At 59.2% G+C, this 109,820-nt stretch carries 114 protein-coding genes and 2 pseudogenes (1 of these 116 running past the window's edge); 61 read left to right on the top strand and 55 right to left on the bottom strand.

Features of this window, described 5'->3' with window-relative positions:
- From AC1DHT_RS11805 to AC1DHT_RS11775, 7 genes are all read left to right on the top strand, one after another.
- On the top strand, positions 1–500 hold the end of the coding sequence (locus AC1DHT_RS11805; RefSeq protein ID WP_427539005.1) for a heme lyase CcmF/NrfE family subunit. It extends 1,489 nt beyond the left edge of the window; 500 of the gene's 1,989 nt are visible here — the last part of the coding sequence; its start codon lies beyond the left edge, outside the window; its stop codon occupies positions 498–500.
- Complete coding sequence (locus tag AC1DHT_RS11800; RefSeq protein ID WP_019692351.1) at positions 497–1,033, top strand: DsbE family thiol:disulfide interchange protein; 537 nt, start codon at positions 497–499, stop codon at positions 1,031–1,033. The genes AC1DHT_RS11805 and AC1DHT_RS11800 overlap by 4 nt, the downstream gene beginning before the upstream one ends.
- Complete coding sequence (locus AC1DHT_RS11795; RefSeq protein WP_427539001.1) at positions 1,030–1,503, top strand: cytochrome c-type biogenesis protein; 474 nt, start codon at positions 1,030–1,032, stop codon at positions 1,501–1,503. The genes AC1DHT_RS11800 and AC1DHT_RS11795 overlap by 4 nt, the downstream gene beginning before the upstream one ends.
- A complete protein-coding gene (gene ccmI, locus AC1DHT_RS11790; RefSeq protein WP_427538998.1) occupies positions 1,496–2,704 on the top strand; it encodes a c-type cytochrome biogenesis protein CcmI in 1,209 nt (402 codons plus the stop codon). The genes AC1DHT_RS11795 and ccmI overlap by 8 nt, the downstream gene beginning before the upstream one ends.
- Before the next feature lie 13 nt (positions 2,705–2,717).
- Entirely contained in the window at positions 2,718–3,119 is a 402-nt protein-coding gene (locus tag AC1DHT_RS11785; protein WP_427529987.1) for a hypothetical protein, read from the top strand.
- 125 nt (positions 3,120–3,244) lie between these two features.
- Positions 3,245–3,898 carry a GntR family transcriptional regulator gene (locus AC1DHT_RS11780; protein WP_427538995.1) on the top strand — a complete coding sequence of 218 codons (654 nt, stop codon included), beginning with the start codon at positions 3,245–3,247 and terminating at the stop codon, positions 3,896–3,898.
- 15 nt (positions 3,899–3,913) lie between these two features.
- Positions 3,914–4,765: an urea carboxylase-associated family protein gene (locus AC1DHT_RS11775; protein ID WP_427538992.1), complete on the top strand. Its 852-nt coding sequence runs from the start codon at positions 3,914–3,916 to the stop codon at positions 4,763–4,765.
- 45 nt (positions 4,766–4,810) lie between these two features.
- Here the strand turns inward: AC1DHT_RS11775 and AC1DHT_RS11770 are convergent, their stop codons facing one another.
- Positions 4,811–4,978 carry a DUF2897 family protein gene (locus AC1DHT_RS11770; protein ID WP_427538990.1) on the bottom strand — a complete coding sequence of 56 codons (168 nt, stop codon included), beginning with the start codon at positions 4,976–4,978 and terminating at the stop codon, positions 4,811–4,813.
- Between the two features lie 123 nt (positions 4,979–5,101).
- A complete protein-coding gene (eat, locus tag AC1DHT_RS11765) occupies positions 5,102–6,466 on the bottom strand; it encodes an ethanolamine permease (protein ID WP_427538987.1) in 1,365 nt (454 codons plus the stop codon).
- Positions 6,467–6,787: 321 nt separating this feature from the next.
- On the opposite strand from eat, the gene kdpF reads away from it, so the two are divergent.
- The 6 genes from kdpF (at position 6,788) to AC1DHT_RS11735 (ending at position 14,800) form a co-directional block, all read left to right on the top strand.
- Positions 6,788–6,877, top strand: coding sequence for a K(+)-transporting ATPase subunit F (gene kdpF, locus AC1DHT_RS11760; RefSeq protein ID WP_019692955.1), 90 nt, complete (start codon positions 6,788–6,790; stop codon positions 6,875–6,877).
- A gap of 8 nt (positions 6,878–6,885) precedes the next feature.
- Positions 6,886–8,580: a potassium-transporting ATPase subunit KdpA gene (kdpA, locus tag AC1DHT_RS11755; protein ID WP_427538984.1), complete on the top strand. Its 1,695-nt coding sequence runs from the start codon at positions 6,886–6,888 to the stop codon at positions 8,578–8,580.
- Between the two features lie 11 nt (positions 8,581–8,591).
- Entirely contained in the window at positions 8,592–10,670 is a 2,079-nt protein-coding gene (gene kdpB / locus AC1DHT_RS11750; RefSeq protein WP_427538981.1) for a potassium-transporting ATPase subunit KdpB, read from the top strand.
- 54 nt (positions 10,671–10,724) lie between these two features.
- Positions 10,725–11,270, top strand: coding sequence for a potassium-transporting ATPase subunit KdpC (kdpC, locus tag AC1DHT_RS11745; RefSeq protein ID WP_427538978.1), 546 nt, complete (start codon positions 10,725–10,727; stop codon positions 11,268–11,270).
- Positions 11,271–11,401: 131 nt separating this feature from the next.
- The gene (locus tag AC1DHT_RS11740) at positions 11,402–14,053 is read left to right on the top strand and encodes a DUF4118 domain-containing protein (protein ID WP_477761362.1); all 2,652 of its coding nucleotides are present in this window, start codon (positions 11,402–11,404) and stop codon (positions 14,051–14,053) included.
- Positions 14,054–14,101: 48 nt separating this feature from the next.
- The gene (locus tag AC1DHT_RS11735; protein WP_427538972.1) at positions 14,102–14,800 is read left to right on the top strand and encodes a response regulator; all 699 of its coding nucleotides are present in this window, start codon (positions 14,102–14,104) and stop codon (positions 14,798–14,800) included.
- A 152-nt stretch (positions 14,801–14,952) separates the two neighbouring features.
- On the opposite strand, the gene AC1DHT_RS11730 is transcribed toward AC1DHT_RS11735, so the two are convergent.
- The gene (locus tag AC1DHT_RS11730) at positions 14,953–15,990 is read right to left on the bottom strand and encodes a patatin-like phospholipase family protein (protein WP_427538969.1); all 1,038 of its coding nucleotides are present in this window, start codon (positions 15,988–15,990) and stop codon (positions 14,953–14,955) included.
- A 222-nt stretch (positions 15,991–16,212) separates the two neighbouring features.
- On the opposite strand from AC1DHT_RS11730, the gene AC1DHT_RS11725 reads away from it, so the two are divergent.
- The 3 genes from AC1DHT_RS11725 (at position 16,213) to AC1DHT_RS11715 (ending at position 18,276) form a co-directional block, all read left to right on the top strand.
- A complete protein-coding gene (locus AC1DHT_RS11725) occupies positions 16,213–16,491 on the top strand; it encodes a hypothetical protein (protein ID WP_054596327.1) in 279 nt (92 codons plus the stop codon).
- Positions 16,492–16,588: 97 nt separating this feature from the next.
- Complete coding sequence (locus AC1DHT_RS11720) at positions 16,589–17,356, top strand: CHAD domain-containing protein (protein ID WP_427538966.1); 768 nt, start codon at positions 16,589–16,591, stop codon at positions 17,354–17,356.
- A 122-nt stretch (positions 17,357–17,478) separates the two neighbouring features.
- A complete protein-coding gene (locus AC1DHT_RS11715; protein WP_427538963.1) occupies positions 17,479–18,276 on the top strand; it encodes an acyl-CoA thioesterase in 798 nt (265 codons plus the stop codon).
- Positions 18,277–18,281: 5 nt separating this feature from the next.
- Here the strand turns inward: AC1DHT_RS11715 and AC1DHT_RS11710 are convergent, their stop codons facing one another.
- The 3 genes from AC1DHT_RS11710 to AC1DHT_RS11700 all read right to left on the bottom strand — a co-directional run bounded on the left by AC1DHT_RS11710 (position 18,282) and on the right by AC1DHT_RS11700 (position 21,243).
- Positions 18,282–18,644 (bottom strand): terminase, encoded by a 363-nt coding sequence (locus AC1DHT_RS11710; RefSeq protein WP_427538960.1) that lies wholly within the window; start codon positions 18,642–18,644, stop codon positions 18,282–18,284.
- A 201-nt stretch (positions 18,645–18,845) separates the two neighbouring features.
- On the bottom strand, positions 18,846–20,327 hold the full coding sequence (locus tag AC1DHT_RS11705) for a methyl-accepting chemotaxis protein (RefSeq protein ID WP_427538957.1): 1,482 nt from the start codon (positions 20,325–20,327) through the stop codon (positions 18,846–18,848).
- Between the two features lie 109 nt (positions 20,328–20,436).
- Positions 20,437–21,243, bottom strand: coding sequence for a TatD family hydrolase (locus tag AC1DHT_RS11700; RefSeq protein WP_054596332.1), 807 nt, complete (start codon positions 21,241–21,243; stop codon positions 20,437–20,439).
- Positions 21,244–21,476: 233 nt separating this feature from the next.
- On the opposite strand from AC1DHT_RS11700, the gene AC1DHT_RS11695 reads away from it, so the two are divergent.
- The 3 genes from AC1DHT_RS11695 to AC1DHT_RS11685 all read left to right on the top strand — a co-directional run bounded on the left by AC1DHT_RS11695 (position 21,477) and on the right by AC1DHT_RS11685 (position 23,995).
- Positions 21,477–22,898, top strand: coding sequence for an MltF family protein (locus AC1DHT_RS11695; RefSeq protein ID WP_427538954.1), 1,422 nt, complete (start codon positions 21,477–21,479; stop codon positions 22,896–22,898).
- Between the two features lie 103 nt (positions 22,899–23,001).
- The gene (locus tag AC1DHT_RS11690; protein WP_427538951.1) at positions 23,002–23,436 is read left to right on the top strand and encodes a DoxX family protein; all 435 of its coding nucleotides are present in this window, start codon (positions 23,002–23,004) and stop codon (positions 23,434–23,436) included.
- A gap of 250 nt (positions 23,437–23,686) precedes the next feature.
- Positions 23,687–23,995, top strand: coding sequence for a class I SAM-dependent methyltransferase (locus AC1DHT_RS11685; RefSeq protein ID WP_427533091.1), 309 nt, complete (start codon positions 23,687–23,689; stop codon positions 23,993–23,995).
- A gap of 14 nt (positions 23,996–24,009) precedes the next feature.
- Here the strand turns inward: AC1DHT_RS11685 and greB are convergent, their stop codons facing one another.
- Genes greB through AC1DHT_RS11670 form a run of 3 tightly spaced genes read right to left on the bottom strand, consistent with a single transcriptional unit; the run spans position 24,010 to position 27,732 of the window.
- The gene (gene greB / locus AC1DHT_RS11680) at positions 24,010–24,507 is read right to left on the bottom strand and encodes a transcription elongation factor GreB (protein WP_054596336.1); all 498 of its coding nucleotides are present in this window, start codon (positions 24,505–24,507) and stop codon (positions 24,010–24,012) included.
- A 34-nt stretch (positions 24,508–24,541) separates the two neighbouring features.
- Complete coding sequence (locus AC1DHT_RS11675; RefSeq protein ID WP_427547157.1) at positions 24,542–27,046, bottom strand: ABC transporter permease; 2,505 nt, start codon at positions 27,044–27,046, stop codon at positions 24,542–24,544.
- Positions 27,046–27,732: an ABC transporter ATP-binding protein gene (locus AC1DHT_RS11670; protein WP_103315652.1), complete on the bottom strand. Its 687-nt coding sequence runs from the start codon at positions 27,730–27,732 to the stop codon at positions 27,046–27,048. The genes AC1DHT_RS11675 and AC1DHT_RS11670 overlap by 1 nt, the downstream gene beginning before the upstream one ends.
- Before the next feature lie 10 nt (positions 27,733–27,742).
- Between AC1DHT_RS11670 and AC1DHT_RS11665 the strand changes: the two genes are divergently transcribed.
- From AC1DHT_RS11665 to AC1DHT_RS11655, 3 genes are all read left to right on the top strand, one after another.
- Entirely contained in the window at positions 27,743–28,348 is a 606-nt protein-coding gene (locus AC1DHT_RS11665) for an arylesterase (RefSeq protein ID WP_054596339.1), read from the top strand.
- Between the two features lie 57 nt (positions 28,349–28,405).
- The gene (locus tag AC1DHT_RS11660) at positions 28,406–28,699 is read left to right on the top strand and encodes a hypothetical protein (protein ID WP_427533087.1); all 294 of its coding nucleotides are present in this window, start codon (positions 28,406–28,408) and stop codon (positions 28,697–28,699) included.
- A 103-nt stretch (positions 28,700–28,802) separates the two neighbouring features.
- Complete coding sequence (locus tag AC1DHT_RS11655) at positions 28,803–29,771, top strand: L,D-transpeptidase family protein (protein ID WP_427547161.1); 969 nt, start codon at positions 28,803–28,805, stop codon at positions 29,769–29,771.
- Between the two features lie 124 nt (positions 29,772–29,895).
- On the opposite strand, the gene oprI is transcribed toward AC1DHT_RS11655, so the two are convergent.
- Positions 29,896–30,147: an outer membrane lipoprotei OprI gene (gene oprI / locus AC1DHT_RS11650; protein WP_002553018.1), complete on the bottom strand. Its 252-nt coding sequence runs from the start codon at positions 30,145–30,147 to the stop codon at positions 29,896–29,898.
- Between the two features lie 635 nt (positions 30,148–30,782).
- Here oprI and AC1DHT_RS11645 point away from each other — a divergent pair.
- Positions 30,783–31,064, top strand: coding sequence for a GNAT family N-acetyltransferase (locus AC1DHT_RS11645; RefSeq protein WP_019692933.1), 282 nt, complete (start codon positions 30,783–30,785; stop codon positions 31,062–31,064).
- Positions 31,065–31,127: 63 nt separating this feature from the next.
- Here AC1DHT_RS11645 and AC1DHT_RS11640 read toward each other — a convergent pair whose 3' ends face one another.
- Positions 31,128–32,204, bottom strand: a complete 1,077-nt coding sequence (locus tag AC1DHT_RS11640) for a 3-deoxy-7-phosphoheptulonate synthase (protein ID WP_427543492.1) — start codon at positions 32,202–32,204, stop codon at positions 31,128–31,130.
- A gap of 143 nt (positions 32,205–32,347) precedes the next feature.
- Entirely contained in the window at positions 32,348–32,779 is a 432-nt protein-coding gene (locus AC1DHT_RS11635; RefSeq protein WP_123584046.1) for a PilZ domain-containing protein, read from the bottom strand.
- Here AC1DHT_RS11635 and AC1DHT_RS11630 point away from each other — a divergent pair.
- From AC1DHT_RS11630 to cysB, 5 genes are all read left to right on the top strand, one after another.
- Positions 32,778–33,164 (top strand): thioredoxin family protein, encoded by a 387-nt coding sequence (locus AC1DHT_RS11630; RefSeq protein ID WP_427543496.1) that lies wholly within the window; start codon positions 32,778–32,780, stop codon positions 33,162–33,164. The two genes, AC1DHT_RS11635 and AC1DHT_RS11630, sit on opposite strands and share 2 nt — an antisense overlap.
- On the top strand, positions 33,161–34,123 hold the full coding sequence (locus tag AC1DHT_RS11625) for a putative 2-dehydropantoate 2-reductase (RefSeq protein ID WP_427543499.1): 963 nt from the start codon (positions 33,161–33,163) through the stop codon (positions 34,121–34,123). Before AC1DHT_RS11630 ends, AC1DHT_RS11625 begins: the two co-directional genes overlap by 4 nt.
- Before the next feature lie 24 nt (positions 34,124–34,147).
- Positions 34,148–35,053 carry a 5'-nucleotidase gene (locus AC1DHT_RS11620; protein WP_427543502.1) on the top strand — a complete coding sequence of 302 codons (906 nt, stop codon included), beginning with the start codon at positions 34,148–34,150 and terminating at the stop codon, positions 35,051–35,053.
- Positions 35,054–35,146: 93 nt separating this feature from the next.
- Positions 35,147–35,647, top strand: a complete 501-nt coding sequence (locus AC1DHT_RS11615) for a universal stress protein (RefSeq protein WP_477761361.1) — start codon at positions 35,147–35,149, stop codon at positions 35,645–35,647.
- A gap of 113 nt (positions 35,648–35,760) precedes the next feature.
- Complete coding sequence (cysB, locus tag AC1DHT_RS11610; protein WP_007955684.1) at positions 35,761–36,735, top strand: HTH-type transcriptional regulator CysB; 975 nt, start codon at positions 35,761–35,763, stop codon at positions 36,733–36,735.
- A 5-nt stretch (positions 36,736–36,740) separates the two neighbouring features.
- Here the strand turns inward: cysB and AC1DHT_RS11605 are convergent, their stop codons facing one another.
- On the bottom strand, positions 36,741–37,223 hold the full coding sequence (locus tag AC1DHT_RS11605; RefSeq protein ID WP_427543506.1) for a GreA/GreB family elongation factor: 483 nt from the start codon (positions 37,221–37,223) through the stop codon (positions 36,741–36,743).
- Between the two features lie 2 nt (positions 37,224–37,225).
- A complete protein-coding gene (locus AC1DHT_RS11600) occupies positions 37,226–37,627 on the bottom strand; it encodes a hypothetical protein (protein ID WP_427543509.1) in 402 nt (133 codons plus the stop codon).
- A gap of 122 nt (positions 37,628–37,749) precedes the next feature.
- Between AC1DHT_RS11600 and earP the strand changes: the two genes are divergently transcribed.
- Complete coding sequence (gene earP / locus AC1DHT_RS11595) at positions 37,750–38,883, top strand: elongation factor P maturation arginine rhamnosyltransferase EarP (RefSeq protein WP_427543512.1); 1,134 nt, start codon at positions 37,750–37,752, stop codon at positions 38,881–38,883.
- Positions 38,884–38,931: 48 nt separating this feature from the next.
- Positions 38,932–39,501 (top strand): elongation factor P, encoded by a 570-nt coding sequence (locus AC1DHT_RS11590; protein WP_007943632.1) that lies wholly within the window; start codon positions 38,932–38,934, stop codon positions 39,499–39,501.
- Between the two features lie 76 nt (positions 39,502–39,577).
- Here the strand turns inward: AC1DHT_RS11590 and AC1DHT_RS11585 are convergent, their stop codons facing one another.
- Entirely contained in the window at positions 39,578–39,997 is a 420-nt protein-coding gene (locus AC1DHT_RS11585) for an organic hydroperoxide resistance protein (protein WP_427533073.1), read from the bottom strand.
- Positions 39,998–40,237: 240 nt separating this feature from the next.
- Positions 40,238–40,699, bottom strand: a complete 462-nt coding sequence (locus tag AC1DHT_RS11580) for a MarR family winged helix-turn-helix transcriptional regulator (protein ID WP_427543515.1) — start codon at positions 40,697–40,699, stop codon at positions 40,238–40,240.
- Between the two features lie 120 nt (positions 40,700–40,819).
- Here AC1DHT_RS11580 and AC1DHT_RS11575 point away from each other — a divergent pair, with 120 nt between their 5' ends.
- Positions 40,820–41,554, top strand: a complete 735-nt coding sequence (locus AC1DHT_RS11575; RefSeq protein ID WP_427543644.1) for a sulfite exporter TauE/SafE family protein — start codon at positions 40,820–40,822, stop codon at positions 41,552–41,554.
- On the opposite strand, the gene AC1DHT_RS11570 is transcribed toward AC1DHT_RS11575, so the two are convergent.
- Positions 41,544–42,398: a LysR substrate-binding domain-containing protein gene (locus AC1DHT_RS11570; RefSeq protein WP_477761369.1), complete on the bottom strand. Its 855-nt coding sequence runs from the start codon at positions 42,396–42,398 to the stop codon at positions 41,544–41,546. The genes AC1DHT_RS11575 and AC1DHT_RS11570 overlap by 11 nt on opposite strands.
- A gap of 97 nt (positions 42,399–42,495) precedes the next feature.
- Between AC1DHT_RS11570 and AC1DHT_RS11565 the strand changes: the two genes are divergently transcribed.
- Both AC1DHT_RS11565 and AC1DHT_RS11560 read left to right on the top strand, forming a co-directional pair.
- On the top strand, positions 42,496–42,711 hold the full coding sequence (locus AC1DHT_RS11565; protein ID WP_054598273.1) for a DUF1127 domain-containing protein: 216 nt from the start codon (positions 42,496–42,498) through the stop codon (positions 42,709–42,711).
- Positions 42,712–42,775: 64 nt separating this feature from the next.
- Positions 42,776–44,005: a winged helix-turn-helix domain-containing protein gene (locus AC1DHT_RS11560; RefSeq protein WP_427543518.1), complete on the top strand. Its 1,230-nt coding sequence runs from the start codon at positions 42,776–42,778 to the stop codon at positions 44,003–44,005.
- Between the two features lie 107 nt (positions 44,006–44,112).
- Here AC1DHT_RS11560 and AC1DHT_RS11555 read toward each other — a convergent pair whose 3' ends face one another.
- The gene (locus AC1DHT_RS11555) at positions 44,113–45,459 is read right to left on the bottom strand and encodes a class II 3-deoxy-7-phosphoheptulonate synthase (protein ID WP_103315665.1); all 1,347 of its coding nucleotides are present in this window, start codon (positions 45,457–45,459) and stop codon (positions 44,113–44,115) included.
- Between the two features lie 156 nt (positions 45,460–45,615).
- Here AC1DHT_RS11555 and AC1DHT_RS11550 point away from each other — a divergent pair, with 156 nt between their 5' ends.
- Positions 45,616–46,371: a spermidine synthase gene (locus AC1DHT_RS11550; RefSeq protein WP_427543522.1), complete on the top strand. Its 756-nt coding sequence runs from the start codon at positions 45,616–45,618 to the stop codon at positions 46,369–46,371.
- Positions 46,372–46,488: 117 nt separating this feature from the next.
- Here the strand turns inward: AC1DHT_RS11550 and AC1DHT_RS11545 are convergent, their stop codons facing one another.
- Positions 46,489–47,280, bottom strand: a complete 792-nt coding sequence (locus AC1DHT_RS11545; RefSeq protein ID WP_427543525.1) for a crotonase/enoyl-CoA hydratase family protein — start codon at positions 47,278–47,280, stop codon at positions 46,489–46,491.
- 423 nt (positions 47,281–47,703) lie between these two features.
- Between AC1DHT_RS11545 and AC1DHT_RS11540 the strand changes: the two genes are divergently transcribed.
- Positions 47,704–49,377 carry a DEAD/DEAH box helicase gene (locus AC1DHT_RS11540; protein ID WP_054596358.1) on the top strand — a complete coding sequence of 558 codons (1,674 nt, stop codon included), beginning with the start codon at positions 47,704–47,706 and terminating at the stop codon, positions 49,375–49,377.
- 188 nt (positions 49,378–49,565) lie between these two features.
- Here the strand turns inward: AC1DHT_RS11540 and AC1DHT_RS11535 are convergent, their stop codons facing one another.
- The gene (locus AC1DHT_RS11535; RefSeq protein WP_427543529.1) at positions 49,566–50,333 is read right to left on the bottom strand and encodes a DODA-type extradiol aromatic ring-opening family dioxygenase; all 768 of its coding nucleotides are present in this window, start codon (positions 50,331–50,333) and stop codon (positions 49,566–49,568) included.
- 103 nt (positions 50,334–50,436) lie between these two features.
- Here AC1DHT_RS11535 and AC1DHT_RS11530 point away from each other — a divergent pair, with 103 nt between their 5' ends.
- Positions 50,437–51,093 carry a thiopurine S-methyltransferase gene (locus tag AC1DHT_RS11530; RefSeq protein ID WP_427543532.1) on the top strand — a complete coding sequence of 219 codons (657 nt, stop codon included), beginning with the start codon at positions 50,437–50,439 and terminating at the stop codon, positions 51,091–51,093.
- 67 nt (positions 51,094–51,160) lie between these two features.
- On the opposite strand, the gene htpX is transcribed toward AC1DHT_RS11530, so the two are convergent.
- Positions 51,161–52,048 carry a protease HtpX gene (gene htpX, locus AC1DHT_RS11525; protein WP_427532814.1) on the bottom strand — a complete coding sequence of 296 codons (888 nt, stop codon included), beginning with the start codon at positions 52,046–52,048 and terminating at the stop codon, positions 51,161–51,163.
- 313 nt (positions 52,049–52,361) lie between these two features.
- Positions 52,362–53,573 carry a pyridoxal phosphate-dependent aminotransferase gene (locus AC1DHT_RS11520; protein ID WP_427543538.1) on the bottom strand — a complete coding sequence of 404 codons (1,212 nt, stop codon included), beginning with the start codon at positions 53,571–53,573 and terminating at the stop codon, positions 52,362–52,364.
- 222 nt (positions 53,574–53,795) lie between these two features.
- Between AC1DHT_RS11520 and msrB the strand changes: the two genes are divergently transcribed.
- The 3 genes from msrB (at position 53,796) to AC1DHT_RS11505 (ending at position 55,251) form a co-directional block, all read left to right on the top strand.
- Positions 53,796–54,191 carry a peptide-methionine (R)-S-oxide reductase MsrB gene (gene msrB / locus AC1DHT_RS11515; RefSeq protein ID WP_427543541.1) on the top strand — a complete coding sequence of 132 codons (396 nt, stop codon included), beginning with the start codon at positions 53,796–53,798 and terminating at the stop codon, positions 54,189–54,191.
- Positions 54,192–54,307: 116 nt separating this feature from the next.
- Entirely contained in the window at positions 54,308–54,793 is a 486-nt protein-coding gene (locus tag AC1DHT_RS11510; RefSeq protein WP_427543544.1) for a glutathione peroxidase, read from the top strand.
- Positions 54,790–55,251, top strand: a complete 462-nt coding sequence (locus AC1DHT_RS11505; RefSeq protein WP_427543547.1) for a MarR family winged helix-turn-helix transcriptional regulator — start codon at positions 54,790–54,792, stop codon at positions 55,249–55,251. Before AC1DHT_RS11510 ends, AC1DHT_RS11505 begins: the two co-directional genes overlap by 4 nt.
- On the opposite strand, the gene AC1DHT_RS11500 is transcribed toward AC1DHT_RS11505, so the two are convergent.
- Positions 55,235–57,562 (bottom strand): hybrid sensor histidine kinase/response regulator, encoded by a 2,328-nt coding sequence (locus AC1DHT_RS11500; protein ID WP_427543550.1) that lies wholly within the window; start codon positions 57,560–57,562, stop codon positions 55,235–55,237. The genes AC1DHT_RS11505 and AC1DHT_RS11500 overlap by 17 nt on opposite strands.
- A gap of 165 nt (positions 57,563–57,727) precedes the next feature.
- On the opposite strand from AC1DHT_RS11500, the gene AC1DHT_RS11495 reads away from it, so the two are divergent.
- Both AC1DHT_RS11495 and AC1DHT_RS11490 read left to right on the top strand, forming a co-directional pair.
- Entirely contained in the window at positions 57,728–58,618 is an 891-nt protein-coding gene (locus AC1DHT_RS11495; RefSeq protein WP_054596366.1) for an ATP-binding protein, read from the top strand.
- Positions 58,615–59,097, top strand: coding sequence for a GAF domain-containing protein (locus AC1DHT_RS11490; RefSeq protein WP_427532806.1), 483 nt, complete (start codon positions 58,615–58,617; stop codon positions 59,095–59,097). Before AC1DHT_RS11495 ends, AC1DHT_RS11490 begins: the two co-directional genes overlap by 4 nt.
- 55 nt (positions 59,098–59,152) lie before the next feature.
- Here the strand turns inward: AC1DHT_RS11490 and AC1DHT_RS11485 are convergent, their stop codons facing one another.
- The 7 genes from AC1DHT_RS11485 to AC1DHT_RS11455 form a co-directional block, all read right to left on the bottom strand.
- Positions 59,153–62,782 carry a transporter substrate-binding domain-containing protein gene (locus AC1DHT_RS11485; RefSeq protein WP_427543553.1) on the bottom strand — a complete coding sequence of 1,210 codons (3,630 nt, stop codon included), beginning with the start codon at positions 62,780–62,782 and terminating at the stop codon, positions 59,153–59,155.
- Between the two features lie 8 nt (positions 62,783–62,790).
- Complete coding sequence (locus tag AC1DHT_RS11480) at positions 62,791–63,417, bottom strand: response regulator transcription factor (protein WP_019692902.1); 627 nt, start codon at positions 63,415–63,417, stop codon at positions 62,791–62,793.
- Between the two features lie 303 nt (positions 63,418–63,720).
- Positions 63,721–64,116 carry a response regulator gene (locus AC1DHT_RS11475; RefSeq protein ID WP_427543556.1) on the bottom strand — a complete coding sequence of 132 codons (396 nt, stop codon included), beginning with the start codon at positions 64,114–64,116 and terminating at the stop codon, positions 63,721–63,723.
- A gap of 271 nt (positions 64,117–64,387) precedes the next feature.
- Positions 64,388–65,719, bottom strand: coding sequence for a deoxyguanosinetriphosphate triphosphohydrolase (locus AC1DHT_RS11470; RefSeq protein ID WP_145017057.1), 1,332 nt, complete (start codon positions 65,717–65,719; stop codon positions 64,388–64,390).
- A 40-nt stretch (positions 65,720–65,759) separates the two neighbouring features.
- The gene (locus AC1DHT_RS11465; protein ID WP_427543559.1) at positions 65,760–66,104 is read right to left on the bottom strand and encodes a hypothetical protein; all 345 of its coding nucleotides are present in this window, start codon (positions 66,102–66,104) and stop codon (positions 65,760–65,762) included.
- Complete coding sequence (locus AC1DHT_RS11460) at positions 66,101–66,490, bottom strand: phage holin family protein (protein WP_427543562.1); 390 nt, start codon at positions 66,488–66,490, stop codon at positions 66,101–66,103. Before AC1DHT_RS11460 ends, AC1DHT_RS11465 begins: the two co-directional genes overlap by 4 nt.
- A 1-nt stretch (position 66,491) precedes the next feature.
- Entirely contained in the window at positions 66,492–66,806 is a 315-nt protein-coding gene (locus AC1DHT_RS11455) for an ElaB/YgaM/YqjD family protein (protein ID WP_054596373.1), read from the bottom strand.
- 369 nt (positions 66,807–67,175) lie between these two features.
- On the opposite strand from AC1DHT_RS11455, the gene AC1DHT_RS11450 reads away from it, so the two are divergent.
- Entirely contained in the window at positions 67,176–68,384 is a 1,209-nt protein-coding gene (locus tag AC1DHT_RS11450; RefSeq protein WP_427543566.1) for an ammonium transporter, read from the top strand.
- Between the two features lie 73 nt (positions 68,385–68,457).
- Here the strand turns inward: AC1DHT_RS11450 and AC1DHT_RS11445 are convergent, their stop codons facing one another.
- Complete coding sequence (locus tag AC1DHT_RS11445; protein WP_427543569.1) at positions 68,458–70,413, bottom strand: monovalent cation:proton antiporter-2 (CPA2) family protein; 1,956 nt, start codon at positions 70,411–70,413, stop codon at positions 68,458–68,460.
- 204 nt (positions 70,414–70,617) lie between these two features.
- Here AC1DHT_RS11445 and AC1DHT_RS11440 point away from each other — a divergent pair, with 204 nt between their 5' ends.
- From AC1DHT_RS11440 to AC1DHT_RS11430, 3 genes are all read left to right on the top strand, one after another.
- On the top strand, positions 70,618–70,854 hold the full coding sequence (locus AC1DHT_RS11440; RefSeq protein ID WP_054596376.1) for a glutaredoxin family protein: 237 nt from the start codon (positions 70,618–70,620) through the stop codon (positions 70,852–70,854).
- 122 nt (positions 70,855–70,976) lie between these two features.
- A complete protein-coding gene (locus AC1DHT_RS11435) occupies positions 70,977–71,297 on the top strand; it encodes a transcriptional regulator (protein ID WP_427532794.1) in 321 nt (106 codons plus the stop codon).
- Positions 71,298–71,368: 71 nt separating this feature from the next.
- On the top strand, positions 71,369–72,259 hold the full coding sequence (locus AC1DHT_RS11430) for a pseudouridine synthase (protein WP_427543571.1): 891 nt from the start codon (positions 71,369–71,371) through the stop codon (positions 72,257–72,259).
- A 139-nt stretch (positions 72,260–72,398) separates the two neighbouring features.
- On the opposite strand, the gene AC1DHT_RS11425 is transcribed toward AC1DHT_RS11430, so the two are convergent.
- Both AC1DHT_RS11425 and mobA read right to left on the bottom strand, forming a co-directional pair.
- Positions 72,399–72,620 carry a YgdI/YgdR family lipoprotein gene (locus AC1DHT_RS11425; protein ID WP_145017075.1) on the bottom strand — a complete coding sequence of 74 codons (222 nt, stop codon included), beginning with the start codon at positions 72,618–72,620 and terminating at the stop codon, positions 72,399–72,401.
- Between the two features lie 76 nt (positions 72,621–72,696).
- Entirely contained in the window at positions 72,697–73,299 is a 603-nt protein-coding gene (gene mobA, locus AC1DHT_RS11420; RefSeq protein WP_427543574.1) for a molybdenum cofactor guanylyltransferase MobA, read from the bottom strand.
- An 81-nt stretch (positions 73,300–73,380) separates the two neighbouring features.
- Here mobA and moaB point away from each other — a divergent pair, with 81 nt between their 5' ends.
- Together moaB and AC1DHT_RS11410 are read left to right on the top strand one after the other, a co-directional pair.
- Positions 73,381–73,920 (top strand): molybdenum cofactor biosynthesis protein B, encoded by a 540-nt coding sequence (moaB, locus tag AC1DHT_RS11415; protein ID WP_427543577.1) that lies wholly within the window; start codon positions 73,381–73,383, stop codon positions 73,918–73,920.
- 22 nt (positions 73,921–73,942) lie between these two features.
- On the top strand, positions 73,943–75,130 hold the full coding sequence (locus tag AC1DHT_RS11410) for a molybdopterin molybdotransferase MoeA (RefSeq protein ID WP_427543648.1): 1,188 nt from the start codon (positions 73,943–73,945) through the stop codon (positions 75,128–75,130).
- A gap of 76 nt (positions 75,131–75,206) precedes the next feature.
- On the opposite strand, the gene AC1DHT_RS11405 is transcribed toward AC1DHT_RS11410, so the two are convergent.
- Positions 75,207–75,515 (bottom strand): hypothetical protein, encoded by a 309-nt coding sequence (locus AC1DHT_RS11405; protein ID WP_427543651.1) that lies wholly within the window; start codon positions 75,513–75,515, stop codon positions 75,207–75,209.
- A gap of 320 nt (positions 75,516–75,835) precedes the next feature.
- Between AC1DHT_RS11405 and yegS the strand changes: the two genes are divergently transcribed.
- Positions 75,836–76,729, top strand: coding sequence for a lipid kinase YegS (gene yegS, locus AC1DHT_RS11400; protein WP_427532787.1), 894 nt, complete (start codon positions 75,836–75,838; stop codon positions 76,727–76,729).
- Between the two features lie 7 nt (positions 76,730–76,736).
- Here the strand turns inward: yegS and AC1DHT_RS11395 are convergent, their stop codons facing one another.
- The 3 genes from AC1DHT_RS11395 to AC1DHT_RS11385 all read right to left on the bottom strand — a co-directional run bounded on the left by AC1DHT_RS11395 (position 76,737) and on the right by AC1DHT_RS11385 (position 79,270).
- Positions 76,737–77,396, bottom strand: coding sequence for a response regulator (locus tag AC1DHT_RS11395; RefSeq protein ID WP_427532785.1), 660 nt, complete (start codon positions 77,394–77,396; stop codon positions 76,737–76,739).
- Entirely contained in the window at positions 77,393–78,286 is an 894-nt protein-coding gene (locus AC1DHT_RS11390; protein WP_427543654.1) for a sensor histidine kinase, read from the bottom strand. Before AC1DHT_RS11390 ends, AC1DHT_RS11395 begins: the two co-directional genes overlap by 4 nt.
- A gap of 513 nt (positions 78,287–78,799) precedes the next feature.
- On the bottom strand, positions 78,800–79,270 hold the full coding sequence (locus AC1DHT_RS11385) for a hypothetical protein (protein WP_427532783.1): 471 nt from the start codon (positions 79,268–79,270) through the stop codon (positions 78,800–78,802).
- Between the two features lie 565 nt (positions 79,271–79,835).
- On the opposite strand from AC1DHT_RS11385, the gene AC1DHT_RS11380 reads away from it, so the two are divergent.
- A complete protein-coding gene (locus tag AC1DHT_RS11380; RefSeq protein WP_427532782.1) occupies positions 79,836–80,771 on the top strand; it encodes a chemotaxis protein CheV in 936 nt (311 codons plus the stop codon).
- A 101-nt stretch (positions 80,772–80,872) separates the two neighbouring features.
- A complete protein-coding gene (locus tag AC1DHT_RS11375) occupies positions 80,873–81,679 on the top strand; it encodes an MOSC domain-containing protein (protein ID WP_477761360.1) in 807 nt (268 codons plus the stop codon).
- 68 nt (positions 81,680–81,747) lie between these two features.
- On the opposite strand, the gene ppnP is transcribed toward AC1DHT_RS11375, so the two are convergent.
- From ppnP to AC1DHT_RS11335, 8 genes are all read right to left on the bottom strand, one after another.
- Positions 81,748–82,032, bottom strand: a complete 285-nt coding sequence (gene ppnP / locus AC1DHT_RS11370) for a pyrimidine/purine nucleoside phosphorylase (RefSeq protein WP_007940055.1) — start codon at positions 82,030–82,032, stop codon at positions 81,748–81,750.
- 80 nt (positions 82,033–82,112) lie between these two features.
- On the bottom strand, positions 82,113–82,655 hold the full coding sequence (locus tag AC1DHT_RS11365) for a 3'-5' exonuclease (RefSeq protein WP_427532778.1): 543 nt from the start codon (positions 82,653–82,655) through the stop codon (positions 82,113–82,115).
- 70 nt (positions 82,656–82,725) lie between these two features.
- A complete protein-coding gene (locus tag AC1DHT_RS11360; protein ID WP_477761359.1) occupies positions 82,726–84,687 on the bottom strand; it encodes an acetyl/propionyl/methylcrotonyl-CoA carboxylase subunit alpha in 1,962 nt (653 codons plus the stop codon).
- A 138-nt stretch (positions 84,688–84,825) separates the two neighbouring features.
- Complete coding sequence (locus AC1DHT_RS11355; protein WP_427543586.1) at positions 84,826–85,623, bottom strand: enoyl-CoA hydratase/isomerase family protein; 798 nt, start codon at positions 85,621–85,623, stop codon at positions 84,826–84,828.
- Positions 85,620–86,777 (bottom strand): citronellyl-CoA dehydrogenase, encoded by a 1,158-nt coding sequence (gene atuD, locus AC1DHT_RS11350; RefSeq protein ID WP_427543589.1) that lies wholly within the window; start codon positions 86,775–86,777, stop codon positions 85,620–85,622. The genes AC1DHT_RS11355 and atuD overlap by 4 nt, the downstream gene beginning before the upstream one ends.
- A 38-nt stretch (positions 86,778–86,815) precedes the next feature.
- Positions 86,816–88,432, bottom strand: a complete 1,617-nt coding sequence (atuC, locus tag AC1DHT_RS11345) for a geranyl-CoA carboxylase subunit beta (RefSeq protein ID WP_427543592.1) — start codon at positions 88,430–88,432, stop codon at positions 86,816–86,818.
- Between the two features lie 3 nt (positions 88,433–88,435).
- Positions 88,436–89,305 carry an SDR family oxidoreductase gene (locus tag AC1DHT_RS11340; RefSeq protein WP_427543595.1) on the bottom strand — a complete coding sequence of 290 codons (870 nt, stop codon included), beginning with the start codon at positions 89,303–89,305 and terminating at the stop codon, positions 88,436–88,438.
- Positions 89,306–89,317: 12 nt separating this feature from the next.
- Positions 89,318–91,108: an acyclic terpene utilization AtuA family protein gene (locus tag AC1DHT_RS11335; protein ID WP_427543598.1), complete on the bottom strand. Its 1,791-nt coding sequence runs from the start codon at positions 91,106–91,108 to the stop codon at positions 89,318–89,320.
- A gap of 180 nt (positions 91,109–91,288) precedes the next feature.
- On the opposite strand from AC1DHT_RS11335, the gene AC1DHT_RS11330 reads away from it, so the two are divergent.
- Complete coding sequence (locus AC1DHT_RS11330) at positions 91,289–91,912, top strand: TetR/AcrR family transcriptional regulator (protein WP_123584092.1); 624 nt, start codon at positions 91,289–91,291, stop codon at positions 91,910–91,912.
- A 105-nt stretch (positions 91,913–92,017) separates the two neighbouring features.
- Positions 92,018–92,803: pseudogene (locus AC1DHT_RS11325) on the top strand (substrate-binding periplasmic protein); the annotation flags it as partial.
- Between the two features lie 63 nt (positions 92,804–92,866).
- On the opposite strand, the gene AC1DHT_RS11320 reads toward AC1DHT_RS11325, so the two are convergent.
- On the bottom strand, positions 92,867–93,415 hold the full coding sequence (locus tag AC1DHT_RS11320) for an RNA polymerase factor sigma-70 (protein WP_427543604.1): 549 nt from the start codon (positions 93,413–93,415) through the stop codon (positions 92,867–92,869).
- 287 nt (positions 93,416–93,702) lie between these two features.
- On the opposite strand from AC1DHT_RS11320, the gene AC1DHT_RS11315 reads away from it, so the two are divergent.
- Positions 93,703–94,515: an alpha/beta fold hydrolase gene (locus tag AC1DHT_RS11315; RefSeq protein ID WP_427543607.1), complete on the top strand. Its 813-nt coding sequence runs from the start codon at positions 93,703–93,705 to the stop codon at positions 94,513–94,515.
- Between the two features lie 118 nt (positions 94,516–94,633).
- On the opposite strand, the gene dsbG is transcribed toward AC1DHT_RS11315, so the two are convergent.
- From dsbG to dsbD, 3 genes are read right to left on the bottom strand one after another with little or no spacing between them, the layout of a single operon-like run.
- Entirely contained in the window at positions 94,634–95,401 is a 768-nt protein-coding gene (dsbG, locus tag AC1DHT_RS11310; protein ID WP_427532758.1) for a thiol:disulfide interchange protein DsbG, read from the bottom strand.
- Entirely contained in the window at positions 95,377–96,243 is an 867-nt protein-coding gene (locus AC1DHT_RS11305) for a TlpA family protein disulfide reductase (protein ID WP_427543610.1), read from the bottom strand. Before AC1DHT_RS11305 ends, dsbG begins: the two co-directional genes overlap by 25 nt.
- Positions 96,243–97,979, bottom strand: coding sequence for a protein-disulfide reductase DsbD (gene dsbD, locus AC1DHT_RS11300; protein WP_427543613.1), 1,737 nt, complete (start codon positions 97,977–97,979; stop codon positions 96,243–96,245). The genes AC1DHT_RS11305 and dsbD overlap by 1 nt, the downstream gene beginning before the upstream one ends.
- Positions 97,980–98,132: 153 nt before the next feature.
- Here dsbD and AC1DHT_RS11295 point away from each other — a divergent pair, with 153 nt between their 5' ends.
- The 3 genes from AC1DHT_RS11295 (at position 98,133) to AC1DHT_RS11285 (ending at position 100,837) form a co-directional block, all read left to right on the top strand.
- Positions 98,133–98,813 (top strand): response regulator, encoded by a 681-nt coding sequence (locus AC1DHT_RS11295; RefSeq protein WP_427543616.1) that lies wholly within the window; start codon positions 98,133–98,135, stop codon positions 98,811–98,813.
- Positions 98,810–100,135: an ATP-binding protein gene (locus AC1DHT_RS11290; RefSeq protein ID WP_477761358.1), complete on the top strand. Its 1,326-nt coding sequence runs from the start codon at positions 98,810–98,812 to the stop codon at positions 100,133–100,135. The genes AC1DHT_RS11295 and AC1DHT_RS11290 overlap by 4 nt, the downstream gene beginning before the upstream one ends.
- Positions 100,136–100,351: 216 nt before the next feature.
- Complete coding sequence (locus AC1DHT_RS11285) at positions 100,352–100,837, top strand: GNAT family N-acetyltransferase (protein ID WP_427543622.1); 486 nt, start codon at positions 100,352–100,354, stop codon at positions 100,835–100,837.
- Positions 100,838–100,996: 159 nt separating this feature from the next.
- Here AC1DHT_RS11285 and AC1DHT_RS11280 read toward each other — a convergent pair whose 3' ends face one another.
- Entirely contained in the window at positions 100,997–101,455 is a 459-nt protein-coding gene (locus AC1DHT_RS11280) for a VOC family protein (protein WP_019692864.1), read from the bottom strand.
- A 287-nt stretch (positions 101,456–101,742) separates the two neighbouring features.
- On the opposite strand from AC1DHT_RS11280, the gene AC1DHT_RS11275 reads away from it, so the two are divergent.
- From AC1DHT_RS11275 to AC1DHT_RS11260, 4 genes are all read left to right on the top strand, one after another.
- Positions 101,743–102,012 (top strand): hypothetical protein, encoded by a 270-nt coding sequence (locus AC1DHT_RS11275; protein WP_427532746.1) that lies wholly within the window; start codon positions 101,743–101,745, stop codon positions 102,010–102,012.
- Between the two features lie 97 nt (positions 102,013–102,109).
- Positions 102,110–102,724 carry a LysE family translocator gene (locus tag AC1DHT_RS11270; RefSeq protein ID WP_427543625.1) on the top strand — a complete coding sequence of 205 codons (615 nt, stop codon included), beginning with the start codon at positions 102,110–102,112 and terminating at the stop codon, positions 102,722–102,724.
- A gap of 196 nt (positions 102,725–102,920) precedes the next feature.
- Complete coding sequence (locus tag AC1DHT_RS11265) at positions 102,921–104,090, top strand: aminotransferase class V-fold PLP-dependent enzyme (protein WP_427543628.1); 1,170 nt, start codon at positions 102,921–102,923, stop codon at positions 104,088–104,090.
- 58 nt (positions 104,091–104,148) lie between these two features.
- On the top strand, positions 104,149–105,957 hold the full coding sequence (locus AC1DHT_RS11260; protein ID WP_054596411.1) for an aminopeptidase P family protein: 1,809 nt from the start codon (positions 104,149–104,151) through the stop codon (positions 105,955–105,957).
- A gap of 17 nt (positions 105,958–105,974) precedes the next feature.
- On the opposite strand, the gene AC1DHT_RS11255 is transcribed toward AC1DHT_RS11260, so the two are convergent.
- On the bottom strand, positions 105,975–106,901 hold the full coding sequence (locus AC1DHT_RS11255) for a LysR family transcriptional regulator (protein ID WP_427543632.1): 927 nt from the start codon (positions 106,899–106,901) through the stop codon (positions 105,975–105,977).
- A 102-nt stretch (positions 106,902–107,003) separates the two neighbouring features.
- On the opposite strand from AC1DHT_RS11255, the gene AC1DHT_RS11250 reads away from it, so the two are divergent.
- Positions 107,004–108,002 carry a zinc-dependent alcohol dehydrogenase family protein gene (locus AC1DHT_RS11250; RefSeq protein ID WP_442114722.1) on the top strand — a complete coding sequence of 333 codons (999 nt, stop codon included), beginning with the start codon at positions 107,004–107,006 and terminating at the stop codon, positions 108,000–108,002.
- Here the strand turns inward: AC1DHT_RS11250 and AC1DHT_RS11245 are convergent.
- The 4 genes and pseudogenes from AC1DHT_RS11245 to AC1DHT_RS11230 form a co-directional block, all read right to left on the bottom strand.
- Positions 107,999–108,154: pseudogene (locus AC1DHT_RS11245) on the bottom strand (DsbA family protein); the annotation flags it as partial. The gene AC1DHT_RS11250 and the pseudogene AC1DHT_RS11245 sit on opposite strands and share 4 nt — an antisense overlap.
- Before the next feature lie 21 nt (positions 108,155–108,175).
- Positions 108,176–108,457 (bottom strand): hypothetical protein, encoded by a 282-nt coding sequence (locus AC1DHT_RS11240; protein ID WP_427543638.1) that lies wholly within the window; start codon positions 108,455–108,457, stop codon positions 108,176–108,178.
- A gap of 167 nt (positions 108,458–108,624) precedes the next feature.
- Positions 108,625–109,512, bottom strand: a complete 888-nt coding sequence (gene rhtA, locus AC1DHT_RS11235) for a threonine/homoserine exporter RhtA (protein ID WP_427543641.1) — start codon at positions 109,510–109,512, stop codon at positions 108,625–108,627.
- Between the two features lie 55 nt (positions 109,513–109,567).
- On the bottom strand, positions 109,568–109,820 hold a 253-nt coding region (locus tag AC1DHT_RS11230; RefSeq protein ID WP_477749200.1), incomplete at its 5' end, for a hypothetical protein.

Here is a 109,820-nt window from a genome sequence, read left to right as displayed (position 1 = left end):
TGCAGGTTGCGCACCTGGGTATCGCGGTGTGCGCCTTGGGTGTGGTGCTTTCGAGCCAGAACAGCGCTGAGCGCGATTTGCGCCTGGCACCGGGCGAGTCGATGGACCTTGCCGGTTATCACTTCATTTTCGAGGGCGCCAAGCACTTCGAAGGACCGAACTTCACCTCCGACAAAGGCACTATCCGGGTGATCCGGTCGGGCAAGGAAGTCGCGGTGCTGCACCCGGAAAAGCGTCTGTACACCGTACAGAACTCCATGATGACCGAAGCCGGCATCGATGCCGGTTTCACCCGCGATCTGTACGTGGCGCTCGGCGAGCCGCTGGAGAATGGCGCCTGGGCCGTGCGCGTGCACGTCAAACCATTCGTGCGCTGGATCTGGTTCGGCGGTTTGCTGACAGGTTTCGGTGGGTTGCTGGCGGCGCTGGATCGTCGTTATCGGGTCAAGGTGAAAAGTCGCGTGCGTGAAGCGCTGGGCATGACGGGAGCCACTGCATGAGACGTTGGTTAATGGTGTTGCCACTGGCGCTGTTTCTGGTGGTGGCGGTGTTTCTTTACCGGGGCCTCTACCTGGACCCGGCCGAGCTGCCCTCGGCGATGATCGGCAAGCCGTTCCCCGAGTTTTCCCTGCCGGCCGTGCAAGGCGACAAGACCCTGACCCGTGCTGATCTGCTGGGCAAACCGGCATTGGTCAACGTCTGGGGCACCTGGTGCATTTCCTGCCGGGTTGAACACCCGGTGCTGAACAAGCTGGCCCAGCAGGGCGTGGTGATTTATGGCGTCAACTACAAGGACATCAATACCGATGCCTTGAAGTGGCTGGTCGAGTTCCACAACCCATACCTGCTGGATATCCGTGACGAGGCGGGCTCCCTGGGCTTGAACCTCGGCGTTTACGGCGCTCCGGAAACCTTCTTCATCGACGCCAAAGGCATCATCCGCGACAAGTACGTCGGGGTGATCGACGAAGTGGTCTGGCGCGAAAAACTGGCGGCCAAGTATCAGGCGCTGGTCGATGAGGCCAAGCCATGAAGCGCTGGATTGCTGCCGCCGTACTCGGCCTGAGCATGGCGGGTGTCGCTCACGCGGCCATCGACACTTACGTGTTCGCCAATGACGCCGAGCGCGAGCGTTTTCACGAACTGACCAAAGAACTGCGTTGCCCCAAGTGCCAGAATCAGGACATTGCCGATTCCAACGCACCGATTGCCGCTGACCTGCGCAAAGAGATTTTCCGCATGCTCGGCGAGGGCAAGGACAACCAGCAGATCATCGACTTCATGGTCGACCGCTATGGCGACTTCGTGCGCTACAAGCCAGCCCTGAACGGCAAGACCGCGCTGCTGTGGTTTGGTCCGGCCGGGTTGTTGCTCGGTGGCGTGCTGGTGATCGCCTTGATCGTCCGTCGCCGTCGTGCCGAGCGCACGGCAGGTCAAGACACGCTTTCTGTTGATGAGCGCAAGCGCCTCGACCAACTGTTGGATAACACCAAGAATGATTGATTTCTGGCTTGCTGCAGGTCTGCTTCTACTGGTTGCCCTGAGTTTCTTGTTGATCCCGGTTCTGCGTGGCCGTCGGGCCCAGCGTGAAGAGGATCGTACCGCGCTGAACGTGGCGCTTTATCAGGAACGCGTGGCTGAGTTACAGGCTCAGCAGGCCGAAGGCGTGCTTGATGCGACACAAATGAGCGCCGGCCGTGACGAAGCGGCTCGTGAGCTGCTGGCCGATACCGAAGGTGCCGACACGGGCCGGGTTTCTCGTCTGGGCAAGCCGTTGCCTCTGCTGGCAGCGATCCTGGTGCCGGTGTTGGGCCTGGGGCTGTACCTGCATTTCGGCGCCAGTGACAAGGTCGAATTGACCCGCGAATTCGCCCAGGCACCGCAATCGATGGAAGAGATGACCCGTCGTCTCGAACGCGCTGTGGCGGCGCAACCGGATTCGGCCGAAGGCCTGTATTTCCTGGGTCGTACCTACATGGCTCAGGACCGCCCAGCGGACGCTGCGAAGATCTTCGAGCGCACCGTGGCATTGGCTGGCCGTCAGCCTGAATTGCTCGGCCAATGGGCCCAGGCGCAGTACTTTGCCGACAACAAAAAGTGGTCGGAGAAGATCCAGGCGCTGACCGACGAAGCACTGAAGGCCGATCCTAAAGAAGTCACCAGCCTTGGATTGTTGGGCATCGCGGCTTTCGAAGGCGAGCGTTATCAGGAGGCCATCGACTACTGGGGGCGTCTGTTGGCTCAACTGCCACCCGAAGACAACTCGCGCAGCGCGCTGGAAGGTGGCATTGCACGGGCAACCGAAAAACTGCAAGCGAGCGGCGGTACTGTCGCCAAGACGCCTGTCGTAGCGGCCAAGCCGGTAGCGCTGCTGAAAGTGACGGTTGATCTGGCGGCGAACGTGAAAGCCAAGGTACAGCCAGGTGACAGTGTGTTCATTTTCGCTCGCGCCACTTCAGGCCCTCCGGCGCCATTGGCAGCCAAGCGCCTGACCGTTGCCGACCTGCCAGCGACCATTGAGCTGGGCGATGCCGACGCAATGATGCCGCAATTGAAACTGTCGAACTTTCCTGAAGTCCAACTGGTCGCGCGCGTATCTCGTGCCGGCCAGCCGACTGCCGGTGAGTGGGTCGGTCGCAGCGAGCCTTTGGCCAGCAGCACTACCGCGCCGCAACAATTGACCATCGACAGCCCAGACAAATAATCAGGAATCCGCTATGACCGCCATCGCTCGTATCACCCTGCTCAGTCTAGTCTTGGGGTTAAGTGCATGTGCGGTCCAGCCGCCGTCACATGAAGAGCGGTTGCCGCCCATTCCGTCATCGTACCCAGGCAGCAAACCGACGACCGCCCCTGGCAAACCGGTGACCCCAAACAAACCTGGCAAACCGCAGCCGCGCACCTCGGCAAGCTTTGCCCCACCGCCGGGCGGCAACAGCCATTGGGATGCGAAACTCGGCGTCTACGTTCTCGACAACCAGACCGACACCTTCTACCGCCAGCGCACCTACTACCGCTGGAACAACGGCTGGAGTCGCAGCATCAGCCCGAACGGTCCGTGGGAAGAGATCGACATCCATGGCGTACCGCCAGGATTGGGCAAGCAATACAGTCAGTAACGAAAACGGCGACCCAAGGGTCGCCGTTTTGCATTGTGCGCCAGGCGTGGCATGCAGGTTGAAACTGGCACGAATAGTGATTACTCATTGGTTGACGATTGTTGAACAATCTTGAGGCGATGAGTATGAGCAGCGGACTGTCCCTGGCTGACCACATCACACTGGAGTTGCGTGCCGACATCATTGGCGGTCGTTTGCTACCAGGCCGGGCGTTGGTGGAAGGCGATCTGGTGATTGCCTACAACGCCTCGCGCAATACCATCCGCGAAGCGCTGCACCGCTTGGGGCAGGAGGGCCTGACCCTTTATGTCCGAAATAAAGGCGTGATGGTTCGCCAGCTCGGCGCCGATCAGGTGCGCGACCTGTTTCAGGTCCGACGCACGCTGGAGCTACAGGCCATCAGCGCCAGCCGACCGCTGCGCGAATACCAATCCGATCACATGATCGACGCCATTGAAGCCGCGCAGTTGGCCCGCGAGCGTGAAGACTGGCGGGCTGTCGGCACCCACAGCCTGCGTTTTCACCAACACATTGTCGGTTTGTTACGCAGCCCGCTGTTCGATGAATTCTTTACCAATGTCGTTGCGCAACTGCGCCTGGTGTTCAGTGCGGCACCTGACGAGTCCCGCTTCCAGGCGCCCTGGCTTGAGCGCGACCGGCACATTCACGACTTGCTGGTCGAGGGCGACAAGCCCGGCGCTTACGACGCCTTGAGCGACTATCTCGACGATTCCGAACAGCAATTGCTTGAGTTGTTCAACCATCCTTCCCGTCATTGATCGAGGACTCATGCCATGTACAAAGACTATCCCGCGGCTTATCAGGTCAGTAAGGGTTCGGCGTTGCAGATCGATAAAGCCTTCTACGAGCGGATCCGCGATACACCGGCCGCGCGCACGCTGATCGAGCAATTTGAAGTGCCGATCCGCACCGGCCGCGCCTGGCACGTCCCGGCGGGGCATGTGTTTCGTGTGACCACACCCGTGGGCCCGCAAGTGGGAGACTTCAACGTCTGGAATGCCAACGACCCGCGCGAGCGGCTGTGGGCTGCGCGGACCCGGCAATTGCAGGGGGCTCATGTCAGCACCCATGACCGGCTGTGGTCGAACCTGCCTTTTCTGCGGCCGCTGGTGACCATCACCGACGACAGCCTGGCCAACTATGGCATCGACGAACACGGCGGACGTCTGCACGATCTGCTGGGCACGCGCTGCGATCCCTATGTGAACAAAATGCTCACCGGCGAGGACTTCCATCACCATTGCCATTCGAACCTGACCCGCGCCGTGTTACCTCACGGTCTGACCGAGTTCGACGTGCATGACGTGCTGAACATCTTTCAGTGCACGGGGCTCAACCACGACGATATGTATTTCATGAAGGCCTGCCCGGCGCAGAAGGGCGATTATCTGGAGTTCTTCGCCGAGATCGATCTGCTGTGTGCATTGTCGACCTGCCCGGGGGGCGATTTGTCGCTGCCGATGTGGGGGCCGAATGCGCAGGACCCGTTGAGCGTCTGCCGGCCTTTGGGCGTGGAAATCTATCGTTTGGAGGAAACGTTGCTCGACGGCTGGAGCCAGCCTGAGCGGGCCGCGTACAAGGGGATGCACGGCTTGCATATCGCCAAAGCCGAGTGGGAGAAGTAGAGAAGTTTTTGTGGCGTGGGAGCAAGCTCCCTCGCCACAGTTCAGTCAACGATCTTTCGCATCCTTGGCGTCCGCTTCGGCGTTGCGCTCAGCGACGCGTTTACGTTGTTCGTCGGTCAATTCCACTTTGTTCGCAGTGTCGCGCAGCAACATCAAGCCACCGACGATCGATCCGATAGCAACCACCAGAATCAACCAGGCATACCAGGGCATAGGGTTCTCCTTCAGGACAGGTGTTGGCGCGAATGGTTTCGCGTCAACGCCGTGCCTATCCATTTTGAGTCACGGCGTTTCTCTATGGTTCCATTCTAGGCCTGTTCTGCCTGGGGCACCTCATCAAAGACCGGTCAGCATCGCATCTGCCGGTGCATCGGCACGCAATTGCGCTGTCAGCAGGAAGTAGACAAAACCGACCGCCATGAAGCCGAGGAAGATCGCCCCGATCAGCGCGTTGAACCAGGCCATCGCCACCAGGCACACCACCGCCAATGCCAGGGCGGTCGCCGGTATCAGTGGGTAGCCGGGCGCACGGAAAGTCCGTTCCAGGTTCGGTTCGGTTTTACGCAGTTTGAACAGGCTCAGCATGCTCATGATGTACATCACGATAGCGCCGAATACCGCCATGGTGATCATCGCGGCGGTCAGGGTCATGCCACTGAGGTTGATCAGCCCGTCGCTGTAAATGGCCGCGATGCCGATCAGGCCGCCAGCGATGATTGCCCGGTGCGGGGTCTGGAAGCGCGACAGCTTGGCCAGGTAGGCCGGCAGGTATCCGGCGCGGGCGAGGGCGAAGAACTGTCGCGAATAGCCAAGGATGATCCCGTGGAAGCTCGCCACCAGCCCGAACAGGCCAATCCACACCAGCATGTGCAGCCAGCCGGAGCTTTCACCGACCACGGCTTTCATCGCTTGCGGCAACGGATCGTTGATGTTCGCCAGGGTCCGCCAGTCACCCACGCCACCGGCAAAGAACATCACGCCCATGGCCAGCAATACCAGGGTCAGAATGCCGCTGATGTAGGCCTTGGGAATCGTCCGTTTCGGGTCCTTGGCTTCTTCGGCGGCCATGGCCGCACCTTCGATGGCGAGGAAGAACCAGATAGCGAAGGGAATCGCCGCGAACATCCCGGCGATGGCCGGTCCACCGAATGCATCGGAGCCGGCCCAACCATTGAGGGCGAAATTGCTGAAGCTGAATGCCGGGGCAACCACGCCCATGAAGACCAGCAACTCGATGACTGCCAGCACACACACCACCAGTTCGAAGGTCGCCGCCAGTTTTACCCCGAGGATGTTCAGGCCCATGAATACGATGTAGGCGCCGACCGCTGCATGTTTCGGGTCGAGGGCGGGGAACTGCACGTTGAGATAAGCGCCAATGGCCAGGGCAATGGCCGGAGGTGCGAAGACGAACTCGATCAACGTCGCCAGGCCGGCGATCAGTCCGCCTTTTTCGCCAAAGGCGCGGCGACTGTAGGCGAAAGGGCCGCCGGCGTGCGGGATCGCCGTAGTCAATTCGGTGAAGCTGAAAATGAAGCAGGTGTACAGGGTCGCGACCATGAACGAGGTCACCAGAAAGCCGAGCGTTCCGGCTACACCCCAGCCGTAACTCCAGCCAAAGTACTCGCCGGAAATCACCAGCCCGACCGCGATCCCCCATAAATGCAGCGTGCCCAACGTCGGTTTGAGTTGTGTGTTCATGCGTTTCTCCCGCAGCGGATTGGAAAGCCCGGGGGAGGGCGTGTGCAGTGGGCGCCAGTTGGGGGCGTGGGCACCTGTTCTGCCGTCATCGCGAGCAGGCTCGCTCCCACAGGAGTTCGACGTTGCATGGACGATGGCATTCCAATTGTGGGAGCGAGCCTGCTCGCGATGACTCCCGCCAGACCACCACTGTAATCCCCGCATAAACCCACTCTTTACGCTTTCTTTATGCCGCACCCAACCCCTCGGTCTCGTTCCTTTACAGCCTTCCTGCGGACAATTGCGCCACACGCGGCAGTTGCCGTACGACGGAGAAATTCCATGAGTGTTCTGGACGGGGTGTCCCTGCTGTTGGCGGTGGGACTGTTCATTTATCTGTTGGTTGCGCTGTTGCGCGCGGATCAGCACTAGGAGCGGCTATGCACAGTTATGACTATTGGCTGATCCTCGCGTTCTTCGCCGTGGTGCTGATTCCGGCACCGTTCCTGGGAAGGTTCTACTACAAGGTGATGGAAGGCCAGCGCACCTGGCTGACGCCGATCCTCGGGCCTGTGGAACGCGGCTGTTATCGCGTGGCCGGGGTCGACCCGCAGAGCGAACAGAGTTGGCAGAAATACACCCTGGCGTTGCTCGCATTTAACCTCGCGGGCTTTTTGCTGTTGTTCGCGATCCTGTTGTTTCAGGACTACTTGCCACTCAACCCGCAGAATCTGCCGGGCCAGGAGTGGACGCAGGCGTTCAACACTGCCGTCAGCTTCATGACCAACACCAACTGGCAGTCCTACAGCGGTGAGGCGACCCTGAGCTATCTGAGCCAGATGATCGGCCTCACCGTGCAGAACTTCGTCAGCGCCGCCACCGGCCTGGCTGTTCTGGTTGCCTTGTGTCGCGGCATCGGTCGCAAATCGGCGCAAACCCTCGGTAACTTCTGGGTCGACATGACCCGCGCCACCCTCTACGGACTGCTGCCGCTGTGCCTGTTGCTGGCGCTGTTCCTGGTCTGGCAGGGCGTGCCACAAACCTTCGCTCATTACGTGAATGCRCTGACGATGCAGGGCGTGGATCAAGTGATCCCACTGGGTCCTGCCGCCAGCCAGATTGCGATCAAGCAATTGGGTACCAACGGCGGTGGCTTCTTCGGCGTCAACTCGGCGCACCCGTTCGAGAACCCGACGGCCTGGAGCAACCTGTTCGAAGTCACGTCGATCATCCTGATCCCGGTGGCGCTGGTGTTCACCTTCGGCCATTACGTCAAGGACCTGCGTCAGAGCCGGGCGATCATCGCCTGCATGCTCGCGCTGTTCCTGATCGGTGGCGCGGTGTCGCTGTGGGCTGAATACCAGCCGAACCCGACCCTGAACAATGTTGCGGTCGAACAGGCTGCACCGCTGGAAGGCAAGGAAGCACGCTTCGGTACCACCGCGACCGTGCTCTGGTCGGTGACCACCACCGCAGCCTCCAACGGCTCGGTCAACGGTATGCATGACAGCCTCAACCCGCTGAGCGGCATGGTCGCGCTGATCAACATGATGGTCGGCGAAGTGATCTTCGGCGGCGTCGGCGCCGGTCTCTACGGCATGTTGCTCAACGTGCTGATCGCGGTGTTCCTCGCCGGTCTGATGATCGGACGTACACCGGAATACCTCGGCAAGAAACTGCAAGCCAAGGAAGTCCAGTTGCTGGTGGTGACCTTGCTGGTGATGCCGATCGGCGTGCTGGTACTGGGTGCCATTGCGGCGAGCCTGCCTGGCCCTGCGGGAACCATCAGCAACCCCGGCCCCCACGGTTTCAGCCAGTTGCTGTACGCCTACACCTCCGCCAGCGCCAACAACGGTTCGGCATTCGGCGGCCTGAACGCCAATACGCCCTTCCATAACCTGATGCTGGGCCTGGGCATGTTGATCGGGCGCTTCGGCTACATCCTCCCGGTACTGGCCCTGGCCGGCAGCCTGGCGATGAAGAAAACCGCACCGATTGGCCAGAACAGCTTCCCGACCCATGGTCCGCTGTTCGTGACATTGCTGACGGTGACCATTTTGCTGGTGGGGGGCCTGACCTTCCTGCCGACCCTGGCGTTGGGGCCTATCGCTGAACACTTGAGCCTGGGCTTCTGAGGGATTTGATGATGAATATGCCCGTTCGTGTATCGAAAAAAGCCGCACCACACGTTGTGCCGGCGCAACCTGTCGAGCAACCGAAAACCGCGATCTCGGCCCTGTGGCGGCCGGCGCTGGTGCAAGCCTTCGTCAAGCTCGACCCACGGCAGTTGAAGCGCTCGCCGGTGATGCTGGTGGTCGAACTGACCGCGATCCTCACCACCGTGTTGTGCGTGATTCCAGATCCGGCAGTGCCGACGTTTGTGGCGGCGCAAATTGCCCTGTGGCTGTGGTTCACCGTGTTGTTCGCGAACTTCGCCGAAGCTTTGGCCGAAGGTCGTGGCAAGGCCCGTGCCGACAGCCTCAAGGCCGGCAGCGAAGGCTTGAGCGCTCGGCGCAAGAAAGCCGATGGCAGCTTTCAGGTAGTGCCAGCAGTCAGCCTGCGCAAAGGTGATGTGGTTCGCGTCGAAGCCGGCGAGATGATTCCCGGCGACGGCGAGGTGATCGAAGGTATTGCCGCGGTCAACGAAGCGGCGATTACCGGTGAATCCGCACCGGTGATTCGCGAGTCCGGCGGTGACCGCTCGGCGGTCACCGGCAACACTCGACTGGTGTCTGACTGGTTGCTGGTGCGCATTACCGCGAATCCCGGTGAGTCGACGCTGGATCGCATGATCGCCCTGGTTGAAGGCGCCAAACGCCAGAAAACCCCGAACGAAGTGGCGCTGGATATCCTGCTGATCGGCCTGACCATGATCTTCCTGGTGGTGGTCGTGACCTTGCAGCCGTTCGCCCACTTCGCCAACGGCAACCTGCCGCTGGTGTTCCTGGTGGCGCTGCTGGTGACGCTGATCCCAACCACCATCGGCGGTTTGTTGTCGGCCATCGGTATCGCCGGCATGGACCGTCTGGTACGGCTGAACGTGATCGCCAAATCCGGCCGTGCGGTAGAAGCGGCGGGCGACGTGCATGTGTTGCTGCTGGACAAGACCGGCACCATCACCTTCGGTAACCGTCGCTGCACCGCGATTTATGCCGCGCCGGGTGTCAGCGCCAAGGAACTGGCGGAAGGTGCGCTGTTCGCTTCGCTGGCCGACGACACGGCCGAAGGCAAGTCGATCGTCGAGTACCTGCGCGGACTTCATCCACAGGCTGAACCGTCCACCGAGGTGCTGACCGTTGTACCGTTCAGTGCCGAAACCCGCTTGTCTGGCGTTGACTATCAGGGCCGTGTCTACCGCAAGGGCGCGGTGGATTCGGTGCTGGCCTTCGTTGGCCTGACGCGTGCCGAGATACTGCCGGCGATGTCCCGGGAAATCGACAAGATTGCCCAAAGCGGCGGTACGCCATTGCTGGTGTGTGCCGAGGGCAAATTGCTCGGTGCGATCCACCTCAAGGACGTGGTCAAGCCGGGCATTCGCGAGCGTTTTGCCGAACTGCGCAAGCTGGGGATTCGCACGGTGATGGTGACCGGCGACAACCCGCTGACCGCGGCGGCAATTGCCGCTGAAGCCGGTGTCGATGACGTGTTGGCCGAAGCGACGCCGGAGAAAAAACTCGCCCGCATTCGTCACGAGCAGAACGACGGGCGTCTGGTCGCCATGTGCGGTGATGGTGCCAACGATGCGCCGGCGCTGGCTCAGGCTGACGTCGGTATGGCAATGAACGACGGGACTCAGGCCGCGCGCGAAGCCGCGAACATGGTCGACCTCGACAGCGATCCGACCAAGCTGCTGGACGTGGTGCAGATCGGTAAAGAGTTGCTGGTGACGCGCGGCGCGTTGACGACGTTTTCCATCGCCAACGACGTGGCCAAGTACTTCGCCATCCTGCCGGCGCTGTTTGCCTCGATCTACCCGCAACTGGGCGTGCTGAACATCATGCACCTGAGCAGTCCGCAGAGCGCGATTCTCTCGGCCATCGTCTTCAACGCCTTGATTATCGTCGGACTAATCCCGTTGGCCCTGCGCGGGGTACGCGTGCAGGCCGCGAGCGCTGCACACCTGCTGCGCCGCAACCTGCTGATCTACGGCGTGGGCGGCATCGTGGTGCCGTTCGTGGGCATCAAGCTGATTGACATGCTGCTGACTGCTTTGCACTTGGTGTAACTGCTGCACGCCGCGCCCCGGGCGCGGCGTTTTACCTGAATTGAGGATTTGATGATGTCCACAATGATTCGTCCGGCCTTGAGCCTGCTGGTCCTGATGACCCTGATCACCGGCGTCGCTTATCCACTGGTGGTCACCGGTGTCGCCCAGGTGGCGTTCCCTGATCAGGCCAATGGCAGCCTGGTGCGTGACGCCGATGGCAAGGTGCGCGGTTCGTCCCTGATTGCCCAGGATTTTGTCGGTGATGCGTGGTTCCATCCACGGCCATCGGCGGGCGCATTTGCGACCGTCTCAAGCAGTGCAAGTAACCTGGCACCGAGTAATCCGGCACTCGCGACCCGGGTGATCGACGATGCCAACAAACTGCTGGTGCCAGGCCAGGGGCCGGTGCCCTTGGCATTGCTGACCACCTCTGGCAGCGGCCTCGATCCACACTTGCCTCCGGCGGCAATTGCCTATCAACTGTCGCGGGTTGCGGCGGCGCGCAATCTGCCGATATCGACGGTCGAGCAGTTGGTGGACGCGCACATCGAGCAGCCGCTGGTAGGACCGCCGGTGGTGAATGTGCTGGAACTGAACATCGCGCTGGAGAAGTTGTAAGACTGTGCGGCCGCCAATCGCGAGCAGGCTCGCTCCCACGGGTTCATCACTGTCCTTGTGGGAGCGAGCCTGCTCGCGATGACGGTTTTGCAATCACCACCTGAACAACAGACAAACAGAGACTTTCAAGCATGAGCGACTCCGGCCGCGCCGACGCACTGTTAGCAGATTTGCCCCGTGATGGTCGTGGCCGGCTCAAGGTTTTTCTCGGTGCCGCCCCCGGTGTCGGCAAGACCTACGCCATGCTGCAAGCCGCCCACACCCAGCTGCGACAAGGCGTGAAAGTCATGGCCGGGGTGGTGGAAACCCACGGTCGGGCGGAAACCGAAGCGCTGCTCGGCGGTTTGCCGCAGTTGCCGTTGGTGCGCTCGGAATACCGTGGCGTGATGCTCGAGGAAATGGACCTCGATGGCCTGCTCAAGGCCAAGCCGAAACTGGTGCTGGTCGATGAACTGGCTCACAGCAACGCCCCCGGCAGCCGCCACGCCAAGCGTTGGCAGGATATCCAGGAGTTGTTGTCAGCGGGCATCGACGTGTACACCACGGTCAACGTCCAGCACCTGGAAAGTCTTAACGATCAGGTGCGCGGGATCACCGGCGTGCAAGTGCGCGAAACCCTGCCTGACTGGGTGCTGCAAGAAGCCTACGAACTGCTGTTGATCGACCTGCCGCCGCGCGAGCTGCTCGAGCGATTGCGAGATGGCAAGGTTTATGTGCCGGAGCAGGCGCGAGCGGCGATCGATGCGTTCTTCACCCAAACCAACCTCACGGCGCTGCGCGAACTGGCGATGCAAACCGCGGCGGCGCAGGTCGATGATGACCTGAGTCGCGGCTACCGACAGTTGGGCCAGGCGGCTCCGGCCGTGCGCGGTCGCTTGTTGGTGGGGGTCGATGGCGATGCCCAGGCCGAGCGTCTGGTGCGACATGCCAGTCGGGTCGCGCAGCGTCGGCATTTGCCGTGGAGCCTGGTGCATGTGGACAACGGCGCCGTGCGCGACGAGCAATCGCGTTTGCGCCTGCAGAGCGCTCAGCAATTGGCTGAACGGCTGGGCGGCGAAGTGGTGCTGCTGCGCGCTGGCGAAGTGGCGAAAACCCTGATTCAACACGCCACCGAACGGCGTGCCAGCCTGCTGCTGGTCGGTCAGTCGCGTCAGCGTTGGCGTCGTCGGCTGTTCGGCGGCGGCTTGGCCTCACGCTTGTTGCGCAATGCCCGTGGCCTGGAAATCAACGTCCTCGACAGCGATGAACAGCAGCATCAACCGCATCAGCGTTCGGCGCATTCGTTGGTCTGGTTCGACTATGCGCTGGCACTGTTGGCGACGGTGCTGGCCAGCGCTCTGGCGTGGGCGGTGTCGAGTATTTTGCCGCTGCCGAATATCTCGCTGGTGTTCCTCGCGGCGGTGTTGCTGGTGGCGGTACGCAGCAGCCTCGGGCCGGCGCTGGCGTGTGCGGCGTTGTCATTTCTGACCTACGATTTCCTGTTCATTCCGCCGACCTTCTCCTTTGCGATTCAGCGTGAGGAAGACGTGTTGACGCTGCTGTTTTTCCTGCTGATGGCGGCGCTCACCGGCAACCTCGCGGCGCGTCAGCGGCGCCAGCTGGAAGCCTTGCGCGACACGCAGCAAGAGACCAGCGAACTGCTCGACCTGTCGCGCAAGCTCACCGCCGCCACCGACCGGCAAGCAGTGATCAGCGCGGCGGCGGCACACTTGGTTGGCTGGAACGATCTGCAATTGTGTCTGGTTAACCGTGACGGGCAGGGTGGCTGGAAGGTCGAAACCGGTGGCCCGCTGCAGTTTTCCGAAGCCGAGCGTGCTGCCGCCGACTGGGCCTGGCAGCACGATCAACCGGCCGGCATGGGCACCGGCACGTTACCGTTCGGTCGCTGGTGGTGGTGGCCGTTGTCGGTCGACGACGGGCCGTTGGGCTTGCTCGGTGTTTGCCCGAAAGAGGGTCAGCAGCTCAGTGGTCAGCGGCGACGCTTGCTGACTGCGTTAAGTCAGCCGCTGGCTCAAGCGCTGGCCCGTGCGCAGTTGGCCGACGACCTTGAGGCGGCACGTTTGCACGGTGAAACCGAGCAATTGCGCAGTGCTTTGCTGGCGTCGGTGTCCCATGATTTGCGCACACCGCTGACGTCCATGCGCGGCAGCATCGACAGCTTGCTGGCGCTGGGCGAGGCAATCCCGCTGGAGGATCGCCGCGAGTTGCTGGAAGGTACCCGCGATGAAGCCGAACGGCTCGACCGCTACATCCAGAATTTGCTGGACATGACGCGCCTGGGCCACGGCGCTTTGAAGCTGGCGCGTGATTGGGTGTCGCCGGCGGATATCGTCGGCAGCTCGCTCAATCGTTTGCGTGCAGTGCTGGCGCCGTTGCAGGTAAGCACCGATGTGCCGAGCGCGTTGCCATTGCTCTATGTGCATGCCGCATTGATCGAGCAGGCGCTGGTGAATGTGCTGGAAAACGCCGCACGCTTTTCGCCGGCCCATGGCCGTTTGCAGCTGAGTGCCGGTGCCAGTGACAGCGAGCTGTTTTTTTCCGTGAGTGACGAGGGCCCGGGCATACCCGAGGAGGAACGCGCGAAGATCTTCGACATGTTCTACACCGCCGCCCGTGGTGATCGGGGCGGGCAGGGCACCGGGCTGGGCCTGGCGATCTGCCAGGGCATGGTCGGCGCCCATKGCGGGCGGATCAGCGTCGCCGATGGTATCGGTGGGCGCGGCACCTGCATCACCATTCATTTGCCATTGCAGGAGCAGCCGGGGTTTGAAAGTGAAGCCTGATGCTGCCTGCGCTACTCTCTCGCCACTTACTTTGCCTGATTTGGAACCATGAGCCAGACCACGACCATTTTGGTTATTGATGATGAACCGCAGATCCGCAAATTCCTGCGCATCAGCCTGGCCTCCCAGGGCTACAAAGTACTTGAGGCCGGCACCGGCAACGAGGGCCTGGCCCAGGCCGCGCTGAACAAGCCGGACTTGCTGGTGCTTGATCTCGGCCTGCCTGACATGGACGGCCAGCAAGTGCTGCGCGAATTCCGTGAATGGTCGACAGTGCCGGTGCTGGTCCTGTCAGTGCGCGCCAGCGAAGGGCAGAAAGTCGAGGCGCTGGATGGCGGCGCCAACGACTACGTGACCAAGCCGTTCGGTATTCAGGAGTTTCTGGCGCGGATCCGCGCCTTGTTGCGGCAGGCTCCAGCGGGTGAAGCCCAGGAAGCGGCGCTCAAATTCGGCCCGTTGACGGTCGATCTGGCGTACCGGCGGGTATTGCTGGACGGTGCCGAGGTGGCGCTGACCCGCAAGGAGTACTCGGTGCTGGCGCAACTGGCGCGCCACGCCGGGCGGGTCATCACCCAGCAGCAACTGCTCAAGGACATCTGGGGCCCGACCCACACCGAAGACAGCCATTACTTACGGATTGTGGTCGGGCATCTGCGTCAGAAACTGGCGGATGACCCGACCCGGCCGAGGTTTATCCTGACCGAGGCGGGGGTGGGGTATCGGTTGTTGAATGAGGCTTGCCTGTAGTCCAGCGTTGTTTGGTCAATCGCTATCGCGAGCAGGCTCGCTCCCACATTGGTTCGGTGCTGAGCACAAATTGTGTGAACAGTGAAGATTCACTGTGGGAGCGAGCCTGCTCGCGAAGAGGCCCGGACAGTCACTCGAGAGTCTCCAAATCCTCAATCGCGCTCATTCTCATACCGATCCAGCGTATCCCGGGCAATTTCCTGTCCCAGCGCGATCAGCTCCGGCGCCTTGTAGAACTCGAAAAAACGGCAAACCCGCTTTGGCACGTTGATCAGGATGTCCGGTGGATAACCGGCGATCTTGTACTGCGCCAACGACGTTTGCATCACTTCGAAGCTTTGGTTGATCAAGTCCAGCAACGAGGCTGGGCCAACGTTGTCGATGATAAATGAGCCCGTGGCCGATTTCGGCGCCCCGTCGCCTTCCGGGGCGGCAGCGGGTTGTTGCGCTTCGGGCTCGGCGGATTCGATCCAGGGGTTGATTTCGGCGGCTTCACTGCGCAGTGCTTCCTGTTCCAGAAGCAGCAATTGTTCGGCCTGTTTGCGGCGGAACGGCAGGCGTGAACCGAGCGAGTTGAGCAGGTTGTCGAAGCGGCTTTTGAACGCGGCAGGGCGCTGGATCACTGGCAACTGATAGTGCCGCTGGTTGGTCGCGTTGAGGTTGACCGCAATGATCAGGTCGCAATGGCTCGAGACCACCGGAACAATCGGCAGAGGATTGAGCAGGCCGCCGTCGACCAGCATGCGATTGCCTTGCATGACCGGTGTGAACAGGCTGGGGATCGCCGCCGAGGCGCGCATCGCCTGGTGCAGGCAGCCTTCCTGGAACCAGATTTCCTGCTGGTTGGTCAGGTCGGTGGCGACGGCCGTGTAGGGGATGCGCAGGTCTTCGATGTTGATCTCGCCGACAATCTTGCGGATCTGCCCGAAGACTTTCTCGCCGCGTATCGCCCCAAGACGAAAGCTCACGTCCACCAGGCGCAGTACATCAAGGTAATCCAGGCTCTCGATCCAGTCGCGGTAATCGTTGAGTTTGCCGGCGGCGTATATACCGCCGACCACGGCGCCCATGGAGCAACCGGCGATACAGGCGATGTCATAACCGCGTCTTTCGATTTCCTGGATAACTCCGATATGGGCATAGCCTCGGGCGCCACCTGAGCCCAGCACCAATGCGACACGCTTTTTCATGACTCGCCCCTTCATCAAACAGGCTTCAACAATGCACCCAATGGGGGGCGTGCTTCAATCATGCTGACTCTGAGACGCTGTTACCGTCGTTTTTTCGATACTCAATAACGGCACATGGGTACTCTCGCGAGCGCTATAGTTTCCATGGGTGGACCAAGGCACTTTTTGCAGCATTGGCCGTCTTACCTGCACGATTGTTTTTTATACCTTGAGGAATCATTGATGAAAGCCTGGATCTGTCTGCCATTGATCGCGTTGGTGCTTGCCGGTTGCGCGGGAAAATCTGCTTACCGCGACAGTTGCGGTAGTCAACTGGATGCCGCCTGGCAGGAGCTGGACATTGCCAAGGCCGAAGGTTTCGCTGGTACCGTGAGTTACTCCAAGGCACTTTCGCTGTTGACCGGGGCCAAGACCCAGCAGCAGTTCGAGGCCTATGAGGGCTGCACTAAAAAAGCCGAGAAAGCACGCTTCTATATTCGCGAATCCCGCGCAGGGCGTTGAATCCACCTCCACCTTGCGCCATGTCGGCCCCCGGTTTTACCGACAGCATGGGCGTAAACGTGCGATCTGATGTTGGTTATCGACTTGGGAGAGAGCGATGTCTGCGTTGGTGAATCGGTTGGTGGCCAAGGTGTTGGGGCTGGAAGTGCGTTTGCTGGCCTGCCAGGCGCGCTTGAGCGCCAGCACCGACGCGGAAGCGCTGCATGACTTGCGCACGACGGTTCGCCGTTTGCGCAGCCTGCTGCGGCCATTGCGCGGTTTGCCCGGTGTCGAACAACTCGAAGCGGCGGCGGCAGGTGTCGGAGGCCTGACCACGCCGCTGCGCGACCGCGAAGTGCTGGCGGCATATTTGCTGGCACACGGTCACGCGCACGCAGCCAGGCGCCGGATGGTGCAAATGGCGCAAGCCTATCCGGCTGTGGCCGACAGCCCGGAAGTGGCGCAGCTTTTGATGATTCTCGACGCCTTTCCGCGCTTTTTGCGCGCCTCCCAGCGTCAAGGCTTGCTCAAGGGTTTGCGTACGCGCATCGAGAAGCGCCTGGCCAAACAATGGAAAGCGCTGGATGTGGCCCTGCACGATCCCGCGCATGACCGCCATCGCCTGCGTCTGTTGATCAAGCGTGTGCGCTATGGGATCGAAGCCTACCCGGAACTGGATCGCTTGCCCGAAGCTGCCATGCCGCGTCTCAAATCGGCACAGGAAGCGCTCGGCGACTGGCACGATTGCTGGCAATGGTTGGCCCGTGCCGAGCATGAGCCCGACTTGCTGCCTTGCGTGGCCGACTGGCGAACAACCATGACCAAGGCTGAAAGTCGCGCCGATCGGGTGCTCGACAAACTCATCTCGGCTTGCTTCAAAGCCTGACGTGGATTGCCTTTCGTAGCCGTTGGCGGCCTATCTGTCAGCCTCTTTGGCCGGAATGGGCGCTGTACAGGCGCTGTTGGCTGGTTAAGATCGTTCAATTCTTTCCCCGCCTTGAGGTTTCCATGCGCTTTTCCGATTTGCTCGACGCCGTGCGCAGTTCGCCGCACGAGCTGTCTATTCCCGCGGAGTGGGCCCAGGGGCGCGCCAGTTTCGGTGGTCTGGTCGCGGCGTTGCAGTACGAAGCCATGCGCGCGAAAGTCCCGGCGGATCGCCCGGTGCGTTCGTTGGCGATCACCTTTGTCGGTCCGGTCGAACCCGGTGTGCCCGTGAGTTTTGAAGTGGATGTGCTGCGCGAAGGCAAAGCGGTCAGCCAGGTGCTGGGGCGAGCCGTGCAGAACGGGCAGGTGGTGACCCTGGTTCAGGGCAGCTTTGGCGCTTCGCGTCCTTCCGAAGTCGAGGTGGTGGCCGCGCCCGCGCCAGAGATGAAACACTGGGACGATTGCCAGGAACTGCCCTACATCAAAGGCGTGACGCCCGAGTTCATGCGCCATCTGGCGATGCGTTGGAGTGTTGGCGGTTTGCCGTTCACCGGTAATAAATCCCGGGATATGGGCGGCTGGGTTCGCTTGCGTGGCGACGTCAAGGAAGAGCCGGTCACCGAGGCGCACATTCTGGCGCTGGTGGATGCCTGGCCTCCGGCATTGCTGCCGCACCTGAAAAAACCGGCGGCCGGCAGCACCCTGACCTGGACCATCGAATTCGTTCAGCCGTTGCAGGCGTTGAGCACGCTGGACTGGTGCAAATATCTCGTGGAAATCGAACACGCCCGTGACGGATATGGCCACGCCGCCGCAGCGCTGTGGAGCGCTGAAGGGCAGTTGATTGCGTTGAGCCGGCAGACGGTGACTATTTTCGCGTAAGACCTTCAGCGATGATGGCGTTTGCGCCAGGCGCGCCACCAGCCGCCGCTGAGGACAAAACGCGGGAACGTCAGGAATTGCTCGACCAGCAAGCGCGACACCGCATCTTTGCGATCACTGAACGGCTCGGAGGCTAGCACCTCCAGGCTGTGACCGTGGCGTTGCAAGCCAAGTGCTGCAAGCAGGCCGACGACGCCAATGGCGACGTTCAGAAAACTCAGGCCGAACACCCCGGAAACGATCAGCAGAAACGCCACGATGAACAGCGGCACGGCAATCAGGTGCAACACCAGATTGGTCGGGTGCTGGTGGTTTTGCGGGTATGCACGCCATTGCCAGGCGGGAAGGTTGGGGTGACGTTTGCCCATGTGGGTAATCCTCGATCCGTGTTGAACACATGATTGAAGGATAGGTGGGGCAATGGCAGGCGGCGAATCAAGGTTGGCTATCGGTCCGATAGGTGTCATGGCCAACATTGATGTTGACTGGTCTGGCCCCATCGCGAGCAGGCTCGCTCCCACATTGGAATGCGATCACCTGTGGGAGCGAGCCTGCTCGCGATGGGTCCCTCAAAGCTTCAACTGCCCGATCGCCTTGCTCAACTCACCCGCCAGTGTCGCCAGTTCATTGCTGGTGGTGGCCGAATCCACAGTCTGCTGCACGGTGTTCACGGTGACGTCACGGATGCTCACCACTGCGCGGTTCATCTCTTCTGCCACCTGGCTCTGCTGTTCCGCCGCCACGGCAATCTGGGTGTTGCTTTCGCGCATTTGCGCTACGGCACCGGTGATCTCTGCCAGTGCGGCGCCAGCTTCTTGAGCCTGCTGCACACAGTCATCGGCCTTGAACGAGCTTTCCTGCATGAAGTCCACCGCATCCCGTGTACCGGCTTGCAGCGCCGAGATCATGCTGGTGATTTCATCAGTAGACGTCTGCACCCGTTTGGCCAGATTGCGCACTTCATCGGCGACCACCGCAAAGCCCCGGCCCATTTCCCCGGCGCGTGCGGCTTCGATGGCGGCGTTCAGGGCCAGCAGGTTGGTCTGCTCGGCGATGCTGTGAATCACACTGACCACGCCGTTGATTTTCTGGCTGTCTTCGGCGAGACGCTGAATCATCTCGGCGGTTTGCTGAACCCCGGTGGACAGTCCGGCGATGGACTGTTGTACCCGGCTGACCACTTCCTGGCCGCTGCCGGCGAGGCTGTCGGCGGTTTGCGAGAGGTCGCGAGTGGCGCCGGCATGTTGGGCGATGTGATAAACCGTGGCCGACATCTCATTGATCGCGGTGGCGGCCTGATCGGTTTCACTTTGTTGGCCGAGCATGCCGTGGCGTACGTCGTTCATGCTGGCGGCCAGGCGCGCCGCGCCGAGATCCAGTTGGCGCGCAGTATTGGCCACGGTGTTGACCACGCGCTGGTAGCCGGCCTGCATGGCGTTGAAGGCGCTGGCCATCTGGCCCACCTCATCGGTGCAGGACAGTGGCACGCGAGCCGACAGGTCGCCGGTTTTTTCGACGTGCAGCATCACGTCCTTGAGGGTGTTGAGCTGGGCGAGCAGAAAACGGATCAACAGTTGCGAGGCACCAAGCATCGCCAACATCAGGATGAACACGGCTGCCGCGTAGTTGGCGAATCGTTCGCCGAACACCTGGCTCAAACTCGGGCCATAGGCCAGAACGGCGATCTGCTCGCCGTTGGTGCGCGAAAGCACCTCGGCACCGATCAACGGGTTCTCGCCAAACAGAGGCATGTCATTGATTTCAACCCAGCCATTGGCGTTGTTCAACTCGGGCAATGGCTGTTGGTTCAGCAGGGGGATCTGGCCTTTGCCGAAACTCAGGAAGTGCGCGGCTTCAGGCAAGGCCTGGCCGACCGGCCAGCCGCTGATCAGCCGCGCTTGAGCGACGGCTGACTGCTGTGAGGCCTGGTTGCGTGCTTGTTGCTCCAGCTGCACGGCATACAGTACCAGCAGCAGGGTGGTGACGAAGGCGACCGCGTTGACCGCCCAGAATTTGTATTTCAGCGAAATGTTGCTAAGCCAGGCACCCATGGAGGTCTTCTCTGATAGCGGAAACAGTATTGGCAAGGTGCCAGCATTGTGCCGCTACTCAGCGAAGGGCTTTTTGATGTGGATCAATGATGATCCTGGTGTAGCGGGTTCAATCAACCGACGGCAACCCGAAAAACGCTCGCGCACACGCGGTGCTGTGAGCGGCTACGTCTTCCAGGCTTTCGCCACGATGCAAGGCTACTTCTCGCAGCACTTCGGTCAGATACGCCGGTTCATTGCGCCCGTTCTTGGGTTTGGGGCGCAGGCTGCGGGGCAACAGGTACGGCGCATCGCTTTCTAGCATCAAGCGCCCGCGCGGGATCTCGCGGACCAGCGGGTGCAAGTGAGTGCCGCGACGTTCGTCACAGATCCAGCCGGTGATGCCGATATGCAGGTCGAGGTCCAGGTAGCTGAACAGCGCCCGCTTCTCGCCGGTAAAGCAATGCACCACGGCGGCCGGTAGCTGGTCGCGGTAGTCGCGCAGGATTTCCAGCAGGCGCTGGCTGGCGTCGCGTTCATGGAGGAAGACGGGCAGTTGCAGTTCGACGGCCATTGCCAGGTGCTCTTCGAGTACTTTTTCCTGTTGCGGACGCGGAGAGAAGTCCCGATTGAAATCCAGTCCGCATTCGCCGACCGCCCGCACGTTGGGTTCTTTGAGCAAACTGCGCAGGCGCTGAGCGCTGTCGGCATTCCAGTCACTGGCCGAATGCGGGTGGATACCGGCGGTGGAGAACAACCGCTGCCCGGTTTCGTCCAGTTGCTGGCACAGCTCCAGGGCCTGTTCACTGCCTTCGACACTGGTGCCGGTGAGCACCAATTGGCAGACGCCAGCGGCATAGGCGCGATCGAGTACCGCCTGGTGTTTGTCGGCGAAACTGGGGTTGGTCAGGTTGACGCCGATATCGATGAGTTGCATGGTGTGACCCTAGCCTTTGGCCGGAAAGCATACCAGAGCTGTAGATTTATAATAAAAACCAAGAACTACAAAGAGTTAAAGCTGTCTTTTGATGCCGGAAGAGAGCTTCGACGGGCCAGTTGGCCGTCGCGGCTGCACTCTTTCGCACTCTGCCAGCGCTCCAGGCGCTCTGTTTCTGTCGACCCACGGCTCGAAATATCGAGACGTTGGACAGTATTCTTTCCGGAGAACGGATGACACGACTCCAGGTTTTGCTAGTGCTGTGCTTGTCGATGCTGCTGCCGATGCCGGCCGTTGCGCGGTTGGCGGGTCCCTTGGAAGCCGTTCAGTCGGGCAAGGTCCGCGATCTGGCGGAAATCCGCGGCAGCCGCGTATTGCGGGTGCTGGTCAATCAGAGCCGGAACAGTTCCGGCGAGGTCCAGGGCCAGGCCATCGGCGTTGAATACCATCGCCTGCGAGCCTTCGAACAGTACCTCAATGGCCATGCCCGTGACGGCCAGGAAATCTCCCTCAAGATCATCCCCAAAGCCAAGGATCAATTGCTCGGCGCGTTACAGCGCGGCGAGGGTGACCTGGTAGCACCGGGGGAGTTGCTCGATGCGCAGTCCGCGCACGCGGTCAGTACCAGCGAGCCGATTGGCGCAAGCGTGCCGTTGCTGCTGGTGGGGATCAAGGGCGAACGCCGCTATACCCGGCTTGAACAACTTTCCGGTAAAACCCTGGCGCTGCCCGCCGGTAGCACGGCCGGTGAGGCAATCAACCAGATCAATCAGAAGCTGGCGCTGCACAAACTGCCACCGGTCAAGGTCGAATGGGTCGACCCGAGCCTGGCGGTCGAAGACGTGCTGGAGATGGTGCAGGGCGGGATTTTTCACCTGACCATCGTCGAGCAACCGATTGCCGAGCGCTGGGGCAAGATCCTGCCCAAGCTGCGTTTCGATCGCCAGGTGGTCATCAGCGAGCCGGGCAAGGAGTACTGGTTCGTCCGTCGTGATGCATCGATGTTGCGAGCGAGCATTGATCGTTTTCTGCAAGCCTATAAGACCCCGTCCGATGAGGATGTGGCTTTCCTGCGTATTTACCGACGCCTGTATCAGGTTCACTACCCGCTGGACCGCGCCGACCGCCAACGTCTTGAGAAGCTGCGCCCGGTCTTGCAAAAGCACGCCCGGGAACAGGGCATGGACTGGTTGAACCTGGCGGCGCTGGCGTTCAAGGAATCGGCGTTGGAGCCCAGCGCCCGCAGCGGCAGCGGTCCAACCGGACTGATGCAAATTACCCCGTCGGCGGCGCAACGGGTCGGGGTCAATAACATTCAGTCCGTGGACAACAATGTGCAGGCCGGGGCCAAGTACCTGGCACTGATCCGTCGCAAGTTTTTCGCCAGCCCGAAGCTCAACGAGCGTGAGCGCATGGCATTCGTCCTGGCGGCCTACAACCTTGGGCCGGAACGTGTTCAGGGGATGCGTGCCGAGGCCCGGCGCCGCGGCTTGAACCCCAATCAGTGGTTTTTCCAGGTCGAGCGCATTGCTATGGAGCAGGTGGGAATGGGTCCTGTCAGCTATGTTAATAGTGTGAATAAATACTTTTTGGCATATGACCGGGAACGGGAGTCATTGGAGCCTCAAGGTCAGAAAGTTGTCTCACGTAAATGATCGACTAAACTGATTGTTATGGCGGGTTTTTTGCGCTTTTAACATTATGTTTACTGATTAATATAGCGGTCAACCAACACACACTTACACTGGATGACATAGCATGAGCACACTGATCAACAAGGTACTGTCCACCCGCGCTGGCTACGGTCTGACCGTTATGCGGATCTTCGTCGGCCTTATCTTCGCGGCCCACGGCGCACAGAAACTCTTCGGCATGTTCGGCGGTTATGGCATTGCCGGCACCGCGCAGTACATGGAAAGCATCGGCCTGGCACCGGGTCACCTGATGGCGATCCTGGCTGGTGGTACCGAGTTCTTCGCCGGTCTGGCGCTGGTCATCGGTCTGTTGGCACGCCCGGCAGCGCTGGGGCTAGCCTTCCTCTCACTGGTCGCCATTTTCTCGGTGCACATTCACAATGGTTTGTTCATGGCCAACAACGGCTATGAATATGCCCTGACCCTGCTCGGCGTCAGCATCGCCGTACTGATCGAAGGCGCAGGCAAGTTGTCGGTCGATCGTGCCATTACCGGCTGACGGCTCTGACTCAACCAAAAGACCCGCCTTGTGCGGGTCTTTTTTTTGTTGCGCGAGATTCTTGACACTGTCCTGTCGGCTTCTCTAGGATGTTTGCCATGCGCCGATTTAAACAGCTACTTGCGGGGCGCCAGGTAACTCATCCGGTTACCGATAGAAGCTTGAAACAGGCTTCGAAATACCGCTAAAGCGCTGGTTCGGTGTTGCCTCTCACCTGCCATGCAGACTTTTGAGGCAGAGACACGACACGATGAATGCACTACGCCCCCAAGTACGTCCTGCGCCGATCACGGCACACCCGACCCAGCGCAATCCAAAAATCCTCCTTGGCGGTAATCATCAGCCGACACTGCTGCGTTATCTCGATGGCTGGCCACGTCGTACTGGCGGCCCGGCAGCGTTCCTGATCCAGTTTGTCGAAGACGGCGAATCGCTGGCGCGCTTTGCCAGCGACAGCTTCGATCTGGCGGTGATCCAGTCGCCCAGCGCCGAAGACGCAGCCGAAGTGATCAGGCAACTGACACGCGTTGCTCGCCAAGGGTTGATTACCCGTCGCTGAGGTCTTGCCGAGATTCAGGGATAGTCGATTGCGACGATATACACGAACTGCTCGCCAGTAGGCGTCTGAACCTGGACTTCGGCATCCAGCGCTTTGCCGATCAAGGCCCGCGCCAGCGGTGAATCGATGCTGATCAAGCCTAGTTTGAGATCAAGTTCATCCGGGCCGACGATGCGATAGCGCGACTCTTTGCCGTGTTCATCTTCGATGGTCACCCAGGCCCCAAAGTAGACCTTGTTCGGGTCACTGGGTTTTTCGCTGACAACCTTGAGCGCTTCCAGCCGCTTGGTGAGAAACCGCACGCGGCTGTCGATCTCGCGCAGCATCTTTTTGCCGTAGGTGTACTCGGCGTTTTCAGAGCGGTCGCCCTGCGCAGCAGCCTCGCTGACCGATTGGGTCACCTGGGGGCGGCGTACATGCCAGAGCTCATGGAACTCGGCACGCATCCGCGCTTCGCCCTCAGGCGTGATGAGGGCGGTGCCGGCGGTGCGAGGAGGGCGGTAGCGGCTCATTGCGGTTTCTTTTGGTCAGGAGGCATCAAGTTTATCAACCCTCGCGCAAGACTGTCAGTGGGCTGGCATTCAGCGCCCGACGAGTACCGAACACACCCGCACCGCCGATCAGCAGCGCGCCGATCACCGGCAGCCACAGCAGCCACGGATGCGGGTGCCAGGCCAGATCGAACGCATAGCGGTAAAGCACCAGGCTCACCAGTTCCGAGCCCAGCGCTGCGAGTAAACCGCTGACCGCACCGAGCAAACCGAACTCGATCCGCCGCGCCTTGACCAGCAACTGCCGTTCGGCGCCCAGCGCACGTAGCAGCGCACCTTGGCGAATGCGCTCATCGAGCGTCGCCTGCAAGCCGGAAAACAGCACTGCCATGCCGGCCGCCAGCACGAACAACAACACGTACTCGACCGCCAGCGTGACTTGCTCAAGGATGCTGCGCAGCTGCGCCAGCAAGGCTTCGACCTGCAGAATGGTCACCGCCGGGAACGCTCGCGCCAGGTCGATGATCTGTTGGTCGTGACCGGCCGCCAGGTAAAAACTGGTCAGGTAGGTAGCCGGCAGGTCTTTCAAGGTGCCGGGCTGGAAGATCATGAAGAAGTTCGGCTGGAAGTTGTCCCAGTTGATCTTGCGCAAGCTGGTGACCTGCGCCTCGCGGTTAATCCCGCCGACGGTGAAAACCAGGTGATCGCCGAGCTTGAGCTTCAGGCTCTCGGCCACGTTGCCTTCCACCGAAACACCGGGTACGTCGCCTGTCGGCTGCGCAGACCACCAGCTACCGGCCGTGATGCTGTTGCCGGCGGGCAGGTCGGCAGCCCAGGTCAGGCTCAGATCACGCTGGATGGCCCGATCACCTTCGGTGTCCTTGCTGACAATGCCTTGCACCGGTTGGCCGTTGATGCTGATCAGCCGTCCTGGTACCACCGGATACAGTGGCGCGGATTGAGCAGAGAGTTCGATCAACCGATCAGTGAAGGCCTGTTTGTCGGCGGGCAAAATATTCAGTGCAAAGTAGTTGGGAGCGTTTTTTGGCAACTGGTTTTGCCAGGTGTCCAGCAATTCACCGCGCAGCAGGGCGATCAGCGCCATCGACAACAGAATCAAGCCGAAGGCCAGCGATTGTCCCGCCGCTGCCAGCGGGTGACGCAGCAATTGGCCCAGCCCCAGGCGCCAGGGTAAGGACGCACGGGCCAGCAGGCGTCGCAGGCTGTTGAGTACCAGCAGCAACAGGCCGCCGAGGACCAGTGCGGCGATGACCCCGCCACCGAGCAGGGCGAAGGTCAGCAGCAGGTCCAGGCTCAAGCGCCACATGATCAGTCCCAAGGCTGCCAATGCGGTGCCGTAAACCATCCAGGTGCTGGAAGGGATTGGCAGTATGTCGCGGCGCAGTACCCGCAGCGGTGGTACGCGACCCAGTGCCGCCAGTGGCGGCAGGGCGAACCCGGCGAGGGCGACCAGTCCGGTGCCGATCCCGGCGGCGGCCGGCAGCAGCCCACCCGGTGGTACATCGCTGGGCAGCAATTCACCCAACAAGGCGAACAACCCCAACTGCGCAAGCCAGCCGAGGAGGGCGCCGCTGAGGCTGGCCAGCAGGCCGAGCACGGTCAGTTGTACGCTGAACAGCAGCAGGGTTTCCCGACGCGATAACCCCAGGCAGCGCAACAGCGCGCTGGCGTCGAAGCGGCGGGTGGCGAATCGGGTCGCCGAGAGCGCCACGGCAACGCCGGACAACAGCACGGCGACCAGGCTGGCCATGTTCAAGTAACGTTCGGCTTTGCCCAGGGCTCCGCCGATTTGCCGGTTGCCGTCGCGGGCATCCTGCAGGCGCTGGTTGGCGGCCAGCCCCGGTTTGACCAGTTGTCGATAGGATTCCAGGGCCGGTGCGCTACCGCGCCAGAGTTCGTGGTAACTGACCCGGCTGCCGGGCTGGACCACGCCGGTGGCGGCCAGGTCGGCAAGATTGATCATTACCCGGGGCGTAAGGCTGTAGAAATTGCCGGCACGGTCCGGTTCATAGGTCAGCACGCGAGTCAGGTGCAGGGTTTTCAGGCCGACATCGATGTTGTCGCCGACCTTCAGATTCAGTGCCGTCAGCAGGCGTGCCTCGGCCCAGGCTTCGCCCGGTTTCGGACTTCCACCGGCCTCTTCGGGAGCGAACGGCGCGGGCGCGCTTTTCAGCTGGCCGCGTAATGGATAGACCCCGTCGACCGCTTTGATGCTCGACAGCTGGATGCCGTTGTCGGTGGCGATGACGCTGGAAAACTCCACCACTTGAGCGTGTTGCAGCCCCAGCTCCTTGCCGGATTGTATTTGTTCCGGGCGCGCGGGCGAGCTGCCTTCCAGCAGCATATCCGCCCCCAGAAACTCGGTGGCGCGCAGCAGCATGGCGCCATTCAGGCGGGCACCAAAATAGCCGATGGCGGTACTCGCCGCCACGGCGACCAGCAGGGCGAAGAACAACACCCGCAGCTCTCCGGCGCGGGCATCGCGCAGCAATTGGCGAATGGCGAGGCTGAACAGGCGCAACAGCGGCAAACGTGCCATCAAGGCTCCAGAGGGGCGACGACCAACAGGCCGGCTTCAAGGCGGATCAGGCGGTGGCAGCGGTGTGCCAGGCGCTCGTCGTGGGTCACCAGGACCAGGGTCGTGCCGCTTTCCTTATTGAGTTCGAAGAGCAGGTCGCTGATGTGCTCGCCGGTGTGCGTGTCGAGGTTGCCGGTGGGTTCATCGGCAAACAGCACATCGGGTTCGGCGGCAAATGCCCGGGCGATCGCCACGCGCTGTTGTTCTCCACCGGAAAGCTGGCGTGGCGAATGGCTCAGGCGTTGGCCAAGACCAACGCGGCGCAGCAGTTCGGTGGCGCGTTCGCGGGCGTCTTTGCGGCCGTCCAGCTCGAGCGGCAACATGACGTTTTCCAGGGCGTTGAGGCTGTCGAGCAACTGGAACGACTGGAACACGAAGCCGACATGCTCGGCGCGTATCCGCGCGCGCTGGTCTTCATCCAGATTACTCAGGGCTTGCCCGGCAAGGGTGACTTCGCCGCTGCTGGGCAGATCAAGGCCGGCCAGCAAACCCAGCAGGGTAGATTTGCCAGAGCCGGAACTGCCGACGATGGCCAGGCTGTCGCCCTTGTTCAGTTCCAGGTTGAGTTCGTGCAGGATGGTCAGTTCACCTTCCGCGCTGGGAACCACTTTGCTAAGGTTCCGCGCAGTGAGAATGCTTGCGCCCATGGAGAGTCCGATGCGTGTGTGGTTTTTGAGTGCTGGCCTGGCCTTGATGTGCATGGCCCAGAACGCAGCGGCGGGTACAGTCCTGATCGTTGGCGATAGTATCAGCGCAGCTTTCGGCCTGGATACCCGGCAAGGGTGGGTGTCGTTGCTTGAACAGCGGCTCAAGCACGAAGGTTTCACCGAGACGGTGGTCAATGCATCCATCAGTGGCGACACCAGTGCCGGCGGTCAGGCACGCCTGCCGGCGCTGCTTGTGGAGCATAAGCCTGAGGTGGTAATTCTCGAATTGGGGGGCAACGACGGGCTGCGTGGATTGCTGCCAACGCAATTGCAACAAAATCTTGCGTCGATGATCGACAACGCCAGGGCGAGCGGTGCCAGGGTGCTGCTGCTGGGTATGCAATTGCCACCCAATTATGGGGTGCGCTACACCGAGGCTTTCGCGAAGGTCTACAGCGATCTGGCCGAGGAGAAAAAGGTCCCGCTGGTACCGTTTTTTCTTCAGGGAATCGGCGGGAATCCCGAGCTGATGCAGGCCGATGGCATTCACCCGGCGGTCGCGGCGCAGGGCAAGTTGCTGGAAAATGTCTGGCCTACGCTAAAACCACTGCTATGACGCTTTTCTAGCGGCAGTCTTTCGGCTAATGTGGCGCCCCCTGATTTGGAGCCCTCGATGCCGCGTCCTGCCTGGTCCCTGTTTGCCTACCAACTGATCGAGCCTGACGAACAGCTGGATCTGTTCGCCTGCCAGGAAGTCCGGGTGCATCTGGTGGCGCGACAACTGGAGTTGGGCGGCTCGGCCGACCGTACCCTGTGCGGCACTTTGTTGCCGGCGCAGCCGCGCTGGTCGAGTGTCGACCGGACGGTGTTTCAGGACCAGCGACTGTGCTCGCTGTGCCGGGCGATCCTCGAATCGCAGAAGCGCGGTACATCGCCGATCTGGCCTGAGTTGCGCTTCGAACTGTAAAGCCCCCAAAGGGCAGTCCATCGACCCGGCTCCCCGAATTCGGGGCCTTCGGTGTACAATCTTGCCCCCATACCCTCTGTTGATCATACGAAGGATGTTCCGGATGCTGCCGCGCTTTCCTGCCGTCACCCGCTACTTGTCTCTTGCCGCCTTGTGTGTAGCGGGTCCCGTTGCAGCATTGGAGCTGCCTTTACCGCCGCCGGGCGAAGATATCGTCGGCCAGGTGCAAACAGTCAAAGCCAAGTACGAAGACACCTTTGCCGATCTGGGCACCACCTACGATCTGGGCTACCTGGAAATGGTCGCCGCCAACCCGGGTGTCGATCCGTGGTTGCCAGGTGCTGGCACCGAAGTCGTGCTGCCAACGCGTTTTATCCTGCCACCGGGCCCGCGTGAAGGCATCGTGATCAACCTGGCCGAGTATCGCCTCTACTACTACCCCAAAGGCCGGAACGTGGTGTACACCTTCCCGCTGGGTATCGGTCGTGAAGGCTGGGGCTCGCCAATCGCCCACACCAGCATCACTGCCAAAACGCCGAACCCGACCTGGACTCCTCCAGCCTCGATCAAGGCCGAGCACGCCGCCGATGGCGATCCGCTACCAAACGTCGTGCCGGCCGGCCCTGACAACCCTCTGGGGCCGTTCAAGTTCACGCTGGGCACACCGGGCTACCTGATTCACGGTTCGAACAAGAAGTTTGGTATCGGCATGCGTACCAGCCATGGCTGCTTCCGCATGTTCAACAACAATGTGCTGGAAATGGCCGGCATGGTGCCGGTGGGAACGTCGGTGCGGATCCTCAACGACCCGTACAAGTTCGGCGTGAGTGGCGGCAAGGTTTACCTGGAGGCGCATACACCGCTGGACGACACTGGCAACCCATCGGTGGTCGACAAGCACACCGCTGTGATCAACGCTTTGCTCAAGCGTGAAGATCTGGCCAAAAACCTGCGCATGAACTGGGATGTGGTGCGCGACGTGGTCGCCGCTGAAGATGGCATGCCGGTGGAAATCGCCGTACCGAATACCTCCACGCCTGTGGCGTCGGCTGTACCGATCGACCTGCAGTAAGCGCTTCAAACGACCCGCCGGGGCCTCATGGCGTCGGTGGGTTTTTTATTGCCCTCGATAAAGTCCGGGCAAAAAAAAGCCGACCCAAAAAATGGATCGGCTTGATAACAATCCCGAAGGACTATTACTTGCGGCTAGCTTTGTCCAGCATGCGCAGAGCACGCTCGTTAGCTTCGTCAGCAGTCTGTTGTGCTTTTTGAGCAGCAGCCAGAGCTTCATCAGCTTTACGGTAAGCTTCGTCTGCACGAGCCTGGGAGCGAGCTGCTGCGTCTTCAGTAGCAGTCAGACGTGCTTCGGTTTCTTTCGATACGCTGCTGCAACCGGTAGCCAGAACTGCGGCCAGAGCCAGAGCAGAGAATTTCAGAACGTTGTTCATCGTGTTCCCCTTCAAGGACTTTCTATTAAGTAGCTGTCTCCTCAGAGTGAGGAAATAGCCGGCGTACATACTACCCATTACTTGTAGTAAGTAAACTGACGTAGCGCAAGAAGCAAAAAAAATTGTAGGCGCGGAATCTTTTTCGAGCAACTTTTAATCGTGTTGTATAAAAATTAGTCAGCTGGGAAGCCCGCCCTGAGCGACCTGCTTGTATAGCTGACAGACGTTTACGACTGTTTCACGCTCTAGAGCCAAAGTCGCTCTATATCGATTCGTCTACACTTTTGTTCAGAATTTGCGGAGCGGCTCACGCCTCTTTGTGCATGTAGAGGTGACTTTAACAAGCCCGGTTCGTCTTAAGTCTCAACATCCGGCAATGTTCAGGCTATCGACCAGGGGAGATGTTCGGTCGAGCCGCCACTACGTGCCCTGCGCTGAACCTGCGCAATCGACGTGATGACAAGTGCGCCTTGAGCATTTCAGCCTTTGGTGCCTACTATTCGAAATGTGTCCGGTTGCGCGAGATGGGTGCAGTTCTTCTCGGTGTCCAAACAGACACGGGGTGGCGTAGAGGTTCCTTCGCCGGGAAAACATCGGTAAGGTAGGGGTCAGTTCAAGACCCGCGAGGAGTAGTGATGAGCGAGGCGTTGTCCATCCACCATGACCAGGCTGGTCATCAGTTCGAGACCAATGTGGACGGTCATCGTGCCTACCTGACCTATATGGATCTGGGGAAACAGACCCTGGATATCTATCGTACTTTCGTGCCCAACGCGTTGCGTGGTCGCGGTATTGCGGCGGCGTTGACCGAACAGGCGCTGCAGTACGCCGAGGAAATGGGCTACACAGTCATTCCGTCGTGCTCCTATGTGGAGCGCTACATGGAGCGTCACCAGCGGCATGCGGCCAAGCTCTGAGCAGGATTACCGAATAAAAAAACGCCGGGCTTAGCCCGGCGTTTTTGTGTGCGCTGAATGCGCTCAGGTACGCTGGCGTTTCGGCAGCACATCCTTGAGCTTGGCATGCATGCTGCGCAAGGTCTTTTCGGTAGCGGTCCAATCGATGCAGGCGTCGGTGATCGACACGCCGTATTGCAACTCGGCGAGGTCTTTTGGAATCGCCTGGCAACCCCAGTTCAAATGGCTTTCGACCATCAGGCCGATGATCGACTGGTTGCCTTCGAGGATCTGGTTGGCCACGTTCTCCATCACCAGCGGTTGCAGCGCCGGATCCTTGTTGGAGTTGGCGTGGCTGCAGTCGACCATGATGTTCGGCTTGATCTTCGCCTTGTTCAGCGCTTGCTCGCAGAGCGCGACGCTGACCGAATCGTAGTTCGGTTTGCCGTTGCCACCGCGCAGCACCACGTGACCGTAGGCATTGCCTTTGGTGGTGACGATCGACACGCCACCTTCCTGGTTGATCCCCAGGAAACGGTGCGGGCTGGACACCGACTGCAGGGCGTTGATGGCAACCGTCAGGCCGCCGTCGGTGCCGTTCTTGAAGCCGACTGCCGAGGAAAGGCCCGAAGCCATTTCACGGTGCGTCTGGGATTCGGTGGTGCGCGCGCCAATCGCCGACCAGCTGATCAGGTCTTGCAGGTACTGTGGCGAGATCGGGTCAAGTGCTTCGGTCGCCGTTGGCAGGCCCATCTCGGCCAGATCCAGCAGCAACTGACGGCCAATGTGCAGGCCGTCCTGAATCTTGAACGAGTCATCCAGGTACGGGTCGTTGATCAGGCCTTTCCAGCCGACGGTGGTCCGTGGTTTCTCGAAATAGACCCGCATGACCAGATACAGGGTATCGGACACTTCAGCGGCGAGTACCTTGAGGCGCTCGGCATATTCGTGTGCAGCCTTGATGTCGTGGATCGAGCAAGGCCCGATAACGACGAACAGGCGGTGGTCGGTGCCATCCAGGATATTGCGAATCACTTCGCGGCCCTTGGTCACGGTGCGCAGGGCAGCGTCGCTCAGGGGGATATCACGCTTGAGCTGGTCAGGAGTGATCAGCGTCTCGTTGGAGGCGACGTTTAGGTCATTGATCGGTAAATCAGCCATCGTGTTACTCGTCAGGTCACGGGTGCCGGCCGCCAGCGATCCCCGCGCGGCGGAGCACAGCATGATTTAAGCGCAGCGGGGAGCCGAACCTTAGCGCGTTACGCGGTGGCTCGACAATGGGCAGGCGCGGGTTTATCCAGCGCTTACTGCGCAAAGGCCTGTCGGACGGTCTCGTGGGAGTACTCGGTGGCATGCTGGTCGAGCCATTTGAGGGCCAGCGCCTCGACGCCTTGCTGCTCGACCTGGGGCATTTGCTGACGGCAAAAACGTTCAATCTGGCAGACCTGCTCGCCCATCCGCGCTTTGAACAGGGTCTGTTCATCGATGAACGCGATGCCGACCAGATAACCGTGCTTTCGTCGCAGGCACCAGGCCACATAGCCCAGATAACAGACATTTTCGCTCAGGGTCGGCATTCGCACTTCCAGTGCCGTTCCTTTGCGCCAGGCGCGGTGGTAATTGCAAGCCACGCCTCCGAGACTGATAGTGTGCAGTTCTTGCCGAGAAATACACTGATGCTTGCGCAACGTTAACTCGACAGGCACATCGTCAGGATGAGGAATAAAGCGCCCCATGAACACAGACTCCAAGTGTCGGTCATTCGACAGTGCTTCACCCAGTATAGTTGTCGAATGCGAGCTGACTGATTTCGATGCCGACCAGCGGCTGTTGGCGATGAGTGGTGTGTCGCTGGTGATTTTTACCAGCGTCGGCTGTTCCAGTTGCCGTTGGGCGCGCCAGCAGTTGCCGGAACTGGAGCTTGATGTCGATCAGCTGTGCTGGATCGACGCGGGGAACAACGGTGGCGTGGTGGAGCGTTATCAGGTCTTTCATTTGCCCGCGTTGTTTGTCGTGCGTGATGGCGAGTTTTATGGGGCGCTACAGTCGCGTCTGGCCCGCACCGAACTGAATGCTGCGTTGGGGCAGGCGCTGAGTCGAAATCCAGAGGAGTTGCCATGACGGGCACAGCAGTTGAAAAGCCGAGAATCGGCATTATCGGCACCGGGGCGATCGGTGGCTTTTACGGCGTGATGCTGGCTCGGGCCGGGTTGGATGTGCACTTTCTGTTGCGCAGCGAGTTTTCAGCGGTCGCCAAGCGCGGCCTGCAACTCAACAGCGTGCCCTATGGTGCGTTGACCTTGAATCCGGTTCAGGCGTATTCGTCGGCCGACGATATGCCGCTGTGCGACTGGTTGCTGGTCGGCGCGAAAACCACCAGCAACGCCGGGCTTGCACCGGCGATCATCAAGGCCGCGGCGCCGGGGGCGAAGGTCCTGTTGCTGCAAAATGGTCTGGATGTCGAAGACAGCCTGCGTGATCTGTTACCCGACTCCCTGCACTTGTTGGGTGGTTTGTGCTTTATCTGCGTGCATCGCTCGGGTCCCGGAGTGATCGAACATCAGGCATTCGGTGCGGTGAACGTGGGTTATCACAGTGGACCGGCGCTTGATGACGAGACGGCGCGTCAGGCGATTGTCGAGCAAGGGGCGGGGCTGTTTCGTACCGCCGGTCTTGAATCGCAGGCGATGGTCAACCTTCAGCAGGCGCGTTGGCAAAAACTGGTCTGGAATGTTCCTTACAACGGTTTATCGGTCTTGCTCGGCGCGAGCACGACACCGCTGATGGCCGATGACAGCAGCCGTGAACTGATTCAGGCGTTGATGGCGGAAGTGGTGACGGGCGCACTTGCCTGTGGCCACAGCATGCCGCCGGGGTATGCCGAGCACCTGTTCAAGGTCACTGAAAAAATGCCGGACTACTGGCCGAGCATGTACCACGACTACCAGCATAAACGGCCACTGGAATTGGCCGCGATTTATGCGCGGCCACTGGCCGCCGCCAAGGCCGCCGGTTGCGAGTTGCCGAAAGTCGAGGCCTTGTATCAGGCCTTGAGTTTTGTCGATCGGCATAACGGTTAAGTCGTTTCACCCGGGGGGAGCAGCATGGCAAAAGGGATAGGCGACAAACTGGTGCTGGCGATTTCTTCGCGGGCACTGTTCGACCTGAGCGAAAGCCACAAGCTCTATCTGGCGAGCGGCGTCGAGGTTTATCGGCAGTATCAGATCGAGCACGAAGATGAAATCCTCGAGCCGGGTGATGCGTTCCCGCTGGTGCAAAAACTGTTGAACCTCAATACCAGCCTCGGTCGGGCGCGGGTCGAGGTGGTGCTGGTGTCGCGCAATAGCGCAGACACCGGTTTGCGAGTCTTCAACTCGATTCACCATTACGGCCTGACGATTTCCCGCGCAGCGTTTGTTGGCGGGCGCAGTCCGTATCCCTACCTGAAGGCCTTCGGCTGCGATCTGTTTCTCTCCACCCACGCCGATGACGTACGCAGTGCCCTCGATGCCGGCTTCGCGGCGGCGACTATTCTGTCGGGCGGTGCGAGCCGCGCTGCGAGCGAGGAATTGCGCATTGCCTTCGATGGCGACGCCGTGTTGTTTTCCGATGAGTCGGAGCGGGTGTATCAGTCGGATGGCCTCGAAGCGTTTCAGGCCAACGAGCGTGAAGCCGCTCGCGAGCCATTGCGTGGTGGGCCGTTCAAAGGCTTTCTGGCAGCGCTCAATCTGTTGCAGCGCGAGTTTCCTGATGACAGCTGCCCGATCCGCACTGCACTGGTGACCGCGCGTTCGGCACCGGCCCACGAGCGGGTAATCCGTACCTTGCGCGAGTGGGATATTCGACTCGACGAATCGCTGTTTCTCGGCGGACTGGCGAAATCGGCGTTTCTTGAAGCCTTCGCCGCCGACGTATTTTTCGATGACCAGGCAGGCCACTGCGAGTTGGCGCGTGAGGTGGTCGCCACCGGTCACGTCCCTCACGGCATCAGTAATGAACTGAAGATTTAAGCCCAACGTTCAATGCCTTGCGCAGAACGTCGTATCGCTGTGGCGCTGCTAAGCTGAATTAATCGCCGCCATCTTTGCATTCGAGGAGATCAAATGATCCATTCGATGCTGTATGCCACTGACCTCGGCCTGTACGCACCCTTTGTGATGCAGCATGCATTGGCATTGGCACGAACATTCAAAGCCGATCTGTACGTGGTACACGCAGTTGAGCCCATGGGGCTTTTTGCCGAATCGGTGTTGCAGAGCTATCTCGACGAGCAAGCCTTGAATGAATTTCACAGTCAGGGTTTGAACACGGTGATGGCCAATATCGAGCAGCGGGTATTCGACAGCTTCCGCGAAGAGTTGGGGGAGGGGCAGCAGGACCTGGAGCTGATTCAATCGGTCAGAGTGTTCCAGGGCGATCCGTCGCAGGTCATTCTTGATCAGGCACAGAAACTCTCGGTGGATTTGTTGATCCTAGGAAGTCACAGCCATGGGGCCGGTGGAGAAACACCGTTGGGACGGACTGCTGCGCGTGTGCTGCAGTTGTCGCACGTGCCGGTTTACCTGGTGCCATTGTCGCAGCGTCGGCGTMACGGCGATATTTAAGGCGAGAATGCTGGCCTTTTGATGAAAAAGTTCTAGATTTATTCTTCAAGCCATTAATATAGTTATATACCGTCGCTGATGCCCGTGGCGTCTATCTGCTTTGAGGGATTCATATGAAGCTTCAACAATTGCGCTACATCTGGGAAGTGGCGCACCACGACCTCAACGTTTCCGCTACTGCTCAAAGCCTGTACACCTCGCAGCCGGGCATCAGCAAGCAGATCCGTCTGCTGGAAGACGAGTTGGGTGTCGAGGTTTTTGCGCGCAGCGGCAAACACCTGACCCGAGTGACCCCGGCCGGTGAGCGAATCATCACCACGGCTGGCGAAATTCTGCGCAAGGTTGAAAGCATCAAGCAGATCGCTCAGGAGTTCTCCAACGAGAAGAAAGGCACCCTGTCGATTGCCACCACCCACACCCAGGCGCGTTATGCACTGCCGCCGGTGATCAGCAATTTCATCAAGCAATACCCGGACGTTGCCCTGCACATGCACCAGGGTTCACCGATGCAGATCGCCGAAATGGCCGCTGATGGCACCGTGGATTTTGCCATTGCCACTGAAGCGCTGGAGCTGTTCGGCGACTTGGTGATGATGCCGTGCTACCGCTGGAACCGCTGCGTTGTCGTGCCGCAAGGTCACCCGTTGACCAAGCTGCCGAAGCTGACCCTCGAAGCCCTGGCTGAATACCCGATCGTGACGTACGTGTTCGGTTTCACGGGTCGTTCGAAACTCGACGAAGCCTTCAGCCATCGCGGCCTGACCCCGAAAGTAGTGTTCACCGCCGCCGACGCCGACGTGATCAAGACCTACGTTCGCTTGGGGCTGGGTGTCGGGATCGTGGCGAAAATGGCCGTCGACACCAAGCTAGACAACGACCTGGTGGTGCTCGACGCCAGCGAGCTGTTCGAATCCAGCGTGACCAAAATCGGTTTCCGTCGCGGGACGTTCCTGCGTGGCTTCATGTGTGACTTCATCGAGAAGTTCGCCCCGCACCTGACTCGCGAAGTCATGGCCAAAGCCATCCAGTGCCACAACAAGCAGGAACTGGAAGAGCTGTTCGAAGGCGTTGAACTACCGGTTCATTGAACTGACTAGACCACCTCGGTGACAGCGAATTGTTGCCGAGTGCCAGCCACGACGATCTCGACCTCATCCCCCTCGAATTTGCCCAGCAGACTTTTGCCCAGCGGTGAGCGCGGGGTGATGACGGTAATCAGTTGCCCCACCAGATCAACCTTCAAGCCGGCTGCATCAGGGGCCAGGAACAGCCACTGTTCGCGTCCCTTTTCGTCTTCCAGGCCCAACAGCGCACCGACTTCAATCCCGCGCTGATCGTCATAAGCGCGCAATGCCAGGTTCTGGCACAGCACCAGTGACTGGCGGATTTCCTCCACCCGTTTGGCTTGTCCGGCTGCCAGATAAGACGCTTCCAGCCCCAGGGTGTCGTACTTGTTCTCGGCGATGTTTTCTTCGTGGGTCGCGGTTTCGTATGCGGTTTGCGCTGCGCGCTCGGCGATGTCGAGATCGACCGCAAGCTTTTCCAGAATCAGTTGGTGGACCGTGTGTTTGTTCATGATCAATCGCAGAATTGCTGGACGTTGGCGCGGCTTTTTTCGCTGGACGCGGTTTGGTCTTGCTGTAGCCAGAACTGGCATTTCGGGTTGGACAGGTTGCGGGTATTGCTACGTGCCTGATCGAGCGTTTGCTGTTGCGCCTGTTTGCGCAGGTTTTCCTTGTACTGCTCGAACATCGGATTCTCGGGTGCCGGTTCAACCGCCGCAGGCTTGGGTTGTGCTATTCGATGCGCCGCATCGGCAAGCGGGGCGAGTTGTTCGCTGAACAGCAGTTTCGACGCCAGCCAGCAGGTCAGCGCGATGGCTAAAAATCCCAGCCACAGACCCACCGCAATGCTGGCAATCAGTTGCAGCGGACTGAGTGTGATAGACACCGTGCGGCGAACATGTGGACGGTAGGGCATGATTGCCTCCTGGCGAGGGGGGTGGGCTGGCGCGATTGTCGCACGAAGATTAATCGGCGTCGGCTCTTCTGCACGCAACGATTTATGCGGACAATTGAGGTCTTTGCCCCATGGAGCCTGGAATGAAAGTCGACTGGGATATTTTCTGTACGGTCGTCGACAACTACGGCGACATCGGCGTGACCTGGCGCCTGGCCCGACAATTAGTGGCCGAACATCACTGTGCGGTACGGCTGTGGGTCGATGACCTGCGGGCCTTCGAACGCTTGTGCCCGGAACTCGACATCAGTGCTGCCCGGCAATGGCAGCAAGGCGTCGAAGTCTGCCATTGGCCGGCCGACTGGGCGCCGACAGAGGCCGCCGATGTGGTGATCGCTGCATTCGCCTGCCAGTTGCCGCATGCCTATATGGAGGCAATGGCCGCGCGCGAAAAGACTCCGCTGTGGATGAATCTCGATTATTTGAGTGCCGAAGACTGGATCGTCGGCTGCCATGGCTTGCCGTCGGTGAAGTACAAACAGGTGCAGAAGTACTTCTTCTTTCCGGGGTTTAAGGCGGGTACTGGCGGCTTGTTGCGTGAGCGCGGGTTGCTGGAGCGGCGCGAGCAGTTTCAACACAGCACTGAGGCTCAGCGCGAACTCCTGCAAGGGCTGGGCGTCGATCGCGCCGAAGGTACGCGGCTGATTTCGTTATTCGCCTACGAGAATGCCGGATTGGCCGATTGGCTGGACGTCATGGCGAGTGACATTCATACCACTCATCTGCTGGTGCCCGAGGGCCGGATCCTGGGCGACGTCGAGCGCTGGCTGGGGGTTGAAGGGCTGGGTGCCGGAGCATTACAGGTGCGAGGGGCGTTGACCGTGCAGGTGTTGCCGTTCGTCCGACAGGATCAATACGACCTGCTGCTGTGGTGTTGTGATTTCAACGCGGTGCGTGGGGAGGACTCGTTCGTCCGCGCGCAATGGGCGGCCCGGCCAATGCTGTGGCATATTTATCAACAGGAAGAAGATGTCCACCTGGACAAGCTCGAAGCTTTTCTGACGCTGTACACCGCAGGCCTTTCTCCGGCGGCAAAAGCGGCACTCGTCGGATTATGGCGGGCCTGGAATACGGGCGCTGGAATGGCTCAGGCATGGGTTGCGACACAGGAACACTGGCCAGAACTGCAAAAACACGCCCAGGCATGGTGTCTGGAACAGGCTTTGCAGGCCGATCTTGCTTCGGCGCTGGTGCAGTTTTACCTAAATTGGATATGATACGCGGCCTAGATTTTTGTAAATCCCATCCAAATTCGGATATTCGCAATGAAAACTGGTAAAGAACTGAAACCCGGTACGGTGATCCGTCTCGAAAACGACCCTTGGCTGGTTCAGAAAGCTGAATTCACCAAGTCCGGTCGTAACAGCGCGATCATGAAGACCAAGCTGAAAAACCTGCTGACCGGTTACAAGACCGAGATCGTTTACAGCGCTGACGACAAACTGGACGACGTAATCCTCGACCGCAAAGAAGCGACCCTGTCGTTCATCAGCGGCGACACCTACACGTTCATGGACACCACTGACTACACCATGTACGAGCTGAACGCTGAAGACATCGAAGCTGTTCTGCCTTTCGTTGAAGAAGGCATGACCGATGTTTGCGAAGCGATCTTCTTCGAAGAGCGTCTGGTTTCCGTAGAACTGCCGACCACTATCGTGCGTCAGGTTGACTACACCGAAGGTTCCGCTCGCGGTGACACTTCCGGCAAGGTGATGAAGCCTGCCAAACTGAAAAACGGTACCGAGCTGTCGGTTGCCGACTTCATCGAAATCGGCGACATGATCGAGATCGATACCCGCGAAGGCGGTTCTTACAAAGGCCGCGCCAAATAAGCGCAGTTTTTGCAGGAAAGAAAAAGCCCGACCATCGAGTCGGGCTTTTTTGTGCGCGTCTGTCGGCTACGAACACTCAGACAGTGACGTGCAGGCGAACGTCTACATTGCCGCGAGTGGCATTGGAGTACGGGCAGACCTGGTGCGCGGCGTCGACGAGCGCTTGCGCGTCGGCCTGTTCCAGGCCGGGCAGGCTGACATTCAGGTCGATATCCAGGCCGAAACCACCAGGGATCTGACCAATGCCGACATGAGCGGTGATCGAGGCATCATCAGGGATTTTGCGCTTGGTCTGGCTGGCGACGAACTTCAGCGCACCGATGAAGCATGCGGAGTAACCGGCCGCGAACAGTTGCTCAGGGTTGGTCGCTGCACCGCCGGCACCGCCGAGTTCTTTTGGCGTGGCGAGTTTGACGTCGAGGATGTTGTCGCTGGAAACGGCACGACCATCACGGCCACCGGTAGCGGTTGCAACTGCGGTATAGAGAGTTTGCATGGTGTGAGCCTCATTCTGGATTTATTTTGCGCTAAAGGTTTGCGCGCTAAGTAATTTCGAAATAAATGTAGCCCGCGAATGTTTTGCGCGCAAGATAAATTTTAAAAAGTTTGCCGCGCAAAAAAAATGTGGGAGCGAGCCTGCTCGCGAAGGCGGTGTGTCAGCCAACATCAATGCTGAATCACACGCAGTCTTCGCGAGCAGGCTCGCTCCCACAGGGGATGTTTGATGGTTTGAAGGTTAGAGGCTGTCTTGCAGATGACTGCGCAGGTTCTGCAGGTCGGCCTGCAGTTTGCGCATCTGTTCCAGGGTCTGGCCGCTGGCGCCGAGGATGCACGGCGGAATCTCTCGGGCTTTTTCCCGCAGGGCGCGACCTTGTTCGGTCAGCTCGACAATCACCACGCGTTCATCTTCGCGGCTGCGGGTACGGCTCAGCAGGCCTTCGGCTTCCAGGCGCTTGAGCAGCGGTGTCAGGGAGCCGGGATCGGTCAGCAGGCGCGTGCTGATTTCGCCGACGGTCAGCCCGTCGCGCTCCCACAGCACCATCATTGCCAGGTATTGCGGATAGGTCAGGCCCAGTGCTTGCAGCAAGGGTTTGTAGACCTTGGTCATCAGCAGTGAGGTTGAGTGCAGGGCAAAGCACAGCTGGTTGTCCAGCAGCAGGTTGTCGCAGTTGGCCGGGGTGTTGCGTTGGGTGCTCATGTCTAAACCTTGATCATTCATCGTCATGAATTTAGCGGTCGAGTCTTTAATGCGCCAGATAATTTTGGTTTAGGATGCGAGGCCTGAAGTGAGGGGGAGTGGTCAGTGATGGAGTTAGTGATGTATCTGGTGCTCGGCGCTGCGCTGGGCACTGTCGGCGGGGTGTTCGGGATTGGCGGTGGTTTGATCGCGATTCCCGCGTTGGGCGTGTTGTTCGGTCTGGATCAGCAAATTGCCCAGGGCACGGCGTTGGTCATGGTGGTGCCTAACGTGATGCTGGCGCTGTGGCGCTATCACCAGCGCAATCGCATCGAACTGCGCCACGCGTTGCCGTTGGCCTCAATGGGTTTCTGCTTTGCCTGGATCGGCTCGATCTGGGCGGTGGGCATTGATGCACAGCTGATGCGCATCGGATTTGTGGCGTTCCTGATCGCCTTGTCGGCCTACAACCTGTTGCGCATGTTCATGGCTACTACGCCGGCTGCCTCGCAGATGCGTTACTCGTGGCCTTGGCTGGGGGTGTTGGGCGCCGCATCGGGGACCATGGGCGGGTTGTTCGGCGTGGGCGGTGCGGTGGTGGCGACGCCGGTGCTCACCAGCCTGTTCGGCACTACGCAAGTGGTGGCTCAAGGGTTGTCACTGGCGCTGGCCTTGCCCAGCACCGGCGTCACGCTGGTGACTTACGCGCTCCATCATCAAGTGAACTGGGGCATTGCACTGCCGATGGCCGTTGGCGGTTTACTGAGCATCAGTTGGGGCGTGAAGATCGCCCACGCCATGCCGGAGCGCTTGCTACGCGGGTTGTTCTGCGCCTTTCTGGTGCTCTGCGCGGTGATGCTCGCCTTTAAAGTTTGAAGCCTTCGACAATGTGCTCCGCCAGGCACTCGGTGATGGGCGAAGGGTTGTTCAGGTTGCGCACCAGCATGATGCTGGCTTCGGGCAACAGGGGCAGGCCTTCAGCCTCGCCGAGGATGCGCATGTCCTGGGTGATCAGGCTTTCCAGTTGCGCGGTGACCGCCAGCCCGGCGCTGACCACCGCCATGATCGCCGACAGGCTCGAGCTGTTGTAGGCGATCCGGTACTCGCGCCCGGAAGCGTCCAGCGCATTGCAGGCCCAAAGCCTGCAAAAACAATCACTGTTGAACATCGCCAGAGGCAGCGGCGTCTGCTCGTTGGGGCTGAAGCACTGCGCCTGCGCCCAGACAAAGCGTTCCTTGCGCAGCAACTGGCCGATCTCGCTGCCGGGTTCGCGGGTGACGATCGACAGGTCCAGGTCCTGACGCAGCAATAGCTGCTTGGATGACTCGCAATGGACTTCGATCTGGATCAGCGGATAGGCCTGGGCAAAGCGCGAGAGGATGCCTGGCAGGAAACGCATGACATAGTCATCCGGGGTGCCGATGCGCACCGTGCCGACCATGTGTGGCTCAYGCAGGGTGTTGAACACTTCGCTGTGGAGTTTCAGGATCCGCCGGGCATAGCCGAGCAACACCTGACCCTCGGCGGTCAGCTTCACCTGACGGCCGTCGCGCTGAAACAACTGGCGTTGCAGCACATCCTCTTCCAGCCGTTTCATCTGCATGCTCACCGCCGATTGCGTGCGATTGACCAGCTCGCCAGCGCGGGTGAAACCACCCTGGTCGGCAATGGCAACGAAGGTGCGCAGGACTTCCGTATCGATACTCGGGTAGTGGCTCAATTCATCAATCTCCGAGATGTATTGCATAAGAAACATTCGTTGGATTGATCTTAGCTCCGGCGCGAGACTTCAGTCATCTACAACGGAGGGCAAGATGATGAAAGGTCAAAAAGGTTATGTGCTGGTTGGAAAGTTTCACGGGTTTTCCCTGGGCCATTGGCTGGAAAAAATCGTCCGCTGGCATGAACTCCACCGTGAGCGTGCATTATTGGCCAGCATGAGTGATGAAGCGCTCAAGGATATCGGTATCAGCCGCGCCGATGTCGAACATGAAGTCGTCCGGCCATTTTGGGATGACCCAATGCACAAATGAGTACCGAACCGCTACACAAGCAGCTTCAGACTGAGGTAGTTTGCGAGCAGACAAGGAGATGCACATGCCCGCAGAACTGTCCTTATCCCTCAAACAGGCTCGGCGTCTGGCGCTGGCCGCCCAGGGTTTCACCGGGCGCCAGCCGCCAGCGGCGGTCAAGCCCGCTCAGCTCAATCGCCTGATCGAACGCTTGGGTATTCTGCAAATCGATTCGGTCAACGCACTGGTGCGCTCGCACTATCTTCCGCTGTTCTCGCGTCTTGGCAACTACTCCGCCGACTTGCTCGACCAGGCCGCCTGGAGCCAGGGCCGACGGCGTACGTTGTTCGAGTATTGGGGGCATGAAGCGTCGTTGTTGCCGCTGTCGATGTATCCCTTGATGCGTTGGCGCATGCAGCGCGCGGCGCAAGGCGAGGGGATCTATCAGCAACTGGCGCGATTCGGTCGCGAACAGCAAGAGACCATTCGCCGCGTCCTGGCTTCAGTCCAGGAGCTGGGTGCACTCGGCGCTGGCAGTTTGTCGACGCGCCAGGAGCGGGCCGGTCCGTGGTGGGATTGGAGCGCTGAAAAGCATGCACTGGAATGGTTGTTCGCTGCCGGCGAAGTGACGGTGGCGGGGCGTCGCGGCTTTGAGCGTCTTTACGACTTGCCGGAACGGGTGATTCCCGAATCGATACTCAAGCAACCGCTGCTCGGCGAAACCGAGGCGCAACGCGGATTGCTGTTGCATGCAGCCAATGCGTTGGGTGTCGGCACGGAAAAGGATCTGCGCGACTATTTTCGTTTGGGTCTGGCCGAGTGCCGCAACGGCCTGGCCGAGCTGGTTGAAAATGGTGAGTTGCTGGTGTGCGGGGTGCAGGGCTGGAAGCAACCGGCATACTGCCTGCCGGAGCCAAAAGTGCCGCGTAAGGTTGAAGCCAGTGCGTTGCTTTCACCGTTTGATTCGTTGATCTGGGAACGCAGTCGAACCGAGCGGTTGTTCGATTTTCGTTATCGGCTGGAAATCTACACGCCGCCAGACAAACGGGTTTACGGCTATTACGTGCTGCCGTTTTTGCACAACGAGCGGATTGCCGCGCGGGTCGACCTTCGAGCGGAGCGGGCGTTGGGTCGGTTGGCGGTGCATGCGGTGCACGAAGAAGAACAAGGCCTGGATGAGCAGGGGATGCAGGCGTTAGCGGCGAATCTTCGGCAGATGGCCGACTGGTTGGGGTTGGAGCAGGTTCAGCTCAATTGCCCAAGGGCCAGTGCGGCGCGGTTGCGGCTGGCGTTGGCGCAGATTGGTGGTGCCTGATCTGACGTCTTCGCGAGCAAGCCCGCTCCCACAAGGTTCAGTGTGATCCCTGTGGGAGCGAGCCTGCTCGCGATGGCGATGTATCAGTCAACCAAAGATGTAATGACTCAACGCCGAACCTGCTTCAGGGTCTCGGCAATCAAGAACGCCAACTCCAGCGACTGATCGGCATTCATCCGTGGGTCGCAATGGGTGTGGTAACGGTCCGACAAACCATCTTCGGTAATCGGTCGTGCACCGCCGATGCATTCGGTGACGTTCTGCCCGGTCATCTCGATATGGATGCCACCGGCATAGGTGCCTTCCGCTTCGTGAACCTGGAAGAACTGCTTCACCTCGCCGAGGATCTGCGCAAAATCCCGGGTCTTGTAGCCACTGCTGGCCTTGATGGTGTTGCCGTGCATCGGGTCGCTGCTCCAGAGCACTTTCTTGCCTTCGCGTTCGACCGCACGAATCAGCTGCGGCAGATGGTCGCCGACCTTGTTTGCTCCCATCCGCGCGATCAGGTTCAGGCGGCCTGGATCGTTGTCGGGGTTGAGCACATCGATCAGGCGAATCAGCTCTTCGGTGTTCATGGACGGGCCGACCTTTACCCCGATCGGGTTGTTCACCCCGCGCAGGAACTCGACATGAGCGCCGTCGAGCTGACGCGTGCGATCGCCGATCCATAGCATGTGCGCCGAGCAATCGTAGTAATCGTTGGTCAGGCTGTCGCGGCGTACGAAGGCTTCTTCGTAGTTCAACAGCAGCGCTTCGTGGGCGGTGAAGAAACTGGTTTCGCGCAGTTGCGGCGAGCTGTCCATGCCGCAGGCGCGCATGAACGCCAGGGTTTCATCGATGCGGTCGGCCAGGTGGCTGTACTTTTCGGCCAGCGCCGAGTTGGCGATGAAGTCCAGGTTCCATTTATGCACTTGATGCAAGTCGGCAAAACCGCCCTGGGCAAACGCCCGCAGCAGGTTCAGGGTCGCGGTGGACTGGTGATAGGACTGCAACAGGCGATCCGGGTCGGGGACGCGGCTTTTTTCATCGAAACCGATACCGTTGACGATGTCGCCTCGGTAGGCCGGCAGGGTCACGCCGTTGATGGTTTCGTCATTGGACGAGCGCGGTTTCGCGAACTGCCCGGCCATACGCCCGACTTTTACCACCGGACAACCGGCGGCGAAGGTCATGACGATCGCCATTTGCAGCAGGACTTTGAAGGTGTCACGGATTTTTGCCGCCGAGAACTCGGCGAAGCTTTCCGCGCAATCGCCACCTTGCAGCAAAAACGCCCGGCCCTGAGTCACCTCGGCAAACTGACGGCGCAACTCCCGGGCCTCACCGGCAAACACCAATGGCGGATAACTGGCCAGGCTTTGCTCGACCTGTTGCAAATGCGCAGCGTCAGGGTAGTGGGGTTGTTGCTGGATCGGCAGGGCGCGCCAGCTGTCAGGGCTCCAGGGTTGGCTCATCATGGACTCTAATGTTTTACGATCGGACGTTTATGTTATCAGCAATTAGTGCGTGACCTGTTCCCGAAGCTTGGCGGACAATCGCGCCTTTGCCGCGCCAAGCGGAACGAATGATTGCGTTGCCGGGGATCAGCCCGACAACGACCAGGAGACGAAATGACTGAGGAGCGCGTCGAGCATCTGCTCGCCGAGGTGCACGATGAATTCGGCATGATCCGGGTGCTGGAAGTGGCGGATTACCGTTTTCTCGAATTTGGCGATGCCATCGAGCAGAGCTGCGTGTTCACTGCCGATCCGAGCTGGCTCGAGTACGACTACACCCGCGCGATGCTGATTGGTGCGCTGTGCCATGAGCAGCCGGAAAGCGCGCTGTTTCTCGGGCTGGGGGCGGGCACCCTGACTCAGGCGTGCCTGAAGTTCCTGCCGCTGGAAGACGTCGAAGCGATCGAGTTACGCCCGGACGTACCGCGCCTGGCCATCGAGTACCTGGGGCTGGACGACGATCCTCGTCTGTATATCCGCATCGGCGACGCCCTCGAGTTGCTTGAGACGGCGGAGTCGGCGGATCTGATTTTCGTCGACCTTTATACCGATGTCGGGCCGGGTGTCGGCCATTTGGCCTGGGGCTTCCTGGAAAACTGTCAAAAACGCCTGAATCCGGGCGGCTGGCTGGTGATCAATCAATGGGCGACCGATGACGGCAAGCCACTGGGTGCGGCATTACTGCGAGGGCTCTATCACCGGCATTATTGGGAGCTGCCGGTGAAAGAGGGCAACGTGATCCTGATCGTGCCAGCCGACCTTGACCAGGAACTGGACATGCAAGGATTGACCGCCCGCGCCGAAGCGCTGGCGCCGCGATTGGGTTATTCGTTGCAGCCGCTGATCAAGGCGATTCGCCCGGCGACCTGAGTCGTTTGTCAGATCGCCATCGCGAGCAGGCTCGCTCCCACAGTGTATTTTCGGTGTTCACAAAACCCTGTGGGAGCGAGCCTGCTCGCGATGCCTTTTTAACTGCCAACACATCCCTCAAAGCCCTTTGAACACGCCCGGGCGTTTCTCGATCAACGACCGCACGCCTTCCTTGGCGTCTTCACTGTTGAGCAACTTCTTCACCTGCGGTGGCAAAGCCAATGCCGCCGCTGTTTCTCCCTCCAGATGGGCCTGGCGCGCGGACTGCAAGGTTGCCTGAACCCCCAGCGGCGCCTGCCTGGCAATGCGTTCTGCCAGCTCAAGCGCACGAGGTAACAGGTCTTCGCTGGCCATCACCTCCTGCACCAGTCCCAGACGCAGCGCTTCGTGGGCATCGAATTCATCACCGGTCAGCAGCCAGCGCATGGCATTGCCCCAGCCGGCTATCTGATGCAGGCGCAAGGTTGCACCGCCAAAGGGGAAGATGCCGCGCTGCACTTCCATTTGCGCAAAGCGGGTGTTGCTCGCGCAGAGGTTGATATCGGCGGCCAACATCAGTTCGATGCCAATGGTCAGGCAATAACCCTGGGCCGCAACAATCACCGGTTTGCTGACCCTGGGGCCAACGAACACCCCCCACGGATCGCAACCGCCGGCCGGGGCTTGCCAGCCTTCGGCCAGTGCCGCACTGACGCTCACCAGGTCCAGCCCGGCGGTAAAGTGCTCGCCATGACCGAACACTAGTGCGACGCGGGCCTCGCTGTCGGCTTCGAACTCGCCATAGGCCAGGCTCAGCGCGTTGAGCAGATCGAGGTCAAATGCATTGCGCTTGGCCACACGGTCCAGCCCGATCAACAGGACATGACCGCGTCGTTCACGGGTGACACGACTGCAATCAGGTTGATTCATGGGGTATTTCCTCGGGCGGGGAAGGGGGGGCTCGGACCAAAGGTCACGGTCTGCAAGATGAACCGTTTAAGTGCCATGACCAATAGGGCCGGGCCTTTGAAAAATAGACCGTTGCACGATTATCCGCAAAGCCTGTGACACAACGGTGTATGCCGGGTTTTTCCGACAAATAAAGCTCCCTTTTTTGGTGAATTCCGGTATAGTGCGCGCCGGTCTTTAGCCAGGCCGCGTTTAGGTAGCGCAATTCCCCGAAGTCAGCTTCGGCTGCACGTCCGCACAGCGGACTCTTCCTTGACGAATCTTTTTCATTCATTCGTTTTCGCAAATCCCCGCCGACAAAGCAGCCAGGGCGACTCTTGAGTCTTACACGGCATGCGCAGCTTTGGAGCATGGGTCTTTGCGGATGCACTTAGAGGCAGACCCATGACCCAGGAAACCGGCGGCTTCGCCGCTTTTAACCTTAATCCGAATATTCTTGCAGCCGTCATCGCGACTGGCTACGAAGAGCCTTCGGCTATTCAGCAGCAATCGATCCCGATCATCATGGCCGGTCACGACATGATTGGTCAGGCGCAAACCGGTACGGGTAAAACCGCTGCGTTCGCCCTGCCGATCCTGCATCGCATCGATCCTGCTAAGCGCGAACCGCAAGCCCTGATCCTGGCGCCAACCCGTGAGTTGGCGCTGCAAGTAGCAACCGCTTTCGAAACCTACGCCAAGCAAATGCCGGGCGTTACCGTTGTGGCCGTTTACGGCGGCGCGCCTATGGGCCCGCAACTGAAAGCAATCCGTAATGGCGCACAGATTGTTGTCGCCACTCCGGGCCGTCTGTGCGACCACTTGCGTCGTGACGAAAAAGTATTGGCGACCGTGAACCACCTGGTTCTCGACGAAGCTGACGAAATGCTCAAGCTGGGCTTCATGGACGACCTGGAAGTTATCTTCAAGGCCTTGCCTGCAACCCGTCAGACCGTATTGTTCTCGGCTACCCTGCCGCAGTCGATCCGTGCCATCGCCGAGCGTCATCTGCGTGATCCGCAGCACGTGAAGATCCAGACCAAGACTCAGACCGTTACCGCGATCGAACAGGCTCACCTGTTGGTTCACGCTGACCAGAAGACCTCGGCTGTATTGAGCCTGCTGGAAGTTGAAGACTTCGACGCGCTGATCATGTTCGTTCGCACCAAGCAAGCGACCCTGGACCTGGCCAGTGCCCTGGAAGCCAAAGGCTACAAAGCCGCTGCGCTGAACGGTGACATTGCCCAGAACCAGCGTGAGCGCGTGATCGAGTCCCTCAAGGATGGCCGTCTGGACATCGTTGTGGCGACCGACGTTGCTGCTCGTGGTCTGGACGTTCCGCGTATCACTCACGTTTTCAACGTTGATATGCCGTACGATCCAGAGTCCTACGTTCACCGTATCGGCCGTACTGGCCGTGCCGGTCGCGAAGGTCGTGCACTGCTGCTGGTGACTCCACGTGAGCGCCGCATGCTGCAAGTGATCGAGCGTGTAACCGGTCAAAAGGTTGCTGAAGTTCGCCTGCCGGACGCTCAAGCCGTTCTCGATGCGCGCATCAAGAAACTGACCAACAGCCTGTCGCCGCTGGTGGCTGATGCCGAATCGACTCATGGTGATCTGCTGGATCGCCTGACTGCCGACATCGGTTGCACCCCGCGTGCACTGGCTGCTGCGCTGCTGCGCAAGGCTACCAACGCTCAGGCACTGACCCTGGCTGCCATCGAGAAAGAACGTCCACTGGTGCCGAACAATGCACCGCGTGGCGATCGTCCTGAGCGTACCGGTGATCGTCCGGACCGTGGTGACCGCGAGCGTCGTGCTCCGATCCCATTGGCCGAAGGTCGTGCTCGTTGCCGTACTGCGCTGGGTGCGCGTGATGGTATCGCTGCCAAGAACCTGCTGGGCGCCATCCTCAACGAAGGTGGTCTGGCTCGTGAAGCAATCGGTCGTATCCAGGTGCGCGACAGCTTCAGCCTGGTCGAGTTGCCGGAAGATGGTCTGGAGCGTCTGCTGACCAAACTGAAGGACACTCGCGTTGCCGGTAAGCAGCTGAAACTGCGTCGCTATCGCGAAGATTGATCCGCTTTCGGGCTGATTGATCGCACATAAAAAATCCCCGACTGGTTCGGGGATTTTTTTTGCCTGCAGTTTTGTGTCTGGCCTCTTGAACAGAGTCGCGCCCATCGCGAGCAGGCTCGCTCCCACAGGTGTCGTAGATCAAATGTGGGAGCGAGCCTGCTCGCGATAGGGGCGACGCGGTATATCGGTCAACCGAAACGATAGATGTCCATCCCCAGCGCACCCATGGTGAACCCCTGGTGGGCGATGCTGAATTCGCCGCCGGCGCCGCGAGCGAAGTACAGCGGCAGCAAATGCTCGTCGCTGGGATGGCTGCGCACGGCATTCGGGGCTTGCTGGCGATAATCGTGCAGGGCGACTTCATCGTTTGCGGCGAGCTTTTCAATCATCCAGTCGCGAAAGGCCTTGGCCCAGGGCTCGACGCTTTCCGGGCCGGCATGCCAGTCCAGCTCACGCAGGTTGTGGGTGATGCTGCCTGAACCAATCAACAGCACGCCTTGCTCGCGCAGACTGGACAGCGCGCGCCCGACGCGGGTTTGCAGGGCTGGGCCAAGACGACTCGGCAGCGACACCTGCACCACGGGAATGTCGGCTCGCGGATACATCAGAGACAGTGGCACCCAAACACCATGATCGAACGGACGCTGGTTATCGAGCTGTGCCGGCAAGCCATCAGCCTTGAGTAAATCGGCGACCTGCGCCGCGAGTTCCGGTTGGCCGGGTGCGGGGTATTGCACCGCGAACAGCGCAGCAGGGAATCCGCCGAAGTCGTGCCAGGTTTCCGGTTGCTCAGCGCTGCCGACGCGCAGGTCCTGGCTTTCCCAGTGTGCGGAAACGATCACGATGGCCTTGGGTTTTGGCAGTTCGCTGGCCAGACGTGCGAGCGCCGGGCCACTGGCACCGGGCTCCAGCGCCAGCATAGGTGAACCGTGAGAGATAAACAGGCTGGGGAACATGAATAAGGTCCTGAGCGTTAAGATGGGAGCATCTTCAGTCAGATCATTGATCTAAATCTAATATAAGTTTTAGGGCATATAGATCGAATTATCAGGGGGATTTATGCAGCCGGAGTTTTGGCAAAAACGTTGGGAGCTCAATCAGATCGGTTTCCATCAGTCAGAGGTTAATCCTTATTTGCAGCAATACTGGCCGCAATTGAATCTGACAAAGGGCTCGCAGGTGCTGGTGCCGCTCTGTGGGAAAAGTCTTGATCTCGTGTGGCTGGCAGGGCAGGGGCACCGAGTGCTGGGTGTCGAGTTATCAGAAAAAGCCGTGGAGGAATTTTTTCGTGAGCAGCAACTGACACCGCAGATCACCGAGCAGGGTGCGTTCAAGGTCTACCAGGCGGGCCCCCTGGCATTGTGGTGCGGAGATTTTTTCGGCCTGACCGCAGATGATGTGAGCAAGTGTGTGGCCGTCTATGATCGGGCGGCGCTGATTGCCTTGCCACCACCGATGCGCGAACAGTACGCCGCGCACCTGAGCCGGATTTTGCCGTCAGCCTGTGAAGGCTTGTTGATTACGATGGACTACGACCAGGCGCAGATGGACGGCCCCCCCTTTGCCGTGACGGATGAAAACGTGCAGGCGTTGCTGGGTGGTCGCTGGCGGCTTGATTTCTGTGAGGTGCGGGACATTCTGGGGGAGAGCTGGAAGTTCCTCCAGGCGGGCGTTACGCGCCTTGAAGAGCGGGTATATAGATTGATGGCTCGCTAAACCGCAATAAATCGGCATAAAAAAAAGGGGCGATCAGATCGCCCCTTTCGTATTACCGCAGAACCACTCAGCCGCGACGACGCAAGGCGTCGATCCGCTCTTCCAGTGGCGGGTGGCTCATGAACATGCGAGCGAACCCTTGCTTGATGCCACCGTTGATGCCGAAGGCATTCAGGGTGTCCGGCATGTGCACCGGCAGGCCCTGTTCCGAGCGCAAGCGCTGCAGGGCGCCAATCATGGCGCTGGTGCCGGCCAATTGGGCGCCGGCTGCGTCTGCACGGAATTCGCGTTTGCGCGAGAACCACATGACAATCGCGCTGGCCAGGAAACCGAGTACCAGTTCGGCGAAGATGGTCGCGACATAATAGGCAATGCCTTGGCCTTCTTCGTTTTTGAAGATCACCTTGTCGACGAAATTACCGATGATCCGAGCGAAGAACATCACGAAGGTGTTCACCACGCCCTGAATCAGTGCCAGCGTCACCATGTCGCCATTGGCCACGTGACCGATTTCGTGGGCCAGAACGGCTTTCACTTCATCGGGCGAGAAACGCTCGAGCAAGCCCTGGCTGACCGCGACCAGCGCGTCGTTCTTGTTCCAGCCGGTGGCGAAGGCGTTGGCCTCGTAGGCCGGGAAAATCCCGACTTCAGGCATCTTGATTCCGGCTTCGCGCGACAGCTGCTCGACGGTTTGCAGCAGCCATTGTTCATGGCGAGTGCGCGGCTGGCTGATGATTTGGGTGCTGGTGCTCATCTTCGCCATCCACTTGGAGATGAACAGCGAGAACAGCGAGCCGGCGAAACCAAAGACCGCACAGAATATCAGCAGCTGATTGAGGTTGAGATCAACCCCGTTGGCCGCCATGAACCCGTTGAAGCCGAAAAGGCTCAGGGTGATGCTGGCAATCAGCACGACCGCCAGGTTAGTGGCCAAAAACAGCAGGATGCGCATCATGGTTGTAGAAATCTCCTCGTGCTAAATATGTAGCGTACTGCGGGGTATATAAGGTGCCGCACCAGGCTATTCAACCGGGTGACTATTTCAAACTGTGTCCTACAGCTGGATTCTAGATGCTTGCAGGGCATTTCTGACGTCACCCGAAGAGATATTTGGCTGGATTTTGCTTTCACAAGTCCCGCCTCCATTGGGCATAACCGGCAGTCGCGTAAATCCGCCAGCACTCAAGGCACTGTCGCAGTCGAAGAATGGAGATATGTTGCTGAATTAATCGCCGAGGGCCTTTTTGAGGCCCCCGGCGTTATCGCGCTTACTGGCGATAGGACTTGAGGAAGTTGCCGATCCGACCGATAGCCATGTCCAGGTCGTCCACCCGTGGCAGGGTCACGACGCGGAAGTGGTCCGGCCATGGCCAGTTGAAGGCCGTGCCCTGGACCACCAGCAGTTTTTCCGAGAGCAGCAGGTCAAGGACGAACTTTTCATCGTTGTGGATCGGGCAGACTTTAGGGTCGATCCGCGGGAACGCGTAGAGCGCGCCCATCGGTTTGACACAGCTGACGCCCGGGATGTCGTTGAGCAGCTCCCAGGTACGGTTGCGCTGTTCAAGGAGGCGCCCTTGCGGCAGCAGCAGATCATTGATGCTCTGATAACCACCCAGTGCGGTCTGGATTGCATGCTGGCTTGGCACGTTGGCGCACAGGCGCATGTTGGCCAGTATGTCGATGCCTTCGATGTAGCTTTGGGCGTGATGCTTGGGACCGGAAATGGCGACCCAGCCGGAGCGGAAACCGGCAACCCGATAGGACTTGGACAGACCGTTGAAGGTCAGGCACAGCAGGTCCGGCGCCAGGGACGCGGTGCAGATGTGCACGGCATCGTCGTACAGAATCTTGTCGTAGATCTCGTCGGAGAACACCACCAGGTTGTGCTGGCGAGCCAGTTCCAGCATGCCCAGCAGGACTTCCTTGGAGTACACCGCACCCGTCGGGTTGTTCGGGTTGATGATGACCAACGCCTTGGTGTTCGGGGTGATCTTGGCCTTGATGTCGGCCAGGTCCGGCCACCAGTTGGCTTGCTCGTCGCACAGGTAGTGCACCGGATTACCGCCAGCCAGGCTGACTGCTGCAGTCCACAGCGGATAGTCGGGGGCAGGGACCAGCACTTCGTCGCCGTTATTGAGCAGGGCCTGCATCGACATCACGATCAGTTCGGAAACGCCGTTGCCCAGGTAGATGTCTTCGATGCCGACACCTTCTACCTGTTTCTGCTGGTAATACTGCATGACGGCCTTGCGCGCACTGAACAGACCTTTGGAGTCGCTGTAGCCTTGGGCGGTCGGCAGATTGCGGATCACGTCCTGGAGGATTTCATCGGGCGCTTCGAAACCAAAAGGCGCCGGGTTGCCAATGTTCAGCTTGAGGATGCGATGGCCTTCCTCTTCCAGGCGTTTGGCGTGCTTGAGCACTGGGCCGCGAATGTCGTAGCAGACGTTGGCGAGCTTGTTCGATTTGCTGACCTGCATGGCGATGTGTTCCCGAAAATGAACGATCCAGACGCTGTTTGAACTACCGTACTGGGAATCCTGAGTTCTCACACTGGTCCGGTGCCTGGGGTCACCGCACCAAAATGTTTGAATGCGGGTAACGCGGCTGCCAGACTGGCATTTAACGAGGCGCAATCATACGTGCCGCCTGATCCGTGGAAAAGGTACAGATCAGGCTTTTTCAGATGCAGAGGTATGACAATGGAAAAGTTGGAAAAAACCCTGGATGAATGGCGTGCGATGCTCGACCCGGAGCAGTACAACGTTTGCCGTCTGAAGGGCACCGAGCGGCCGTTCTCGGGTAAGTACAATGGCACCAAAACCGAGGGTGTCTATCACTGCATCTGCTGCAACGAGCCGTTGTTCGACTCAAAAGCCAAGTTCGATTCAGGCTGTGGCTGGCCGAGTTTCTATCAGCCGATCGGCGAGAGCGCCATGGTCGAGATTCGCGATATCAGCCACGGCATGATTCGTACCGAAGTGGTCTGCGCCAAGTGCGACGCGCACCTGGGGCATGTATTCCCGGACGGCCCGCCACCGACCGGTTTGCGTTACTGCATCAACTCGGTGTGCCTGGACCTGGTGCCGCTCGAATGATGTGAGTCCTGACCTGCGGCAGCTCTTTGTCGGCAGGTTATTGATTTATTAAATTGCACACAATCCAATCGCTCGCTATGTTTAAGCCTTCCTCATCTTCCACCGGAGCATGCGCGATGACCGAGAACCTGCTGAGTATTCCCTGCACCACTATCAAGGGTGAGCAAAAGACCCTGGCCGATTACGCCGGCAAAGCGGTATTGGTGGTCAACACCGCCAGTAAGTGCGGCTTTACCCCGCAGTACAAAGGATTGGAGGAGTTATGGCGGACCTACAAGGATCGAGGTCTGGTGGTGCTCGGTTTTCCATGCAACCAGTTCGGTAAACAGGAGCCGGGCAATGAAGGGGCGATTTCCGAGTTCTGCGAGCTGAACTTCGGCGTGAGTTTTCCACTGTTCAAAAAGATTGAGGTCAATGGTAGCAACGCCCACCCGCTGTTTGTTCAGCTGAAAAAACGTGCGCCCGGTCTACTGGGTTCCCAAGGCATCAAGTGGAATTTCACCAAGTTTCTGATCGGCCAGGATGGCAAGCTGGTCAAACGTTTCGGGCCGGCGACCAAACCACAGGACCTGACCCGCGAGATTGAAGCCCTGCTCAAATGAACGATGTGTCGGCCGATTCGCTGCTGCTCGACAGTCAGCTCTGCTTCAAACTGTACGCCGCGTCCCGAGCAGTGATCCGCGGCTATAAACCAATGCTCGATCAACTGGGCCTGACGTATCCGCAATATCTGGTGATGCTGGTGCTATGGGAATGGCAGCAAAGTGCGCCCGAGCAGCCAACCGTCAAAGCCCTTGGCGAGCGATTGTCGCTGGATTCCGGGACGCTGACGCCGTTACTCAAGCGACTTGAGCAGTTACACCTGGTCCAGCGCCAACGCTCGGCGCGCGATGAGCGAGAAGTACACTTGAGCCTGTCGCCGGCCGGGGTTGCCCTGCGCGAACAGGTCGGGCCGCTCAAGGCGCGCCTGTTGTGCGACAGCGGTGTCGATCTTGAGCGCTTGGGCGAATTGCACGACGGTCTTGATCAACTGCTGGGGCAGATCAGGGCGCTATCGTAGCCGGTACCCACTGCTCAAGCAGGGCGACCAGTTCCTCGCGACGGAACGGTTTCGCCAGATAATCGCTCATGCCTGCCGCGCGGCAGCGTTCGCGCTCCTCGGGCATGGCGTTGGCGGTCAGGGCAACGATCGGCAGATCCGGCCAGCGTCCACTGTGACGGATCTGCCGGCTGGCTTCATAGCCGTCCATCACCGGCATGTTGCAGTCCATCAGCACCATATCAAACTGCTTGAGCTCCAGCTGGTCGAGCGCTTCGGCGCCGTGGGAGGCGACAACCACCTTGCAGCCCAACTTGCTGAGCATGCCTTTGGCCACGAGCTGATTGACCGGGTTGTCTTCCACCAGAAGGATTCTCGCCCGCCGCTGGGGCATGAGGCTTGACTCTTGAGCATCGGTGACGAGGGCGACTTCGTCGGCCTGTAAAGTGCGTCGTAGTGTCTGGTAGAGCGCGTTGCGGGCCAATGGGCGGGCTTGTTGTTGCAGGGGGGCGAGGGCCGCCGCTTCTTCACTGGGCATGAAACTGCCATAGGCAGTCACCAGCAGAATCGGCGCGGTCATGCCCGGACGTAATCCGAACAGGCATTCCGGGCAGTCGGTGATCAGCACATCGGGCGATAGCCCGATCAAGGAGTCGTCGATGGTGCGCTGCTGGTATTCCAGCCCCCAACCGGGCAACAGATTACCTAACAGTTCGGACAGACCGCTGCTGGCGGCGGTGATCGCCAATACCTTGCCTTGCAGGGAGGCGGGAACTATTGCCGGCGTGTGGGCCGGCAACGGCAGATCAGCGCAGAACTGGCTGCCGAAACCAGGCTCCGAGCTGATACCGAGTCGGCCCTGCATGGCTTCGCACAGGTTGAAGGTCAGGGCCAGCCCCAGCCCGGTACCACCGAACTGACGAGAGATGCCGGCACCTGCCTGGGTAAACGGCTGGAAAATTTTCAGCTGATCATCCTGCGCGATGCCGATACCGGTGTCGCAGACTTCGATTCTGACACCGTCTTCGTGGGTGCTCAGGCGCACGTCCACCCGTCCAAAACGGGTAAATTTAAGGGCGTTGGAGAGCAGGTTGCTGACAATCTGTCGCACTCGCATCGGGTCGCCAAGTACCTGCGAGGGGAACTGCGGATCAATCAGGCATGTCAGTTCGACGCTGGGCGCGGCGTTCTGTGACAGCAGGTTGGCGGTGTCCTCGATCAGTGAGCCGAGGTCGAACGGAATACGCTCCAGCTCAAGCTGGCCAGCGTCGAACTTCGACAGGTCGAGAATATCGTTGAGCAGCTCAACGAGCACTTTGCCGGAGTCGTGGGCAATCGACAGTTGCTGACGTTGTTCGGCATTCAGCGGGCTGTCCAGCGAGAGGGCGATCATCCCCAGCAAACCATTGAGTGGCGTACGGATTTCATGGCTCATGTTGGCCAGAAACACAGAGCGCGCCTGGGCCATGTCCAGAGCGGTCTGGCGCGCGATTTCCAGTTCTTCGTTCGATACCGTCAATCGGCTATTGATCGCTTTCAGTTCACCGGTACGCGCCGAGACAATATTTTCCAGTTGCCCCAGGTAGTCGGTCAGGCGGTTTTCGGCATTGCGGCGTTGCTGGATTTCAGTGGTCATGCTTTCGAATTGCTGGTTGGCCACCGTGACAAGAACGCCGATCTCATCGTTTTCGTGCGCTACCGGACACTCCAGCGGTGGCTGTTCCGAACTGCTCGGGTCACGTGCGCTGAGTTCGCGGATCACCCGCACCAGCGGTTTGGTGAGCATCACGTAGAACAGCGCCAGCAAAATCCCGGTCAGTATCAGGCTGCGGATAAAACCGTTGATCAGAGTGACTTCGGCCCGGCGCAGAAAGCGGCTGCCAAACGTGTAGGTGTCAATGTCCAGTTGCAAGGTGCCGAGGGACTCATCGGGCAGATGGTCGAGGAACAGGCGATCCTTGAACTGTCGATTGGCGCCGAACAGAAAGTCGCTGATCACCCGATAGCCGCCGTTTTGCGGGTCTGGGCGTTTTACGCTGGCGAGGATCGTATTGTTGTTATCGCTCAGTTGCGCACTGATGACCGCAGGCGAGCGCAGCAGGCCGAGGGTCAGTTCCTGGGCCAGTTCGGCATCGATGTTGTAGGCGATCCGCGAAGCCGGGTTATGACTGATTTCCAGCAGCGAGTGTATTTCCCGGTTGATGGAGGCGTCTTCGCTGGCATAATCGATGCCTATTTGCGCCAGACTGAGCAGGGTTCCCAGAATGAAACCGACCAGCACCGTAAGCCTGGCTTGCTTGTAAGACAGGCGGTTGGTGAACTTGATATCCATGGTGTGCTGAACCACTTTCGTTTCCCTTCTGGGCGAAGCATAGCCGATCATCAGTGGATTTCGGCATGACTGACGGGTGAGCCATTATCGCGATAATCCCGGCATTACGCGCAACGTTTGGTTTTCTTTCCCCATCATTACTGTGAACGAGCCTGAGGAGAAGTCGTGGATTCCCGATTGAATGCATTTCTTGAGCGCGCCGATGCGGTTCTGGCTCGTATCGAGCCGTTACTGCCCGCGCAGCGCACGGCTATCGACTGGACGCAGTGCCTGGCGGCACGCTGGCAGCGCGAGGGTCGCAGCGGATTTCTGTTGCCGCTTGAGGTCAGCCTGGACATGCGTCTGTCCGACCTGATCGGGGTCGACAAGCAATTGGAACAGTTGGGGCGAAACACCCGGCAGTTTCTCGACGGCATGCCTGCCAACCACGCGCTGCTCTGGGGTTCGCGCGGTACCGGTAAATCGTCGCTGGTGCGGGCCTTGCTGGCCGAGCACGCCAAGGGCGGTTTGCGTCTGATCGAGATCGAGCGCGATCACCTGGCGGACCTGCCACGCGTCGTCGAGCAAATCGCCAAGCTGCCTCAGCGCTTTGTGCTGTTTTGCGATGATCTGTCGTTCGAGGCCGGCGAGGGCGATTACCGGGTGCTCAAAAGCGTGCTCGATGGCTCGCTGGAACAGGCACCGGATAACGTACTGCTGTATGCCACCTCCAACCGTCGCCACCTGGTTCCGGAAAAAGAAAGCGATAACGAAAACTGGAAAAGGGTCGACGGCGAGCTTCATCCCAACGAGGCGGTCGAAGACAAGATCGCGCTGTCGGATCGATTTGGCCTGTGGCTGTCGTTTTATCCTTTTACCCAAGAGCACTTCCTCAATGTGGTCGAGCATTGGGTGGGAGCGTTGGCGGGCAAGGCCGGCCTTGAGTGGAAGCGTGATGAAGAACTCGAGATTCTTGCGGTTCGCTGGGCTACCGGACGCGGTAATCGCAACGGCCGTTGCGCGTATCAATTTGCCCGGTATTGGGTCGGACTGAAGTTGTTGGAGCACAAGGCATGATCGATTTGCAAAAGAGCGGCGCAGGACTTGAGGGCTATGGCCTGCTCTGCGCGCAGTTGGAGTCGCTGCTGGCGGATGAGCGCGACTTTATCGCCAACGCCGCGCAGTTTTCGGCGTTCTTGTTCAATCAGCTCGATGACCTGAATTGGGCCGGGTTTTACCTCAATCGCAACGAGGAACTGGTGCTCGGACCGTTCCAGGGACAAATCGCCTGCGTGCGCATTCCGTTCGGTCGTGGCGTTTGCGGCGCAGCGGCGGCGACCCTTCAGACTCAACGGGTTGAAGATGTGCATGCGTTCGCCGGGCATATTGCCTGCGACAGTGCCTCGAACAGTGAACTGGTGGTGCCGCTGGTCAAGGACGGCCGGTTGATTGGCGTGTTGGATCTGGACAGTCCTTTGCTGGCGCGTTTCACCGTTGATGATCAGGCCGGCATTGAGCGGTTGGCGGGGATTTTCCTGCGTTTGACCGAATGCTGATCAAACCCGTAGCCGCTGCCGAAGGCGGCTGCTACGGGTTGCTTCAGGGGAGGTTTTACACGCCGGTGTGCTGATGGATCTGTCGTTGTAGCGCCTGTTCCAACTCGAGCATGGCGTGCTCTATGCCTTTGCAGCGGGCCTCGAGCTGGTCCGGACAGAAGTTCTCATGACATACGCGCTCAAGCGCTTCGCAACGGTCGATAAGCCTTGAGGCCTGAACAATACGGGCCGCCCCTTTGATTTTGTGCGCCATATCGATGAAGGCTTGCGGCCCGCTTGCAGGCGGCAGCGCGAGGAGTTCCTGGCGGTCGAGGCGATTGCTGTTGAACAGTTCGGCGAGCAAGCGCTGAACCAGTTGTGGATCGCCGCCGGTGAGTAACTGCAAGCCGTCCAGGTGAAAGGCTTGATCCTCGATGATCGGCTTGAGTGCTTCCAGTCGTTGGCCCAACGTGGTCAGGCTGATGGGTTTGAACAGGCAATCGTTCATGCCAGCCTGTCGGCATCGGTGTTTTTCCTCCGGTTGAGCATTGGCGGTGAAGCCAAGCACCGTGCAGGGCGGGCGCTGCTCATCGTGTTCGATCTGGCGGATGGCACGGGTGAGCTCGTAGCCGTTCATCAGCGGCATATTGCAGTCTGCAATCACCAGGTCGAAATGGCCCGCTTTCCATGCCTGGAAACCTGCCTCACCGTTGTTGGCCGTGACGGATCGATGCCCCAGAAAACCGAGTTGCTGGCACATGAGCAATCGATTCGCGGGGTGGTCGTCGACCACCAGCACGTCCAGGGTGACCGAGGCGTTCGCGATGACCGGTTGCGGGGTGTCCAGCACCACGGCGTCTGGCAGCGCGGCCATCGGTAATGAAATCCGGACCTGAGTGCCGACCCCAGGCGTACTGCTCAGTTGCACGCAGCCGCCCATCATTTCGCACAGGTTGCGACTGATCACCAATCCCAATCCTGCACCGCTTCTGGCCAAATGCCCGGTGTTATCGGCCTGGGTGAAAGGCTCGAACAAGCGTCGCTGGTCGTCTTCGCTGATGCCGATTCCGCTGTCATTGACCCACAACTCCATCAGGAGATGGTCGGGCTCCGGGGCTGGTTGCAGATTGACCTTGATCCTCACCTGGCCGTGCTCGGTAAACTTGATGGCATTACTGATCAGGTTGGACAGTATCTGTTTGAAGCGCAGGGGGTCTATCAATACATCTGGCTGTTCAGCGCTGGTGGGGAACTCCAGCACCAGGCCGAGATTTTTTTGCCGGGCCAGTCCATCGAAGACCCGCACGACCGATTCAATCGTCTCGCCAAGGTTCACCCGCTCTGGGGCCAGGCTTAAATGGCCAGACTCGATTCGGGCGATATCGAGTATGTCGCCAATCAACGCCAGCATGTCCTTGGCTGAGCTATGGGCCACTTCGATGGCCGGCCGATCCAGGTGGCCCTGATCGGCCCGTTTCAATGTCAGTTCAAGCATGCCGATCACTGCATTCATCGGTGTGCGAATTTCATGACTCATGGTGGCCAGGAAGGTGCTCTTGGCGCGATTGGCCTTGTCCGCCTGTTCCTTGGCTGACCTGAGTTCATCAAAAAGCTGCCGTCGTTCGCTGATGTCGATCCAGCCTCCGATGATCCCCTGGACTTCACCCGTCGAGTCTCGATAGGGAAGAATCCAGTGATAGATCGTCAGCCTTTTCCGGCCAATGTGCAGGGGGCGGTCGAGAATCAACGGGACACCTTCAGCCACCACTCGCTGGTAATCGGCCAGGTATTCCCTCGCCTCGAACTCGTTGCTCATGGGGCCCTGCATGAGGCTTTTGCCAATCACATCCTCGCGTTTGGCACAAAAGGCTTCCAGATAGCTGTCGTTACAACTTTGCAGCAGTCCTTCACGGTCCCGTACGTAAATGGGGTGAGGCGTACCGTTGACCAGCGTGCGCATGAATTCGAACTGGTCGTTGAGTGCGCGCTCTGCTCTCTGGCGTTGCTTGATCTGCCTGCGCATGTGGGCATTCCAGGCCAGCGAAATCAGTAACAAAAGACCGCTGCCAATGACCAGTTGATAGAACAGGCGATGGTAGTTACGCCAGGTGCTATTGGCGGTTCCCGTGTAGCCGCGCCAGCGGCTGTTGATTATTCCCAGTTCGTCCGGCGCAATGCTGAGCAGGGCTTTGTCGAGGATGGAGTGCAGTTCCGTAGCACCGCGCGCGGTTGCCAGTGAAAACGCGGCTTGCTGCGTTCCGACGGTCGCGCTGATTTGCAATGCGTCCTCGAATACTTGCGATGAAATGAAGTAGTTGGCAATCACCAATGAGTTGACTGCGCCCTCGACCTGACCTTTGGCGAGTAACTCCACCGCGCTGAAACTGTCAGGTGTTTCAACCAGCTGGATCGTCGGGTAGGCACGGTGCAGGTAGTCGAGGAGCGGATTGCCTTGAGTGATGGCCAGGCTCTTTCCATTCAATTGCTCAAGACTGATTGGGCTGGAAGTGCTCTTTCGGGTCAGTAGTACAAATGAATTTTCCAGGTAGGGACGGGTGAAGCTCAGTTGCGCCTCGCGCTCGGCGCTGGGAATCATCGCGGCGATCAGGTCGGCCTGGTTCCCTTTGACCTGGCTGATCATCTCGCTGTCACTTTGGCTGCGGTGAATCTCGAAGCGTAAACCGGTTCGAAGCCTGATCAGTTCGAGCAAGTCGGCGGCGATTCCCCGAAAGCTCTCGTCGGCGTCAAAGAATGTCAGTGGGGCGAAGGTATCGTTGACGACCACGCGAACGACAGGGTGCTGCGCAAGCCAGCGTTCCTCGCGGTTGGTCAGTTGCAGTTTGTGGTCGGTCAGAAGGATGTCGCTGCCCGCGCTCCAGCGTTTGGCAATATTTTCCCGCTCGCCCGCAGGCACTTCCTTGAGTACTGCGTTGATGATTGCCAGCAGGTCTGGATTGTCCTTGCTGACTGCGAAGCTGAAACCATAGGCCTCATGTTTGCCGAAGTTGGCCATCCGTACATTTTTCAGATAGCCCTTGTTGATCATGAAATGGGTGGAAATGGTATCGCCAAGGAATACGTCTGCCTGGTCGAAGGCGACGGCATTGATCGCATTCTGGTAGGACGGGTAAGAGGTGATGATGGCCTTGGGATATTGCGCCTTTACCTCTTCCAGCGGCAGATAGTGATAGACCATGCTTAATCGCATGTCGGCGAGACCCTCGGTCAATGATCGGCTTTCGGCGTTCCGGGTGACCAGAACCGGTTGATCTATGGCGTAGGGGGCAGACAGTACGATGCTGGAACGTCGTCCTTCAAAGCTATTGGCCGTTCCGAGCAGGTCGACATCGCCGTTTTCGAGTGCTTCGATGGCGGCCTCTCGGGAGAGGTAACGACGGACCTTGATCGGCAGGCCCAGGGATTGTGCAAGAACCCCTGCGTAATCAGCGGTGAAACCCTCATAGTCGTGACCGCTGATCGTTAAATCGAAAGGAGGGTAGTCAGGCGCTGAGGTCCCCAGGATCAGTTCACGCTTGTTTTGCAGCCACAACCGTTGTGATTTATCCAGTTGAACGTCCATGTAGCCTGCCGTTGAGCGACTGAGCAGTGCGTAATTTCCGACTCCGCTGTCTGCTCCTGACACAGAGGTGCTCAGACATAAACCTGCACTCAAATACAATAAATAGTCCTTTAAACACCTGGGCATCCTGTCTCTCACACTAGCGCGTTACGTTTTGCCATCTCGATAAGTTCTACCAGGGATTTGGCCTTGAGTTTTTGCATGAGTCTTTTTTTGTAGGTGCTGACGGTCTTGTTGCTGAGGAACATGCCCTTGGCGATTTCCTTGTTGGTACGACCCTGGGCGAACAGTTGCAGGACCATCAGTTCGCGATCGTTGACGGACTTGAACAAGTCCAGTTCAGCGCAGAGTGCTTCATCCCCGCGAACCGGGTTCAAGGCCTGGCTGGGGAAGTAGTTGTAACCAGACAGCACGGCTTTGATGGCACTGAGCAGTTCGCTGAGATCCTCTTGCTTGCAGACATAACCAGAGGCCCCGGACTGCATGCAGCGGATGGCGAACAGTGTTGGGCTCTGGGCCGTCAACACCAGTGTTTTCAGTGGGGTGCTCATTGCATTGAAGCGGGAGAGAACTTCCAGTCCGTCGAGTTTGGGAATGCTGATGTCAAGAATGATCAGGTCGGGCATGCATTCGCGAACCATCTGCATCGCATCGACGCCGTTGTCGGCTTCACCGACTACTTTGTAACCTTCATGTTCCAGCAACATACGAACCGCAAGGCGAATGACGGGGTGATCGTCAACAATAAAAACCGAGTTCATAATCATGTCCCATACGTGCGCAAATAAAGCGAGCACCTTAGCTCAGATAAGTGCGTTGACGCATGAACTGACGAGGCTATAGGTGCAATATAGGACATGTCCTACATTAAAAGAGGCAGCAGACTACGCATGAACTAGGTTTGTGAGGAAGGACGAGAATATTAGCCAGTCATGTAGGTGCGTTTATTCAGGGTCGATATGTGTTTTTACAATACACGCCAAATCACTGTTTTCCGATGCGTAATGGTGCCGAGGTTTTTTTGTTTGTCGTGAGGTGTCTGAGGGGATATTAATGGTGTTTATTTATAAAGGGTCGGGAAGGGTCAACAAGTTTATAAATTCAGATTGTTTCAGTGGCTTTGCCAAGTAACCAAGTAATGGCAGTCGTTGCTCGTGTGCATTTTTTTCCAAGGTGTCCAGTTCGGTTGGGTCAAGGCTGCTCAGGATGATTGCCTTTCGTATCAGGCCCTGGTGGTTGGCAATACCGATCAAATCAAGGCCGGAGAGGTCTGGCAGGCATTGATCGCACAGTAGTATTTCGTAGGGGCGCTGTACTTGTATCATCGTTTGTAATGCATTTTCGGCATTATCTACGGCGGTGACCTGAGTAAAGCCGTAACTTTCAAGCAGGTATTGGGTGGCTTTCAGCTGAAAAGGATGGTCCTCCACCAGCATGATGCGCAAATCGTAGTTGAACATATAGCTTTCCATGAGGGTGGCCGAACTGCGGTGGGTGTCAGAAACAATTTTGTTGGTTTAGTCAGTACTGTCTTGTTTGCCGTTGCTGGAGTTCTATCGGTTGTAGGGCCCCCAATCCTGCTGTTCAGGATAGAGTGATTATTTTGTGTGTATATAGAGCAAACGATCAGTTTGCTCTATATAAGATGTAGGGAGATTCTCCCGGTACTACAAAATGTTGGGGGATGATCAGCCGTCACGGAATATTTCGGGGCGACTGATCGATCTATTTTTAGTGGTGACTGGAGCGTCCGGTCATTTCCAGTGCCATTTCGCTGGCATAGCTGTCGGTCATTCCGGCGATGAAGTCGATCATGCGTAAAAACGAGTTATGCAAAGGACCGTGCGGGTCGGGTGCATTATTACCCAGCAGATCGAGTATGCGACGATTCTTGAATGAAGCCGTACGACCGCCGTGCTGTTCCAGTGCCGCCCCACAAAAGCCATTCAACAGAATTTCCAGCGTGGTGTAAGCGCCGATTTCATGCAGGGTTTTGCGCTTGTCCTGAAAGATTTTTTTACGCGCCATGTCCTTGGCATTCAGTACGCAACGCTTGGCGGGCCCATGCATGTGTTCCACCAGATCGCCGTGAAGGGTGCCGGCCAATAGCGCGTCCTGTTGCTCGACGAATGCCCGTGCCGCAGCGTTGGTCAGGTGCTCGATGGCTTTACCGCGAAGAATCGCCAGTTTGCGGCGACGCGAGTCATCAGGGCCGAGTTGACGGTAGGTTTCCGGAAGATCATCACCGACCAGGCCGAGCAACAGGGACTCCACCTCGGCGTACTCCAGAAGCTCCATCTCCAGGCCATCTTCAAGGTCGATCAAGGCGTAGCAGATGTCGTCGGCGGCTTCCATCAGGTAGACCAGAGGATGTCGGGCCCAGCGCTGTTCCTCGAGTTGAGGCAGGCCGAGTTTCTGGGCGATCTGCTCCAGCAGGGGGAGTTCGCTCTGATAGCAACCGAACTTGTGTTTTTTGTAACCCAGTGAATCGGCATGGCGCGCGGTCCACGGGTATTTCAGATAAGTGCCCAGCGTTGCGTAAGTCAGCCGTGTACCGCCGTCAAACTGGTGGTATTCCAGCTGGGTCAGAACCCGGAAGCCTTGGGCATTGCCTTCGAAGTTGAGGAAATCGTTGCGTTCGACTTCGCTCATGGCGTCCAGCCAGCCTTTGCCCGCGGCCTGTTGGAACCAGTAGCGGATGGCGTCTTCACCCGAGTGGCCAAAGGGCGGGTTGCCAATGTCGTGGGCCAGGCACGCTGACTGCACCACCATGCCCAGATCGCTAGGCTCGCACCAGTCGGGCAGGGCGCTGCGGATGGTTTCACCGACGCGCATGCCCAATGAGCGCCCCACGCAACTGACTTCCAGTGAGTGGGTCAGGCGCGTGTGGATATGGTCATTACTGGATACCGGGTGGACCTGGGTCTTGCGCCCGAGACGGCGGAAGGCTCCGGAGAAAATGACCCGGTCGTGGTCTTTATGGAAAGGGCTGCGACCGAGCTCTTCCGGGCTGTGTAGCGGTTTTCCGAGGCGTTCACGATTAAGCAGGGTATGCCAATCCAAGGCAGGTTCTCCGTCAGGTGACTGATTGGGGTCTGTTGGTCTACGGGTGTTTGCGCGAGGAGCCTTGCAGCACCAGCTTGATCAGCGGCAACAGGCTGGTGCCGAGCTGGACTAACCGAGTGATGCTGCTGATGGCACCGCCCTTGGCGCCCTTGGCGGTGAGGAAGCCCAGCAAGGTTACGGCGGCAATGCCCCAGAGTGGCGCGTGCTTGATGCCCAGACCCTCCTGAAAACTTTGCGTCATCCCTCGTACGCGGTGCAAGGGTTCCAACATCTGCCGGGACTCGTGGCGAATTTCCTGGCGATGCATTTCCATGCGCAAGCGTATCAATGCCTTGCGCATCTCTTGTCGGGAACTGTTTTTGGGGATTTCAGGCAGGTTCATGGCAGCAGGCGCTCCCTGTCGTTCGCCAGCTCTTGAAGGGTGGCGTTGAAAGGCGATGTTTCATCAAAGAGCGCCGCTTTCAAGCGCATGCCACAAAAGAGTGCCGCGAGCGCATAGAAAACGCACAGGCCGATGATCCCCGCCAGGCGATAAGTGTCCCACAGCAGAATCAACACCAGCGCCGAAAGCCCGATCAACAGCAGTAAAGCGAAAACCAGTGCCAGCCCTGCGAACAGCAACAGGCTTACGGTGCGGGCTTTTTGCTCCTGCAATTCGATGCCGAACAACTCGACATGGCTGTGCAGCAACCCGAGAAAAGCGGCACCCAAGCGTCGCGATGAAGACCCCGTACCTGTTTCGGACGAGCCGGATTCACCGATAGCCATATCAGCGCCGCGTCGTCAGCAGGCCAATCAAAAAGCCTACGCCGGCCGCGATGCCAACCGCTTGCCAAGGGTTGGCCTGAACATAGTCTTCGGTGGCGGTGACAGCTTCCTGGCCGCGTTGGCGCAAGGAATCTTCGGTCAGTTTCAGGGTTTCGCGAGCCCGCTGCAGGCTTTCGTGAATCTGGCTACGCAACTCATCGGCTTGATCACCGGCCAGTGTCGCAGTGTGTTCCAGCAACCGTTCGGTGTCGCTGACCAATGTCTGAAAATCTTCCCTCAGGATTTCTTGAGCAGTCTTTTCCGTTTTTCTGGCCATGATGATCTCCATTATTGGTGTGTGAAATGTTCGAGTATGAGCCTTGTTCGAAGGTTCAGTGCCAGGGGCTGTTCTCAAATAGATTCCCCCACCGCGTTGAGACCCCCCTAATGCCTGGTACAGCTTTTGCTATGTCGTGGTGCGTCAGCCAGTGCTGTTGTACTGAAACTGGGCGTGCTTCGCGAAAACCTTAACCTAAATAATAGAAACTCGCGCAAACACCCGAGCAACGATCGACCTCAATGAGTTTTTTGCGCCAAAACGGTTCGCCGGAATAAGGATGGATGCCAAGCCTGGTATCAACTTGGTGCGTAAATTGTCTCGGCGAACCGCTTTGGTGCTTTTGCGACTTTAAGGTCTGCCAACTCCATGGAAAATTTGCAAAGTGCTGTGGACAGCCTGGTCCATAGCTCCAATACACTGTTCATTCTGATCGGCGCTGTCATGGTTCTGGCCATGCACGCCGGTTTCGCATTTCTGGAAGTCGGCACGGTTCGGCAAAAAAACCAGGTCAACGCGTTATCGAAGATCCTCAGTGACTTTGCCATTTCAACGCTGGCTTACTTCTTTATAGGCTACTGGATTTCCTACGGTGTCACTTTCTTGCAACCGGCCGCGGTAATCAGCGCTGATCACGGCTATGGGCTGGTGAAGTTTTTCTTCCTGCTGACCTTTGCTGCCGCCATTCCGGCCATCATTTCCGGGGGGATTGCCGAGCGTGCCCGATTCGTTCCGCAGCTGTGTGCGACGGCGTTGATCGTGGCGTTCATTTATCCGTTTTTTGAAGGTGTGGTCTGGAACGGAAACTTCGGCCTGCAAGCCTGGTTGTTGGCTCGCTTTGGTGCCAGCTTCCATGATTTTGCCGGCTCCGTGGTAGTGCATGCCATGGGAGGTTGGCTGGCATTGGCGGCGGTATTGCTGCTCGGTCCGCGCAATGGTCGGTATCGCGACGGACGCCTGGTGGCGTTTGCGCCGTCGAGCATTCCGTTTCTGGCATTGGGTTCGTGGATTCTCATCGTCGGCTGGTTCGGCTTTAACGTGATGAGCGCGCAAACCCTGCAAGGCGTCAGCGGTCTGGTGGCGGTCAACTCGTTGATGGCGATGGTCGGTGGCACGGTAGCCGCATTGATTGTCGGTCGTAACGATCCGGGGTTCCTGCACAACGGTCCACTGGCCGGGCTGGTGGCAATTTGTGCCGGTTCCGACCTGATGCATCCGGTTGGCGCACTGGTGACCGGAGCCATTGCCGGGGCCTTGTTTGTCTGGTGTTTCATCGCGGCGCAAAGCCAATGGAAGATCGACGATGTGCTTGGCGTCTGGCCGCTGCATGGTCTTTGTGGCGTTTGGGGTGGGGTTGCCTGCGGGATTTTCGGTCAGAGCGCCTTGGGCGGGCTCGGTGGCGTCAGCCTGATCAGCCAGTTGATCGGCACTGCACTCGGGGTAGCCGTGGCACTGATCGGAGGCTTTGCGGTGTATGGCACGATCAAGCTGTTGCATGGGCTGCGGCTGAGCCAGGAAGAGGAGTATTACGGGGCGGATCTGTCGATCCACAAGATTGGTGCAGTCAGCCAGGATTGATTGCCTTCAGCCAATTGGTCGGGCACGCGCAGGAAATTTTCCGGTTCTGCGCGAGGAACCCGACCACACCTCATTATCCCGCCAACAGCCGAGCTTCACAGGCCTCGATGGCAGACAAGGTGCCCGACATCAACACCCGATCGCCCGCCAGCAAGCAGGTGGCGCCCTCAACTATCAAATCAGCGCCATTGCGCTGAATGGCTTGAACATCCACCCCCAATGCTTCAAGTGCCAGCTCATTCAAGGGCCGGCCGCATGCATGGGCATCCATTGTCAGGTTGACGGCATACATCAATACTTTCGGCTGCCCACGACTGTCCAACAGGTTGCTTTGCGCTCCGTGATAGAAGCCGTGCAGCAGGCGATAGCGCCCATGTCGCACTTCGTCGACACGCTCCTGGACCTGCGGATGGGGCAAACCCAGCATGAGCAACGCGTGGGAAGCAAGCATCAGACTCGATTCCAACAGTTCCGGGACAACCTCATTGGCTCCGGCCGCCTTCAGTTCGGCCAACTGACTGTCGTCACGGGTTCGAACCAGTATCGGGACCTGAGCGTTTACCTGCCGTGCTGCCTTGAGTACGGTCATGGCTATATCGGTTTTGTCCACCGCGATCACCAACAGTCGTGCGCGTTCAAGACCTACGGCACCCAGCAATTCCATGCGACGGGAATCGCCATAGTGCACGCAGCTTTCACCCGCTGCGGCTTGATGAACACGAACCGGGTCATCGTCCAGCGCAACGAAAGGCTGTCCTTCGCGACGCAGAAAACGCCCTATGGACTGACCCACCCGACCGTAGCCGCAAATCACTACATGCCCGTGCAGTTCGGCGTTCAATGCAGCGATCTGATCGAGTCGCGCTTCCTTATCGGGTTTGCGATGCAAGCGTGCGGCAATGCCCGGTGCTGCGCGCAGCAACAGTGGTGTCAGCAGCATCGAGCAGAATGTTGCGGCCAGTAACAGACCGCTGAGTTCGGCCGGTATCAGTTTGTTCTGTTGCATCTGTGCCATCAGCGCGAAGCAGAATTCACCGCCTTGCGCCAATGCCAGGCCGCTGCGCCAGGCAGTTTCGCCGTCGCTGCCGCGCCATTTGACCAAGGCTGCGACCAGGCTGCCCTTGATCAGCAGTAACCCCAATGTCAGGCCGAGAATCAACAGGCCATGGCTGGCGAACAGCTGCAGATCGATCAGCATGCCGATACTGACGAAAAACAGCCCGAGCAGAATGTCGCGGAACGGGCGAATATCGGCTTCGATCTGATGTCGGTAATGGCTCTCGCCCAGCAACATGCCGGCAAGGAAGGCACCGAGGGCGGGGGAGAGCCCGAGCAGATGAGTCAGCCAGGCAGTCAGCAAGACGATGACCAGGGCCAGCAGGACGAACAGCTCGGCGGAGCGCGAGGTGGCGACTTCGTGGAACAGTCGTGGCAGTAACCAGCGACTGGTCAGCAACAGACCGACAAACAACAGCAGGGTTTTACCCAGCGTGATCGGCAGCGCCCAGTACCAGCTTTGATCGCTGCTGCCGGCGAACACCGGGACCAGCGTCAGCAACAGCACCGCAACGACATCCTGAAACAACAGCACGCCAATCGCGTTCTGGCCGTGATGGCTGAAGATCTCGCCGAGGCTGCTCAGCTCTTTGCTGACAATTGCCGTGGACGATAGCGCCAGACCGGCGCCGAGCAGCATGGCCGGGGCGGCGGGCATGCCGAGTAACATCAGCAAACCGCCCAGCAGCACCCCCGAGCACAGCACTTGCAGGCTGCCGAGACCAAATACCACGCGCCGCAGCGCAAGCATTTTCGACAGGGAAAACTCCAGCCCCAGGGAGAACAGCAGAAAGACCACGCCCAACTCGGCAAGGTCTGGTAGATCCTGGTTGTCATTCACCCAGCCGAATGCGCCGGGCCCAACCAGCAGTCCGACGCACAGGTAGCCCAGCACGGGAGGCAGTTGAAGACGCCGAAACAGTGCAATCACCACTAATGACGAGGCGAGGATGATCAACAAATTGGCAAACACGACATGCTCCGTTTCGGTGTCGGGACGTACCCAGCGTAGAGGCAAAAAAAGCCGCGAGCATTGCGCAGTTGGAGCCGACGCCGAATGATTTGCATCAGGGTTATACCAGATAGCTAAAATTGGCTGTCGTCACGGAGGGCGTTGCTCGACGACTTTTCATCCCGGGCCTAGAATAGTCACCCAATCCTCGTTGGTCTGTTTGTCATGACTCCTGAATGCCAGTTGTTCAGCACCCTTGGTTGCCATCTCTGTGAACTCGCAGAAGCAGAGCTGATGCCGCTGGTCGAGCATGGGTTGCTGGTGGAACTGGTCGACATTGCCGACAGTGAAGCGCTGTTTGAAGCCTACGGTTTACGCATTCCGGTACTGCGTCGTGTTGATACAGGGGCTGAGCTGGGCTGGCCCTTCGACGCTGAACAGGTCGTGGCATTCCTGCGCTAAACCCCTTCTTGTTTTCAGCGACGGCCGTTCCGCCTGTCGCGCTCCTCAGGTAATGCGTTGGCGTAACCCCGAGTATTCGTTTACTGTATGTGCATACAGTTATTCGCGTCAGAGGGAAGTGCATGGTCAATGTCGAACAATTGAAAGCCAGCGTGAATCGCATGTCGGCTGATGTGGTCCAAGAGGCAGTGCTGGAGTTGCGCCTGGATGGCCTGGTTACGGAAGGGAAAACGCCATTCAACAAATTGCACTTCAACACGTGCTTCGCGGAAATCGAAGCCTTGTTTCAGCGTGCGGGTTACCACCGCCAACTGGATGTCGTGGGTTATCAAGGGTTGTTGTATGCGCTTTATGATCCCGGCCGTTGGGAGGCTGTCGATGTATTGCGCTGGCTGAAGGAATATACCGACGCGGCGGCTCAGCGAGTGTCGCTGACCGCATGATAATCATGAGGGCGACATCGTTCGGGTCCTTGTTGGATAATGCCCCCCTGCATTAGGGCCAGAGCTTTCGTATGTCCACCTCATCTTTTTCCGCGGCACAGAATCAGGCCAGCACGCTGTACCTGCCGCCAGGCGCCTGGTTGACCGTTCTCGATTGTCTGTGCGAACACTTCAGCGCCATTGGTCGCGAACAATGGCTGGACAGGATTGCCCGTGGCCGCGTGCTGGATGGCCAGGGTCATGCGATTACCGTTGATCTTCCTTACAGGGAAGGGCTGCGGATTCACTATTTTCGGGAAGTCCCCGACGAAAAGACAATCCCGGTGCTCGAGACGATTCTGTATGCCGACGAGCATCTGGTGGTCGCGGACAAACCACACTTTCTGCCGGTTACCCCAGCAGGCGAGTACGTCGAGCAGACGCTGCTGCGGCGTTTGATCCGTCGCCTGGATAACCCGCACCTGGTGCCGTTGCACCGCATAGACCGACACACGGCTGGGTTGGTGCTGTTTTCGGCCAACCCCCAGAGTCGTTCGGCCTATCAGGCGTTGTTTCCAACTCGACAGATCGAAAAACGCTACGAGGCAATTGCCCGCGCCTTGCCGGGGTTGTCGTTTCCGCTGGTGCACAAGAGCCGCCTGGTCGATGGCGAACCCTTCTTTCGGATGCAAGAGGGGCCCGGCGCGAGCAATACCGAGACGGCCATTGAAGTCATGGAGAAAAATGCCGATCTCTGGCGTTATGCGTTGTATCCGGTGACTGGCAAAAAGCACCAGTTAAGGGTCCACATGACGGCGTTGGGGGCGAGTATCTGCAATGACCCGTTTTATCCCGACGCATTGAAAGATGTTGAAGATGATTACGCCAATCCGTTGAAACTGTTGGCCAAAGGCTTGCGTTTTATCGATCCGGTGACCGGGCTTGAGCGAAGCTTCGAGAGCGAAATCACCTTGCAGTGGTGATTCCCCCTACGGTRGTGACTGCGCAGCTCAAGCGCGGCACTCAGTAAGTGGCTTGGGCTGAGCGAGGTCTGCTTTTGCCAGAGATGACAAAGCCCGCACATTGGCGGGCTTTTTATGTACCTGGCTGTCGCCGTGAGGCTTACAGGTCTTTAACGGTACGAATCTGATCTTTGTTGATGCGGGTGTGCTTGCCATCCAGTTGCTCGAATTCGTAAAAACCCGATTTGGAATCAAATTGTGGTGTGTCGACCGACTGGATCTCGCGACCGTCATTCAAGGTGATCACCGCGGGCGATGAGCAACCGGCGAGGGTAGCGAGGCCCAGTGCGAGCATGAGAGTGGCGAGGGTCCGATGAGTCATGTGATTTCTCCGAATATGAATTCTTTTGAGTACTGGGCTGAGACGTATGCCTGGCGCGCAAGTTCCTTGGTTGACCTCATTCTGGCACGTTGCTGTGCAGGCTTAACAGTTCAGGTGTATTCAGGTTGGCCAGGCGTCGATCGTTTTCGGGGCATTGCAGTGCGATGGCACCCAGGTTGCGCATGATGCGTCCGGGGCTGCGTTCACCCTCGTTCCAGGCGTTTTCAAACTCGCCTGCCAGCGCTACAGGGATAATGCACAGCAACGGTTCCCAATGATCGCCCTGGCGTAGCATCAAGGGTTTGTCCGGCTGTTGGCAGGCGGCTTCTCGCATGGCCGTGAGCAGTTCGGCGTCAATGCGCGGCACGTCGCAAGGCAGTACCATCAGATGGGGATGTCGTGCGGCCGCCAACCCGGCGCGTATACCAGCCAATGGTCCCGGAAAGTCGCTATTGTCGTCATGCACTAACTGGTCGGCATAAAGCGCGTACTTTTCCAGGTTGCGGTTGCAGGAAATGATCAGGTCATCACTTAAACCGCGAGTCTGATGGTGCAGATGTGCAATCAACGGCAGGCCTTGCCACACCAGTAGCCCCTTGTCCTGACCGCCCATGCGCTGGCCGCGTCCTCCCGCCAGAAGCAGGATGGAGCAGGGCGGCAACTGGAAGTTCGAGGTCATGCAGCATCTCCATCGGTGCGCTGAAAAAATGAGGCGCTGTGATATAACACCGGGCTGTTTCTCCTACAACTGGACGAGCCTATGAAAGCCAAGGCTGATGTACCTTTCGCTCCGCTGAACATTGCGGTGCTGACTGTCAGTGATACTCGCACGCTGGAAACCGATACCTCGGGACAGGTCTTCGTTGACCGCCTCAGTGCCGCCGGGCATAACCTGGCCGCACGTATTCTGCTTAAAGATGACCTCTACAAAATTCGTGCGCAAGTCGCGACCTGGATCGCTGACGATGTCGTGCAAGTGGTGCTGATTACGGGCGGTACGGGTTTTACCGGTCGTGACAGTACACCGGAAGCGGTCAGTTGCCTGCTGGATAAGCAGGTCGACGGATTTGGTGAGTTGTTTCGGCAGATCTCGGTTGCGGACATTGGCACCTCGACGGTGCAATCGCGCGCGTTGGCAGGGTTGGCCAATGGCACGCTGGTCTGCTGTCTGCCGGGTTCTACCAATGCGGTGCGAACCGGTTGGGACGGGATTCTCGCGGAGCAACTGGATTCGCGGCATCGTCCGTGCAACTTTGTCGCTCACTTGAAACAGGCGGTACCCTGTGAATCCCGTGGGTAAGCCGGGCAAGACCGGCAGCTTGATGCCCGTCGAAGTGGCGTTGGCACGCTTGCTGGAAATGGCTGAGGCGTCGCCAATCCTTGAGCGCGAACGATTGCCGTTGGCCGCGACCCAGGGCCGTGTTCTTGCCGAGGACCTGGTATCGACCCTTGATCTGCCGCCATGGCCCAACAGCGCCATGGATGGTTATGCCTTGCGCCTGGCCGATTGGACTGGCGAGCCGCTGGTGGTCAGCCAGAAGGTCTTTGCCGGGCAAGCTCCGGAGCCATTGGCGCCCGGTACGTGTGCACGGATCTTCACCGGTGCCCCGGTGCCAGTGGGTGCAGACTGCGTTGAAATGCAGGAAAACGCCGAGGTCCAGGCGGACCAACGGATACGTTTTACCGAGCCGATGCGCGCAGGGCAAAACATTCGCCCGCAAGGTCAGGAAACCACGGTGGGTGAACAGGTATTGACCGCCGGTACGCGCCTGGGTCCCATCGAACAAGGTTTGGCGGCCTCACTGGGGTGTGCAGAGCTTGAAGTCGTGCGCAAGGTACGGGTTGCGGTGCTGTCCACCGGGGACGAGTTGGTCGAGCCCGGGCAAGCCCTCGGCCCGGGTCAGATCTATAACAGCAATCGGGTATTGCTGTGCAGCTGGTTGCAGCGTTTAGGCTGCGAAGTGATCGATGCGGGGATTCTGCCCGACGATTTGCAGGCCACTCGTGATCGGCTCGCCGAACTGGGTGATGTCGACCTGATCCTTTCTACGGGCGGTGTATCGGTAGGCGAGGCGGATTTCCTGGGTATTGCGCTGCGCGAAGAAGGCGAACTGGCATTGTGGAAGTTGGCCATCAAGCCAGGGAAACCACTGACGTTCGGGCATTTTCGAGGCGTGCCGGTGATTGGGCTGCCTGGCAATCCTGCGTCGACACTGGTGACCTTTGCCCTGTTGGCACGCCCTTATCTGTTACGTCGTCAAGGCGTGACAGAGGTTCGGCCTTTGCAGTTTCAGGTTCCGGCAGGATTCGTCTGGTCCAAGGCCGGTAATCGCCGGGAATACCTGCGCGGTCGTCTGGAGCAGGGGCGGGCAATTATCTACAAGAATCAGAGCTCGGGTGTTTTGCGCAGTGCAGCCTGGGCTGAAGGCCTGGTTGAAGTGCTGGAGGAGCGCACCTTGGTTGAAGGTGATTGGGTGAACTTCATCCCGCTGAGTGAAGTGCTGGGCTAGGCCTTTACGTATGACAGCGCTGGTCAGCGCCAGGCCCGGTATGAATCACGTCGGGCCTGGCGTTTCGTGGTGCAGATTACGCGTTAAGCAGCGTCACGAGTTGATCGAAGCGGCTGTTTGCGATCCAGCCGAGCAGGCTGATGATCACCGCCGCAGCGCCTGCCGAGTAGGCAAGCCTGTGCTTGATGGATTTGACGTCGTTTCGGACCTCTTCCATATCTCTGCGGATGTACTTGAGGTGGGTCTCCAGCTCTACAACGCGCGGTTCCATGTCGCTCCCTCCAGGTGTGTTGATAGTGCAATTGCATTCAGTCGGGTGAGCGGTGTGGCCGGTGTTTGGAGGCGCACCCCGGTTGGCTGGAAATCGGAAGTCATGGCTTTGCATAAAGTGCATGGCTCCCTGCCTGATAGACCCTGGTCATATTGCGTGCACATCCTTGTGTGTTTTTTGCCGTTGCCTGATAACTGCAGTCACAAGGTGTACCAATACCAAATGACCGTCAATTGGGCATATTCATCATGACTTGTAAGAAAAAAGTCGGCATGTAGGACTCTTCTGAAAACACGTCAATGGCCGGGGTTGCGCTAACGCCTGAGCCTGCCTTGAGAGGGCGCGAGCTGAATTAATTCAAATCTTTCCGGCTTTATCGGGTGCTTGTGGGGTCAACATTCCCCAGAGGTCTTCGATCAACGGGAGTGATGACGATGAATGAGCGCAAGGCGCTGTTGATTTTGCATGGCAACCAGGCACTCAACGCTGAGGTCCGGTCAGCGGTCGAGAGCAAGCGTCAGCAAGGCTGGGAGTTGGCTGTGCGACTGACCTGGGAGGCTGGCGATGCGCAACGCCTGGTCGATGAAGCGCTGGCTGCCGGTTATACACAGTTGATTGCCGGTGGCGGCGACGGCACGTTGCGCGACATCGCCGAGGCGCTGGCGTTGAATCCGAACGATGCCAGTCTGGTGCTTCTGCCCTTGGGCACGGCCAATGATTTTGCCCGTGCCGCCGGGGTGTCATTGATCCCGGGAGAGGCATTGGATCTGTTGGAAGTGCCTGCACGGGCCATCGACCTGGGCGAAGTGGGAGGGCAGGTATTTCTCAATATGGCCACCGGCGGATTCGGCAGTCAGGTGACAGCGAATACCTCCGAAGACCTGAAGAAAATTCTCGGCAGTGCGGCGTACCTGTTCACCGGTTTGACGCGGTTCAACGAATTGCATGCCGCCTATGGGGAATTGCAAGGCCCCGGCTTTCACTGGCATGGCGACCTTCTGGCGCTGGGGATTGGTAATGGTCGGCAAGCGGGGGGCGGACATGTACTGTGCCCGCAGGCGTTGGTCGATGATGGCTTGTTGGATATCAGCATTCTGCCGGCACCGCAGGAGGTGGTCGCAACCCTGCGTGATCTATTGGCTGATGGTTGGGGCATCGACAATATGTTCGTGCGTGTGCGCTTGCCGTGGGTTGAGATCAAGGTTTCGGAGGGGCTGTACATCAATCTGGATGGCGAGCCCCTGCAAGGCGACAGCTTGCGCTTTTCTACGCGTCCAGGCGCGTTGCGCGTACATCTGCCCGAGGGATCGGCGTTACTGGGGCGTTGAATCTGGTCTAGTCGTCGAGACTGATGATTTGCTCGCGCACGGCAAACAGTACCAGGCCCGCGACATCGAAGATCTGCAAGCGCTTCATGATCTGAGAGCGGTGGGTTTCCACCGTTTTGATGCTCAGGCCCAAACCATTGGCAATCTCGCGAGTGGATTTGCCACGCACGATCAAGCGCAGAATCTCTAGCTGACGAGCTGTCAGGTTATGTGTGTCGACGGGTTCTGGCTGGCTGTTCTGGGCACGCACCAGCGCCTGGTTGATCACGGTATGAGCGATGGCCGGGCTCAGGTAGCGTTCATTGTTGCGCAAGGCTTCAAGCGCGTGTTCCAGCTCCGTGGCGGTGGTGTCCTTGAGCAGATAGCCGTGAGCGCCTGACTCCAGGGCTTGCATGATCAGTGTCGGGTCGGTGTGCATCGACAGGATCAGCACTTTGCTTTGTGGGCGTATGGCCTTGAGTTTTTGCAGAGCCTCAAGCCCGCCGGTTTCCTTCATGGATATATCCAGCAGGATGATGTCGGGGTTCAGCTTCTCGACCATTTCGAGCAGCTGTGCACCATCATTGGCTTCACCAATGACGGCGTAACCGGGAATATCCAGAACCAGTGCACGTACGCCGGCTCTGATCAGCGAGTGGTCATCCACCAGAAGCAAGTTACAAGTCAATGTTGAACCTTATTCGTACTGGCTCGTTCGAGCGCACGGGGTGCCCAGGGGAAAAGTGCTTCGATCTGCGTGCCTTTGCCGGGCTCGCTGATGACGCTCAGGGTGCCGCCCAGTTGTTCGACCCGCTCCGACATGCCGGCCATTCCACGTTGCCCTTCACGGCCAGGATGGGTGGCGGGAGAAAAGCCCTGCCCGTCATCGCTGATAAACAGCGCCAGTCCTTGGGGCAGACGTTGCAGGCGAATCAGCAGGTTCTTGGCTTGTGCATGGCGCAGCATATTGGTGACGGCTTCCTGAGAAATCCGAAACGCCGCCACCGCCATTTCTTCCGGAATACCGGTCAGGCGCTGCTGGCATTCAAGGCTCCAGTTCACGGCAGTATTGGCCAGCGTCTTGAGCAGATGCGCACGCAAACTGGCTTCAAGGCCAAGGCTGGTGAGTTGTCTTGGATTGAGAATGGCCGAGACATCGCGAACTTTGGTCAGGGTTTCTTCCAGCGTGTCGCACAGCAGGGTGCAATGGCTTTGCAGTTCTTCGGGCTGACGTCGCTTGAGCCATTCACTTTGCAGCTTTGCCGCCGTCAGCAATTGGCCGATATCGTCGTGGAGTTCACGGCTGAGCCGATGGCGCTCGTTCTCCTGTACTTCCAGCAAGCGGTCGGCCAGTTCCTGAGGCTGGAACCTGATCGATTTACGCGAATTGCAATGCTGCACGCAGACGCTGGTGGCTGCCGCAAGGTTCAGTATCAGCAGTGCGGCTGGAAATTGGCTGGACAGGCAGTAAACCAGCAGGCTGCCGAACGCCGAACACAGGCACAGCAGCAGAGTGAGCCGGCGAACGCTTTTTCGGGAGGGTGGCCAAGAGGCGACTGACTTGAGGCTGGCGTACATAGCGGATGGAGCCAATGAATGTTCGCTGCGGGCAGACCGGTCATGATGCCTGACGGGTCTCTGTGTGGATAACGCTGGTGATTGAATGGTGGGCTTCAAGTTAGCGCAGTCTGATTGTCAAAATCGAGTGTTGCACTCTTCGCGGGATAGACCCGCCTGAAGTCAGAGTGCCATAACCTGGAGCCAACTAATTGGGCGGCATAATACCACCTAACATACCGTTGGTCGCGTTTGCTATATATGTCCTGAGGGTCAGGAATTTGTCGTTGCTGGACGTATGCTCCACATTAGCGGGCATGCGCAGTCACTGAGCATCCAGCGTGACTTATTACGTTGCTGAACAGTTCGCAGCGCTCTGGACCGGTAGTTCAGGGGGCGGAAGACGATAAGTAATAGTTGGGTGATTAACTTGATTCTGTCGTTAAAAGAGACGAAATATTCAATTGCAATGCGAAGGTTGTTGATGGAAATGCCGAAGATAATCAAACGGCCCGGCACATAACTTGATGCAACTCAGGCATGTCTTGCCGAAAGTGGGGCGCATGCGAATGGCTTGGAGGGTAATGCCAGGCGCGTCGGGGCACGGCCAATTTCCATTGCGAAGGCTTCGATCAACGATATCTGTTCGGCGTCATCGAGGCTGAGTTGGCCGGTAGTCACGTCGACCAGTTCAAGTTGCCAGGCCATCAATGTGAAGCACTCTTTCAAGGCACACAGTGCCTGGTCGTTCAGATCGATTTGATTGCGTGCACCGTTGAGCAAGGCGTGAATGCACATCGAGAACTCGGATACCGCCCGCAGTGCCAATGCATCGGCCCGGTTGGCCAGGGTGAACAGTGTGTTCAGCATGCAGTCGATGGCGTCCTGATCATTGTTGATCAGTTGCAGGTGGCTCAGGCATTCCTCGGATTTGGCCAGCAGGGTTTCTGCCTCGATCAGGAATTCGGGCAGTCGCTGATTCCAGTTTTTACGATCGTTCAGCATGCTTTTCTCCACGACATCAAGTCAGGTGATGCAATCAGCCGTATGGCGAACGGACGTAAGGTACTGCCGGACCATGACTGGAATCTGTAGGGCAGTTCTGATTTTTTGCTGCTGACGATGAACGGTCTGCTTGTGTTCGACGCGAATACCCCGATGGAGCGAGCCTGATTGACAGCGTAACGAGAGACCGAACTCATTGGCCGTGAGGCATGAGCGGCGTAACCCGGCGGGCTGAAAAAGGAGCTCGGCAACGGTACTTCGATCACAGACAAAAGCCTGACTCCATTCATGCAGTGAGAATGGCGTCACATTAATGGCTATTGGATATCGCGAATATCAGGCTGATCCCGATTGCGGCTAGGGGATTCCCTTATGCCACGGAACTTGACACGCAAAGAGGGGTCGCGCGCAGGTTGTGCAGTGGATGAAATAGCCGCTTCAGTAGAGCATGATGTTAATGTGACATCAATTCCTTTGCGTGGCATTTTGTTTGCGGGTCAAGATTGCATGAGATCCGCCGATAACTTTCTTTAGTGAATTCATCAGAAAAGCCCAGGAGTCATCAATGGCCAGCATTCTCGACACAGTAGATCAACGCACGCAGCTGGTGGGTGAGAATCGCCTGGAAATTCTCATGTTTCGCCTGGCCGGTCGGCAGTTGTTTGCAATCAACGTCTTCAAGGTGCAGGAAGTCCTGCAATTGCCAAAACTGACCTTGATGCCGCAGCGTCACCCGTTTGTCTGTGGTGTAGTCAATCTGCGTGGCCAGACGTTGCCGGTGATCGACCTGTCCCAGGCCATCGGTATGCGGCCGCTGGTGCCGGGGCCCAACAGCACCATCATCGTGACCGAGTACAACCGCTCGGTGCAGGCCTTCCTGGTCGGTGGCGTCGATCGCATCGTCAACATGAACTGGGAAGCCATTCTGCCGCCGCCAACCAGTGCCGGCCGCCAGCATTACCTGACGGCCATCAGCAAGGTCGATGACCAACTGGTGGAGATCATCGACGTCGAAAAAGTACTCGCCGAGATCGTGCCATACAACGCCAAGGTTTCGCGTGACAAGCTCGAAGACCCGGTGCTGGAGCGTGCCCGCGGTCGTGAAGTGCTGCTGGTGGACGACTCCAACGTGGCCCTGTCCCAGTTGCGCGATACCCTGGGTCAGCTCGGGGTGAAAATGCACATCGCCAGAGACGGTCTGAAGGCACTGAACATGCTCAAGGCCTGGGCTGATACGGGTGTGGCCATGACCGACAAATTGCTGATGATCTTCACCGACGCGGAAATGCCCGAGATGGACGGTTACCGCCTGACCACCGAGATTCGCAACGATCCACGCTTGCGCGGCCTGTACGTCGTCCTGCATACCTCGCTGTCCGGCAGCTTCAACGATTCGATGGTGAAGAAGGTCGGTTGTGACAACTTCCTTTCGAAATTCCAGCCAGACAAACTGGTCGACGTGGTGCGCCAGCGCCTGATGCTCGACGCAGTCCCGGCCTGACGGAGCATCGCGGGCAGGCAGGGTGTCTGCCCGCAATGTGCTTCTTTGATTCGTCAGCCTGCTCGTATATCGTGGCGTTTTTGCCCACCAGGGAGCTGGCCATGCTGCGTCTGAGCGCGCTTTACCGTTATCCACTCAAGTCCGGCAAAGGCGAAGTCCTGCAACAGGTCAGCCTGGATAAACTGGGGCTGGAGGGGGATCGGCGCTGGATGCTGGTAGACGAGGCCAGCGGACGTTTCCTGACGCAAAGCGCCGAATCGCGTATGAGCCAATTGTCGGCGTTGTGGAATACCTCCGGTGGCCTGACGCTCAGTGCGCCCGGTCACTCGTCGATCGATATTGCCTTGCCTGCCAGCGACGCTGAACAGCGTGGCGTGACCATCTGGCGCGATACCTTGCGGGTTCCTGATGCGGGGGATGCCGCCGGTGCCTGGGTCAGTGAATTCATTGGCAAACCTACCCGATTGGTGCAAGTGCCCGAGGCGCTGGCCCGTACCACTCAGGCCGGCTATGGCAAGGATGACGATAAAGTCGCCTTTGCCGACGGTTTTCCGCTGTTGTTGATTGGTCAGGCCTCGCTTGAGGACCTGTCGCAACGGGTCGGCCGTCCACTGGAGATGCTGCGTTTTCGACCGAACCTGGTGATCGAGGGCAGCGAGGCATTTGCCGAGGATGGCTGGAAGCGCGTTCGCATTGGCGATGTCGAGTTTCGCGTGGTCAAGTCGTGCGCGCGCTGCATCCTCACCACCATCGACCCGCAGACCGGTGAGCGCAGCGACGACCGTGAACCCCTGGCGACGCTGCAGAAATACCGTGCGCGAGAGGATAGCGCGATGTTTGGCCAGAACCTGGTCAACGACGGCAACGGCCGGCTCGAAGTCGGCATGCCGGTAGAGATTCTCGAATAACGCTGTAATGCCGGAATGAAAAATGCCCGTGTCTTTCGACACGGGCATTTTTTATCGCGGTGAAACGCTTAGCCGCGGTATTCGCACAGGTAAGCGGTGTCGACGGCGACTTTCAGCTGGAACTTGCTGTTGGCCGGTACGTTGAACTGGCTGCCGGCGGCGAAGGTTTCCCAGTCGCTGCTGTCAGGCAGTTTTACGGTCAGGGCCCCGGAAACCACGTGCATGATCTCACGCTGGCTGGTGCCGAATTCGTATTCGCCCGGTGCCATGACGCCAATGGTGGCCGGACCTTCAGCGGTGCCGAAGGCAATCGACTTGACGGTGCCGTCGAAGTACTCGTTGACTTTAAACATGGGCGATTCCTCGAAATGGGCTAAAAAGGCCGGCCAGTATGCACAAGGCCTTTTCGTCCGTCACCTGTTGCCCTCAAGGATCAGACCGGAAGAATCAGCGGTAACAACCGCGCAGTATTACGTGCATCTTCCAGCGCCCGGTGCTGTTGACCGGTAAATTGCATACCCGCCAATTGCAGGGCGCCATTGAGCCCCAGCGGCCGCTCCAGTCGGCGGGCCTTGGCAAAGCGCTGCTTCAGGTTCATGTGGGGGACTCGGCTCAGGGCGCTGTCGAGTTGCAGGCGTTGCCATTCCTGAAGCAGTTGCTGTCGGTCGTAATCGCCCCAGCTGGCCCAGCCTTCAAGGCGCGTGTGATGCTGGCCGAGCCAGCGCTCGAACAGCGGCCAGACCTCGGTCAGTGGCTGGGCAGCGTCGATATTGGCTTGGGTGATGTGGGTCAGTTCGCGACAGAAAGGGGTCAGCAGCGGTCGTCGCAGGGGCCGAACGAAGCGCTGGAAGTAGTCCAGTTCGCGGCCTGCGCGATTGACCAGGGTGGCGCCGATTTCGATGATTTCCATCTCGGTTACCGGCCAGCCACCGTCATCGGTGGTCGCTTCGAGATCAATTACCAGCCAATGAGGCATCGCAGGTTTCCTGGTGTCCGCGTCCTGATGAGGCTGAGCGTAGCCAAATGCGATGGATCCGCCTAGCGGCTTATTCAACCTCCAACAAAATCTGACGATTTTTTACCTGATCGCCGGGGCTGACCTGCAGCCGTTTGATCACACCGTCGATACCGGCCTTGAGCGGGTGTTCCATTTTCATCGCTTCCAGCACCAGCAACAATTGCCCCTTGCTCACCGATGAACCTTCACTGACCAGTAYGTCGACAATCGCTCCATCCATCGGGGCTTTCAGCGTACCGGTGCGGGTGTCGACTTGGCTGCTGACGGGCGCCAATGTCTGGTCTTGCAGCAGCAAGCTGCCGGGGCGAGTGAACAACCACAGTTGTCCGGCGGCCAGTTGATAGGCGTAGCGGCGGCGAATGCCGTTGATTTCCAGGTTGGCCGAGCGGGCGTTGATATCGAGTCGTTTCAGTTGCAGCGTTTCCCCGGCCACTTGAATACATAATTGCCTGTCGGGCAGGACGCTCACTTCGGTTGACCAGCGACCGTCGTTGAGACCGATTCGTTGCTGCAACGGTGCGTTGGCGCTGTTGCACCAGCCGGCGAGTCCTGGCGGATGGGCGCCAGCGGACTGCTGATAGAACAGCATCGTGGCGATAGCCAGCTCTTCGGTCGTGGGCGCGTGCGAGTGAAGGCTTGGGTGATCGGCGAAGTGTTGCGCGATGAACCCGGTATTGAAGTCCCCGGCGATGAACTGTGGATGCTCCAGCAAACCAGCGAGCAGACGCTGATTGGTCTGCAAACCCAGCAAGGCACTGTCCTGGACTGCCCGCAGTAACTTGCGCCGAGCCTCCTCGCGGGTGGCGCCGTAAGCGATGATTTTGCCAAGCAGCGGGTCGTAAAACGGGCTGACCTGCTGATCTTCAAGCAAGCCGTGGTCAATGCGCACCCCGTCCGCGAGGGCCGGTTCCCAACGCATAATGCGCCCGGTCTGGGGCAGGAAATCCTGCGCCGGATCTTCGGCGTAAAGACGCACCTCCATCGCGTGGCCCTTGAGTTCGACCTGTTCCTGGCGCAGCGCCAGTGGTAACCCGGCCGCAACATCCAGTTGCCAGGCCACCAGGTCCAGGCCGGTAATCATCTCGGTCACCGGGTGCTCGACCTGCAAACGGGTGTTCATCTCCAGAAAGTAAAACTGGCCCCGCGCATCGAGCAAGAACTCCACGGTGCCGGCGCCGACGTAATTCACTGCGCGCCCGGCCTTCAGCGCAGCGTCGCCCATGGCCTGGCGCAGTTCGGCTGTCATTACCGGGCACGGCGCTTCTTCGATGACTTTCTGATGGCGACGCTGGATCGAGCAGTCGCGCTCGCCGAGGTAGATCAGGTTGCCGTGCTGGTCGCCGAATAGCTGAATCTCGACATGGCGCGGTTCGATCAGCGCTTGTTCGAGAATCAACTCGTCGCTGCCAAACGCGTGCAGGGCTTCGGAGCGTGCGGTGCGGATCTGCGCAAGCAATTCATCCGCACTGTGCACCAGACGCATGCCGCGCCCACCGCCGCCGGCGCTGGCCTTGATCATCAGCGGATAGCCGATGCGTTCGGCTTCGCGGCTGAGGGTGGTGTCATCCTGCTCCGCTCCTTGGTAACCGCCGATGCACGGTACGCCAGCGGCGAGCATGGCGATTTTCGACAGGCGTTTGCTGCCCATCAGTTCGATGGCCGCAGGATCCGGACCGATAAAGGTGATGCCGGCCTGGGCGCATGCCGTGGCGAATTCAGCGTTTTCCGAGAGGAAGCCGTAGCCGGGATGGATCGCGTCCGCGCCGCTGCGCAATGCAGCGTCGATGATTGCCGCACTGTTCAGGTAGGACTGGGCAACAGCAGCGGGGCCGATGTTGACCGCTTCATCGGCCATGCGCACATGCAGGGCATCGGCGTCGGCATCGCTGAACACCGCCACTGTGCGATAACCCAGCGCTTGAGCGGTGCGCTGGATGCGACAGGCGATTTCACCGCGGTTGGCGATGAGGATTTTGCGCAGGGTGGGCATGGGGTGATCCTTTGTGTTGTGCAGTGTTTTTGAGGGCCTCATCGCGAGCAGGCTCGCTCCCACAGTTGATCTTCGGTGTGTATGAGATAGTGCAAACACCCCAGATCCAATGTGGGAGCGAGCCTGCTCGCGATGCTTTCAAGGCGCCCAACCCGGTTTGCGTTTCTGTACAAAGGCCATCGTCCCTTCGACACCTTCCACCCCGGTCACGGCTTCACTGAACCACTCGGCCGCCTGGTCGAGCAACGGTCCCAGCGGCTGTTCGGTGCTGGCCAACAACAAGGCCTTGGTCGCGGCATTGGCGCCAGGCGCGCAACACAGAACGTGGGCGAGCACTGCGTCCAGACGTTCAGCCAGGGCTTGTGCATCGTGTTCGACAAAATGCACCAGCCCCAGACGCCGCGCTTCATGCCCGTCAAAACGCGCGGCGGTCAGCGCCAGGCGTCGTGCCTGGGTGAGGCCGATACGCTGGACCACAAACGGTGCGATTTGCGCTGGCAGCAGGCCGAGGCTGGTTTCCGGCAAGCCGAACTGGGCATTGTGATCGGTCAGTGCAATGTCGCTGACACACACCAGACCGAAGCCGCCGCCGAGCACAGCCCCCTGCAACACGGTGATCAGCACTTGCGGCGCGTGCTGGGCTTCTTCGAGCAGGGCGCCAAACGCGCGGTTCAATTCGCGGTAGGCCTGCTGACCTTGAGCGCGGGCGTTGGCCATGTCTTTCAAATCGCCGCCGGCAGAAAAATGCCCGCCGGCACCGCCGAGCACTATCGCGCGGATGTCCCGGTCATCGCGCACCGCCGCGAGTACTGCGCGCAATTCGGCGACCATCTGCAAGCTCATGGCGTTGCGGCAGTCTGGCCGGTTCAAGGTGATGTGCAGAACGCCGTTGTGCAGTTCCAGCAGCAGGGTCTGGCAAACGGGCAAGGTGGTCATTTTTTCTTCCCGGGCAGGATGCCCATCAATTTGCAGATGATCCCCAGCATGATTTCGTCGGCGCCGCCGCCAATCGACACCAGCCGCACATCGCGGTAAGCACGGGCCACCGGGTTGTCCCACATATAGCCCATGCCGCCCCAGTATTGCAGGCAACTGTCGCTGACTTCCCGGCCCAATCGACCGGCCTTGAGTTTGGCCATGGACGCCAGACGTGTGACGTCCTGGCCTTTGACGTATTGCCCGGTGGCTTGGTAGACCAGCGCCCGCAGGCATTCGATTTCGGTTGCGAGCTCGGCGAGGCGGAAGTGAATCACCTGGTTGTCGATCAGTGCCGTGCCGAAGGTTTTGCGCTCCTTGCAGTACTCGATGGTGCTGTCGATGCAGTATTCCAGGCCCTTGATCATGTTCGCCGCACCGAACAGGCGTTCTTCCTGGAATTGCAGCATTTGCATCATGAAGCCTGCGCCTTCGTGGCCGATGCGGTTGCGTTGCGGCACGCGCACGTTGTCGAAAAATACCTGGGCGGTTTCCGAACTGCGCATGCCGAGTTTGTCCAGAGGCGAACTGAGACTGATGCCGGGGCTGTTCATCGGCACCATGATCAACGACTTGTTGATGTGCGCCTTGTCGTCCGAGGTGTTGGCCAGCAGGCAGATGAAGTCGGCGCTTGGGGAGTTGGTGATCCACATTTTGCTGCCGTTGATCACGTAGTCGCCGCCGTCCTTGCGCGCGGTGGTTTTCAGCCCGGCGACATCAGAGCCGGCACCCACTTCCGAGACGCCAATGCAGCCGACCTGTTCACCGATGATCGCCGGGCGGAGGAATTCTTCACGCAGCTCATCGGAGCCGAAACGGGCGAGGGCCGGGGTGCACATGTCGGTCTGCACGCCAATCGACATCGGAATTCCGCCGCAATGAATGGTCCCGAACTCTTCAGCGGCGACAATCGAATAGCTGTAGTCCAGGCCCATGCCACCGAATTTTTCCGGTTTGGAAATCCCCAGCAAACCGAGCGCACCGGCCTTGCGGAAAATTTCGTGGATCGGAAAGCGTCCGGCCTTTTCCCATTCATCGACGTACGGGTTGATCTCGCGGTCGACAAAATTGCGTACGGTACGGCGCAGTTCTTCGTGTTCCTGGGTGAAGATCATTTTTATTGTTCTCCCTAAACCTGGTGGTGATCAGAGCCTCAAAAACGTGCGATACCAAAACTGTTCGGTTGCAGTTGACGAACCTCGGCTTCGTGGCAGATATCCAGCAGATAGCCAAGCAAGGTGCGCGTATCGCGTGGATCAATCAGCCCGTCGTCCCACAGGTTGGCGCTGCCGTAGAGTGCGGTGGACTGGCTGTCGAGTTTTTGCGCGGTGACCTGTTCCAGCGTGTCGAGCATCTTCGGGTCCGGGACCAAACCATCCTTGGCCTGCCTGGCTTCGGTGACAATGCGCAGCACCTTGCCGGCCTGGGCGCCGCCCATCACGGCGGTGCGGCTGTTGGGCCAGGCGAAGATGAAACGCGGGTCGAGCCCGCGGCCGCACATCGCGTAGTTGCCGGCACCGTAAGAGCCGCCGACCACGATGGTCAGCTTCGGCACTCGCGCATTGGCGACTGCCTGAATCATCTTCGCGCCGTGTTTGATCACCCCTTGCTGTTCCGACTCGGTGCCGACCATGAAACCGGTGGTGTTATGAAAAAACAGCAATGGTGTCTGGCTCTGGTCGCAGAGCTGGATGAACTGCGCGGCCTTGCTGGCACCTTGCGGGGTGATCGGACCGTTGTTGCCGATAAAGCCGCAGGGCCGTCCCTGGATCTTCAAATGGCCGCACATCGTTTGCTGATCGAACTCGCCCTTGAACTCGAGAAAGCGTGAGCCATCGGCGATGCGCGCAATGATCTCGCGCACGTCGTAGGGCTTTTTCGGATCGTCGGGAATCAGCCCCAGCAGTTCGTCGATGGGGTAGAGCGGCTCGTCCCAGTGTTCGGCGCTGCGCTGTGGTAACTGCGCATTCCACGGCAACAGGCTGACGATTTCGCGTACCAGGCGCACGCCGTCGGCATCGTTTTCGGCCAGGTACTCGGCAGTGCCGGCGATTTGTGCGTGCATCTCGGCGCCGCCGAGTGCTTCATCGGTGGCGACTTCGCCGGTTGCGGCCTTGAGCAGCGGGGGGCCGGCGAGAAACAGCTTGGCCTTGCCGCGCACCACCACCACGTAGTCCGACAGCCCGGGCTGATAAGCGCCGCCAGCAGTGGCCGAACCGTGCACCACGGTGATTTGCGGCAAGCCCATGGCCGACATCCTCGCCTGATTGGCGAAACTGCGCGCACCCTCGACGAAAATCTCCGCGGCGTAATTGAGGTTGGCGCCGCCGCTCTCGGCGAGGGTAATCACCGGCAGTTTGTTTTCCATGGCGATCTGTTGCAGGCGCAGGGACTTCTTCAGGCCGCTGGGGGAAATGGTGCCGCCCTTGATCGCGCTGTTGTTGGCGACCACCAGCACCCGCACGCCGGACACATGACCAATCCCGGCGATCAACCCGCCGCCGGCCTGGCTGCCGTCCTTATCGTCGTGAAGTTTGTAGCCGGCCAGGCTCGCCAGTTCGAGAAACGGTGCACCGGGGTCCAGCAGCAAGTTCAGCCGTTCGCGAGGCAGGAGTTGCCCCCGTTTGTCGAATTTCGGTTTCGCTTCGGCAGCCTTGCTCAGCAGGTTGCGTTCCAACTGGCGGATCTGCTCGATGCTGCTCAATAGCGCCTCGCGGTTCTGGGCAAACTGCGGGCTGTGGATGTCGAGTTGCGACTCAATCTGCGGCATGGTTCAGTCCTCGCCCTTGAGCACGTCGGGTAAGTCCGCGCGGTGAAAACCATTGAACGACTCACTGTGCTGCGCCTTGTGCAGTGGCCAGGCGCGACCGCCGAGGCTCGCCGCACCGTCGATTCGCAGTGTGCTGCCACTGATAAAGGCCGCCGCCGGGCTCAGCAGGAAAACAATCGCCGCGCTGACTTCCGACTCGCTGCCGATCCGCTTGAGCGGCACGTGTTCGCGCAGGGTCGGGATCAGCGCCTTGAACGCACCTTCGTAGGTGTCCATGCCGCTGGAGGCAATCCAGCCGGGCGCCACCGCGTTGACCCGCACCCCGGCGTAACCCCATTCGACCGCAGCGGTCTTGGTGACGTTGTCCATGCCCGAACGTGCCGCGCCCGAATGGCCCATGCCGGGCATGCCGCCCCACATGTCAGCGAGCATGTTGACGATGCTGCCACCGTGCTTGCACATCGACTGATTGAACACCTCGCGGGCCATCAGGAACCCGCCCACCAGATTGGTCCGCAGCACGGTTTCGAAACCTTTCTGATTGATCGAGGCCAAGGGCGCCGGGTATTGACCGCCAGCATTGTTGACCAGGCCGTGAATCGGCCCGTGATCCTTGATCAGTTGCCCGACCAGTTGCGTGACCGCGTCCTCGTCGCGGATATCGCAGGCCTGCCAATCGGCCTTGCCGCCGTCCTCGAAGATTTCCGTCGCGACCTTTTGCAGTTTCTCGGGTTTTCGCCCGACCAACAGCACATGCGCGCCGAGGGCCGCCAGTTCGTGGGCGGTACAACGGCCGATGCCACTGCCGCCGCCAGTGACAATGATCGTCTGGCCGGCAAACAGCTCGGGTTTGAATATCGAATCAAAGGCCACGGCAACCATCCTCTACTTGACTTGGTCAGCGATGCCTTGCGGCACCGGGATCTGGATTTCCAATAGTTGCTGGGCGAACGCCTTACCTTGCGGGTCGATCCGCAGGCTGGCCACGCCACCGCCACCGAGGGCGTTTTCCAGGAGAAAATTCAGGCTGTGAGTGCCGGGCAAATACCAGCGCTCGACACGTCCGTGGATCGGGTCAAGCACGTGACTCATCCAGTCGACGATCACTGCAGGCGTCAACGCTTCGGCGATCCACGGCAGGTATTCGGGGGCACGGGCCATGACGCCGATATTGCTGTGATTACCCTTGTCGCCGGAGCGCGCCACGGCGAGTTTCACCAGCGCCACACTGGCATCGGCTCGCCCATGGGGTTTGGGCGGATCAAAGGGCACCGGCAGGTCGGCAACGTCGAGGTGATCGAGGGCGGGCAGGGCGCAGGGATGACGCTGGCCCTGCAGGTCGATTTCCAGTGCACAGGTATTTTTATCGATCAGGAACGAGAACAGACGGATCAATGGGTACACGGTTGGCCGGCCGCCGACGATTCCGGTCAACCCCGGCGCCATTCCGGTGGCGGCTTGAGCGATCTCTCGGGAAAACAGGATCAGCGCTTGTTTGTCCGGGTGCCGTACCGCCAGTTTGATCACCACTTCGCGGCTGTCCTGGCGCTGGCCATGTGGACCATAAGTTGCTTCACTGCCGAGTAGCTCAATGTTCACTTCGCTGTAGGGCGCCCAGCCGCGTTGGCTGAACATTTCCGAGGTCTTGTTAATGATCGCCTGGCTCACCCGGCGCGCCTTGGCCACCGCGTCGATCCCGGCGATCAGGCAACTGGCGGTGCAGCGAAAGCCGTCCGGCCAGGTCGCGCAAACCTTGTATTGACGGGGCGGTGGCAAGCCTTTGGCGCCGTGAACGTGTACGGCGTTGTTGCCGTGTTGCTGGAGTTTGACCAGGCTGAAATCGCAGACCACATCGGGCAGCAGATAGGCGCGAGGGTTGCCGATTTCGTACAGCAGTTGCTCGCCGACGCTCAGCGGTGTGACCAAACCGCCGGTACCTTCGGGTTTACTGACGATGAACTGGCCGTCGGCGCTGACTTCGACGATGGGGAAACCGATGTGTTCGTAGTCGGGCACCTCTTGCCAATCGGTGAAGTTGCCGCCGGTGCACTGCGCGCCGCATTCGATGATGTGCCCGGCCAGCGCGGCCTGGGCCAGTTTGTCGTAGTCCTGCCACGACCAGCCGAACTCATGCACCAATGCCGCGCTGACCACGGCGCTGTCGACCACTCTGCCTGTGATAACGATGTCCGCACCCAGGCGTAGTGCCTCGACGATGCCGGGGGCGCCGAGGTAGGCGTTGGTCGACACGCACATCGGCGGTAGGGGCGCGCCGCTGAACATTTCCTTTACGTCGCAGGCTGCCAGTTGCTTGAACTGCGGCTGCAGGTCATCACCGAGCAGCACGGCGATTTTCAGTGGCACACCGGCGCTATCGCAAGCCGCTTGCAGCGCCGCTGCGCAGGCCAGCGGATTGATTCCGCCGGCGTTACTGATCACGCGGATGTTCTTTTCCAGGAGTTTCTTGAGGAGCGGGCTGAGGACCTCGACGAAGTCGGTCGCGTAACCGGCGTGGGGGGCTTTCATCCGTGCGCCGGCCATCAGCGACAGGGTGATTTCTGCCAGATAGTCGAACACCAGATAGTCCAGCCGGGCACCTTCAACCAACTGCGCGGCGGCGGTCGAGGTGTCACCCCAGAAGGCACTGGCGCAGCCGATACGAACGGTTTTGTTCATTGCAAGCCTCCGACAGAAGTGACTCGAGACTACCAAGCAAGCGCTTGGTTTGTAAATGCTGGTTACATCTTCTTCCCAAGCGCTTGCTTGGTCGTCCCGGTCAGCTTAAATTGCCCGCGCAAACCCATTGCATTCGTGGTGTGATCGCACAATTGATTGAGCGACTGTAGGAGAGAACGGGTGGACGAGCAAAAAGCCCTGCTGGTAATGCGCGAGTTGGTCGACAACGGGCAACTGACCGATCCCGACAGCGCTCGCGGCAAACTGCTGCAAATGGCCGCTCACCTGTTTCGCAACAAGGGCTACGAGCGCACTACGGTGCGTGACCTGGCCAGTGCGGTCGGGATTCAGTCGGGAAGCATTTTTCATCACTTCAAAAGCAAGGATGAAATCCTGCGGGCGGTGATGGAGGAAACCATTCGCTACAACACCGCCTTGATGCGCGCCTCCCTGGCGCAAGCGACCAACGTGCGCGAGCGGGTGCTGGCGCTGATCCGCTGTGAGTTGCAGTCGATTATGGGCGGCAGCGGCGAAGCGATGGCGGTGCTGGTCTACGAATGGCGTTCGCTTTCGCAAGAAGGTCAGGCTCAGGTGCTGGCGCTGCGCGATATCTATGAGCAGATCTGGCTGCAAGTGCTGGGCGAGGCGAAAGACGCCGGTTTTATTCGCGGCGACGTATTTATTACCCGACGTTTTCTAACCGGCGCGCTGTCCTGGACCACCACCTGGTTTCGGGCGGACGGCAGCATGAGCCTCGATCAATTGGCCGACGAAGCCTTGATTCTGGTGCTGGAAGAAAAGTGACCGTTTCGCTAAAACTTATTAAATAGCCATCACCAAGTTGTCTAAGTGGGTAAAACCGCCTAGCTTGGGTGTAGTCGATATTCTTTTAGAGGTGGGTTAGTTTTGATGTCTTCGCCAGTTCGGAAGGCTTTACGGATTTCGCTGATGGCGCTGGGTGCGCTGTCCGTACTGCCGGCTTCGGCCGCACAAGTGGTGCAGGTGGGCGCTGCGCATTTTCCGCCGTATACCGTTCGACCGGAGAATGGCGACGATACCGGGCTGCTACCGCAGTTGGTCGAGGCGCTGAACAAGTTGCAAACCGACTATGAGTTCAAACTCGTGCCGACCTCCTTGCAGCGTCGATTTGGTGATTTCCAGGACGCCCGGGTTGACATGGCGATCTTCGAAAACCCGGAGTGGGGCTGGAAGGATATCCCGCACAGCACGGTCGACATGGGCCTGGAAGATGCTGAAATCTTTGTCGCACAGAGCAAACCGGAGCGTCAGCAGGGCTACTTCGCGGATTTGAAGGGCAAGCGTCTGGCGTTGTACAAGGATTATCACTACGAGTTTGCCGGGTTCAATGCCGATCCGCAGTATCTCAAGAACACTTACAACGCGACGCTCACGACTTCCCACGACAGCAATATTTTAATGGTCCTTCGCGATCGTGCCGACATCGCATTGGTCACACGTTCGTACCTCTACGATTACCTGCTGCGCAATGAAAAGGTCAGGCCGCAGTTGCTGGTATCCCAGCGCATCGATCAGGTTTATCACCATTACGCGCTGTTACGTCCGCAAGCGCCGATCAGCGCAGAAACCTTCGGCAAGTTGCTGCAGGGGTTGCGGGATAACGGGCAGATGCTGAAGATTTTCGATCCGTACAAAATTGCCATCGTGCCGGTGCCCTGTGTACACAGTACCAATGTGGGAGCGAGCCTGCTCGCGATAAGGGTGCCGAAAATACAGATCTTAGCGGCGGGCGAAGGTATCGCTGCGCTTACCCGAAACCTTGCGGCAATGCACCAGGGCATCACGGATCATGAAGTTCACCAGGGTCGGCGACACGCCGAGTTCCTTGGCGATGTCCTTTTGCGGCACGCCGTGCAGGCGATACATCTCGAAGGCGTAGCGGGTGCGACTCGGTAACTGGCCGAGGGCATCGGCAATGTTTTCCAGAATCGAGAAGTTGATGTGCGAGGTTTCTGGCGAGGCATTGTGAATGACCACGTTCAAGCCTTCTTCTTCGGTGCCCGAATACTTTTGTTCCAGCGCCTGTCTGCGGTAGTGGTCAATCGCCAGGTTGCGCACGATCTGAAACAGGTAGCTGAGTCGAGCCTTGAACGAGGAGGTCATTTGCGGTGCCGATTGCAGCCTGAAAAACGCATCCTGAACGACATCTTCAGCCCGGGATCGGCAGCCGGTAATGCGGGCTGCGATTTTGACCAGAATCAGTCGGTTATCAACGAACGCCTGGAGTAAGGGTGAGTCGCACCTGCTTGTGGTTACTGGTTCCATCATGGAAATCACCTTGCTGCAAAAAGTAAGTAGGACGACAAGGGGGGCGGAGCCGTCCTACGTATCGAGTGACAAACTAGTGTCAATGATAATTATTGTCAATTGATAGCGATTGTTATATTGCGGGCCTCTTTGGCCTATGCCTCACGCAGACAGTCCTTGAACCGCGCTTGCTGCTGACCAGCGCAGACGTGTTACAACCTCTATTGAAGTTCGGATTGACTGTCCCCTGTCACCGGGACAGGCTGCCGGAGTTTTTTGGTTGACCCCATTCAGAAAGGAGACCGTGGATGCCCTTCGCTACGATAGATGGACAAGCGCTTCACTACGTTGATCAGGGCTGCGGCCCGGTGGTGCTGTTGGCCGGTAGTTACTTGTGGGACCAGGCCATGTGGGCACCGCAGATTGCAGTGTTGTCGCAACACTATCGGGTGATTGCCGTGGACCTGTGGGGGCACGGGGAGTCCGGGCCGTTACCTGAGGGTATGACTTCGCTGGATGATCAGGCGCGGCAGGTACTGGAGCTGCTTGATCATCTGGATATTGACCGCGTCACCCTGGTCGGGCTTTCGGTCGGCGGCATGTGGGGCGTGCGTCTGGCGCTGTCGGCCCCACAGCGCCTCAACGGCCTGGTGTTGATGGACACTTATGTCGGTGTCGAGCCCGAGCCGACTCGCCAGTACTATTTCTCGTTGTTCAAGCAGATCGAAGACAGCGGTGTGATCTCGCCGCAGTTACTCGATATCGTGGTACCGATTTTCTTCCGTCCGGGCATTGACCCTCAGTCGGCGCTTTATCAGGATTTCCGTGCCAGGCTGGCCGCGCTGCCGCCTGAGCGTTTACGTGAAAGCATTGTGCCGATGGGCCGTATCACGTTTGGTCGTGATGATCTGTTGCCGCGTCTGGGCGAGCTGAATCCTGAAACCACGTTGCTGATGTGCGGTGATCAGGACAAACCGCGGCCACCGTCGGAAACCAGGGAAATGGCAGAGTTGATCGGTTGTCCGTATCTGTTGGTGCCGGAGGCTGGGCACATTTCGAGCCTGGAGAATCCTGAGTTCGTCACCGAGGCGTTACTGAAGTTTCTGGCTGAGAGAACTTAGTCGATCATCCGGATGCCATCGCGAGCAGGCTCGCTCCCACAGGGGGTATGCGATCAACTGTGGGAGCGAGCCTGCTCGCGATGGCGTCGGTAAATCCAGCAGAAATCTGACGCTAGAACTACTTCGGCCCGAGAATCTTCACCAGTTTTTCCGGCGACGGCGCGCCTTGCTGTTGTTGCAATTCACCCTTGTCGTCCATGTAGAAGATGGCCGGGGTGGCGGACAGTTCGAGTTCATCCATCAACTTCATGTTGGCGTCGAGTTTGGCCTGGATCGCGGCAGGAATGCTTGTCAGCGCTTTCAGCGAGCTTTGCTTGCCGGCCTTTTCGTGTTCCTCCAGGGCCTTGCCCGGGTCTTTGCTGGCCAACAGGGCAGCGGATTTGCCGGGGCTGTCTTCGCGGATAATGCCGACCATGATGTGCCGCAGTTGCACTTTGCCAGCCTTCACCCACGGCCGGGCCTGTTCCCAGAACATGTTGCAGTAAGGGCAGTTCGGGTCGCTGAACAGGTAGACGGTGCGCGGTGCATCCTTGCTGCCGTCGGCGATCCAGTTGCTGGCTTCCATCTTCGCCCAGACTTCCTTGGCCATTGGCGCGTAGACCAGTTTTTGCAGCGGCTCGGCGCTCAAGTCCTTGCCGTCGGCGTCGTACAGGTTGCCAAGCAGCACATGTTGGCCATCGGGTGTCAGGTACAAGGCCATGCCGCGGTTCTGATACTGCGCCGCGTAACCACGCAGACCATCGGGCGCATCGAAACTGCCGACGATTTTTGCGCCTTTTTCTTCGATCTTGCGGATCGCCGCAGGCAGTTCTTCGGCCTGCAGCATCGGGATTTGCAGCAGCGCTGCGCCCAGGGATAGCGTCAGCAAATGGCGGAGGCGGGGCATGGCAGTTTCCTTGAAGGTGTGGCCTGTATGGCTGAAGTTGGGGAGTCGAAGTTTTCCAGGGCGCGGGCCAGGCTGGCTTCCGATAATTCGCCCAGGTGGCTACCGAGCAGCCGGCCTTCGGCGCTGTAGAACAGCGTAGTCGGTAGCGCCATGGAGCCGACGGCCTGGCTCAGTCGGCCGCCGCCATCGAACAGCACATTCGAAAGGCTCAGGCCTTGGGTCGCGAGGAAGGTACTGACGCTTTGCATGCTTTCGGCCTGATTGACGAACAGAAAGGTCAGGTCCGGTCGATGTTGCTGGGCGTTCTCCAGCACCGGCATTTCACGTCGGCAGGGCGGGCACCAGGTGGCCCACAGGTTGATCACCAAGGGACCGCCCTGATAGTCGGCCAGTTGCACGGTTTCGCCGGCGGCATTGCGCAAGACGATGTCCGGCAGGCGCGTACCTTGTTCGTAGAGGTTCAGGGACAAACTGGCCAGCAACCAGAACAACAGACCACTGCCGACGCCCGCTCCCAACGGTTTGCGCAGCGCCGGTCGGCGCCAGGCCCGCAACAGCGTTGCCAACAGCAGGGCGACCACTCCGGGCCAGGCGAGAAAACCGCCATCGCGCAGGTCGATGATCTGCCACGGGTCATCGCGGTAGTGAGCCCAGTACGCCAGCACGAAACCCACCCTGGCCGCGAGCAAGCCCAGCAGGAACAGGCTGAACAGCACCGACTCGGGATTCTCGCCACCGCGCTTGGCCACCCGCCAGCCAACAAAGGTTGCCAGTGCCAGGGCACTGATCAGCAGCAGGTGGTTGAGCGCAATGGCAAAGGTGCCGAGGGTAAAGGTCAGCATCAACGAGCGTCCCGGGTGATGTTCCAGCGTTGGAGGAAACCGGCGGCATCCACCTCTCCGGTGATGCGCTGGCTGCGGCGCTCGATGCCGTCGGTGCCGATCCACAACAGGCTTGGTGGCCCCGGCACTTTATAACGGCCGAGCAGTTCACGGCTGGCGGCATTGTCGGCGGTCACGTCCAGGCGCAGCAAGCGGACTTCTTTCAACGCGTCCAGTACCTGGGGTTTACCGAACACCTGTTTCTCCATGATCTTGCACGACACGCACCAGTCGGCGTAGTAGTCCAGCAACACCCACTGGCCCTGGGCGCGGGCAGTATCGAGTTCGCGTTGCAGCGCGACGGGATCCTTGACGGTGATGAAGGCGTCGTCGGCCGTGGGGCTGGCGACGCGGGTCGACGCCTGTGCACTGTAAACCTGCAATGGATTGAACAGGTCATCGCTGCCACCCGCAGCACCGATCAACAGCAGGCTGCCCCACAACCCGGAAAGCAGCGCCATGCCACCGAACACATGGGCGGCGCGGCCGAATCCACCGGTCTGGCGCCAGGCGCTGTAGGCGATGATCAACAGCAGCGCGCCCCATAGACCAATCCATAGCGATTCATCAAGCACTGGCCGCACCATCACCAGCGCGGTGCCGAGGAACAGGAAACCGAAAATACCTTTGAGCAGGTTCATCCAGGTGCCGGGTTTGGGCAGGAAGCGGTTGCCGACGGTCACCAGCAACAGCAGCGGCAAGCCGATGCCGATGCCCATGGCGAACAGGATCAGCCCACCGTGCAGCGCGTTACCGCTCTGGGCGATGTACAGCAAGGCCCCGGCCAGTGGCGCGGTCATGCACGGGCCGACCAGCAAACCGGACAAGGCACCGAGCACCCCGGCACCGATCAGGCTGCCGCCACCTTGCTTGCGACTGGCGTTTTCCAGACGGTCACGCAGCGCGACTGGCAGTTGCAATTCGAAGAAGCCGAACATCGGCAACGACAACAACACAAACACCACGGCGAAACTGCCGAGTAACCAGGCGTTCTGCAACAATGCCTGCAAGTTCGCACCGAGCAATGCGGCCAGCACGCCAAGCGCCGCGTACACCAGCGCCATGCTGACCACGTAGCTGCCGGCCAAAGCCAAACCACGCTTGGGGCTGGCGCCGCTGCCGACGATCAAACCGGCGAGAATCGGCAGCATCGGCAACGAACAAGGCGCGAAAGCCAGCAACAGTCCCAGACCAAAGAACACCAGCAAACTCCAGCCCAGCGCCCGCTGTTGCAGACCGCTGGCCAAGGCTTCATCCGGTGCTTGCGCGGCATTGACCGCCGCGGTGCTGCCACCGAGGTCGATCACCTGAGTTTGCGGCGGATAACACAAACCGGCATCGGCGCAGCCCTGGAACCCCACTTTTATCTGGCCGCTGGTTCCGGCGGGGATCTTCAACTCCAGGCCCTGGCGATACACTTGCTGATCACCAAAAAACTCGTCGCTGTGGGCTTCTCCCAAAGGCAACGGCGGTTTATCCGCGTCGGGCAAGCCGTCGAACTTCATCCGTTGTTGATACAGGTAGTAGCCGTCGGCAATTTGCCAGAAGAGCTGGGTTTCACCTGATTCAAGGCGTTCGGAGGTAAAAACAAAGGCTTTGCCGACCGGCAGGAAATCCGGTTTGGTGTCGAACGGGTTCGACGCCGCCTGGGCCAGCCCTGTGATGAAAAGAAAAAAGAATAGAAACAAACGACGCATGGGTAAGCCTTATCGCGGTGCAAGTAGGGTGCACGATGATGGGTGGCGATTAACCGATGATTAACCGCGTTATCCTTGTGGCAATGAGGCGTCGGGCATAATGTCCGCTTAATCCGCTGCCTTCTTAATCAATGCTTTTCTACAGGTCTCACCATGCACGTACTTGTCTGTGAAGACGATGAGCTGATCGCCAGCGGCATCGTTGCCGGTCTCACGGCCCAGGGCCTGACCGTGGAGCATGTCGCCACGGCCTCGGCCGCCCGGGCGATGCTCAAAGTTGCCGAGTTCGACGTGATGGTGCTCGACCTGGGCCTGCCGGACGAAGACGGTCTGAAGCTGCTGCAACAGTTGCGTCATCAAGGCCTGGAGATTCCGGTGCTGATTCTGACCGCACGCGATTCGGTGACCGACCGCGTCGATGGCCTGCAAGCTGGCGCCGATGACTATCTGCTCAAGCCCTTTGACCTGCGTGAACTGGCCGCGCGTCTGCACACGTTGTTGCGGCGGGTGGCGGGGCGCAGCGTCAATCTGATCGAGCATGGCGCCCTGACTTACGATCCGAGCAGCCGCGAAACGCTGCTTGCCGGTCAACCGGTAGACCTGTCGCGCCGCGAGCAATCGTTGTTGCAAGCCTTGCTGCACAACCGTGGCCGGGTGCTGTCGACCGAGCAACTCAAGGACAGCGTCTACGGGTTCAACGATGAACTGGAAAGCAACGCCCTCAACGTTCATATCCATCACCTGCGACGTAAACTCGGCAACGGCATCGTTGAAACCGTGCGTGGGCTGGGTTACCGCCTTGGGCCGGCGGATGGCGGAGAGCAATCGAAGTGATGAGTCTGCGTTTGCGCCTGAGTCTGACCCTCGGCGCGGCTTTCGCGCTGATCTGGGCCCTGGCCGCGGCCTGGATGCTCAGTGACCTGCGCAATCAGATGATGTTTTCCCTCGACCAGCGGCTGGTGGCCTCGGCGCGCATGGTCGCTGGATTGCTGGAACAATTGCCGGCCCTGCCGAGCAAGGGCGATGGCACGCATTTCAGTGCTGAACAATTGAATATTCCGGGGGGCATGGCCTGTCAGGTCAGCTCCCTGCGCGGCGAGATACTTGCCCGCAGTCACAGCACTCCCGAACAAACCCTGGAAGCTGAACAGATGGGCTTCCATGACCAGATGATCGACGGTGCGCGCTGGCGCAGTTTCACCTTGGCTCGTGGTGATGTGCGCATCACCACGGCCGACCGGCAAGTCGAGCGCGAGGCACTGAACATGTCGGTACTGCTGGCCGCGTCGGTGCCGGTGGGCGTCGCGTTGCTCGGTTGCCTGTGGCTGCTCTGGCTGGGGATCGGCCAAGGCCTGGCGCCGCTTAATCGCATGCGCGATGCCTTGATGCGTCGCAGCGCCGACTCCCTTGAGCCGTTGCAGATCCATCCGCTGCCGAGCGAACTGCAACCGTTGCTGGAAACCCAGAATCAGCTGTTCCAGCGAATCGGCAAGGCCATCGAGCGCKAGCGACGGCTGACTGGCGATGCCGCTCATGAGCTACGCAGCCCGTTGACGGCGATCAAGACGCACCTGCAAGTGGCGCGCATGACCGAAGGCGCCGCCCGCGATCAGTCCCTGGCCCGCGCCGAGGAAGGCGCCGATCGCTTGCACCGCACGCTTGAGCAATTGCTGTTGCTGGCGCGGGTCGAAGGCAGTCTGTCGTTCGACGATGGCGTGCAGTGCAGCGCCGAAGAGGTGGCCCGTCTGGCGATTCAGGACGCGGCCAGCGGTGATCGTCAGCGGATTAAACTGCACTTGCCAGCGAAGTACTCACAGGCACCGGTGCAGATGCCTGCCGTGCTGTCGATTGCCGCCTTGCGCAATCTGTTGGACAACGCCTTGCGCCACACCCCGGCGGATGCGGCGGTGGAACTGAGCCTTGAAACCATGGGTAACCGCGTGCGTTTTCAGGTGCGCGACCATGGCCCCGGCATCGCCGCCGATGACCTGCAACACCTGACCCAGCGTTTCTGGCGCAACGGCGCAAGCACCGGCTACGGGCTTGGGCTGGCGATTGTCCAGGCGATCGTCCAGCGCTGTGGCTGCGTGTTGCATTTCGACAGCCGTGCCGACGGCTTGCGGGTCGATCTGACGATGCCGTTGCAGTCAGCCTGACAAACACCACAGACCCCCTTGTGGGAGCGAGCCTGCTCGCGATGGCGGCGGCACATCCAGCATCGATGTGACTGACAGACCGCTATCGCGAGCAGGCTCGCTCCCACATGAGTTCGATGTCGCACATCAAATGTAACTTCTCTCCATTAGCCACCCGGCCCTCGCGGCGCTATCGTCCCTTGCAGCTTTGACTCAATGGAATGAGGTGATAGCGCTATGGATGCCCCCCTACACATTTGCAAGGCCGGGCCCGCGGACGCGGGGATTATCAGCCGGATCGTCGAGCGCTCGATCAAGGTCGGGTGCGCTGCGGATCACCGCAATGACCCGAAAGTCGTTGCGGCCTGGACCCACAACAAAACCGTTGAGCATGTACAGCCCTGGCTGGCAGATCCACGTCTGTACCTGAACCTCGCGCTGCTGGACGACAAACCGATTGGAGTGGCCATGGCCGCTGTCAGCGGTAAAGTTGCCTTTTGTTACGTTCTGCCCGAATGGTTTCGCCGGGGTGCCGGGCAGGCGTTGATCCAGGGCCTGGAAGGCTGGCTGCTCGACCAGGGCTTCACTCAGACACGACTGAACAGCACCCGTACCGGCGAGGACTTTTTCCAGCACCTTGGCTTCCGGCAATGTGCACAACCCTTCAGCATCGCCGGGCTTACAGCGATCCCTATGGAGAAATCGCTGGCACCACCCTCATGAACATCCACCCAACGATGTAAGTCCTTACGGCTCTGATGTGTTTCCAGAACAGGAAAACCCGTAAGTGCGCGCCTGAATCGGAGTGCGCACTTACGGGTGTGCAGTTTTGGTCACTATCCTCAGATCGTAGCCTTCGACAGCTCAGGCAGAGGCGAGGGGTTACTGCTGTTTGAACATCTCCTTCGCCCGTGCTTCGATTTGTGCCTGAGTCAGGTTTTCCTTGCGTGACGACAGGAACCACACATGGCCGAAGGGGTCCTTCAAGGTGCCCGAGCGGTCGCCGTAGAACTGATCTTTCACTTCCGAAACCACCGTGCCACCTGCCTTGATTGCCTGGGCGTAGCTTTTGTCCACGTCCTCGACATACAGATGCAAGCCCACGGACGGTGATTTGTCGGGGTTGCTCAGCGGGCCTTGATCGCACGGTGTACCGAGCATGATGGCGCAGTCGCCAATGCGCAGTTCGGCATGGCCGACGCTGCCGTCGGGCATCGCCAGACGCATGACTTCCGTAGCGCCGAAGGCTTTTTTGTAAAAGTCGATTGCCTCGGCTGATTTCTGGATTCCCAAGTAGGGTGTGACGCTGTGATAACCCTCGGGAATGGGTTTAACGCTCATGACCGTTCTCCATATTCTTGTGGGTGGATGTCGCAAATCCTTCGCCGATTTCCGGTCGATTCACTATAGGTCAGCCGCATCAAGGCAACCGAGTGGCCGACGGGTTGCAGCATCGCCACTGTTGCGCCATCAACGATGAACCGACGGTTTGTTTCGATGAGCCGTTCAAAAGGGCAGCAGGTCACGCATCGATCAATAGCGACTATCGAGAGCGATGATTTTTGTCGCTCAAGGGGCGGGAGTAGCCTGTGTTCATTGCTCAAGACCAGCTCTCAGGAAGCCTCCCCATGAACCATTTGCTCGCCACCTCATTGTTATTGGTTGCCTCGGTGCTCGCCGGCTGTGCCAGTCATCCTGCCCCCGAATTGCGCCCGTATACCGCCGAAGAAACCCAGGAGCTGGCGATGGAAGCCTTGAATCGTCGCGGTTTGTCGTTTGATGAATACCAGGCCAAAAAAGCCGAATTGCTTGGCCAGTCGAAGAAAACTTTTGGTTTTGACCAGGATGGCGAGATGAACGCCGAGCGCGCGGTGGCTGTTCACGGCCACGCCAGCTAAGCGACTGTACTGCTCGAAGTTTCACGTAACTGTCCGTGGGTTTCACACGGGGGCTGCGATAGGGTCAACACCTGACTGACCCTGACGGACTCGCTCCATGACGCTCTCGCTGGATTTACTGCTGGGTTTTGCCTTGTTCGCCCTGGTGACCTCGATCACCCCCGGCCCCAACAACACGATGTTGCTGGCCTCGGGTGTCAATTTCGGCTTCAACCGCTCCATCCCTCATATGCTCGGCATCAGCTGCGGCTTTTTCGTCCTTGTGCTCGCCGTCGGTTTTGGCCTGGGCGCGGTGTTTCAAACCTATCCTGTGCTGTATAGCGTGCTGCGCTATGTCGGCGTGGCCTATCTGCTGTACCTGGCGTGGAAAATCGCCCATTCGGGTCCTGCCCCCGAAGCCGAACAAGGTCACGCCAAGCCTATCAGCTACTGGGGCGCGGCGGCGTTTCAGTGGGTCAACCCCAAGGCCTGGATCATGGCAATTGGTGCAATCAGCACCTACACACCGCTGCAGGGCTATTTCACCAATGTGATCGTCATCGCTGCAGTATTCGCCATTATCAACCTGCCGAGCGTCAGTGTCTGGGCGGCTTGCGGCAGCCTGTTGCGCAATGTCCTGCGTGATCGGCGCTGGTTGCGGGTCTTCAACTGGGGCATGGCCCTGCTGCTGGTCGCTTCGCTGTATCCGATGCTGCACGAAAGCTTTAGCTGACTTGCGCTTCAACCCGGTGTCCGATGCCTGTTAAGCTCGACTTCAGGAGCGTTCCTACGCACTTTGAAATGAAGTCGTACTTCTTTAACGGCATCCGATCAGGTATTGCTGATTTCCCGCAGTTTTAACACCACCTCCAGTGCGGCGCTTTCAGCGAATACACCTGATCCCGGAACAAGCTCTGCGAGTCTTTTTTATGAATAAGCGTCCTTTGTATTTTGATTACGCCGCCACCACTCCGGTGGATGAGCGGGTCATTCAGGTGATGGTCGACTGTCTGGGGTTCAGCGGTAACTTCGGCAATCCGGCCTCCAGCTCCCACGCTTATGGCCAGCAGGCCAGGCGTTCGGTCGAGCAGGCGCGCCAGCAAGTCGCTGATCTGGTGGGAGCGCAAGCGCAGCAGATCGTCTGGACTTCCGGCGCCACCGAATCCAACAACCTCGCCCTCAAAGGCGTGGCCCAGGCCCGCGGCCAGTCCGGCGGGCACATCATCACCAGCCAGATCGAGCACAAGGCGATCCTCGATACCGCCAGGCAATTGCAGGATGCCGGGGTCGCCGTGACGTATCTGCTGCCGGATGCCGAAGGCCTGATCACTGCCCAAGCGGTCAGCGAGGCGTTGCGCGAAGACACCTTTCTGGTGTCGCTGATGCTGGTCAACAACGAACTCGGTACCGTCAACGACATCCCGGCCATCGGTCAGCGGGTGCGTGAGCACGGCGCGCTGTTTCACGTCGACGCCGCGCAGGGCGCGGGCAAGGTAGCGATTGATCTGGCCCAATGGCCGGTGGACCTGATGTCGTTTTCCGCACACAAGATCTACGGTCCCAAGGGGATCGGTGCGCTCTACGTCGGCCCGCGTGCCCAGCAGCGCTTGCAGGCGCAGATCCATGGTGGTGGACACGAGGGCGGTTTACGCTCCGGGACCCTGGCCACTCATCAGATCGCAGCCATGGGCGCAGCCTTTGCGCTGGCGGCTGAACACTTTGCTGAAGAGGCGGCGATTATCGCCCGTCTGCGCGAGCGCTTGCTTGGGCAGCTCAGCGGTATTGCCGGTCTACGCTTGAACGGCAGCCCGACCCAACGCATTCCCCATACCCTGAGCCTGACCTTCAATGAGGGCGAGTTCAATTCCCAGGCCTTGAGTGCTTCGATCGCCTTTTCGGCGACGTCGGCCTGCAACTCTGCGAGCAATGCGCCGTCCCATGTGCTGCTGGCCCTGGGGCACGACGTGCGGGCAGCGGGTCGGACCATTCGCTTGAGTCTTGGGCGTTTCACCACCGAGCAGGACATCGATCAGGCCGCACAATTGATTAAAGCAGCAACCGCCAGTGCACCGGCGTTCTGGGCTACCGCCCAATCCTGATGCGCAGACTAAAAGTCAGCGCCCTATAACAAAATTAAAGTGGTTAGCAGGAGACATGATGAGTACGCAGCCTTTGACCCATGGAACGGTTCCCCAGCGCCTGGCGCATACCCGCGAGCTGATGAGCCGGGAAGGCATCCACGCCCTGCTGGTGCCGTCGGCCGATCCGCATTTGTCGGAGTACCTGCCGGGTTACTGGCAGGGGCGGCAATGGTTGTCGGGCTTTCATGGCTCGGTCGGCACGTTGATCGTCACCCAGGACTTCGCGGGCGTTTGGGCCGACAGTCGCTACTGGGAACAGGCGACCAAGGAGCTCAAGGGCAGCGGCATCGAGTTGGTAAAACTGCAGCCTGGTCAACCCGGCCCGCTGGACTGGCTGGCCGAACAAACTCCGGAAGGGGGTGTGGTTGCGGTCGATGGTGCGGTGATGGCAGTGGCGTCGGCACGCTCACTGAGCAGCAAGCTTGAGGAGCGGGGCGCTCGGCTGCGCACCGATATCGATCTGTTGAACGAAGTCTGGAGCGATCGCCCAAGCCTGCCGAACCAACCGATCTATCAGCACTTGCCGCCGCAGGCCACCGTCAGTCGTGGCGAAAAACTCGCCAAGCTGCGTGAAAGCCTGAAAGCGCGTGGTGCCGATTGGCACTTCATCGCCACCCTCGATGACATCGCCTGGCTGTTCAACCTGCGCGGCGGTGATGTGTCGTTCAACCCGGTATTCGTGTCCTTCGCCCTGATCGGTCAGCAGCAGGCAACCCTGTTTGTCGCACTGAGCAAGGTCGATGCGCCATTGCGCGCGATCCTCGAGCAGGACGGCGTCACCCTGCGCGACTACAGCGAAGTGGCCTCGGCGCTGGCTGCCGTGCCAAATGGCGCCAGCCTGCAAGTCGATCCAGCACGGGTGACTAGCGGTTTGCTGAATAACCTCGGTAGCGGCGTGAAGCTGATTGAAGGGCTGAACCCGACGACCCTCGCCAAGTCGCAGAAAAGCCTCGCCGATGCCGAACATATCCGTCAGGCCATGGAGCAGGACGGCGCAGCACTGTGCGAGTTTTTCACCTGGCTGGACAGTGCCCTCGGTCGTGAACGCATCACCGAACTGACCATCGACGAACACCTGACCGCTGCCCGTACCCGTCGTCCGGGGTATGTGTCGCTGAGCTTCAATACCATTGCGGCCTTCAACGCCAACGGCGCGATGCCGCACTACCACGCGACCGAAGAAGAGCACGCGGTGATCGAAGGCGACGGTCTGCTGTTGATCGACTCCGGCGGCCAGTACCTGGGCGGTACCACCGACATTACACGGATGGTGCCGGTGGGCACGCCGACCGCCGAGCAGAAACGCGACTGTACGCGCGTACTCAAGGGCGTGATTGCCTTGTCCCGTGCGCAGTTCCCGCGCGGCATTCTTTCGCCGTTGCTCGACGCCATCGCGCGTGCGCCGATCTGGGCGGAGAGCGTCGATTATGGTCATGGCACCGGACATGGCGTCGGCTACTTCCTGAACGTTCACGAAGGCCCGCAAGTGATTGCCTACCAAGCCGCACCGGCGCCGCAAACCGCGATGCAGCCGGGGATGATTACCTCGATCGAGCCGGGCACTTATCGTCCAGGTCGCTGGGGCGTGCGAATCGAAAACCTGGTGTTGAACCGTGAGGCAGGCAGCAGCGAGTTTGGCGAGTTCCTCAAGTTCGAAACCCTGACCTTGTGCCCGATCGACACCCGTTGTCTGGAGCCTTCGTTGCTGACTCAGGACGAGCGCGAGTGGCTTAACGCTTACCACGCGCAAGTTCGTGAGCGTTTGAGTCCGTTGCTCGATGGTGCTGCACTGGCGTGGTTAAACACCCGAACCGCGGCGATCTGAGTCGCGCTGTTGCGCCGTCAGTCTTCGGACGGCGGCGCAAGCTCGGGGGCGCGGGCGAGTGCTTCACTCATATAGTCGACGAACGCCTTGACCCTGGCCGACTGGCGACGATTGGCCGGGGACACTGCATGGATCGGCAACGATTGCGCGCGGTAGTCCTGCAAGATCGCGGTCACCCGACCGGCCCTCAAGTCTTCGCTGAACAACCATACCGGCGACAGCGCAATGCCTAGCCCGCCCAATAGCATCTCGCGTATGGCCTCCGAACTGTTGCTCTGAGCGTTGCCTTTGATCCGCACACTGTGTCGCTGGGCGTTTTTTTCGTAGATCCACTGATTCTGGCTGCTCAACAGGTTGAACAGCAGACAGTTATGCTGGCTCAGTTCTTCCGGTGTGTTTGGTTGGCCACGGCGAGCCAGATAGTCGGGGCTGGCGACGGTGACTCGATGGGTGGTGCCGATCTGCCGGGCGATCAAACCGCTATCGCTCAACTCGCCAATGCGTAACGTGACGTCCAGGCCTTCGCTGACCAGATCCTGATTCTGATCGCTGAGCTGTAAATCTATTTCTACGTGTGGATAGCGCTCGAGAAAATCCGGCAGTCGCGCAGCAATCTGCAACCGCCCGAAACTGACGGAGGAGCCTACTCGCAAAGGCCCGGCGACCACTTCCCGTCCGGACTGAAAGCTGTGTTCGGCCGCGTCGACCGCCGCAAGAATCTGTCGGCATTCGTTGTAGTAGCGCTGGCCTTCGTCGGTCAGTGAAAGCTGGCGAGTACTGCGGGCAATCAGCTTGCCTCCAAGTTCTGTTTCCAGCGCCCGGAGGATTTTGCTGATGGTCGGTTGGCTGGTCTGCAGTTCCCGAGCGACAGCAGAGAAACTGCCGCGCTCGACTACTCTTACGAAAACCGCCATTGCATTGAGTTTGTCCAAGGGCTTTCTCATTGATGCCAAATAGGCATGGTCACTATAGCTATATAGCGTCTTATCGGCATGAGTTGGTGGGCGGATGATCAACGCAACTCTCCACTGACATGAGATTGCGAAATGACTGACTCACTTGAAATGCTCGCCCTGATCGTCGACTCGGCCAATGCACCACTTCGTTTGGCCTCTATTCCTAAGCCCGTGCCTGAAGCGGGGCAGGTGTTGGTCAGAATCTTCGCCAGTGGGGTGAATCCATTGGATGGGAAAATCCGCGCCGGGGAGGCCGCTCACGCCCGTCAGCCATTACCGGCAGTGTTGGGGATGGATTTGGCGGGGATTGTCGAAGCGCTCGGTGCCGGGGTCAGCGATTGGCAGGTCGGCGATGAGGTGTATGGCATGGCGACCGGGATTGGCGGTCAGCAGGGTTCACTGGCGCAATTCGCCGCCGTTGATACGCGGTTGCTGGCGCGCAAACCGGTCAATCTGAGCATGACTGAGGCGGCAGCGCTGCCGTTGGTATTGATCACCGCGTGGGAAGGTTTGCTGGATCGCGCCCGGGTTCAGACGGATCACAAGGTATTGATTCAGGGTGGCGCTGGTGGCGTCGGGCATGTGGCGGTGCAGTTGGCTCGGGCATTCGGTGCCGAGGTATTTGCCACAGGGTCGGCCAGGCAACGGGCGATTATCGAAAGTCTCGGTGCGACCTTTATCGACTACCGCCAGCAGTCGGTTGAACAGTATGTGCAGCAACATACGGCGGGGGAGGGGTTCGATATCGTTTATGACACAGTCGGAGGCGAGACGCTGGATGCGTCGTTCAAGGCTGTGCGCACTTATCAGGGGCACGTGTTGAGTTGTCTTGGCTGGGGGCAACACAGTCTGGCGCCATTGTCGTTCCGGGCGGCGAGTTACTCTGGAGTCTTCACGTTGCTGCCTTTGCTGACCGGTAACGGTCGCGAGCGGCACGGACAGATTCTTGGCGAAGCCGCGAAGTTGATTGAAGCTGGCTTGTTGAAGCCTTTGCTCGATCCCCGGCGGTTCACGCTGCAAACCGCCGAGGCAGCCTATGACCTGCAAGCCTCGGGCGAGGCGCAGGGCCGACTGGTTATCGAGATCTAGCCCAAGGCCTCGCGGACAAAGTCCAGGCGATCCTGACCGAAGAACAATTCGTTATCGACAAACATGCTTGGCGCACCGAACACATCCTGCGGGATCGCCTGTTCGGTTTTGTCTTTGAGTGCGGCTTTGACTTCCTCGTCGGCGGTCAACGCGCTGAATAAGAGTGCGCATGATTACTTGCAGATGACGATCATGCTACGGCTGGTATAGCCGGCAGGGTTGAGCCCAAACGGGTAGTCGCCCGGGTCTTCCATAGCGTCTCCGGATTTGGCGAGCACCTTGTAGCCATTGGGCCCGCATGAGTTGGCCGCGCTGTCGTAGCATTTATCCCAGGAAGAAGAGAGGCCTGAGCAGTTAATGTGCAGGCCTTTTTTTCCGCGCTTGACCTCAGTCCTGGAGGTCGCTGCGCAACCCGCAATGGCCAGTACAACAAGCAATACCAAAAATCGTTTCATTCCAATCCCTATTACGGTCTCGGGTCTGGCGCCCGAGTCTGGCAGCATGTGCTTTCGTTTTTATCGTTAGTGATATCCCTATCCGAAAAAGTCCATGTCTGACATTGAGTTGTGGCTAAACATGGCTCAATTGAGCGGTAAATACCAGACCTTCGTAAAAGCGCGTATCAATCTACAGCTACCAAAGGCTTGGACTCACTGCGCATGGTCATTGTCGCGCCTACGGACGCCAGAATGATGCAAGTGATGGCCATCCACTGTGCCAGGGACAAGTATTCGTGCAGAAACAGCAGCCCGGACAATGCGCCGAATGCGGGCTCGATACTCATCAGTGTGCCGAAGGTTCGCGCCGGCATTCGGGTGAGGGCGATCATCTCAAGGGTATACGGAAGGGCAGTGGACAGAACGGCTACGCCAATAGCGATGGGGATCAGCGACGGTGTAAGCAATGCGGCTCCGGCATGGACGATGCCTATAGGCGCAACGAAGAGTGCGGCAATCATGACACCCAGCGCAGCGGTCTGGACGCCGTTATCTGCCCCGGCTTTCTGGCCGAATAGAATGTACAGCGCCCAACATGCCCCGGCGCCGAGAGCATAACCGGCACCTATCAGGTCGATGCTCGTGTTTGTTGCGTCCGTCGGTATAAGCAGCAACAAACCGATGATGGCCAGACCGATCCACAGAAAGTCGATTGCCTTGCGTGAGGCATAAATTGCCACTGCTAGCGGGCCCGTGAACTCCAGAGCAACGGCAATTCCGAGTGGGACAGTCCTGAGCGACATATAGAAGAGGAAGTTCATGCCGCCCAGCGCCATGCCGTAGACGATGACGGTGCGTAAGGACTTGGCAGTGAGCCTGGCCTTCCAGGGGCGCAGTAACAGCAACATGATCACGCTGGCGAAAATCAGTCGCAGGGTGGTCGTGCCTTGCGCCCCGATTATAGGGAACATGCTTTTTGCCAGGGAGGCTCCAGACTGGATCGACGCCATGGCTACCAATAGCAGGCCAACCGGGAACAGAGTCGATGCAAGGCTGCGGGGCTGGTCATTCATTACGTGTCGTCGTCCGAAGTGAGAGGCGAGAGAGTGTACGGCTGGCATATCATGCTTAGCTACCAGGTGTTGAGCAATATACTGCGCACTCTTTGTTGGCGTTTCTATATATAAGCTGTAACGAGTGCCGTTTTTTGATTTCTGATAGAAAAACCAAATTAGGTGTTGACGGCAGATTCTGGACGTCTATAATTCGCCCCACTTCCGGCGCAGTCGAAACGGAAAACTCCTTGGTAAACAAAGAGTTACGCAGTTTTCGGCAGCGGTTACGCTTCAGTTCATCGAAGTCCGAAGGAGTTGAAAGAGCG

The organism is Pseudomonas sp. 05N432 (assembly GCF_056396945.1).
The sequence above is the reverse complement of the archived record's forward strand: the minus strand, read 5'-3'. Positions and strand labels throughout refer to the sequence as shown.

Excerpts from the sequence above, each read along its gene's own strand:
- AC1DHT_RS11625 (WP_427543499.1), top strand. The coding sequence starts at position 33,161 with ATGACGGGCACAGCAGTTGAAAAGCCGAGAATCGGCATTATCGGCACC.
- AC1DHT_RS11695 (WP_427538954.1), top strand. The coding sequence starts at position 21,477 with ATGACACGACTCCAGGTTTTGCTAGTGCTGTGCTTGTCGATGCTGCTG.
- AC1DHT_RS11335 (WP_427543598.1), bottom strand. The coding sequence starts at position 91,108 with ATGAACAAAACCGTTCGTATCGGCTGCGCCAGTGCCTTCTGGGGTGAC.
- AC1DHT_RS11585 (WP_427533073.1), bottom strand. The coding sequence starts at position 39,997 with ATGCAAACTCTCTATACCGCAGTTGCAACCGCTACCGGTGGCCGTGAT.
- AC1DHT_RS11660 (WP_427533087.1), top strand. The coding sequence starts at position 28,406 with ATGCCGCGTCCTGCCTGGTCCCTGTTTGCCTACCAACTGATCGAGCCT.
- AC1DHT_RS11685 (WP_427533091.1), top strand. The coding sequence starts at position 23,687 with ATGAATGCACTACGCCCCCAAGTACGTCCTGCGCCGATCACGGCACAC.
- AC1DHT_RS11510 (WP_427543544.1), top strand. The coding sequence starts at position 54,308 with ATGACCGAGAACCTGCTGAGTATTCCCTGCACCACTATCAAGGGTGAG.
- dsbD (WP_427543613.1), bottom strand. The coding sequence starts at position 97,979 with ATGCGTCGTTTGTTTCTATTCTTTTTTCTTTTCATCACAGGGCTGGCC.
- AC1DHT_RS11475 (WP_427543556.1), bottom strand. The coding sequence starts at position 64,116 with ATGTTCAACTACGATTTGCGCATCATGCTGGTGGAGGACCATCCTTTT.
- AC1DHT_RS11675 (WP_427547157.1), bottom strand. The coding sequence starts at position 27,046 with ATGGCACGTTTGCCGCTGTTGCGCCTGTTCAGCCTCGCCATTCGCCAA.
- dsbG (WP_427532758.1), bottom strand. The coding sequence starts at position 95,401 with ATGCCCCGCCTCCGCCATTTGCTGACGCTATCCCTGGGCGCAGCGCTG.
- AC1DHT_RS11425 (WP_145017075.1), bottom strand. The coding sequence starts at position 72,620 with ATGACTCATCGGACCCTCGCCACTCTCATGCTCGCACTGGGCCTCGCT.
- AC1DHT_RS11390 (WP_427543654.1), bottom strand. The coding sequence starts at position 78,286 with ATGTACGCCAGCCTCAAGTCAGTCGCCTCTTGGCCACCCTCCCGAAAA.
- AC1DHT_RS11375 (WP_477761360.1), top strand. The coding sequence starts at position 80,873 with ATGCTGCGTCTGAGCGCGCTTTACCGTTATCCACTCAAGTCCGGCAAA.
- AC1DHT_RS11485 (WP_427543553.1), bottom strand. The coding sequence starts at position 62,782 with ATGCCCAGGTGTTTAAAGGACTATTTATTGTATTTGAGTGCAGGTTTA.
- AC1DHT_RS11530 (WP_427543532.1), top strand. The coding sequence starts at position 50,437 with ATGCAGCCGGAGTTTTGGCAAAAACGTTGGGAGCTCAATCAGATCGGT.
- AC1DHT_RS11670 (WP_103315652.1), bottom strand. The coding sequence starts at position 27,732 with ATGGGCGCAAGCATTCTCACTGCGCGGAACCTTAGCAAAGTGGTTCCC.
- AC1DHT_RS11630 (WP_427543496.1), top strand. The coding sequence starts at position 32,778 with ATGAACACAGACTCCAAGTGTCGGTCATTCGACAGTGCTTCACCCAGT.
- mobA (WP_427543574.1), bottom strand. The coding sequence starts at position 73,299 with ATGACCTCGAACTTCCAGTTGCCGCCCTGCTCCATCCTGCTTCTGGCG.
- AC1DHT_RS11305 (WP_427543610.1), bottom strand. The coding sequence starts at position 96,243 with ATGCTGACCTTTACCCTCGGCACCTTTGCCATTGCGCTCAACCACCTG.
- msrB (WP_427543541.1), top strand. The coding sequence starts at position 53,796 with ATGGAAAAGTTGGAAAAAACCCTGGATGAATGGCGTGCGATGCTCGAC.
- AC1DHT_RS11560 (WP_427543518.1), top strand. The coding sequence starts at position 42,776 with ATGCCCGCAGAACTGTCCTTATCCCTCAAACAGGCTCGGCGTCTGGCG.
- AC1DHT_RS11410 (WP_427543648.1), top strand. The coding sequence starts at position 73,943 with ATGCCCGTCGAAGTGGCGTTGGCACGCTTGCTGGAAATGGCTGAGGCG.
- AC1DHT_RS11645 (WP_019692933.1), top strand. The coding sequence starts at position 30,783 with ATGAGCGAGGCGTTGTCCATCCACCATGACCAGGCTGGTCATCAGTTC.
- AC1DHT_RS11715 (WP_427538963.1), top strand. The coding sequence starts at position 17,479 with ATGCGCTTTTCCGATTTGCTCGACGCCGTGCGCAGTTCGCCGCACGAG.
- AC1DHT_RS11255 (WP_427543632.1), bottom strand. The coding sequence starts at position 106,901 with ATGAGAAAGCCCTTGGACAAACTCAATGCAATGGCGGTTTTCGTAAGA.
- AC1DHT_RS11465 (WP_427543559.1), bottom strand. The coding sequence starts at position 66,104 with ATGAACCTGCCTGAAATCCCCAAAAACAGTTCCCGACAAGAGATGCGC.
- AC1DHT_RS11520 (WP_427543538.1), bottom strand. The coding sequence starts at position 53,573 with ATGCAGGTCAGCAAATCGAACAAGCTCGCCAACGTCTGCTACGACATT.
- AC1DHT_RS11500 (WP_427543550.1), bottom strand. The coding sequence starts at position 57,562 with ATGGATATCAAGTTCACCAACCGCCTGTCTTACAAGCAAGCCAGGCTT.
- AC1DHT_RS11655 (WP_427547161.1), top strand. The coding sequence starts at position 28,803 with ATGCTGCCGCGCTTTCCTGCCGTCACCCGCTACTTGTCTCTTGCCGCC.
- AC1DHT_RS11265 (WP_427543628.1), top strand. The coding sequence starts at position 102,921 with ATGAATAAGCGTCCTTTGTATTTTGATTACGCCGCCACCACTCCGGTG.
- AC1DHT_RS11775 (WP_427538992.1), top strand. The coding sequence starts at position 3,914 with ATGTACAAAGACTATCCCGCGGCTTATCAGGTCAGTAAGGGTTCGGCG.
- AC1DHT_RS11285 (WP_427543622.1), top strand. The coding sequence starts at position 100,352 with ATGGATGCCCCCCTACACATTTGCAAGGCCGGGCCCGCGGACGCGGGG.
- AC1DHT_RS11540 (WP_054596358.1), top strand. The coding sequence starts at position 47,704 with ATGACCCAGGAAACCGGCGGCTTCGCCGCTTTTAACCTTAATCCGAAT.
- yegS (WP_427532787.1), top strand. The coding sequence starts at position 75,836 with ATGAATGAGCGCAAGGCGCTGTTGATTTTGCATGGCAACCAGGCACTC.
- AC1DHT_RS11275 (WP_427532746.1), top strand. The coding sequence starts at position 101,743 with ATGAACCATTTGCTCGCCACCTCATTGTTATTGGTTGCCTCGGTGCTC.
- AC1DHT_RS11450 (WP_427543566.1), top strand. The coding sequence starts at position 67,176 with ATGGAAAATTTGCAAAGTGCTGTGGACAGCCTGGTCCATAGCTCCAAT.
- AC1DHT_RS11280 (WP_019692864.1), bottom strand. The coding sequence starts at position 101,455 with ATGAGCGTTAAACCCATTCCCGAGGGTTATCACAGCGTCACACCCTAC.
- htpX (WP_427532814.1), bottom strand. The coding sequence starts at position 52,048 with ATGATGCGCATCCTGCTGTTTTTGGCCACTAACCTGGCGGTCGTGCTG.
- kdpF (WP_019692955.1), top strand. The coding sequence starts at position 6,788 with ATGAGTGTTCTGGACGGGGTGTCCCTGCTGTTGGCGGTGGGACTGTTC.
- AC1DHT_RS11580 (WP_427543515.1), bottom strand. The coding sequence starts at position 40,699 with ATGAGCACCCAACGCAACACCCCGGCCAACTGCGACAACCTGCTGCTG.
- AC1DHT_RS11720 (WP_427538966.1), top strand. The coding sequence starts at position 16,589 with ATGTCTGCGTTGGTGAATCGGTTGGTGGCCAAGGTGTTGGGGCTGGAA.
- AC1DHT_RS11460 (WP_427543562.1), bottom strand. The coding sequence starts at position 66,490 with ATGGCTATCGGTGAATCCGGCTCGTCCGAAACAGGTACGGGGTCTTCA.
- AC1DHT_RS11505 (WP_427543547.1), top strand. The coding sequence starts at position 54,790 with ATGAACGATGTGTCGGCCGATTCGCTGCTGCTCGACAGTCAGCTCTGC.
- AC1DHT_RS11620 (WP_427543502.1), top strand. The coding sequence starts at position 34,148 with ATGGCAAAAGGGATAGGCGACAAACTGGTGCTGGCGATTTCTTCGCGG.
- AC1DHT_RS11430 (WP_427543571.1), top strand. The coding sequence starts at position 71,369 with ATGTCCACCTCATCTTTTTCCGCGGCACAGAATCAGGCCAGCACGCTG.
- AC1DHT_RS11550 (WP_427543522.1), top strand. The coding sequence starts at position 45,616 with ATGACTGAGGAGCGCGTCGAGCATCTGCTCGCCGAGGTGCACGATGAA.
- AC1DHT_RS11240 (WP_427543638.1), bottom strand. The coding sequence starts at position 108,457 with ATGAAACGATTTTTGGTATTGCTTGTTGTACTGGCCATTGCGGGTTGC.
- AC1DHT_RS11355 (WP_427543586.1), bottom strand. The coding sequence starts at position 85,623 with ATGACCACCTTGCCCGTTTGCCAGACCCTGCTGCTGGAACTGCACAAC.
- AC1DHT_RS11380 (WP_427532782.1), top strand. The coding sequence starts at position 79,836 with ATGGCCAGCATTCTCGACACAGTAGATCAACGCACGCAGCTGGTGGGT.
- AC1DHT_RS11725 (WP_054596327.1), top strand. The coding sequence starts at position 16,213 with ATGAAAGCCTGGATCTGTCTGCCATTGATCGCGTTGGTGCTTGCCGGT.
- ccmI (WP_427538998.1), top strand. The coding sequence starts at position 1,496 with ATGATTGATTTCTGGCTTGCTGCAGGTCTGCTTCTACTGGTTGCCCTG.
- ppnP (WP_007940055.1), bottom strand. The coding sequence starts at position 82,032 with ATGTTTAAAGTCAACGAGTACTTCGACGGCACCGTCAAGTCGATTGCC.
- AC1DHT_RS11320 (WP_427543604.1), bottom strand. The coding sequence starts at position 93,415 with ATGATGGAACCAGTAACCACAAGCAGGTGCGACTCACCCTTACTCCAG.
- AC1DHT_RS11635 (WP_123584046.1), bottom strand. The coding sequence starts at position 32,779 with ATGGGGCGCTTTATTCCTCATCCTGACGATGTGCCTGTCGAGTTAACG.
- AC1DHT_RS11565 (WP_054598273.1), top strand. The coding sequence starts at position 42,496 with ATGAAAGGTCAAAAAGGTTATGTGCTGGTTGGAAAGTTTCACGGGTTT.
- AC1DHT_RS11455 (WP_054596373.1), bottom strand. The coding sequence starts at position 66,806 with ATGGCCAGAAAAACGGAAAAGACTGCTCAAGAAATCCTGAGGGAAGAT.
- AC1DHT_RS11405 (WP_427543651.1), bottom strand. The coding sequence starts at position 75,515 with ATGCAAAGCCATGACTTCCGATTTCCAGCCAACCGGGGTGCGCCTCCA.
- atuC (WP_427543592.1), bottom strand. The coding sequence starts at position 88,432 with ATGCCGCAGATTGAGTCGCAACTCGACATCCACAGCCCGCAGTTTGCC.
- AC1DHT_RS11295 (WP_427543616.1), top strand. The coding sequence starts at position 98,133 with ATGCACGTACTTGTCTGTGAAGACGATGAGCTGATCGCCAGCGGCATC.
- AC1DHT_RS11365 (WP_427532778.1), bottom strand. The coding sequence starts at position 82,655 with ATGCCTCATTGGCTGGTAATTGATCTCGAAGCGACCACCGATGACGGT.
- eat (WP_427538987.1), bottom strand. The coding sequence starts at position 6,466 with ATGAACACACAACTCAAACCGACGTTGGGCACGCTGCATTTATGGGGG.
- AC1DHT_RS11640 (WP_427543492.1), bottom strand. The coding sequence starts at position 32,204 with ATGGCTGATTTACCGATCAATGACCTAAACGTCGCCTCCAACGAGACG.
- AC1DHT_RS11590 (WP_007943632.1), top strand. The coding sequence starts at position 38,932 with ATGAAAACTGGTAAAGAACTGAAACCCGGTACGGTGATCCGTCTCGAA.
- AC1DHT_RS11710 (WP_427538960.1), bottom strand. The coding sequence starts at position 18,644 with ATGGGCAAACGTCACCCCAACCTTCCCGCCTGGCAATGGCGTGCATAC.
- AC1DHT_RS11605 (WP_427543506.1), bottom strand. The coding sequence starts at position 37,223 with ATGAACAAACACACGGTCCACCAACTGATTCTGGAAAAGCTTGCGGTC.
- AC1DHT_RS11705 (WP_427538957.1), bottom strand. The coding sequence starts at position 20,327 with ATGGGTGCCTGGCTTAGCAACATTTCGCTGAAATACAAATTCTGGGCG.
- AC1DHT_RS11545 (WP_427543525.1), bottom strand. The coding sequence starts at position 47,280 with ATGAATCAACCTGATTGCAGTCGTGTCACCCGTGAACGACGCGGTCAT.
- AC1DHT_RS11575 (WP_427543644.1), top strand. The coding sequence starts at position 40,820 with ATGTATCTGGTGCTCGGCGCTGCGCTGGGCACTGTCGGCGGGGTGTTC.
- AC1DHT_RS11440 (WP_054596376.1), top strand. The coding sequence starts at position 70,618 with ATGACTCCTGAATGCCAGTTGTTCAGCACCCTTGGTTGCCATCTCTGT.
- earP (WP_427543512.1), top strand. The coding sequence starts at position 37,750 with ATGAAAGTCGACTGGGATATTTTCTGTACGGTCGTCGACAACTACGGC.
- AC1DHT_RS11555 (WP_103315665.1), bottom strand. The coding sequence starts at position 45,459 with ATGAGCCAACCCTGGAGCCCTGACAGCTGGCGCGCCCTGCCGATCCAG.
- oprI (WP_002553018.1), bottom strand. The coding sequence starts at position 30,147 with ATGAACAACGTTCTGAAATTCTCTGCTCTGGCTCTGGCCGCAGTTCTG.
- AC1DHT_RS11770 (WP_427538990.1), bottom strand. The coding sequence starts at position 4,978 with ATGCCCTGGTATGCCTGGTTGATTCTGGTGGTTGCTATCGGATCGATC.
- AC1DHT_RS11785 (WP_427529987.1), top strand. The coding sequence starts at position 2,718 with ATGACCGCCATCGCTCGTATCACCCTGCTCAGTCTAGTCTTGGGGTTA.
- cysB (WP_007955684.1), top strand. The coding sequence starts at position 35,761 with ATGAAGCTTCAACAATTGCGCTACATCTGGGAAGTGGCGCACCACGAC.
- AC1DHT_RS11800 (WP_019692351.1), top strand. The coding sequence starts at position 497 with ATGAGACGTTGGTTAATGGTGTTGCCACTGGCGCTGTTTCTGGTGGTG.
- AC1DHT_RS11665 (WP_054596339.1), top strand. The coding sequence starts at position 27,743 with ATGCGTGTGTGGTTTTTGAGTGCTGGCCTGGCCTTGATGTGCATGGCC.
- AC1DHT_RS11270 (WP_427543625.1), top strand. The coding sequence starts at position 102,110 with ATGACGCTCTCGCTGGATTTACTGCTGGGTTTTGCCTTGTTCGCCCTG.
- moaB (WP_427543577.1), top strand. The coding sequence starts at position 73,381 with ATGAAAGCCAAGGCTGATGTACCTTTCGCTCCGCTGAACATTGCGGTG.
- AC1DHT_RS11250 (WP_442114722.1), top strand. The coding sequence starts at position 107,004 with ATGACTGACTCACTTGAAATGCTCGCCCTGATCGTCGACTCGGCCAAT.
- AC1DHT_RS11480 (WP_019692902.1), bottom strand. The coding sequence starts at position 63,417 with ATGAACTCGGTTTTTATTGTTGACGATCACCCCGTCATTCGCCTTGCG.
- AC1DHT_RS11315 (WP_427543607.1), top strand. The coding sequence starts at position 93,703 with ATGCCCTTCGCTACGATAGATGGACAAGCGCTTCACTACGTTGATCAG.
- AC1DHT_RS11780 (WP_427538995.1), top strand. The coding sequence starts at position 3,245 with ATGAGCAGCGGACTGTCCCTGGCTGACCACATCACACTGGAGTTGCGT.
- AC1DHT_RS11490 (WP_427532806.1), top strand. The coding sequence starts at position 58,615 with ATGATCGATTTGCAAAAGAGCGGCGCAGGACTTGAGGGCTATGGCCTG.
- AC1DHT_RS11700 (WP_054596332.1), bottom strand. The coding sequence starts at position 21,243 with ATGCAACTCATCGATATCGGCGTCAACCTGACCAACCCCAGTTTCGCC.
- AC1DHT_RS11795 (WP_427539001.1), top strand. The coding sequence starts at position 1,030 with ATGAAGCGCTGGATTGCTGCCGCCGTACTCGGCCTGAGCATGGCGGGT.
- AC1DHT_RS11260 (WP_054596411.1), top strand. The coding sequence starts at position 104,149 with ATGAGTACGCAGCCTTTGACCCATGGAACGGTTCCCCAGCGCCTGGCG.
- greB (WP_054596336.1), bottom strand. The coding sequence starts at position 24,507 with ATGAGCCGCTACCGCCCTCCTCGCACCGCCGGCACCGCCCTCATCACG.
- AC1DHT_RS11435 (WP_427532794.1), top strand. The coding sequence starts at position 70,977 with ATGGTCAATGTCGAACAATTGAAAGCCAGCGTGAATCGCATGTCGGCT.
- atuD (WP_427543589.1), bottom strand. The coding sequence starts at position 86,777 with ATGATCTTCACCCAGGAACACGAAGAACTGCGCCGTACCGTACGCAAT.
- AC1DHT_RS11730 (WP_427538969.1), bottom strand. The coding sequence starts at position 15,990 with ATGAAAAAGCGTGTCGCATTGGTGCTGGGCTCAGGTGGCGCCCGAGGC.
- kdpB (WP_427538981.1), top strand. The coding sequence starts at position 8,592 with ATGAATATGCCCGTTCGTGTATCGAAAAAAGCCGCACCACACGTTGTG.
- AC1DHT_RS11600 (WP_427543509.1), bottom strand. The coding sequence starts at position 37,627 with ATGCCCTACCGTCCACATGTTCGCCGCACGGTGTCTATCACACTCAGT.
- AC1DHT_RS11535 (WP_427543529.1), bottom strand. The coding sequence starts at position 50,333 with ATGTTCCCCAGCCTGTTTATCTCTCACGGTTCACCTATGCTGGCGCTG.
- AC1DHT_RS11735 (WP_427538972.1), top strand. The coding sequence starts at position 14,102 with ATGAGCCAGACCACGACCATTTTGGTTATTGATGATGAACCGCAGATC.
- rhtA (WP_427543641.1), bottom strand. The coding sequence starts at position 109,512 with ATGAATGACCAGCCCCGCAGCCTTGCATCGACTCTGTTCCCGGTTGGC.
- AC1DHT_RS11690 (WP_427538951.1), top strand. The coding sequence starts at position 23,002 with ATGAGCACACTGATCAACAAGGTACTGTCCACCCGCGCTGGCTACGGT.
- AC1DHT_RS11385 (WP_427532783.1), bottom strand. The coding sequence starts at position 79,270 with ATGCTGAACGATCGTAAAAACTGGAATCAGCGACTGCCCGAATTCCTG.
- kdpC (WP_427538978.1), top strand. The coding sequence starts at position 10,725 with ATGTCCACAATGATTCGTCCGGCCTTGAGCCTGCTGGTCCTGATGACC.